Origin of the sequence: Micromonospora inyonensis, assembly GCF_900091415.1 — a bacterium.
GTDB lineage: Bacteria > Actinomycetota > Actinomycetes > Mycobacteriales > Micromonosporaceae > Micromonospora > Micromonospora inyonensis.
The window spans coordinates 1-112,364 of the sequence record NZ_FMHU01000001.1 but is presented as its reverse complement, the minus strand read 5'-3'; the positions used below and the strand labels follow the sequence as shown (position 1 = coordinate 112,364).

The window sequence follows — 112,364 nt, the reverse complement described above, 5'->3', positions numbered from 1 at the left end:
CCCCGGCATGGGCGACGCGATCCAGGCGGTCAAGGCCGGCATCCTGGAGATCGCCGACATCTTCGTGGTCAACAAGGCCGACCGGGACGGCGCCGACGCCACCGTCCGCGACATCAACGGCATGATCGCGCTGGGCGAGCGCGGGCCGGGCGAGTGGCGACCCCAGGTGGTGCGCTCGATCGCCGCGCGGGGCGAGGGGATCGACGACATCGCCGCCGCGATCGACAAGCACCGGGGCTGGCTGGTCGAGCACGGCGAGCTGCGCCGCCGCCGCGAGGCGCGGGCCGCCGCCGAGATCGAGGCGATCGCGCTCGGGGTGCTCCGCGCCCGGATCGGCTCGCTCCGCGACGGTACGGGCCTCGCGGCGCTCGCCGGGCGGGTGGCCGAGGGTGCCCTCGACCCGTACGCGGCGGCTGGCGAACTCCTCGCCGAACTGGAGCGGTGAGCCTGCGACTACCCGCCGGTAGCAGATTCCTTAGCGATCGTTCAGGTGTGCGTCTTACACTCGACGTGCAGTCGAGGACTCGAGGAGGAGCCCTGCGCATGAACGCCGACGAGATCGCCGCCGGACGGGCCCGCTGGCAGGCCCGGTACGACGCCGCGCGCAAGCGGGATGCGGACTTCACCACGCTCTCCGGGCTGGAGGTCGAGCCGGTGTACGGCCCGCCGGAGGGGGTCGCCTACCCGGGCTTCGAGCGCATCGGCTGGCCGGGGGAGTTCCCGTACACCCGGGGGTTGTACCCGACCGGCTACCGGGGGCGCACCTGGACGATCCGGCAGTTCGCCGGCTTCGGCAACGCCCAGCAGACCAACGAGCGCTACAAGATGATCCTCGGCGCGGGCGGTGGTGGGCTCTCCGTGGCCTTCGACATGCCGACCCTGATGGGGCGGGACTCCGACGACCCGCAGTCGCTCGGCGAGGTCGGCCACTGCGGCGTCGCCATCGACAGCGCCGCCGACATGGAGGCGCTCTTCGACGGCATCGACCTGGCCGGGGTCACCACCAGCATGACCATCTCCGGTCCGGCGGTGCCGGTGTTCTGCATGTACCTGGTCGCAGCCGAGCGGCAGGGCGCCGACATCGGCAGCCTCGACGGCACCCTCCAGACCGACATCTTCAAGGAGTACATCGCGCAGAAGGAGTGGCTCTTCGACCCCGAGCCGCACCTGCGCCTGATCGGCGACCTGATGGAGTACTGCGCCCGGGACATCCCGCGCTACAAGCCGCTCTCGGTCTCCGGCTACCACATCCGCGAGGCCGGCTCGACCGCCGCGCAGGAGCTGGCGTACACCCTGGCCGACGGATTCGGTTACGTCGAGCTGGGACTCTCCCGGGGCCTGGACGTGAACGTCTTCGCCCCCGGGCTGAGCTTCTTCTTTGACTCGCACGTCGACTTCTTCGAGGAGATCGCCAAGTTCCGCGCCGCCCGGCGGATCTGGGCGCGCTGGCTGCGCGACGTCTACGGCGCCACCAGCGAGAAGGCGATGTGGATGCGGTTCCACACCCAGACCGCCGGGGTGTCGCTGACCGCCCAGCAGCCGGTGAACAACGTCGTCCGTACCGCGGTCGAGGCCCTGGCGGCGGTGCTCGGTGGCACCAACTCGCTGCACACCAACGCCCTCGACGAGACGCTCGCGCTGCCCACCGACGAGTCCGCCGAGATCGCCCTGCGTACCCAGCAGGTGCTGATGGAGGAGATCGGGGTGACCAACGTCGCCGACCCGCTCGGCGGCTCCTGGTACGTCGAGGCGCTCACGGACCGGATCGAGGCCGAGGCGGAGGAGATCTTCGCCCGGATCCGGCAGTTGGGCGGGGACGGTCCCCACACGATCGGCCCGATGACCTCCGGCATCCTGCGGGGCATCGAGGACGGCTGGTTCACCGGCCACATCGCCGAGGCGGCCTTCGTCTACCAGCAGGCGCTGGAGAAGGGCGAGAAGAAAATCGTCGGCGTCAACTGCCACACCGGCACGGTCGCCAAGGACTTGGAGATCCTGCGCATCTCCCACGAGGTGGAGCTGGAACAGCGCAAGCTGCTCGCCGAGCGCAAGGCCGGCCGGGACAACGACGCGGTCGCCGCCGCCATCGCGCACATGGTGGCGGTCAGCCGTACCGACGAGAACATGGTCCCGGCGATGCTCGACGCGGTCCGCGCGGAGGCGACGCTCGGCGAGATCTGCGACGCGCTGCGCGCCGAGTGGGGCGTCTACCGGGAACCGGCCCGGTTCTGACAACCGGCGCGGGCGGTGCGGGGCTCCACCGGCCCTCCGCACCGCCCGCGACCAGCCGTGGAAGTCACATGTGTCGGCACGTCGGCTGATCTGTTCCGGACCGGGTACGTGCGAGACTAGATAACCATGAGCGACCCACGGATCACCTCGTCGATCTTCACCCGCGGCGCGGTCGACCTCAGCGCGCTGCGCCCGTCCACCCCGTCCCGTCCCGCCGCCCCCGCCCAGGGCGGCCCGCCCGCCGGTGTACCGGGCGGTGCCACACCGGGCGCCGGGGTAGCGGTGATCGACGTGACCGAAGCGACCTTCCAGTCCGAGGTGCTGGAGCGTTCGCTGACCACACCGGTCGTGATCGACTTCTGGGCCGAGTGGTGCGAGCCCTGCAAGCAGCTCTCCCCGGTGCTGGAGAAACTCGCCACCGAGGGCGGCGGCGCGTGGGTGCTCGCCAAGGTCGACGTCGAGGCCAACCCCCGGCTGGCCCAGATGTTCCGGGTGCAGGGCATCCCGATGGTCTTCGCGGTCGTCGGCGGACAGCCGATCGACGCCTTCTCCGGTGTGGTGCCGGAGGCGCAGCTGCGGCAGTGGATCCAGGCCGTACTCAAGGCCGGCGGCGTCACCGCCGAGCCGGCCGGTGACCCCCGCCTCGACGAGGCCGACGACGCGTTGATGACCGGCGACCTGGACGCGGCCGAGGCGGCGTACCGGAAGATCCTGGCTGAGAGCCCGGCGGACGCCGCGGCCGAGGCGGGTCTGGCCCAGGTCGGGCTGGTCCGCCGGGTCGGCGCCATCGACCCGGCCGCCGCGCTCGCCGCCGCCCAGACCGACCCCGACGACGTCGAGGCGCAACTTCTCGCCGCCGACGTCGAGGTGCTCAGCGGTCAGGCCGAGGCGGCGTACGCTCGACTGGTCGCCCTGGTCCGGCGGACGGCCGGGGACGACCGGGAGAAGGCCCGCCAGCACCTGGTCTCGTTGTTCACCATCGCCGGCCCGGACGACCCCGCGGCCGGCAAGGCCCGCCGAGCCCTGGCGAGCGCCCTGTTCTGACCACCCCCACGCCCGCGCGGGCCGGCGGTGGCCGGCCCGCCCGACCTCACGAGGACGGGAGCCAATGACGCGCCGGATCGCCGTCCTCGACGCGCCGACAAACCTCGGCCTGCGGCCCCCCACGCTCACCTCCGTGCCGGGGTGCGGCAAGGCGCCGGGGGCGCTGCGCGACCACGGCCTCCTCGCCCGGCTGCGGGCCCGGGACGCCGGCTGTCTCACCGCACCCCGGTACGACCCGGGAGACTGGCGTCCCGGTGACGGGGTCTGCCACTCCCGGGAGATCGCGGAGTACTCGGCCGCCCTGGCCGGGCGGATCGGGGACATCATCGACCGGGGCGAGTTCCCGGTGGTGCTCGGCGGAGACTGCTCGGTCCTGCTCGGCTCCGCACTGGCCATGCACCGGCTCGGCGAGTCGGTCGGCGGCCGGATCGGCCTGGTCTTCGTCGACGGTCACTCCGACTTCCGCCACCCCGGCAACGCCTCCTACGTCGGAGCCGCCGCCGGTGAGGACCTCGCCCTGGTGACCGGCCGCGGGCAGGCCGACCTGGCCGCGATCGAGGGCCGCCGACCGTACTTCCGGGACGTCGACGTGGTGGTGCTCGGCATCCGGGCGCAGGACGAGTACCGCCTGGACCTCCAGGCGGCCGGCATCGTCAACCGGCCGGTGCCGGCGCTGCGCGCCGAGGGGGCGGCCCGGACCGCGCAGTGGGCCCACGAGCAACTGGCCGACTGCGCCGGCTACTGGCTGCACGTCGACGTGGACGTGCTCGACCCGGCGGTGATGCCGGCAGTGGACGCCCCTGACCCGGGCGGGATCGCCTTCGCCGAGCTGGAGATCCTGATCGCCGGGCTGGTCGACACCCCGCACTGCCTCGGGGTGGAGCTGACCGTCTTCGATCCCGACTACGACCCGGACGGCGCGTACGCCGCCGAGATCGTCAACACGCTGGTCGCCGGCCTGGCCCCGGTCACCGCCCCGAACGCGGTCCCGCCCAAGCTGCTGCCGCCCCGCCCGGTCCCGCCGCCCCGCCCGGCCGCCGCCGTCTTCCCCGAGGCACCTGCGGAGCGGTCGCTCCCGCCCACCGTGGACCCGTCGGCTTCCGGCGTCGTGGGCCGGCTGTCTCCGGGGGACGCCGACGACCTGGGTCCGATCGTCGCCAGCTGACCTGCGGTGCCGACGCCGTGCTCCGACGTGCGGCACCGGCCGCGGCCTTCGCTCCTCCCGTGCCGGTGCGACCCCGGCCCGGTCCACGTGGTCTCCTCCACCCGGTCGGGGCGCGACGTCGCGCGGGTCGGGACGGAACACCCTGGTTCCGGTTCGGACGCTGTCGAGCTGCCCCGTCTGTGCGCCTAGACCGACCGCCACTCCCGCGACCGCCATCCGGCCGGGCGCCACTCCGGCTACCTCCACGAGGGCGACTGCAACTCGTGCGACTGCCAGGCGGGAGGGCGACACCACGTACGTCACGCGGAGTGCCTGCCCCGTCTGTGCGGGCAGCTCGACAGTCTCCGCGCACTCCCACCTGTCTGCCGGGACCGACCGGTCGTGGCGGACCGCATCGGGCCCAGCGTCTCGGCCAACGTCGGACCCGGAGCGCCGGCCCGCCTTCGGGAGGGTGGACGGGACCGGGTCCCGGGCGAGCGCGGAGGCGCCGGAGGCGACCAGCTGGCGACGCAGTCGGACAACGGGTTCCCTCAGGCGAGGGCGCGGAGGAATCGGGCGGTGATCGGGACGGCCGACTCGGTGCTGGAGCCGCCCTTCTCCACGAAGACGGCGACGGCGACGTCACCCTGCCAGCCGACGAACCAGGAGTGCGTGTTGGCCGGGTTGTCGTCGTACTCGGCGGTGCCGGTCTTGCCGTGCACGGGTTTGCCGGGAACGCCGCGCAGGGCGGTGGCGGTGCCGGAGGTGACCACCTCGCGCATCATCGTGCGCAGCGGCTCGACCGACTCCGGCTTGAGCTGCGGCCCGGCCGGTGCGGGTTGCCCGGGAGCCGGGTCGAGGACCAGCTTGGGCTGTTCCCAGCGGCCCCGGGCGACGGCGGCGGTGGCGGCGGCCATGGCGACCGGGCTGACCAGGGTGGTGCCCTGGCCGAAGGCGGCGGCGGCCCGCTCGGCGGGGGTGCCGCCGGTGGAGACCTTGCCGGTGAAGACGTCCACGCCGAGGTCCCATTTTGCCTCCAGGCCGAGCATCCGGCCGGTCTCGGCGAGGCCGGTGTCGCCGAGCTTCGGGGCGAGCGCGGCGAAGGCGGTGTTGCAGGACTTCGCGAAGTCGGTCCGGAACGGCACCTTCCCCAGGGCGAAGTTCTCCGAGTTCTTGAAGGAGCGGCCGTCGACGGTGAACGTCTTCGGGCAGTCGACCGGGGCGTCCAGGGTCACCGCCTGCCGGTCGAGCAGCCCGAGCGCGCTGACCATCTTGAAGGTCGAGCCGGGCGGCACCTGAGCGGTGAACGCGAGGTTCTCCCCGGCCGGGCCGGGGCCGTTGGCGACCGCGAGCACTGCGCCGTCGCTGACGCGTACCGCGACCAGGGCGGAGCGGCGTCGCTCCCCGCGCAGGGCGGCGTCCGCCGCGTTCTGCACCGCCGGGTCGAGGGTGGTCTTCACGGCCTGTCCGGGCTGTGGGTCCTTCCGGAACACCTCGGTGCCGGTCGGTGCCCACGTGCCCTCCGGCCCCCGGCGTTCGGTGACCACGCTGATCCCGGCGGCGCCGCGCAGCCGTTCGTCGTACCGGCCCTGGAGGCCGCCGTGGCCGACCTGGTCGCCCTCGGCGTAGACGCCGGGTTTGGCGGCCAGGTCCTCGGCGGTGGCCGGGTCGACCGAGCCGAGCAGGGCCCGGGCGAACTCCCGGGTGGGGGCCAACTCCAGCTTCTCGCTGCGGAACTTCGTGCCGGGCAGGTCGTAGATGCGGGCGCGGATCTGCCGGTATGCCTCCTCCCGCAGGGTGACCACCTCGACGAAGGCGTCCGGTTTCGCGTCGGCCAGCCGTTTCGGCAGGTCGGACAGGTCGACCGGTGGGGTGATCGCCGGGCGTACCGCCTTGAACGCGGCGTCGAGCCGGCGGGCCAGGCCTGCGGCGTCGGTGACCTCGCTCGGTTGCACCCCCACCCGGACCACGGGCCGAGGAGCGACGATCGGTGCGCCGGCCGCGTCGAGCACCGCGGCGCGGGGCGCGGCGACCCGGCGTACGGCCAGGCGGTCGCCGCGCAGCAACTGCTCCTGTACCAGGGCGGGTTCCCAGGCCACCTGCCACGCGCCGTCCCCGCTGCGGGCCAGGCGGACCGGACGCTCGTAGCGCCACCGGGTGTCGCCGGGCAGCGTCCACTCCACGCTGATCCGTCCCTCGGCCGAATCCCGGGTGATCTTTGGTTCCCCGGACCGGCGCAGGGCGGGTGGCCGGTCGGCCAGTTCTCCGGAGAGCTCCCGGATCTCCTCGGTCACCCGCTCCGCCGGGATCCGGGCCCCGGTCGGGTCGCGGAAGCCGACCGCGTGCAGGTCACCGGAACGCCAGCCGGCGAGGAACGCGTCGACGCTCTCCTCCGGTCCGTCACCGCCGGAACACCCCACCAGTGTCGCTGCGGTGACGACCGCCGCGAAAACGGCGTTCCGCATGCGGCGGGTACGCGGGCGGCGGGGCGGGTAGGACAGGGACATGGACCCTCCGATCTCGGCCTGACCTGCACGGTAGTACGCGAACCGTCCACCGGGGGCCCCGTGCCGGGCCACGAAGTGGGACCGGCGGTGGTGTGATGAACATCGCGGGTCGGGGTACTCCAGCCCCGGCCACCTCGAACCCGCAACGGGTGGATGGGCACAGTCCCGAACCGGAAGTCCAGCCTGTGGTCCGCCAAGGAGAAACGTGATCGACAGGGCCTAGGCTGGACGGTGAGTGACCCACAACGCGGTGGGTCGAGGGGAGTGGCACCGATGGACCGGCGTCCGGCGATCAAACCGGGACCCGACCTCCGGCCGGGAGGCTCCGGCCGCGACGACAGTTTCGAGTCGGCGACCGACCGCGATGGGTCCGGCCGCCTTCATGCAGGAGTAACCGGTATGTCCGGTTCTAGTATCGACACCTTGTACGACCTCGGCCTGCCGGTGGAGGCGCTCGGCGACGACGTGGAGGACGCCGAACTCGACGAGCCGGTGCCCAACGCGGAGCGCCTGGTCGCCCAGGCGGTCGCGCTGGCCGGCGACGACCACGGCGCGGCCACCCTGGTCGACCGCTTCTGGCGGTTCGCGCCGGACGAGGAGCTGATCGGGTTCGCCGCCGAGGAGATGCTCGACGCCGCCCGCGCCCACCGCGAGCTGGCCGAGCAGCGGGTCCGGGGTGAGTTGAAGCTGCGGATCCACGAGCCGGACGCCGAACAGCACCACACGGTGATCGAGATCGTCACCGACGACATGCCGTTCCTGGTCGACTCCGTGACCGCCCTGCTCAACTCCCACCACCTGGACGTGCACCTGCTGGTGCACCCGCTGGTGGTGGTCCGGCGGGAGCCGTCGGGTCGGCTCGCCGAGGTGGCGGCGGACGTCGAGCCGGACGACGCGATCGACGGCGACATCGTCGAGAGCTGGATGCACATCGAGATCGACCCGATCCGGGACCCGGCCCAGCGGGACCGGCTCCGCGCCGAACTCCAGCGGGTGCTCACCGACGTCCGGGAGGCCGTCGAGGACTGGCCGAGGATGCGCCAGCAGGCCCTCGACCTCGCCGAGGAGCTTTCCGCCGCGCGGACCTCCGACCACCGTCCGCCGGTGCCGGAGAAGGACATCACCGACTCGGTGGAGCTGCTGCGCTGGCTGGCCCACGACCATTTCACCTTCCTCGGCTACCGGGAGTACCGCCTGGTCGAGGTGGACGAGGGCGGGACCCCCGACGAACCGCGTGGCCAGGCGCTGGAGGCCAGGCTCGGCACCGGCCTGGGCATCCTGCGGCAGGACCGCACCGAGCCCCGGACGCTGTCGTCGATGCCGCCGGAGGCGCACGAGAAGGTGCTGGAGAAGCGCCTGTTGATCATCACCAAGGCGAACTCCCGGGCGACCGTCCACCGCTCGGCGTACCTCGACTACATCGGTTTCAAGGTCTTCAACGAGCACGGCGAGGTGGTCGGGGAGCGGCGCTTCCTCGGGCTCTTCTCCACCGCCGCGTACCGGACCAGCGTGCGCGAGCTGCCGGTGGTCCGCCGCAAGGTGGCCGAGGTGATGGAACGCTCCGGGCTGAGCCCGCGCAGCCACTCCGGCAAGGACCTGCTCCAGATCCTGGAGACCTACCCCCGCGACGAGCTGTTCCAGATCAAGACCGACGACCTCTACCACGCGGTGATCGGCGTGCTCCGGATGGCCGGGCGTCGCCAGCTGCGGGTGTTCCTGCGCCGGGACGGCTACGGCCGGTTCATCTCCTGCCTGATCTACCTGCCCCGGGACCGGTTCACCACGCAGAACCGGCTGCGCATGCAGGACATCCTGCTGCGCGAGCTGAACGGGGTCGGGGTGGACTACACCACCCGGGTCACCGAGTCGATGCTGGCCCGGGTGCACTTCATCGTCCGGACCGACCCGGCGAACCCGCCTGGTGACGTCGACGCCGACCTGCTCGCCGAGGAACTCGCCGACGCGACCCGGCTCTGGGACGACGACTACCGGCTGGTGCTGGAGCGCAAGCTCGGCGACGAACAGGCCAAGCACCTGTTCACCCGGTACGCCGACGCCTTCCCCGAGGGCTACAAGGACGGGCACACGCCGTACGAGGCGATGAAGGACCTGGCCAAGCTGGAGCTGCTGGAGGAGCCCGGCCAGCTCGAGATGCACCTGTTCCGCAAGCAGCTCGCGCCGCGCAACGGCACGCGGGGCGCGGGCGATCCGGCCGAGGCGATGGACGTCCGCTTCAAGGTCTACCGCAACGGCGAGCCGATGCTCCTCTCCGACGTGCTGCCGGTGCTGCACTCCCTCGGGGTGCGGGTGGTCGACGAGCACCCGTACGAGGTGGACCGGATCGACGGGCGGATCTACCTCTACGACTTCGGCCTGCAACTGCCCGAGGGGCACCAGGAACTGTCCGAGGTGCGCCCGCACGTGGAGAACGCCTTCGCCGCCGCGTGGCGGGGCGAGGCCGAGGTGGACGGCTTCAACGAGCTGGTGCTGCGCGCCGGGCTCACCTGGCGGCAGGTGGTGGTGCTGCGCGCGTACGCGAAGTACCTGCGCCAGGCGGGCACGGTCTTCTCGCAGGACTACATGGAGTCCACCTTCATCGCGTACCCGAGGATCGCCACCCTGCTGGTGGAACTCTTCGAGGTGCGCTTCGACCCGACCGTCGGGCTCACCCCCGAGGAACGGGACCGGCGCGGCACGGAACTGGCCGACACCGTCAACGCGGCCCTGGACGACGTGTCCAGCCTCGACCAGGACCGCATCCTGCGGGCGTATCTGACGTTGGTCCGGGCCACCCTGCGGACCAGCTTCTTCCAGCGGGTGGACGGCGGGCGACCCAAGTCGTACGTGGCGTTCAAGCTGGACCCGCAGGCCATCCCGGATCTGCCCGCGCCCCGCCCGAAGTACGAGATCTTCGTCTACTCGCCCCGGTTCGAGGGCGTGCACCTGCGGTTCGGGCCGGTGGCCCGCGGCGGGCTGCGCTGGTCCGACCGGCGGGAGGACTTCCGTACCGAGGTGCTCGGCCTGGTCAAGGCGCAGATGGTGAAGAACGCCGTGATCGTGCCGGTGGGGGCCAAGGGCGGCTTCGTGCTCAAGCAGAAGCCGGGGGACCGGGACGAGGCGGTGGCCTGCTACCGGGAGTTCATCTCCGCCCTGCTCGACGTCACCGACAACATCGTCAGCGGTGCGGTGGTGCCCCCGACCGACGTGGTGCGCCACGACGGCGACGACCCGTACCTGGTGGTCGCGGCGGACAAGGGGACGGCGACCTTCTCCGACATCGCCAACGAGATCTCCACCGCGCACCAGTTCTGGCTGGGGGACGCGTTCGCCTCCGGCGGTTCGGCCGGCTACGACCACAAGAAGATGGGCATCACCGCCCGGGGCGCCTGGGAGTCGGTCAAACGGCACTTCCGGGAGCTGGGGCACGACACCCAGACCGAGGACTTCACCGTGGTCGGCGTGGGCGACATGTCCGGCGACGTGTTCGGCAACGGAATGCTGCTCAGCGAGCACATCCGGCTGGTGGCCGCCTTCGACCACCGGCACATCTTCCTCGACCCGGAGCCGGACGCGGCGACCTCGTACGCCGAACGGAGACGGCTGTTCGAGCTGCCCCGGTCGTCGTGGGAGGACTACGACGCCGGCCTGATCTCCGCAGGTGGTGGGGTGTACCCGCGTACCGCCAAGTCGGTGCCGATCTCGCCGCAGGTCCGGGCGGCGCTCGGCCTCGACGGCGACGTCACCCAGATGTCACCGCCGGAGCTGATGAAGGCGATCCTGACCGCCCCGGTGGACCTCTTCTGGAACGGCGGCATCGGCACCTACGTCAAGTCCTCCGGCGAGACCAACGCCGAGGTCGGGGACAAGTCCAACGACGCGATCCGGGTCAACGGCAAGGACCTGCGCTGCCGGGTGGCCGGCGAGGGCGGCAACCTGGGCTGGACCCAGCTCGGCCGGATCGAGTACGCCCAGTCCGGCGGCCGGATCTACACCGACTTCATCGACAACGCGGCCGGGGTGGACTGCTCCGACCACGAGGTGAACATCAAGATCCTGCTCAACACGGCGGTCGCCGACGGGGAGCTGACCGTCCCGGACCGGGACGAGCTGCTCGCCGAGATGACCGACGAGGTCGCCGAGCTGGTGCTGCGGGACAACTACGACCAGGCACGGGCGCTGAACAACGCCCAGGCCCAGTCCGCGTCGCTGCTGCCGGTGCACCGCCGGATGATCAGCGACCTGGAACGCTCCGGTGCGCTGAACCGCGCGCTGGAGGCGCTCCCGTCCGACGAGGAACTGGCCGCCCGGACGGAGACCGGGCTGACCGCGCCGGAGTTCGCGGTGCTGCTCGCGTACGTGAAGATCGCGCTGGAGCGGGAGATCCTCACCGACGGGCTGGCCGACGAGGAGTGGACGACCGACGTCCTGGTCAACTACTTCCCGACGCCGATGCGGCAGCGTTTCGCCGACCGGATGGAGCGGCACCGGCTGCGCCGGGACATCGTCACCACCGTGCTGGTCAACGAGGCGGTCAACCGGGGTGGCATCTCGTTCGTGTTCCGGGTGGTCGAGGAGACGGCGGCGTCCCCGGCGGACGTGATCCGGGCGTACGTGGTGGTCCGGGAGGTCTTCGGGCTCCGGGAGCTGTGGAACGCGATCGAGGCGCTGGACAACCGGGTCGCCCCGGAGTTGCAGACCAGTGGCTACCTGGACACCCGGCGGCTGCTCGACCGGGCGGTGCGCTGGCTGGTCACCAACCGGCGCTCGCCGATCGACGTGCCCGCCGAGATCGCCCGCCTGCGCGACGGGGTGGCCCGGCTCCTGCCAGAACTGGAGAACCTCTTCTTCGGTGCCGAGCGGGAGGCGCTGGCCGCGCACGTCGACACGATGAGCAAGCGGGGGCTCCCCCGGGAGCTGGCCGAGCAGGCGACCCGGCTGATGTACAGCTTCGGCCTGCTGGACGTGGTGGAGACGGCGGCGCAGACCGGCAAGGACGTCGGCGAGGTGGCCTCGGTCTACTTCGTCCTCTCCGACCGGTTCCGGGTCGACTCGCTGCTGTCGAAGATCTCCCTGCTGCCCCGGGAGGACCGCTGGCAGACCCTGGCCCGGATGGCGTTGCGGTACGACCTCTACGCCGCCCTGGCCGCGCTCACCAACGAGGTGCTCGACTCCACCGACGCGGCCCTGCCGTCGCAGGAGCGGGTGCAGGTCTGGGAGCAGTCCAACGCCGTGTCGATCCACCGGGCCCACCGGGCGATGGGGGAGTTCGACGAGTCCCGGGCGGACCTGGCCGCGCTCTCCGTCCTGCTGCGGCAGATCCGGACGCTGGTGCGTACCTCCTCGGCGAGCTGAGGCGGGTCCACACGCCGCGCGCCCGGTGGGAGCTCCCACCGGGCGCGCGGCGTGTGGCGTCCGCCACCGGTCGTCAGGTCACCAGGGTGGCGAAGACGATCACGTTGTCCGGGTAGTCGCGGTTCCGCTCGTCGAACTGGCCACCGCAGGTGACCACCCGTAGCCCGGCCCGGTCGCTCGGGCCGTAGACCAGTGCGGAGGGGAACTCCGCCTTCGGGTACGACCGCACCGCGTCGACCCGGAAGGTGGCGGAGCTGCCGTCCTGACGGGCGACGGAGATGGTGTCGCCGGGCAGCAGCGCGCCCAGGTCGAAGAAGACGGCCGGCCCGATGTAGCTGGAGTCGACGTGGCCGACGATCACCGCGTTGCCGATCTCGCCGGGGGAGGGGCCGGGCCGGTACCAGCCGGCGCGCTGCGCCTGCTCCAACGGGGGCACCTCGACGGTCCCGTCCGCCGCCACCCCCAGCGACATGACCGGGGCGTTCACCCCGATCCGGGGGATGGTGATGGTGGTGGGTTCGGACCGCTCCATCCCGACCGGGCCGCTGGCGCCCGCTTCCGTGTCGGGGTCGCCCGCGGCCCGGTCGGCGGGGTTCGGCGGGGTGTCGGTGACCGGCACGCCGATCCCGACCGCCGGCTGCGGGGGCCGGGGCGGTTCCGGCTCCGTCAGTCCCACCCCGAGCAGCCCGGCCCCGAGTACACCGAGGGTCACCACGGCCGCGCCGGCGGCACGCCACGGTCTCCCGTGACGGCCGCCGGCGGGCTTCCCCGCGTCAGACCAGCTCATCGGCCCGACGACGCCGCATCAGCACGATGCCGCCGAGCGCGGCGGCCCCGAGCATCGCCGCCCCGCTGACCGCCATGCCGCGGTCGCCGCCGGTGGCGCCACCGTCACCGCCGTCGACCGACCCCGTCGGCAGGACGACCAGGGTGCCCTCGCCGCAGGAGCCCTTGACCTTGTACGTGCCGGGCTCGGCGTCCGCCGGGATCTCGGCCTCGCCGTAGTACACGAACTTCGGTCCCTTGTGCCGGGCCTCCTCCTCGGCTGCCGCCTCTTCCTCCGCGGCGCCCTTGTCCTTGCCGTTCGCCTCTTCCTCGGCAGCGGCCTCCTCTTCGGCGGCGGCCTCGGCTTCGGCCTTCTTCCGCGCGGCCTCCTCGTCGGCCTTCTTCTTGGCGGCCTCCTCCTCGGCCTTCTTCTTGGCCTCGTCCTTGGCCTCGTCGCCGCCACCCCAGCCGCCGGACTTGGAGTCGCCGTTCATACCCGGCTGTCCGGCCTCGTCCTCGTGGCTGTCCCAGCCGTTGCCGGACTTGTCGCCGGACTCGGAGTCCTTGCCGTTCTTCGAGCCGTGGTCGTTCCAGCCGCCGTCGGACCCGGAGTCCTTGCGGTCCCAGCCGCCGTCGGATTCCTTGTCCTTGCCGTTCCAGCCGCCGTCGGATTCCTTGTCCTTGCCGTTCCAGCCGCCGTTCTCCGAGCCGGAGCCGTTCCGCGACTCGTCGCTCCCGGACTCCTCGCCCCGCGCGTCGCGCTCGTGCTCCTTCTTGTGGTGGTCCCGGGCGTGGAGCTTGACCTTCCCGGTCACCTTCGACCAGACGAAGGCGTGCTCCTGGCGGTCCGCGCAGACCTCGATGAACTTGACATCGTGGCCCGGCTGCACGGCGTGCGGATCGACGTAGACCTTGCCCTTGTGGTGGTCGTGGTGCCCGTTGCCGTTGTCGGCGAAGGCGATCCCCGGCGTGAAGACCAGCAAGGAGGCCCCGCCGAGGGCGGCGCCTGCGACGACCTTCCCGAGCTTGTTGGTAGCCATGACCTGCGTCACTCCATCCCTTTTCGTCCTGGCCCGGCGGAAGCCGAGCTAAGGCAGACGTTAGACCGATTCGCGACCTATGCGGGGAAAGATTCGCGTTTAGGAGTGTGTCGGCTACCGGCCGTCCCGGGTGGTAGGGGGCGTTCGCGGCGTCGCCTCCCGCCCGCGTCGTTACCGGCGGATCGCCCGGAAATTCCCGGTCGACGCGACGCGCAGGTATCGAGAGGTTGTCATGGAAGCGCTCCCATGCAAGAATCACTGCACTGCGTACGAGGAGCCACACCGCCTAGCCGGAGCGTCGAGGGCAGCCGGTCCCCACCGGACGACGTCGCGGCCGCACCGTCGACCGGCTCGCTCGCCCGCACGGCACCACCGCTGCCCGTCCGGGTCGGGCACCCCCCATCACCCCCGAGGGCCCTTGTGGAACACCGTTTCCCGGGCCTGAAAGCAGCCGGGCCGTTCCGTGGCCCGGTCCCGCCCAAGGAGATCAGTGGCATGAATCTGTGGAGAAGTCTGTCCGCCAGGCGGCGGGCACTGGCGCTGACCGGTGCGAGCGCCCTGGTCGCCGGCGGCCTGGTGACCATTCCGGTCACCGTGGCGCACGCCGCGACCCAGTGCGGCGTCAGCTACACGTCCAGTGACTGGCAGGGCGGGTTCACCGCCTCCATCACCATCAAGAACCTCGGCGACCCGCTGAACGGCTGGGCGCTCGGCTTCGCCTTCCCGGACGCCAACCAGCGGGTGCAGCAGGGTTGGTCGGCGCGCTGGACGCAGTCGGGCCAGAACGTCACCGCGCAGAACGAGTCCTACAACGGTGCGCTCGCCACCGGGGCCACCACGAGCGTCGGCTTCAACGGATCCTGGAGCGGCAGCAACCCGAAGCCGACGTCGTTCACCATCAACGGCACGGCCTGCAACGGCGGGACGCCCCCCACCAGCCCGCCTCCCTCGACGCCGCCGCCGACCACCCCGCCGCCCGGTGGCCCCAAGGTGGACAATCCGTTCGCCGGGGTAAAGGGGTACGTGAATCCGGAGTGGAAGGCCAAGGCGGACGCGGAGCCCGGCGGTAGCCGGATCTCCAACAACCCGACCGCCGTCTGGCTGGACCGGATCGCCGCCATCGAGGGCACCGACGACAGCAGCTCCAACGGTTCGATGTGCGGCACCGTCAAGGCGAACGGCGCGTACGTCAACGGGGTCGGCTACGCACTGGCCAAGCTGGGCGTGCTCGGCAACGTCTACAACTACGTCGACGCCGCCCACCACGGCTGGATCGGCTGGGACAGCAACTTCACCCCCACCGCCAACCAGCTCAAGGAGGCCGCGGTGGCCTCCGGCAGCACGGTGAACAACGTGCACGGCTTCATCGTCAACACGGCGAACTACTCCGCCCTGAGGGAGCCGTACGTCAAGATCACTGACAGTGTGAACGGCCAGACCGTGCGCCAGTCCAAGTGGGTCGACTGGAACCAGTACGTCGACGAGCTCTCCTTCGCCCAGGCGTTCCGCAACGAGCTGGTCCGGGTCGGCTTCGACTCCGGCATCGGCATGCTGATCGACACCTCGCGCAACGGCTGGGGCGGCGCCGCCCGGCCCACCGGTCCGGTGCGACGACCAGTGTGGACACCTACGTCAACGGCGGCCGGGTCGACCGCCGGCTCCACGCCGGCAACTGGTGCAACCAGGCCAGCGCGGGCCTCGGCGAGCGGCCGAAGGTCGCGCCCGAGCCGGGCATCGACGCCTACGTCTGGGTCAAGCCCCCCGGCGAGTCGGACGGCTCCAGCAAGTACACCCCGAACGACGAGGGCAAGGGCTTCGACCAGATGTGCGACCCGACCTACACCGGTAACGCGCGTAACGGCAACAACATGAGCGGTGCGCTGCCCAACGCGCCCATCTCCGGTGCCTGGTTCTCCGCGCAGTTCCAGGAGCTCATGCGCAACGCGTACCCGCCGCTGTCCTGAACCTCCGCGGCCTGTCCGCCGCCCCCAGGTTGTGAGGCGCCTGAGCGGCGGGCCTCCCGGGGCCCCCGGCCCGACCCACGCGGTCGGCCGGGGGCCCCGCCCGTCTGCTCAGGGCACGGTGCGCTCGACCGCCGCCCGGCCGTCCCGCTCCAGGTCGCGCCGGGCCCGTTCGACGTTCTCCGGATCCGGGTCCTGGCCCCGGGCCACCGCCAGGTCCGCCGGATCCCAGGGCTGCTCCCCACCGGTACGGACAGTCGTGCGGCCCACGCCGCTGGTGCCGGCGTACGCGTCGCCGACCAGCTCGTCGGTGCCGCCGCTCCCGGCCGGTGACTCGCCCGGTGCCACGAAGTCCGGAGTCTCGTCGTCCGGGCCACCGCCGGTCACCAGTTGCGGCACCGTCGTCTCGTCGTCCGCCGCGGCGGCCATCTCGGGGCTCTCCTCCAGGGGCCGGTCGGCGTTACGGTCGCGATCGGTCATGGTGCTGCCCTCCTGTCCCCAGGCGCGTTCCCTGATCCCTCCCGCGTACCCCGCAGAGCCCACCCCATGCGCCGTGCCGGGTCGCCCGGCCGAACCGGTGACCGGTCGGGGGTCGGGCTCCCCGGCGGTCAGCGTGCCGGGTCGGAACCGGACTCCGCCGGGGCCTCGGCCGGCCGCAGCCACTGCCACACCAGGAAGACCAACCCGAGCAGGAGCATCCCCAGGCCCGCCCAGAGGTTGATCCGGACCCCCTCGGCCTTCTCGATCGCCGCCCGGTCGTCGAGGAGTCCGGTACCGCCCACGATGAGCCCGTACGCGACGAAGAGCCCACCGATCACCCGGCGGATGTCGAACAGCCGGGCGGCGGCCGACCGGCCGCGTTCCCGCTCGGTCTCGTCCACCAACGGGTCGTGGGCCGTCTGGTCGTCCATGGCGTGCGCCTCCTAGAGGACCGGCAGGTAGAACAGGACGGACAGGAGCAGGGCGATCCCGCCGAGCAGGATCGGCGAGCGGTACCAGGCGGTGTCCCCGACGAGCCCGTCGGCGGTCAGGTCGACCCCGCCGGCGCCGTAGACCAGGCCGCGCAGTTCGTCGTCGCGCTTCGGGCGGGTGAGCGGGGTGACCACGACGGCGACCACGGCCACCGTGACGAACGCGATGCCGGCACCCCAGAAGCTCTCCTCCAGGTCGGAGTCGAACGCCAGCACGCCCCCCTTGTAGAGCAGGTACGTCGCCAGCGAGGCCACCGTGCCGGACAGCAGCGACAGGAAACCGGCGGCCGGGCTCATCCGCTTCCAGAACATGCCGATGATGAAGGTGGCGAAGAGCGGGGCGTTGAAGAGCGAGAAGAGCGCCTGGATGTAGTTCATGATGTTGCTGAAGCCGGCGGCGATGAACGCGGTGCCGATGCCGACCACCACGCCGCCGACGGTGGCGAGCCGCCCGACGCGCAGGTAGTACTCGTCGGAGCGGTCCCGGTGGACGTACGCCTGCCAGATGTCGTAGGTGAAGACGGTGTTGAAGCCGCTGACGTTGGCCGCCATGCCGGCCATGAACGAGGCGATCAGACCGGTCACCGCCACCCCGAGCACGCCGTTGGGGAGCAGGTCCCGCATCAGCAGCGGAATCGCGTTGTTGTACTGGAGGCCGCCGGTCTCCGCGCCGAGCCCCTGCACCGTGACCAGCGCGATCAGGCCGGGGATCACGGTGACCACCGGGATGACCAGCTTCGGGTAGGCGGCGATGATCGGCGTACGCCGGGCGGCGTTCATGTTCCGCGCGGAGAGCGCCCGCTGCACCTCGGCGAAGTTCGTGGTCCAGTACCCGAACGACAGCACGAAACCGAGCCCGAAGACGATCCCGATCCAGTGCGCGCCGAGCGGGTTGGCCGTGCTCCCGGTGTCCGCCCAGGTGTGCAGACCGGCCTCACCCAGCTTCGAGTCGCGGACCGCGTCCATCAGGCCGTCCATGCCCCCCACCTTGACCAGCCCGACGACGGTGATCGGGATCAGCCCGGCGAGGATGACGAAGAACTGGAGCACCTCGTTGTAGATCGCGCCGGAGAGCCCGCCGACGGTGATGTAGGCCAGCACGATCGCTGCGCCGACCACGATCGCCACCCAGAGCGGCCAGCCGAGCAGGGCCTGCATCACCAGGGCCAGCGCGTACAGGTTCACTCCGGCGATGAGCACCTGGGCGACGGCGAAGCTCAGCGCGTTGAGCAGGTGGGTGGGGCGGTTGAACCGCAGCCGAAGGTACTCGGGCACGCTGCGGACCCGCGAGCCGTAGTAGAAGGGCATCATCACGATGCCCAGGAAGACCATCGCCGGCACGGCGCCGATCCAGTAGTAGTGCAGGGTCATCATGCCGTACTGCGCGCCGTTGGCGGCCATCCCGATGATCTCCAGTGCACCGAGGTTGGCCGAGACGAAGGCGAGGCCGGTCACCCAGGCCGGCAGGGAGCGCCCGGAGAGGAAGAAGTCGACGCTGGTGCGGATCGCCCGGCGGGCGGCGAAGCCGACCCCCAGCACGGTGACGAAGTACAGCACGAGGATGCCGTAGTCCAGCACGTCCATGTCGAGTCGCAGGCCGCCACCGTCCATGCCCCCGTCCCCTTCGGTGAGGTTCGATAGGGGCCGGTACTACCCCGGGAATCGTCCTGTTACTCCCCGTGTACACCCGGAACACCCCGACCGGGTCGTGGTCGGGGTGTTCCGGGTGTGGTTCAGCGGCCGAGGACCCGGTCGAGGAAGTCGCGGTACTGGCGTACCGCCTGGCGGAGCTGCTCGGTGTCGACGGAGCCGTCGTCCTGCCAGCCGCCGATCCGGTTCTTCTGTTCCGCCAGGGCTGCGGCGAGCGCGTGGATCGCCTCCTCCACCAGCCCCTGGGCCTGCCCGGCCGCTGCCTTGGGATCGTCGACGAAGCGGAGCTGGACGTCCCGCCAGCGGTCCCGGAAGCCCTGCGCGGTCCCCGGGGCGAGGAGCGTGGCCGGCTCGGCGAGGGCGGACGGGGAGGACCCGGTCGTACCGGCGGCGGTCAGCGTGTCCGGGGTGCCGGTGGGGACGGCCGTCGCCGGGGCGGCGTCCGGGTCCACCAGCGCCGGGTCCGGGCTGCCGTAGCCGGCACCACCGACCACGACGCCGGTGTCGGGGTTCCGCCTGGTCTCCCGGTCCTGCCCGGTCTCCCGGTGGTCGGTCCGGGCCCCGGGCGTCCCGTCCGGGTGCCGCCCGGTCGTCTCGGCCTCGTCGACGGTCTGTTCGCGGTGGTGGCCGTGCAGCAGCGCGGTGGGGTCCGCCCGCCGGCCGGCTCCCCGCTGGCCGACGGCGCCGTCGCCGGGGCGGGCGGTGCGTTCCTCGCGCGGGTCCGGCTCGTCGGCGGGGATCGGGCTGGCCAGCGCCGACGCGGCGACCGCACCGCCGACCGTGGTCGCCCCGAAGGCGGTCGGCACCGGGCCGGGCTGGTGGAAGTCCGCCCTCCGGTCGGCTCCGGCTCCACGCGGGTTCTCCGGGCTCTCCCCGGTCCGGTGGTGGCCCCCGTCCCGCCGCTGGGCGACGGACGGGTCGTCGAAGGTGCCCCGGTCGTCGAGCGCGTCCTCGGGCACCTCGGTCCGCCCGGCGCGGTCCCCGTGCCGGCCGGCGGTGGCGTCCGGCGGCGGCACCGGTACCGGTTCCGAGCGGACCACCTCGGTCTGGTCGGTCTGCTGCTCCTGCTGGCGCATGGCGGCGGCCTCCTCAGCGGCTCGTGACGTCGTGCGGGGTCTCGGTCTCCTCGGCGTGGCGCGGTGCCGGCGGCTGGGCCGCGACCGGCTCGGTGCCGAGCAGGTCGGCGACGAGGGCCCGGTAGTGGACGACGGCCTGCCGCAGTTCCTCGGTGCTGGCCTCGCCGCGCTCGTTGCGCAGGTGGATGTCGTGGGCCTCGCGGTAGCGGGCCAGCGTACGGGCGTGGTCGACGGAGAGGTGCGCGGCCTGCTCGTCGAAGTCCCCGGTCGGGTAGCCGCGCTCGGCGACCAGACGGGAGACCAGCGCGTCGGCGTCGCCGACCGCCTCGGCGGGGGTGTCGACGAAGCGGAGCTGGACCTCCTCCCAGGCGGCGGCGTAACGGGTGCGCGACTCGGGGCTGAGCGGGGTCAGGGTCAACTCGGCGTGCCGCCGCTCACGGGCACGGAGTTCCTTCTCCGCCTCGCTGCGGCTGGCGCGCTCGGCGACGACCCGGTCGTACTCGGGTCCGAACCGCTGGCGCAGCTGCCGACGGCGTCCGGCGACCACGGCCAGCGCGATCCCGGCGGCGATCACGAGTACGACGAGAACGATGACGACTACCTGCGTGGGCGACATGGCCTCCTCCTTCGTCACCTGCTATTCCCGCGTCGACCTGATCGCCAATCCCGATTGCGCCTACTTTCCCGCTGAGGTGGCCGACATGACCGGGCCCGCATGCCGATCTCGAGCGAAAACTTGATCGATTCAAGAGAGCTGGATCGGGTGCGCACCGTGCCGGGCGCGGCCCTCAGGACAGGGCACACCGCGAGGCCCGGCCCGCGTGCCGCCTCTGCCCCCGCGCCGGACGCGCGCCACCCGATCCCGCGCCACCCGATCCCGCGCCGCCCGATCCGGTCCGGGACGCGTCACCGGTCACCCCGTCGCATCACCGGCGGGGTGCCCGCGTACGTTCGTCCACGGTGGACGAGGTCAGGTGGGAACCTGAGCGGACGGAACGGACGGTAGTGCATCAGCGCACGATTACGTATCCTGCCGAAGGCGCTCGTACCGGTGCCCGGTGCGCCGGGCGTCGCTGCCCGGCCGGCTGCCGGCGCCACTCCTGCCACACCGTCCGGGCGAGGTGCTGATGAACTCCCGCGACTGGCCGATCCGCACCAAGCTGACCGCGCTGGTCGTCGTTCCGCTGTCCGCACTGCTGGCACTGTGGATCTTCGCCACCACCCTGGCCCTCGGCCCGGCCCTCGACCTGCTCGCCGCCGGCACCCTGCTGCGGGACCTGGGCCTGCCCGGTGACCGGGTGGTCATCGAGCTGCAACGGGAGCGCCGGCTCTCGGTGGTCCAACTCGCCGCTGGTGGCGAGGTGACCGAGCTGCGCGACCAGCGGGTGCGCACCGACGCGGCGGTGGCCGAGCTGCGGCGCCGGGCCGACGGCAAGGACCTGCGGGACGCCGCCGACGACCTGCTCGACGCCCGTCTCGACCGGCTCCTCACCGCCGTGGAGGCGCTCCCCGCCGGGCGGCGGTTCATCGACCGGCGGCAGATGGACCGGGCCGGCGCGCACGGCCTCTACACCGGGATGCTCACCGCGGCGTTCCAGACCTTCTCCGCCATGGCCGCCGGCCCCGACGACGGCCTCACCCGGCAGGCCCGGGCGCTGGGCTCGCTCGGGCACGCCCGGGAGCTGCTCAGCCAGGCCGACTCGCTGGCCGCCGGGGCGTTCGCCGCCGGCCGGTACGCCCGGGGTGAGCACACCGCGCTGGTGCAGACCATCGGCAACCAGCGGTACGCGACCGCCGTGGCCGTGGACGACCTGCCGGGCGCCAGCCGCAGCGCCTTCCAGCGGCTGGCCGAGGGGGAGGACTTCCTCCGGCTGCGGCGGATGCAGGACGACCTGGTCGCCGCCGATCCGGGCGACCCGCCGTCGGTGGACGCGCGGACCTGGCGGACCACGTACGACGTCGTCCAGCGCCACCTGCGCGACTTCGAACTGGCCGAGGCGGAGGCGCTGACCGAGCGGTCGGTGCCGGCGGCCGTCGGCATCCTCGCCCGGCTCGCCGCCGCCGGGCTGCTCGGACTGGTGGCCGTGGTGGCCTCCCTGGTCGTGGCGTTGCGGGTCGGCCGCTCGCTGATCCGGCGACTCACCGGGGTCCGGACGGCCGCCACCGAGCTGGCCGAGCGGCGACTGCCCGACGTGGTGTCCCGACTGCGCCGGGGCGAGGAGGTCTACGTCGCCCGGGAGGCCCCGCTCCTGGAGTTCGGTACCGACGAGATCGGTCAGGTCGGGCAGGCGTTCGGTGCCGTCCAACGGACCGCGGTCCGGTCCGCCGTCGACGAGGCGGCCCTGCGGCACGGGCTCAACCAGGTCTTCCTCAACATCGCCCGGCGCACCCAGGGCCTGGTGCACCGACAGCTCGCCCTGCTCGACCGGATGGAGCGCCGTACCGAGGACCCGCAGGAGCTGGCCGAGCTGTTCGGGGTCGACCACCTCGCCACCCGGATGCGCCGACACGCCGAGGACCTGGTCATCCTCGCCGGAGCGGCGCCGGGGCGGGGCTGGCGCAACCCGGTGGCCGTGCTGGACGTGGTCCGGGGCGCGATCTCCGAGGTCGAGGCGTACGACCGGGTCGACATCGCCCCGGTGCGGCCCACGGCGGTGGTCGGCCGGGCCGTCGGCGACGTGATGCACCTGCTGGCCGAGCTGATCGAGAACGCCACCGTCTTCTCCGCCCCGGACACCCGGGTGGTGGTCCGCGGTGAACTGCTGCCCAACGGGTACGCCGTCGAGGTCTCCGACCGGGGCCTGGGCATGACCGCCGACGCGATCGAGGAGGCCAACCGCCAGCTGGCCCGGTCCCCGGAGTTCGACCCGGCGGTCAGCGCCCGCCTCGGGCACTTCGTGGTGGCCCGGCTCGCGGCCCGGCACGGCGTCCGGGTGCGGCTGCGCCCCGGTTCGCAGGGCGGAACGACCGCGGTGGTGCTCCTGCCGTCCGACCTGGTGACCACCGAGCCGCCCCGGCCGCCCAGCGACCGCTCCAGCGCCCGGATGGCCAAGGTGACGAAGCTGAGCACACTGCCGCGGCCCCGCTCGGCCCGCTCGGCCCGCTCGGCCCGCAGGCGCACGGAGCCGCCCTCGGTGGTGCCGCTGGCGACGGCGCGACCGGGTCTGGCCGAGGTTCCGGTCGGCCCGGACGGGCTGCCCCGCCGGATCCGGCAGCGGGGCCCGGCCCGGCAGCCGCGCCGTCCGGGCGGCGAGCCGTCGCCGCGCAGCCCGGAGCAGGTACGGGCGGCGATGGCGGCGCTCCAGGCGGGCACCGCCCGGGGGCGACGCGTGGGAACGTACCCGGCGGAGCCCGACGCCCTGCCGTCCACTGCGGTCGACGCCCCCACGGTGCCGGTCGGCCCGACCGTGTCGATGGCGGACCAACCGACCACGGAGCTACCCCGGGTGCGACCCGGCGGAGCGTCCAACGAAACTGTCACCGGAACGGGAAGGGACGGGTAGTGGTGCAACCCACGAGGCAGGCCGCCGATCTCGACTGGCTGCTCGACGAACTGGTGGACCGGGTGCCGGCCGCCCAGCAGGCGGTGGTGCTCTCCGCGGACGGGTTGCTCATGGGCGCCTCCGCCGGACTGGAACGGGACGCGGCCGAGCACTTCTGCGCCATGGCCTCCGGCTTCGCGAGCCTGGCGAAGGGAGCCAGCCGGCACTTCGCGGCCGGGCCGGTGCGCCAGACGGTGGTGGAGATGGAGTCGGCGTACCTCTTCGTCACCACCGCCGGCCAGGGCGCGTGTCTGGCCGTGCTCAGCGACGCCGACACGGACATTGGCCTGGTCGCGTACGAGATGGCGATGCTGGTGACCCGGGTCGGCGAGACGCTCAGCACCCCGTCCCGGGGCTCGACGGTCGTGGCCGATGCGGGCTGAACCGCCGGGGCCCCGGCACGAGTGGCTGGACGACGAGGCCGGCCCGGTCGTCCGCCCGTACGCCGTCACCGGTGGACGCGTGGCCTCGGCCGCCGGTGACTTCGACCTGGTCGCGTTCGTGCTGGCGACCCGGGACACCGACCCGCACGACCACCCCCACCTGCACCCGGAGCACCGCCACCTGGTCGCGCTGGCTGTCGAGCCGGTGTCGGTGGCGGAACTCGCCGCGCACCTCGACCTCGCCGTCGGCGTGGTCCGGGTGCTCCTCGGTGACCTGCTCACCGGCGGACTCGTCACCGTGCACGAGCCGTCGTCCACTGCGTTCCTTCCCGACGACAACATCCTCAAGGCGGTGGCGAATGGACTCCGTGCACTCTGACCGTGACGGATCCGGCCGGCGGGTTCCGTTGGCACTGAAGATCCTGATCGCCGGGGGCTTCGGGGCCGGCAAGACGACCCTGGTGAGTGCGCTGAGCGAGGTCCGTCCGTTGCAGACCGAGGAGGTGCTCACCAACGCCGGGATCGGCACCGACGACACCTCCGGCGTGGAGGGCAAGTCCACCACCACGGTCGCCATGGACTTCGGTCGGATCACCATCAACGAGGACCTCCAGGTCTACCTCTTCGGTACGCCGGGGCAGGACCGGTTCTGGTTCCTCTGGGACGAGCTGGCCTTCGGCGCGCTCGGCGCGGTGGTGCTCGCCGACACCCGGCGGCTGGCCGACTGTTTCCCCTCGGTGGACTACTTCGAGCAGCGGGGCATCCCGTTCGTGGTCGGGGTGAACTGCTTCGACGGCTCCCGCCGGTTCAGTCTGAACTCGGTACGCCACGCGCTGGACCTCGACCCGGACGTGCCGCTGGTGCTCTGCGACGCCCGCGACCGCCAGTCCGGCAAGCTGGTGCTGGTGGCCCTGGTGGAGCACGTCGCCGCGCAGCGGGGCGAGCCGGCGGCCTGACCTCTCCGGCCCGCGGCGGGGGAAAGTCCGGGGCACCGGGTTCACCGTCGGGTGATCGCGGGAAGGCTGGTGGGACCGACTGCGGACGAGAGGAAAGGTGGCGCCGTGACCGACCAGGGGGATGTCGTCCACATCGGCGGCTACACCAGGGAGAGCGACGGCAACGGCGACGGCATCGTCGCCGCCCGGCGGGACCCGCGGACGGGCACGCTGACGCCGCTCGGCACGGTGGCGGTCACCGCGTCGCCGTCGTTCCTGGTCCGGCATCCCACCCTGCCGGTGCTGTACGCGGCGAACGAACTGCCCGAGGGGCAGGTCAGCGCCTGGCGGGTGGCGCCGGACGGCGACCTGACCCCGCTGGGCACCGGCGACACGGGTGGGGCGGAGCCCTGCCATCTGGCGGTCACGCCGGACGGCCGTCACCTGGTGGCCGCCAACTACGGCGGGGGGAGCGTGGCGGTCTTTCCGCTCGACGGCGCGGGGGTGCCGGGCGGGCGGAGCGACCTGGTGGTGCACTCCGGGCACGGCCCGGACCCGCAGCGGCAGGAGGCGGCGCACGCGCACATGGTCTCGCCGGACCCCGACGGCGGGCCGCTGTACGTCGTCGACCTCGGCACCGACTCGGTGTACCGGTACGACCTGGACGTCGCCACCGGTCGGCTGGTGCCTCGCGCGCCCCGGGTGCGGGCCCATGCCGGAACCGGCCCCCGGCACCTGGCCCGCCACCCGGACGGACGCCGGGTCTACCTGGCCGGCGAGCTGGACGGCACGGTCACCGCACTGGACCGGGACGCCGAGGGGGCGCTGCACCAGCGGGGGCGGGTGCCGGCGAGCGGACGGAGCGGTCACGTCCAGCCGGCGGAGGTCGCGGTGGGCCCGCAGGGCCGGTTCCTCTACGTCGCCAACCGGGGCGTCGGCACGCTGGCGGTCTTCGCCCTCGACGGTGCGCTGCCGGAACTCGTCGCCGAGGTGGACACCGGCGGAGAGTGGCCCCGGCACTTCGCCTGGTCCGGGCGGGACCTCTACGTCGCCGATCAGCGGGCCGACATGGTCCGGGCCTTCCGCGTCGACCCGGCCACCGGAGTGCCGGAGCCGGCGGGCGAGCCGGTGCCGGTGCCGAGCCCGAGCTGCGTCCTGCTCTGACGGGTGCCGCTTGTTACTCACGCAGCGTGATGATTCGCGAATAACGGCAGCTCGGGCTCCGGCCGAACGCGCCGCGCTGAGCGGCCGGACCTCCGACGGATGGCTGTGTGCGCGGACCCGGGCGTCCACATCGGAAAGTCCTACTGACGGCATTCCGTCCGTGGCTACCGGGATCGACGGCTGTCGGGGGAAGATGTCCGGGTGCCCTGCGGCACCGGCCACCCGGGAGCCGGTGCGGGCGGGGCGCCATCGACGCTAGTGGGGAGGGTCGTTGACCTCGGCGCTGTTGACCCCCGCCTCGACCTCGGCCGCGTCCGCCGGTGGGCGGCCGACGAGGGCGATCCGAGCTGACGAACGGGCCTACATCCGGACGTTGGTGGTGCTCGACACCGCCATCGTCGCCGTCGCCGTGCTGGTGGGGTACGTCACCCGGTTCGGCGAGTACGAACCGCGCGGCTCGGAGGTCCCGTACGTCCTGGTGGCCCCCGGGTTGATGATCGCCTGGCTGCTCTCCCTGAAGGTCCTGCGCTGCTACGACGAGCGACTCCTGGGCTATGGTGCCGACGAGTACCGCCGGGTCACCTCGGCGAGCCTCCGGCTGGCCGCGACGATCGCCATCACCGGCTACATCGCCGACGTGGGCGTCTCGCGCGGCTTCCTCGCCATCACCCTGGCGGTCGGCACCCTCGGGCTGCTGGTGGCCCGGTTCGCCGCCCGCAAGCGACTGCACCTCGACCGGTGCCGGGGTGCCGGCTGGTCACGGCGGGTGCTGGCGGTGGGGGACACCCCGCACGTGCTGGAGCTCGTGCACACGCTGCGCCGCGAGCCGTACGCCGGCTACCACGTGGTCGGTGCCTGCATCCCGGACGCCCTGCTCGCCCCGGTGCCGCAGCGGCTGGGGGAGGTGCCGGTAATCGGCTCGTTCCGGGGCATCGTGGAGGCGGCCGAGGCCATCGGGGCGGACACCGTGGCGATCACCGCCTCCGCCGAGCTGACCGCGACCCGGCTGCGCCGGCTCGGTTGGCAGCTGGAGGGCACCGGGATCGACATGGTGCTGGCCCCCGCGCTGACCGACGTGGCCGGTCCGCGCATCCACACCCGGCCGGTCGCCGGCCTGCCGCTGATCCACGTGGAGGCCCCCGAGTTCCGGGGGGCCCGCAAGCTGGTCAAGGGACTCGTCGACCGTTCGATCTCCCTCCTCGGGCTGACGCTGCTCGCGCCGCTGCTGGTGCTGATCGCCGTGGCGATCCGGCTGGGCAGCCGGGGCCCGGTGCTGTTCCGGCAGGTCCGGGTCGGGCAGGGCGGACGCGAGTTCGGCGTGTTCAAGTTCCGCACCATGGTGGTCAACGCCGACGTGATGCTCGCCGAGCTGGCGGCCCGCAACGAGACCGACGGGCTGCTGTTCAAGATGCGCGACGACCCCCGGGTGACCCAGGTCGGGCGGTTGCTGCGCAAGTGGTCCCTCGACGAGTTGCCCCAGCTCGCCAACGTGCTGATCGGGGACATGAGCCTGGTGGGCCCGCGCCCGCCGCTCCCCTCCGAGGTGGCCCGTTACGACGGCGACGTCGCCCGCCGGTTGCTGGTCAAGCCGGGCATGACCGGGCTCTGGCAGGTCAGCGGACGCTCGGACCTGAGCTGGGAGGACGGCATCCGCCTCGACCTCTACTACGTGGAGAACTGGTCCCTGGCGGCGGACCTGACCATCATGTGGAAGACCTTCGGCGCGGTCCTGCGCAGCCGCGGGGCGTACTGACCGGTCCCGGCCGGCGTCACGGCTGGGGGCCGGTCCAGTCGAGACACACCACGACCGCGTCGTCGACCAGGTCCCCGGCGACGAAGGCGCGCAGGTCGCCGATGAGCGACCGGACGGCGTCCAGCGGTGCCATCGGGCCGGTCCGGCGCAGGAACCGGGCCAGCGCCGTGTCGCCGTACCGGACCTCCTGCCCGGCGGCTTCGATCACCCCGTCGCTGACCACGAAGAGCCGGTCGTCGTGCTCCAGCCGGAACTGCTGGGACTCGTAGTCGGTCCCGTCGAACATGCCGAGCGGGAACTGTGCCTCCAGCGGCTGTTCGTGCACCTCGCCCCCGCGCAGCAGGACCAGCCGGGGCGATCCCGCGTCGACCACGGTCATCGTCCCGTCACGCAGGTCCAGCTCCAGCAGGAGCACGGAGAGGTGCTGGTCACCGCGGTGCACCGCGTAGATCGCCTGGTCGGCCAGCGCCGCCTGGTCGGCCAGGCACAGCCCGGCCCGCCGGGCGTTGCGCAGCGCGTGCACGGCCAGTGAGGTGAGCATCGAGGCGGCGACGCCCTCACCCGTCCCGTTGATCACCGACAGCCAGAGCCGGGTGCCGTCGTCGGACCAGTCGAAGCTGTCGCCCCGCACCGCGTACGCCGGTTCGAGCTGCCCCGCCAGGCTGAACGAGGGGCGGATCCGGCTGCGCCCGGGCAGCAGCTCCCACTGCATCTCGGCGGCGAGGGTGAGCCGCTGGGTGCGCCGCGCCGTGCGGTAGACGTCGATGCCGGCCGACACGGCGGCCAACTCGTGCCCGAGCACGGTGGCGACCTCGGCGAGCTCGGAGACGACCACCGGGTCCTCCGGCACCGGGGTCAGCTGGAGCACGCCGCGCCGCTCGCCCCGCATGCTCACCGGGAAGTAGCCCGTCCCGGCGGCCAGGACCGGCTCCTGGTGGTCGAAGCAGCGCCAGGCCGGGTGGCCGGGCTCGGTCAGCGACTTCCCCTCGCCCAGCGGCAGCAGCACCGACAACCGGTAGTCCACCTGGAACAACTCGGCGCCGGTGATCCCGTACGACCGGGCCAGCTCGGCGGCGACCCGGTCCAGCAGAAGATCCGCCGGTGCGTCGGTCAGAATCCGTCGTGCCCGGTTGACCGGCTCGCTCATGGTCGCTCCTTCTGACGATCCGCCCACCAGCGGTTCCGGGGTAGTCTCAGGCACACGATGGCCGAAGAACACCGTCCGCTCGGACCAGAAGCGAGTATGGTCGCCGCGCTCGACGATGCGGCGGCCACCCTGCTGTCCGCGTGGGAGGAAACACGGGAGCGGACGACGAACCGGCTCTCCACCGCACAGCTACGGGCGGTCGTCGTGGTGGAGCAGTACGACGGGATCAACCTCCGGCGACTGGCCACGCTCCTGGGGATGCTGCTCTCCTCGGCCAGCCGACTGTGCGACCGGCTGGTCGCCGCCGGCATGTTGGAGCGCGAGCCCGGCCGGTACGACCGTCGGGAGATCTCGCTGCACCTCACTCCGGAGGCCATGCGTCTCCTCGCCGAACTGCGGGCCGAACGGCAGGCGCGCCTGGCCGAGGTGCTCGCCGGGATGAGCCCGGCCGGACGGGAGGCGCTGCGGCGCGGGCTGGCCGAGTTCCAGGAGGTCGCGCGCCGGTCACCGCCGGCCGAGCCGCCCCCGCCCTCGGCCGGACCGCCCGACCCGCGCCGGCCCGGCGACGGGCCGCACCGGCGCCCGACCGGTCCTGCGGAACGGTCCAGCGGTGCGCCCTCCGATCCGGGCCCGGCGTACCAGTCGCCGACCCCGTCCGCGACCCACGAACCGCGTCCGATGATCGATCAGCGCGGACCCTCGTCGGCGTTCCGCGCTCCGGCACCCGGGCCGGGTCCGGCGCGTTCTCCGCTGGTCGCCGTGCCACCCCGGACGCCGCCCACCGCCCGGCCCGCCTGACCACCGGCGAGGCGGACCGTGCCCCGAGGGCCGTCATCCGCCGGGGCCGACGAGGCGCAGGTACCGGATGGCCCGGGGGTGTTCGGCGAGCCCTGTGGCGCAGCCCGCCAGGATCGCGTCGAGCAGGGAGTCACGCGTGCCGAGGGCCTGACGTTGCCACCGGACGAACTCGTCGAGCAGCTCCGGGTCGCCGACCAGGAGCGCGGCGGCGAGCGAGTCCAGCACCTGGGCGGCGGCGTCCGCCACCGGGTCCGCGTCGGCTCCGGCGGGGACAAGGGCGCGGGTGACCCCCTGCACCACCTCACGGCGGCGGCGCAGCACCGCGACGTGCTCGTCGTCGGGCGGAGGCGGTGCCGGCTCACCCGCCGAAGCCAGGTGGCCGTGCCGGTCCAGCAGCTCCACCGCGTCCCGGGCGGAGGCGCCACACGCGGCGGCACCCACCGCCGTGGCCCAACGGCCGCCCGCGCCGAAGCCGGGGCCACCGGCGACGACCGGGACGCCCGTCGCCCGGCACGCCTCGATCATCCGGGCGGCCCGGATCAGCCGGCTCGGCTGCACACAGCTCAACAGCACCGCGTCCGGCCCGGTCTGGTGCAGGTAGCTGACCAGGTGGCGGGGCGGCACGCTGGCACCGAGGAAGGTGACCCGCCAGCCGCTGGCCCGGACCACCTCGGCGACGATCCGCGCGGCCAGCGCGTGCCACTCGCCCTCGACACAGGCCAGCACCACGTGACCGCGTCCGGCCGACCGGCCGGTCCGGCGGCCGACGGCGGCCACCACCTGCTCGCTGACGTGCGTGGCCGCGTGCTCCTGGGCGACGCTCCACCCTCCGGCCAGCCAGCGCCGGCCGATCTCCCGCTGTGCGACGGACACCACGTCCACCAGGACGTCCGCGACCGACCAGCCCCGGTCCAGCAGGTCGAGCACGAGCCGGGTGGCGCCCTCCGGGTCCACCCGGTCCAGGTGGTCGAGGTACGCCCCGACGGCGCCTCCGTCGGCCGCCGCCTCCCCGAGTGCCGTCCCGCCGTCCACGGTCACGGCCGTGCGCCGGGCCGGGTCGACGCCGGGGCGATGGCGAGCATGGCGATGTCGTCCTGGCTCTGCCCGCCCAGCCACTCGTCGACCAGTTGCAGCATCCAGTCGATCATGGCCCGGGGCGGGAGTCCGGCCCCCGAGGCGAGTGCCTGACGCAACCGGGTTTCACCGAACATCTCCAGCACCCCCGGGCCGCCGCGCGCCTCGGTGACCCCGTCGGTGTACGCCAGCAGCAGTTCGCCGGGGGCGAGACGGATCCGCGTCTCGACGAACCGCGCGGCGCTGAGCGCCCCGACCGGCATCCCGCCGACGACGGCCGGGCGGACCGCACCGTCGACCCCGACGACCAGCGGTGACGGGTGCCCGCCCCCGGCGACGCAGAGGCACAGCGCGCCGTCCGGCTCCACCGTCAGGGTGCCGAGCAGCGACGTGGTGAACTGGTTGCGCCGGGCCGCCCCGGGCGCGTCGAACAGGGCCCGGTTGAGTAGCGCCATCAACTCCAGCGGACGCCGTTCGACCAGACGCAGGGTCTGTAGGGACTGGCGTACCCGGCCGGTGAGCACGGCCGCGCCGACGCCTTTGCCGCAGACGTCGCCGAGGGCGAAGGTGCCCCCGTCGGCGGTGGCCGAGACGTCGTAGAAGTCGCCCCCGATCCGTAGGCTGTCGCCGGCCGCCCGGTAGCCACCGGCCAGCGACACGCCGGGGATCTCGGGCAGTTCGGGCGGGAGCAGGCTGGTCTGGAGCACCCGGGCCAGGTGGGTCTGCTCGCCGTGGAGGTCGGCGGTGGCCAGGGCCGCCCCGGCCCGCGCGGCGAACTCCCGGACCACGTTGACGTCGCGCTGGTCGAAGCCGGCCCGGCCCGGCCGGCGCACCAGGACCAACGCCCCGGTCGCGCCGCCCGCCCCGAGCATCGTGGTGACCAGGACCGTGCCGGGGCGGCCGAAGTCCTCCGGCAGCACGCCACCGAGGTCGGCCAGTTCGGCGTCGAGCCACGGACTGGCGTCGGTACGGTCACCGTCGAGCGCCTCGGCGAGTCCCGGCACCGCGCCGGGTAGTCCGGCCGGGCCGTTCCCGGTGACCGGCGCGGGATCGCCGTCGGTGAACCGTACCCAGTGTGGACCGGCGTCGGCCGGAGCCGGCGGCGGCGGACGGTGGACGACCACGGCGGCGTCAGCGAGGTACGGCACGGCCAGCGTGACCGACGTCCGCAGCGTCTGCTCGCGGTGCAGGGAGAGCCCGAGCCGGCTGCCGGCCCGGGCGAGGAACGCGGTGCGGGAGCGCTCGGCGAGCAGCGCGTCGGTGCGGGCCCGCTCCTCGGTGACGTCCCGGACGTACCAGGCGCAGCCGCCGTCCCGGAGCGTGCGACGGACCCCGGCCAGCCGCCGTCCCCGGTGCTCGGCCTCGAAGGTGGTCGCCCCGCCGCCGGCCGCGTCGGCCAGTGCCGGTACGCCGACCAGCGTCAGCTTGCCGCCCCGGGTGACCTCGGGCAGCAGGTCGGCGGCCATCGCGTTGACCAGGGTCACCACGCCCCGCGCGTCGGCGGTGACGACCGCCTCGGCCAGCCCGTCGAGCAGTTCACGGGCGAGGGCGGCGTCGACGGGGACGTCCCGGGGCCGGTCGGCGGAGCGGGGGGCCCGGCCGGCGCCGCTGACCGGACCGGCCTGCCCTCCGCTTCGGGTGGCGGTCACCGTCGGGTGCCGGAAGCCCTGGCGTGCTGACCTCTGCACATGCTGGGGAGGAACTCCTTGCGTCCGGAAAGTTGCTCGACGGCAAGCGTACCGAGCGTGCCGGCCGATCGCCCATCCGCCGACGCGGCATCAGCCGGCACGGGTGAGCCAGGCGGTGGGCCGGGCGACGACCCGGCGTACCACCGATCCCGCCGCGCCCACCGCAGCGGCGTCGCCACCGAGCACCGCCGGGCGGACGGTGACCGGGGACCAGGCGGCGGCGAGCACCCGCCGGGAGACCTCGGCGGTCACCGGGGGGACCAGCCAGCGGGCGAGCGGGGCGTAGGTGCCGCCGAGGACCACGGTGTCCAGGTCGAGCAGGTTCACCACCCCGGCCACCGCCACGCCGAGCGCCGTCCCCGCCCCGGCCAGCGCGGCGAGGGTCGCCGGGTCGCCCCCGGCGGCGAGCCGGGCCAGCCGTACGGCGTCGCCGGCCACGTCCACCCCGGTCAGGCCGGCGGCGGTGAGGATCGCCTCCTGGCCGGCGTACGTCTCCAGGCAGCCTCGCCCACCGCACCGGCAGGGACGACCCTCCGGATGGACCGGGAGATGGCCGATCTCGCCGCTGAACCCGCGGACCCCCCGGTAGAGGGTGCCGTCCAGCACGATGCCCGCGCCGATGCCCACCTCGCCGGAGACGTAGAGGAAGTTGGTGGTCCCCGGGTCGCCGGTGTGCAGTTCGCCCAGGGCGGCCAGGTTGGCCCCGTTCTCCACCACCAGGGTGGGCAGGCCGGGGACCGCCTCGGTCAGCGGGGGATGGGCGGCGAGCAGTGCCGGCACGTCCACCTCCCGCCAGCCCAGGTTCGGCGCGAGCCGGACCACGCCGTCGGCGTCCACCAGGCCGGGTACGGCGAGCGCCGCGCCGGCCAGGGTGAGTCCCTGTCCGTGCGCGTCGGCACGGGCCTGCCGGGCCAGTCCGGCGGCGAGGGCGAGCGTCTCGGCGGGGGAGACCGGGCGCAGGTCGGCCCGGTGCACGGCGCGGTGGCGGACCGCGCCGGCCAGGTCGAGCACGCAGACCGCCAGGTAGTCGACGTTGATCTCCAGGCCGAGGCCGGCGGGACCGTGCCCGGCGAGCAGCAGGCCCCGGGCGGGGCGGCCCGCCCCGCCGCGCGGCGTCGGGTCGACCTCGGTGACCAGCCCGCCGCCGATCAGGTCGTCGACGACGGCGGAGACGGTCGCCCGGGTGAGCCCGGTCGCGGCGGCCAGCTCGGCGCGGGACGGTGGCCGGGGCGCGGCGGCGATCCGTCCGAGCAGCAGGGCGAGGTTGATCTCGCGGAGGCTGGCCTGGCGGACCGCCCCGGCCGGCGCGGTGTCGGCGGGGGTGCTCACGGCCTTGACACTGCCACACCGCGATCAAATAATTCAACCGCTGAACAAATATCCCCGTCCCCCCCCGGAGGTCCGCCATGGCGCCCCGTCCCACCCCCGCCGACAAGTTCTCCTTCGGCCTCTGGACGGTCGGCTGGCAGGGGCGCGACCCGTTCGGCGACGCCACCCGAGGGGAGCTGGACCCGGTCGAGGCGGTGCACCGGCTGGCCGACCTCGGCGCGTACGGGATCACCTTCCACGACGACGACGTCATGCCGTTCGGCGCGGACGCCGCCACCCGCGACCGGCACCTCGCCCGGTTCCGCACGGCCCTGGCCGACAGCGGCCTGGTGGTGCCGATGGTCACCACCAACCTCTTCACCCACCCGGTCTTCAAGGACGGCGGCTTCACCAGCAACGACCGCCAGGTCCGGCGGTACGCGTTGCGCAAGGTGCTGCGCAACGTCGACCTCGCCGCCGAGCTGGGGGCGAAGACCTTCGTCATGTGGGGTGGCCGGGAGGGCGGCGAGTACGACGTCGCCAAGGACGTCCGGGCCGCGCTGGACCGCTACCGGGAGGCCGTCGACCTGCTCACCCAGTACGTCGTCGACTCCGGCTACGACCTGCGCTTCGCCCTCGAACCGAAGCCGAACGAGCCGCGCGGGGACATCCTGCTCCCCACCGTCGGGCACGCGCTGGCCTTCATCTCCACGCTGGCCCACCCCGAGCTGGTCGGCCTCAACCCCGAGGTCGGGCACGAGCAGATGGCCGGGCTGAACTTCGTGCACGGCATCGCCCAGGCGCTCTGGCAGGACAAGCTGTTCCACATCGACCTAAACGGGCAGCGTGGCGTCAAGTACGACCAGGACCTCGTCTTCGGCCACGGCGACCTGCTCAACGCCTTCGCCCTGGTCGACCTGCTCGAACACGGCGGCGTCACCGGTGCCCCCGGCTACGACGGTCCCCGCCACTTCGACTACAAGCCCTCCCGCACCGAGGACGTCACCGGGGTGTGGGCGTCGGCGGAGGCGAACATGCGGACGTACCTGCTGCTCAAGGAGCGGGCGGCGGCGTTCCGGGCCGACCCGGAGGTGGCCGCGGCGCTCGCCGCCAGCCGGGTCGCCGAACTGGCCGAGCCCACCCTCGCCCCCGGCGAGAGCGTCACCGACCTGCTCGCCGATCGCTCCGCCTTCGAGGACCTGGACGTCGACGCGGTGGCCGCGAAGGGCTTCGGCTTCGTCCGACTCAACCAGCTCGCCGTCGAGCACCTGCTCGGCGCGCGCTGAGGCGGCAGCCGATGCCGCTCGTCGCGGGCGTCGACTCCTCGACGCAGTCCTGCAAACTCGTCGTCCGGGACGCGGAGACCGGCGCGCTGATCCGGCAGGCGCGCGCCGGGCACCCGGACGGCACCGAGGTCGACCCGGAAGCCTGGTGGCAGGCCCTCACCGCGGCCGTCGGCACCGCCGGTGGGCTGGGCGACGTGGCCGCCGTCTCGGTCGCCGGGCAGCAGCACGGCATGGTCTGCCTGGACGACACCGGCCGGGTGGTCCGGCCGGCGCTGCTCTGGAACGACACCCGCTCCGCTCGCGCCGCCGCCGACCTGGTCGCCGAGGCCGGGGCGGGGGAGGCGGGCCGGCGGTTCTGGGCCGAGGCGGTCGGCACCGTGCCGGTGGCCAGCCTCACCGTCGCCAAGCTGCGCTGGCTGGCCCGGCACGAGCCGGCCCACGCCGACCGGGTGGCGGCGGTCTGCCTGCCGCACGACTGGCTCACCTGGCGGCTCGGCGGCAGTGGCGACCCGGCCGCCCTGCGGACCGACCGCAGCGACGCCAGCGGCACCGGCTACTGGTCGCCGGCCACCGGACAGTACCGGCCCGACCTGCTGGAACAGGCCCTCGGCCGGCGGCCGCAGCTGCCCGTGGTGCTCGGGCCCGCCGAGTCCGCCGGCACCCTCGGCGCACTGCCCGGGGGCGCGCTGCTCGGGCCCGGCGCGGGAGACAACGCCGCAGCCGCGCTCGGCGTCGGGGCCCGCCCCGGCGACGTGGTCGTGTCCATCGGCACCTCCGGCACCGTGTTCAGCGTCGCCGACACCCCGGCCGCCGACGCCACCGGCACCGTCGCCGGCTTCGCCGACGCCACCGGCCGCTATCTGCCCCTGGTCTGCACGCTCAACGCCGCCCGGGTGCTCGACGCCGCCGCCGCGCTGCTCCGGGTGGATCTGGCCGGCCTGGCCGATTTGGCGCTCTCCGCCCCGCCCGGGGCGGACGGGCTGGTCCTGGTGCCGTACCTGGAGGGGGAACGGACCCCGAACCGACCGGACGCCAGCGGGGCGGTACACGGGCTCACCCTGCGCACCTCCACCGCCGCGCACCTGGCCCGCGCCGCCGTCGAAGGGATGCTCTGCGCGCTCGCCGACGGGCTCGACGCCCTGCTCGCCCAAGGCGCCCGGGTCGACCGGGTCGTCCTGGTCGGCGGGGGCGCGCGGTCGGAGGCCGTCCGCCGGATCGCGCCGCAGGTCTTCGGCTGCCCGGTGCTCGTGCCGCCACCCGGCGAGTACGTCGCCGACGGCGCGGCGCGGCAGGCCGCCTGGGTCGCCCTCGGTGGCGCGGTGGCACCACAGTGGTCGGTCGGCGGGATCGGGGAGTACGCCGCCGACCCGGTCCCGACGATCCGCCAGCGCTACGCCGAGGCGCGGGAACACCATCTCGCGCGCCTCGCTGACGGGTAATCGACTGTACGGGGGAGGCCCGGGTGGCGATTATCGACAGATGTCGTCGCTCGACCTCCCCACCCCGCCACTCGACCTGACCCACCCGCCTGCGCCCCCGCCGACGGTGGAACCTGTCGCGGCGCTCCAGTCCGTCCTGCGCCACGACGACACCGACAGTCCGTGTGACGTCATCGACGCGCTGGCACTCGCCGACTTCATCACCGGCCGGCATCCCTGGTCGCACACCGTCCGACTGCCCCGGGCCCGTCCCGACGTGCGGCTCGTCCCCGCCGACGGGCGGCTGCTGCGTACCGCCATCGAGGCCCGGCAACGCTCCCAGCTGCTCGGCGGCGACGGCTGGACCGCCCGGGTGGTCGCCTGGAAGGGCTACGGCGCGGAGGTCACCGTCACCGCCGTCAGCGGCGAGATCGGCCAGGCCGCGCTGGACCGGATCGTGGCCGGGGCGACCGTCCCCGACGACGCCGGAGTGGGCCGGATCGGGTTCTGGCACCAGAACCCACGCCGGGGCGCGCAGCGGGACGTGCGTACCATCGCCACCCCCGAGTGGGCCACCATCCGGGGCAACTACACCGCCACCGCCCAGCGCGGGTTCGACCTGCTGATGGCCGTCACCCCGGAGAGCGTGGTCGGTCGGCTGGTGCTCCTGCACGGCGCGCCCGGCACCGGCAAGACCACCGCGCTGCGCGCCCTCGCGCACGCCTGGCGGCAGTGGTGCCAGGTCGACTGCGTCCTCGACCCGGACGTCCTCTTCTCCGACGCCGGGTACCTCTCCGAGGTGGCGGTCGGCAACGAGGACGAACCGGACGGCGGCCCCCGCTGGCGGCTGCTGATCGTCGAGGACTGCGACGAGCTGATCCGGGGTGAGGCCCGGCAGACCTCCGGGCAGGCCCTGTCCCGGCTGCTCAACCTCACCGACGGGCTGCTCGGCCAGGGGCGGGACGTGCTGGTCGCGATCACCACCAACGAGGACCTGTCCCGGCTGCATCCGGCGGTCACCCGTCCCGGCCGGTGCCTGGCCCGGATCGAGGTGGGCCCGCTGTCGTACCCGGAGGCGACTGGCTGGCTCGGTGGTGGCACCGGGACGCCGGCCGGCGCGGTCCCGGCGGTGCCGTCCGGCGGGGTCACCCTCGCCGAGCTGTACGCGCTGCGCGCCGGAGCCCCCACCCCGCCGACCGACCGGCACGATCCGGGCGGATACCTCTGAGGCGTCCGCGCGTCGTCACCCGGTCGTTATCTGGCCCTGGTTCAGTGCCCGACATGACCACCACCAGCGGCGGTACGCGGGCACACCGGCTCTACAGCGTCGTCGTCTTCGTGCTCCTCGCCTCGCTGGACAACGTCGCCATCGGACTGGTCCCCCCGCTGTACGGCCCGATCGCCGACTCGCTGCACGTGCCGCAGCGCCTGGTCGGCCTGGTCACCGCGGTGAGCTTCCTGGTCAGCGCGGTGGCCGCGGTCGGCTGGGCGTACGTCGGCGACCGGACCAACCGCAAGCCGCTGCTCATGGCCGGCACGCTGCTCTGGGCGGCCGGCACGGCCGGCAGCGCGTTCGCCCCCGGCTACCCGGTCTTCCTGTCGGCGCAGCTGGTCGCGGCGGTCGGGCTCGGTGCGGTCGGCTCGGTCGGCTTCTCGGTGGTCACCGACCTGATCTCGCCTCGCCGCCGGGGCCTGGTGATGAGCTTCTGGGGTCTCTCCCAGGGCATCGGCACGCTCGCCGGCACCCTGGTCGGCGGCATCCTCGGCGCGGCGGACTGGCGACGGCCGTTCCTGCTGCTCAGTCTGGTCGGCCTGGCTGCCACGGCGGCCTACCTGTTCACCTACGACGTCCGCCGTGGACAGAGCGAACCGGAACTGGCCGGCGCGCTCGCCCACGGTGCCGAGTACGACTACCGGATCAGCCGCGCCGACCTGCCCCGGATCCTGGACCGGCGGACCAACCGCTGGCTGGTCCTCCAGGGACTCACCGCCCAGGCGGCCTTCGGTTCGCTGGTCTGGCTGCCGGTGCTCTTCACCGAGCGGGCCGAGGACCAGGGCTACTCCCAAACGACCGCGGTCGTGGTGGGCAGCGTCTTCGCCACCCTGTTCCAGCTCGGTGGGGTCTTCTCCATCCTCGGTGGACTGGCCGGCGACGCGCTGCAACGGCGTACCCCGCGCGGCCGGGCCCTGGTCGCCTCGGTCGGCATCCTCGCGGCCGTCCCGCTGTACCTGGTGCTCTTCTTCGTGCCGCTCCGGATCGACGTGCCGGACGGCGCGGGCGCCGGTGCGGTGATCGCCGCGGTGCTCGCCAGTGTCCTCACCGAACCGACCGTCGGGCTGAGCCTGCTCACCGCCGTCCTGGCGCTCGCCCTGACCTCGGCGAACTCACCGAACTGGTTTGCGCTGATCGCCGACGTCAACCCGCCCGAGCACCGGGGCACCGTCTACAGTCTCGGCAACCTGGTCAACGGGGTCGGCCGGGCGGCCGGGAACGGGCTGGTGGGGGTGGCCTTCCACGCCCTGCGGGGAGCCTTCCCGCCGCCGCTGAACTTCGCCGTCGGGCTGGCCGCGTTCCAGCTCTTCTTCATCCCGACCGGGATCATGTACTGGCTCGCCTCCCGGACCTCAGCCCGGGACATCGCCGACGTGCACGCCCTCCTGCACACCCGCGCCGAACGCCTCTCACCCGCGTGTTTGCAGGGGCCCCTGCAACCGTCGCGTGGAAGCAGGGGCCCCCTGCAGTACAAAAAGCGGTAACAGGGGACCCCTCCTACCACCTCAGACGCGGTACCAGACGGTGACGTCCGTCGGCACCCGGCCGTCGTCGAGAGGACCGCTGGCGTGCAGCGGCTCGACGCCGTCGGGCAGCGGCACCGCCGCCGCGCCGAAGTTGGTCAGCACGCCCACCGGGCCGTTGCCGAAGTGCAGCACCTCGTCACCGGCGGCGAGCCAGCGCAACGTGCCCCGGCCGAGCCCGTGCTCCCGGCGCAGTCGCAGCGCCGTGCGGTACAGCTCGTACGTCGAGCCGGGCACCCCGCGCTGCCGGTCCACCGCGTACTCGGACCAGAGGGGTGGCTGCGGCAGCCAGCTCGCGTCGGTCGGTCCGAAGCCGTACGACGGGGCGTCGGCCTCCCACGGGATCGGCACTCGGCAGCCGTCCCGGCCCCGCTCGGTGTGCCCACTGCGCTCCCAGGTCGGGTCCTGGCGCACCTCGTCGGGGAGCGAGGTGTGCTCCGGCAGCCCCAGCTCCTCGCCCTGGTAGAGGTAGGCCGAGCCGGGCAGGGCGAGCATCAGCAGGGTGGCCGCCCGGGCGCGGCGCAGGCCGAGCGCGGCGTCCGGCTGCGGGTCGTCCGCGCCGATGCCGTTGGGGCGCTTGGTGCCGATCGGCAGCCCGAGCCGGGAGGCGTGCCGGACCACGTCGTGGTTGGACAGCACCCAGGTGGTCGGCGCGCCGACCGCGTCGGTGGCCTCCAGCGAGCGGGTGATCACCGCGTACTGGGCCGGCGCGGTCCAGGAGGCGAGCAGGTACTCGAAGTTGAACGCCTGGTGCATCTCGTCGGGGCGGACGTAGCGGGCCAGCCGTTCGGCCGGTTCCACCCACGCCTCGGCGACCAGGATCCGGTCGCCGTCGTAGCCGTCGAGGAGCCGACGCCACTCCCGGTAGATGTCGTGCACGCCCTCCTGGTCCCACATCGGCGGGCGGGGCTTGTCGACCTCCTGGCCGGAGAGGATCTCCTGCGGTTCCTGCCAGTCCGCCAGGTCGGCCTGCTTGATCAGCCCGTGCGCGACGTCGACCCGGAAGCCGTCGACGCCCCGGTCGAGCCAGAACCGCAGCACGTCCAGGAACTCCGCCCGGACGTCTGGGTTGTCCCAGTTCAGGTCGGGCTGGGCGGTGTCGAACAGGTGGAGGTACCACTGCCCGTCGTCGACCCGGGTCCAGGCCGGCCCGCCGAAGACGCTCTCCCAGTCGTTCGGCGGTTCCGTGCCGTCCGGGCCGCGGCCGTCGCGGAAGACGTACCGCTGCCGTTCCGGGCTGCCGGGCCCGGCGGCGAGCGCCGACCGGAACCAGGCGTGCGCCGACGACGTGTGGTTGGGGACCAGGTCGACGATCACCCGGATGCCCCGGGCGTGCGCGTCGGCGATCAGCCGGTCCGCGTCGGCGAGCGTGCCGAACAGTGGCTCGACGTCCCGGTAGTCGGCCACGTCGTAGCCGGCGTCGGCCTGCGGCGACGGGTAGAACGGGGACAGCCAGACCGCGTCCACCCCGAGGTCGGCGAGGTGCCCGAGCCGGGCGGTGATGCCCGGCAGGTCGCCGATGCCGTCGCCGTCGGAGTCGGCGAAGGAACGCGGGTAGATCTGGTAGATGACGGCTTCGGTCCACCAGCCGGCAGCCGGGCCACCGGGGGACTCCTGCGGTTCGTGGTGGGTGTTCAGGGCCTTCTCCCGAGTCTCGAGCCGGACGGTTCCCACCGGCCGTCGCCACGCTGCCCGGCCGGGGCGGTCGATCCGTTCAGTGTGCCCTCGGAGGGGCGGTGGAATCACGTACCACCAGGCGAGTGGGGAGAATCACCGATGAGGCGGGCGGACCGGTCCCGGCGGTGCCGACGAGCGGGTCGAGCACGATCCGGGCAGCGAGCCGGCCCTGTTCGGCGGCGGGCTGCGCCACCGTGCTGAGCCCCAGCGCGACGGAGAGGTCGTGGTCGTCGATGCCGATCACGCTGACGTCCTGCGGCACCCGCAGTCCGGCCTCGCGCAGCGCGGCGATCGCGCCCATCGCCATCTCGTCGCAGGCGGCGAAGATCGCCGTCGGCGCGTCGCCCCGGCGCAGCAGTTCGACCGTGGCCTGGTGGCCGCCGTCGATGGTGAAGTGGGACTCCACGTCCAGGCGCGGGTCCGGCTGCACCCCGGCCGACCGCAGCGCCTCCTGGTAGCCGCGCCGCCGGTCGATGTGGGTGATGAACGCCAACTCGTCCTCCGGATCGCCCGAGAGGTGCGCGATCCGCCGGTGGCCGAGGTCGAGCAGGTGTGTCGTGGCGGACCGGGCGGCGGCCACGTCGTCGATCCGTACGCACGGCCAGCCGGGGACGACGGTGCCGGAGCTGACGATGACGCCGGGCAGGTCGAGTTCGGTGAGGGCGGTCAGGTCGGTGGACCGTAGCGGGGTGGCGACCAGCAGGACCGCGTCGGCCCGCTTGTGCAGGTTGGCGGTCCGCAGCACCCGTTGCCGGGCCTGCGCCCGGCCCCCGAGGTTGTAGAGGAGCAGGTCGTACCCGGCGGAGTGGAGGACCGCCTCGACCGCCTCGACCACGGTGCCGAAGAACCACCGGGTGATCCGGGGGACGACCACGGCGACCGTCCCGGTGCGACCCCCGGCCAGGCGGGAGGCGCTCGGTGAGACGGCGTAGTCGAGCTGCTCCGCGGCGGCGAGCACCCGTCGTCGGGTCGCCGCCGAGACCGTGGGAAGCCCGCGCAGCGCCCGGGAGACGGTGGCCGTGGAGACCCCCGCGAGTCGGGCAACGTCATCAATCCTGGTCACGGTTTCCCCGATCCGCCCACGTCGGCCGCCGTCCTTGGATGCGGACGGCGGCCGACGTCGGGGTCAGCCCTTGACGCTACCCGCGAGCAGACCCCGCACGAAGTAGCGCTGCAGGGACAGGAACACGATCAGCGGTACGACGATCGAGACGAACGCGCCGGCGGTGAGCCGTTGCCACTCGTTGCCTCGGGTGCCGGCCATCTCGGCCAGTCGGACGGTGAGTGGCGCCGTCTCGTCGCCGCCACCGGCGAAGATCAGCGCGACGAGCAGGTCGTTCCAGACCCAGAGGAACTGGAAGATGCCGAAGGCCGCCAGCGCCGGGGTGATCAGTGGCAGTACGACGGTGCGGAAGATCTTGGGGTGGGTCGCCCCGTCGACCCGCGCCGCCTCCATCAGGTCCTTCGGCAGCTGCGAGATGAAGTTGTGCAGCAGGAACACCGCCAGCGGCAGCGCGAAGCAGGTGTGCGCGAACCAGACCTGCACGAACTTCTGCTCGTCGACGAGGTCCCATGCCGGCATCAGCGTGACGCCGCCGAGGCTGACCCCGTTGGAGAAGAAGCTCAGCAGTGGCACCAGGGCCATCTGGAGCGGCACGATCTGCAACGCGAAGATGGCGATGTAGACCCAGTCCCGACCGCGGAAGTTGATCCACGCCAGGGCGTACGCGGCGAGCGCCGCGAAGGCCAGCGGGAAGAGCACCGAGGGCAGCGTGATCACCAGCGAGTTGATGAAGTAGCTCGCCAACTGGCCGGAGGAGGACGACCGCCCGAAGAGAACCTGCTGGTAGTTCTCCAGGGTGATCTGCGGGTCGGTGAAGAACGTCCACCAGCCGCTGCTCTTGATCTCGTCCTCCGGACGGAGGGACGAGATGAACAGCCCGAAGGTGGGGATGGTCCAGACCACCGCGATGGCGATCGAGACCAGCGTCGCGGTCCGGCTGTTCAGCCGCTTGCGTACCCGTGCGGCGGCGGTCGTCGGCCGGGCACCGGCCTGCGTGCCGGCGGCGACCGGGGGAGTGGTGGTGGTCATCTCAGCCCTCCCGCTGCTGCCGCAAGTTGCGGATCTGGTAGATCACGATCGGGATGACCAGGACGAAGAGGAAGACCGCCAGCGCGGCGCCCTGCCCGTTCTGGCCGTACCGGAACGCCTGGTTGTACATCTCGTTGGCGACCACGCTGGTGTCGTAGTTGCCGTTGGTGCTGGTCCGGACGATGTCGAAGACCTTCAGCGTGGCGATCGAGATGGTCACCACGACCACGATCAGCGCCGGTCGGATGCTGGGCAGGGTCACCTGCCAGAACATCTGCCACGGGTTGACGCCGTCCAGTCGGGCCGCCTCGACGATCTCGGCGGGGATCGCCTTGATCGCCGCGGAGAGCACGACCATCGCGAAGCCGGCCTGGATCCACACCATGATCACGATCAGCAGGAGCGTGTTCAGCGGCGATTCGAGCAACCACTGCTTCGGTTCGCCGCCCAGGCTCACCACGATGTGGTTGAGCAGGCCGATCTGATCCTGCTCCTCGCCCCGATAGGCGTAGACGAACTTCCAGATGATGCTGGCGCCGACGAAGGAGATCGCCATCGGCATGAAGATCAGCGACTTGGCGAGCGCCTCCAGCCGTGCCTTGTCGACCATGACCGCGTAGAGCAGGCCGATGATGGTGGCGATCAGCGGCACCAGCAGCACCCAGACCATGGTGTTGATGATTACGCGCAGGATGTCGTCCTGGGTGAACAGCCACCCGTAGTTGCGCAGCCCCACCCAGTTGTCGCTGCCGCCGTCCATGAACGACAGGACCGTGGTGCGAACCGCCGGTACGACCAGCCCGATGACGAGCAGCAGCACGGCGGGCGTCAGGAAGAAGAGCGCGAAGACGCCCTCCCGCGGTTGCGCGCGCCGCCGGGGCAGCGGCACGCCGTTGGCCGCCGCGGCGACCATCTGGGCCTCCCGACGACGGGCGAACCAGGCCGGCACCGCGTCCAGCAGCAGGAGCAGACCGCCCACCACCACGACGAAGGCCACCAGGCCGTACAGCAACATGACGAGCTTCGGTGACTCGTCGGCGAAGTCGAAGTTCATCCGCACTCCCAGCGTACGGGGAGTGCTGGGTCTCCTTCCGTACCCGTTCCCAGTCGATCTGCTCCCGCAGCGAACGGGCCAGGGGGAGACCACGGGCGAAGTCGCAGTAGTGCTGGGAGAAGCTGAGCAGCTTGTGCACCATGAGCTGGGTGGCCGAGAGCACCGGCATGTGGATCGCGTCCACCGGCCGCACCACGGTGTCGGCGAACGTCTCCTCGGTGACCGGGGTCTCGATCGGCCGGTGGATCAGGTCCACCATCCGCCCGTCGTCGTAGACCTTGACCAGCCAGTCCTCCGGTGGGCGCTCGGCGGTGAAGCCGTCGGCCACCAGAGCCTCGAGGGCCGGCTCGACGTCCTGGTGACGGATCAGGAAGTCCACGTCGTGCTCGCTGGAGTGTCCGCCGTGCGCGTAGACGGCGAAGCTGCCGCCCAGGGCGAAGGGGATGTCGGACTGCTTCAGCACAGCGGCGACCCGCTTGAGGGTGTGCAACAGACTGGCGTCCCCGTTTTGTGCCATCGAAGTCTCCCTGGTCGGTGGGCGGAACAGGTGCTCGCAGTGAAGTTGCGTACCCGGCATTCCGATCGGCCACACCTGTCACCCGGGCGGAGCCTGCACAAAATGCGATCTAAGTCCGCATCGTCCTACTCTGACCGTAGGTTGCCTACTTATGAAGCACGGGTCGGATATCCTCGGGAGGGTGGCCAGATCACTGCGGGCGCGGCGCGGCGGGGCCCGGCTGCGCGCCGTCGCTCTGATCGGCATCGACGGCTCGGGCAAGACGACCCAGGCGCACCGGCTCGCCGACGCCCTCACCGTGGCCGGGCTGCCGGCCACCTACCACCGCAACGCGGGCGGACGCGCCTGGCTCGGCCGGCTCGCCCAGCGGCTCGGTCGCCGGGACGCCCAGGGACTGCTCGGCAACCGCGGCATGCTCGCCGTCGAATCGGTGCTGCGGTGGCTCGCCATCGCGCGGGCGCTGCTCGGCGCCCTGCTCACCGGCCGGACGGCGGTGATGGACCGGTACGCCGTCTGCCAGTACGCCAGCATCCGCGCCCACGACGGTCGGCGCGGTGAGCGGCTGGCCCGACTGGCCTACCGCCTCTTTCCGTCGCCGCAGGTCACCTTCCTGCTCACGGTCGATCCAAGGGAGGCGTACCGGCGGATCGAACGGCGCGGCACCGACCACGAACCGATCGACTACCTCCGGGCGGCCGACGCGGCGTACCGGTCGCTGCCGGAGTTCCCGACGTTCGTGGTGATCGACGCCAACCGGACCCCGGACGAGGTGACCCGGCAGATCCGCGACCACCTGGCGGCCTGGCTCCGGGCGACCGGGTCGCCGGTGACCCGGACACCCCTGCTCACCCCGCTGGCGGCCCCCGCCCACCCGTGACCGGGCCGCGGGTGCCCGTCGCCTGACCGCCCGGCGGAGCGGTCAGGCGCGGCCGTGCACCGGGACCGCCGCGCCGCTGGTCGGCGCGGACTCGTCGCTGGCCAGGAAGCGCACCACCGGGGCGATCTCCGCCGGGGCGACCCACCGGCTGTGGTCGGCGTCGGGCTGGGCGGCCCGGTTGGCCGGAGTGTCGATCACGCTCGGCAGGACGGTGTTGCAGCGCACCCCGCTCGCGCGGTACTCCACCGCGACCGCGTTGGCGAACGCCAGCACCGCCGCCTTGGCGGTCACGTAGCCGGCCACCCCGGGGAAGGGCGCGAGCGCGGCCCGTGCCGACACGCAGACCACCGCGCCGCCTCCGGCCGCCGTCAGCCGGGGCAGTGCCGCCCGGGTGACCAGGTACGTCGGGCGCAGGTTCAGGGTGAGCATCCGGTCGAACTCCTCGATCGGCGTCTCGTGCACCAGCCCGCCGCTGGCGTACCCGCCGACCAGGTTGACCACCGCGCGCAGCGGCGCCGCCGGCTCGCCCGCGGCCACCTCCACCGCGCGGGCCGCTCCGGCCGGGTCGGTGAGATCGGCGGCGACGGCGAGCGATCCGTCGTCCTCGGCCGGACGCAGATCGGCCACCACCACCCGCCAGCCCGCTGCCGCGAAGGCGGCGGTCACCGCGCCACCCAGCCCGCCCGTGCCACCCGTGACCAGTACGCTCCGCTCCGCCATGAGGACACGCTAGTGTTCTGTCTCTGAAATGGATAGCCAGTTGGTACGATGCTGGTCGTGAGTCGTGCCGCTGCGCCATTGGCGCTTGATCCGGGCCAGCGTGAGCTGCTGGAGTCTCTGGCTAGGTCGCGGACCGCGGAGCACCGTCTGGTCCAGCGGGCGCAGGTGCTGCTGCACGCGGCCGCCGGGGTGTCCAACACCGACATCGCCGTGCTGACGGGGGTGACCCGGATGACGGTGAGGGCGTGGCGGGCGGAGTTCGCCGAGCGTGGGCTCACCGACCTGGGCAAGGTAGCGGCGGGTCGGGGCCGCAAGCCGTCGATCCCGCAGGCGGTGATCGACCAGATCGTGGAACTGACGCTGCATTCGCGGCCCGAGGGGGCCACGCATTGGTCGTGCCGGTCGATGGCGGCCAGGGTCGGCGTGTCGAAGGCTACTGTGCAGCGGGTATGGGACGCGCGGGGGCTCAAGCCGCACCTGGTGGAGACGTTCAAGCTGTCGAACGACAAGCGGTTCGAGGAGAAACTCGTCGACGTCGTGGGCCTGTACCTGAACCCGCCGGACAAGGCCGTGGTCTTGTGCATGGACGAGAAATCGCAGATCCAGGCGTTGGACCGTACCCAGCCGAGCCTGCCACTCAAGCCCGGTCGGGCCGGCACGATGACCCATGACTACAAACGGCATGGCACCACGACACTGTTCGCGGCACTGGACGTGCTGACCGGCAAGGTCATCGGCAAGTGCTTCGCCCGGCACCGCCATGACGAGTTCCTGCGCTTCCTGCGCACTATCGACACGTCGGTTCCCCGCAAGCTGCAGATCCACATGATCGTCGACAACTACGGCACCCACACCCACCCGAACGTCAAGGCCTGGCTGGCCAAGCATCCGCGCTTCCACCTGCACTTCACCCCAACCAGCTCGTCCTGGCTGAACATGGTCGAGCGTTGGTTCGCCGAACTGACCGACAAGATGATCCGCCGTGGCGTGTTCCGCAGCGTGGATGACCTCGTCAGAGCGATCGAGGAGTACCTGCGGGTGCACAACGACGACCCGAAGCCGTTCGTATGGACCGCGACCGCCGAATCGATCCTGGCCAAGGTCCGGCGTGGACGCGTCGCCCTCCAACAAACGGCTAGCCAAAACTGAGACGCAACACTAGCGGTTTCCGTCCGGGCCGGGGTTGCGCCCAGGGCGTAACCCTTCTGCCCAGGGCCAACCGGCCTGGCGGGTCCGGTCCACCGGGCGCAGCATCGTCGCCATGCGACTCCTCATCCTCGGTGGTACCCAATTCCTCGGCCGGGCGGTGGCACGGCTCGCCCTCGTGCAGGGGCACGACGTCACCTGCGTCGCCCGGGGCACCTCCGGTGTGCCGGTACCGGGCGTGCGCTTCGTGGCGGCGGACCGGTCCGACCCCGCCGGGCTCGCTCCGCTCGACGGCGAGCGGTTCGACGCGGCGATCGACGTGACCCGTTGGCTGGACCAGGCCCACCACACTCTCGCCGCGCTCGCCGACCGGGTCGACCACTGGTCCTTCGTCTCCAGCATCTCCGTCTACGCCCGCTTCGCGACCCCGGGCGGGGGCGTCGCGGACACCCCGCTGCTGCCACCCGCCCCGGCCGGCGTGTCCGGCCCCGGCCCGGATTTCCAGTGGTACGGCGAATGCAAGGTCAGCATCGAGCGGGCTTACGCCGAGGCGGTGGAGCGGCTCTTCGTCTGCCGGGCCGGCCTGATCGTCGGGCCGGAGGACCCGAGCGACCGGTTCCCCTACTGGGTGCGGCGGCTCAAAGCGGGCGGCGAGGTCCTCGCCCCCGGCGCACCGGACGATCCGGTGCAGTACGTCGACGTCGACGACCTGGCGGCCTGGCTGCTGCACGCGGCCGGGACCGGTCTGACCGGCACCTACGACGGCATCGGCGCGGCGGTGCCCCGGGCGGAGGCGCTGCGCGGGATCGCGGCCGGTGTCGGCTCGCCCGAACCGCAGTTGACCTGGGTGGATGCCGACTTCCTCCAGGCCCGGGACGTCCGTCCCTGGTCGGGGGAGCGGTCGCTCCCGTTGTGGGTGCCCGGCGCGGAGTGGGTCGGCTTCCTCGCCCGGGACGCCCGTCCCGCGCTCGCGGCCGGACTGGTCACCCGTCCGGTGGCGGAGAGCGCCCGGAGGACCCTGGCCTGGATGGACGCCGAGCCCGGGGCCGTCCGGCAGGGTGGACTCGACCCGGCGGCCGAGGCGGCCGTTCTACGGGAGTGGCACGCTGACGGTCGGCGGTGACCACTCGGCACGAGTTTTCCCGACAAGCCGGATCGTGGTTGACGCCTACGCCTGATGAAAGTAAGTTTCATCCGTGGCGAAGAGTCCGAAGATTTCCGCGAGGAACGAGCCCGGCGGATCAGCGAGAAGCGGGCCGGGCGGCCCCGTGGGCCAGAGCCACGAGCCCGGTGGCCTGATCGTCCACATCAGCGGCCTGCTGCCCTCGCTCTCGCCGGCCGAGCAGCGGGTCGCCCGCCTGGTCGTCGCCGACCCGGCCGACGCCGCGCGCCGGACCATCACCGACCTCGCCACCGCCGCCGAGACATCGGAGGCGACGGTCATCCGGTTCTGTCGCTCGGTCGGCATGAACGGTTACCCGCAGCTGCGGATCCGACTCGCCGCCGAGGCGGCACGCCGGGTCGAGCCACTGGACGCACGGGTCGTCGGGGGTGACATCCCGCCCGGAGCCGACCTCGCCCAGATCATCGCCACCATCGCGTTCAACGACGCCCGCGCCGTCGAGGAGACGGCCGAGCAGCTCGACCCGGCCGTCTGCGAGCAGGTGGTGGAGGCGATCTCCCACGCCGGCCGGATCGACATCTACGGTGCCGGGGCCAGCGGATTCGTCGCCTCGGACTTCCAGCAGAAGCTCCACCGTATCGGTCGCACCGCCTTCTACTTCCCCGACGTGCACACCGCGCTCACCTCGGCCGCCCTGCTCGGCCGGGGTGACGTGGCGGTGGGCATCTCCCACACCGGGACGACCTCCGACGTGATCGAGGTGCTGGAACAGGCGCGCGCCCAGGGTGCCCTCACCGTCGCCCTGACCAACTACCCCCGGTCGCCGATCACCGAGGACGCGGACTTCGTCCTCACCACGGCGGCCCGTGAGACGACGTACCGCTCCGGGGCGATGGCCAGCCGCCTCGCCCAGCTCACCGTGGTCGACTGCCTCTTCGTCGGGGTCGCCGCCCGCAACCGTGCCCGGGCCCGGAAGGCCCTGGAGGTCACCGCCGACGCCGTCAAGTCCCACCGGGTCGGCTCCACCCGGAGGAAGGCATGACCACCGACCAAGTGCCGTCCGAGGTCCGTCCGGTGGTCCGGGTGGGTGCGCCGACCGAACGGCGTAACCCGCTCAGCGCCGACCTCGACCTGATGCCCACCCGGGACATGCTCACGGTCATCAACGAGGCGGACCGGCGGGCACCGGCGGCCGTGGCCGAGGTGCTCGACGAGATCGCCGCTGCCGTCGACCTCGCCGTGACGGCGCTGCGGACGGGACGGCGGGTGCACTACTTCGGTGCGGGCACCTCCGGTCGCCTCGGCGCCCTCGACGCGGTCGAGCTCATCCCCACCTTCAACTCCCCGCGGCACTGGTTCTGCGCCCACCTGGCGGGCGGGCAGGACGCGATGTGGCAGGCGGTCGAGGACGCCGAGGACAACCACCGGCTCGGGTCCGCCGAGGCGACCGAGTGCGTGGCCGCCGGTGACGTCGTGGTCGGCCTGGCCGCCAGCGGACGTACGCCGTACGTTCTCGGGGCGCTGGCCGCGTCCCGGGCCCGGCAGGCCGCGACGGTGCTGCTCTGCGCCAATCCGGATGCCGACGCCGCCCGGGACGTGGACGTCTTCATCGGGGTCGACACCGGCCCCGAGGTGGTGACCGGCTCGACCCGGATGAAGGCGGGCACCGCGCAGAAGCTGGTGCTCAACGCCTTCTCCACCGCCGTCATGGTCCGGCTCGGCCGGGTCTACTCGAACCTCATGATCGACGTGGTGGCCACCAACGCCAAGCTCCGGGGTCGGATGATCACGATCCTGGTCGAGGCGACCGGGTGCAGCGAGGAACTCTGCCGGCAGGCGCTGAACGCGGCCGACGGCGACCTGAAGACCGCCCTGGTCTCCCTGGTCTCCGGTGCCGACGTGACGAAGGCGCGGGCCGCGCTCGCCCGCTCGGGCGACCAGGTACGCGGCGCGATCGCCCTGCTCGCTACCTGAGGCTGCTCGCTCCCTCGCCACCTGGGGAGCTGCCCGCCCCACTCGCTACCGGGCCGCCCGCCCCGCGACGGTGCGGGCGGATACTTCACGCGGGGCCGGGGTATTCATCCGGGTGTGGATGAACCGACCGCTCCGCCCGTGCGTTCTGTCATAGTGACCGGAATCGCAGCTCAGCGGTGACGTGCGTCGCTGTGCGGGACGGGTGCCCGATGGTGCCATGACGGGGGAGCGCCCGACCGCCGCGCCGCCCCGCACCGTGCCCGCCGACGACCATCCGGCGGGGGTGCTGACAGCAAACGCCAACCGTGCTTTCAGCTAGCACTCAGGCATTCGTGACAGTTTCGACTCATGACATGGAATCCCCGACGCGTCCCATCTGTTGTGTAGGTGTCAGCACCGGTGGGCACAGCGGAGATTACGGGGGAGGGCTGATGGACGTGGGGATGGCAAGGAACCGGGCGACCGGCGCGAGCGAGGGGACCGTGGGCAACGTGGACAAGAACATCGGCATGCGAACCGACGAGGTTGCCGAGGAGCGCGACCTGGTCGGTGTCTACCTTCACGAGATCTCCCGGACGCCGCTGCTGGACGCCGCCCGTGAGGTCGAACTCTCCAAGGCGATCGAGGCGGGCCTCTACGCCGAGCACCTGCTCGGCGAGGATCTGGTCCCCGAGGGCGTCGACCGGGACGAGTTGGAGCGGCTGGTCGTCGAGGGAGAGCGGGCCAAGGACCTGTTCATCCGGGCGAACCTGCGGCTGGTCGTGTCGATCGCCCGCCGCTACGTCCGCTCCGGGATGCCCATGCTGGACCTGATCCAGGAGGGCAACACCGGTCTGGTCCGCGCGGTCGAGAAGTTCGACTACGAGCGGGGCTACAAGTTCTCGACCTACGCGACCTGGTGGATCCGTCAGGCGATCAGCCGGGCGATCGCCCAGCAGGAGCGCACCGTACGGCTGCCGGTGCACCTGGTCGAGGACGTCAACCGGATGCGCAACGTGGCCCGTCAGCTCACCCGCGAACTGGGTAGCGACCCGGATCCGGAGCAGGTCGCGAACGCGCTCGGCGTCACCGTCGAGCGGGTCAACGAGCTGATCCGCTGGTCGCAGGACACCGTCTCGTTGGACACCCCCGTCGGGGACGACGGCGACACCAACCTGGGTGACCTGGTGGCCGACAGCGACGCCCCCTCGCCGGAGGAGATCGTCCTCACCGGCCTGGAGCGGCAGCGCATCGAGGGCCTGCTCAACCACCTCGACGACCGGTCCGCCGGCATCATGCGGGCCCGGTACGGCCTGGAGGACGGGCGGGAGCACTCACTGACCGAGGTCGCGTCGCGCTTCTCGCTCTCCCGGGAGCGGATCCGGCAGCTGGAGATCCAGGCGCTCGGCCGGCTGCGTGAGCTGGCCCGGGCGGAGGGGCTGCGGGCGGCCTGACCTCCGACGCCCGAGCGGCGGGCACCGCAACGACGGCGTACGGCCGGCGTCCGGAAGGCGGACGCCGGCCGTACGGCGTACCGGGGCGGGGACGCTCAGCGCACCCGGCCGTATCCGTACGGGGGCATCAGGTCGACGTCCCGGATCTCGACGTTGCGGCCGAAGGTCGGGGCGTGGATCACCTTCCCGCCCCCGACGTAGAGCGCCACGTGCCCGAGCCCTCGGTAGAAGACGAGGTCACCGGGGCGCAGGTCGGCGCGGCCGACCCGAGCGGTGGCTCTCCACTGCATCGCCGCGTTGTGCGGCAGGGACTTCCCGGCCGCCCGCCACGCGGCCAGGGTCAGCCCGGAACAGTCGTATCCGTTCGGGCCCTCGGCACCCCACCGGTACGGCTTGCCGAGCGCGCCGTAGGCGTAGCGGACGGCGATGCCGGCCCGGCCGGAGACGGACGGCGACTTCGGCCGGGTGGCCGGGCGGGTGGGCTTCTCCGTGGCCGCCCCGTACGCCTGCCGGCGCAGCTCGTAGAGGCGGCTCAGGTCACGCTCGATCCGCTTCTTCCCGGCGGCCAGCTCCCGCGACTGGGCGGCCTGCCGGGCCAGGGTGGCCTCCAGCTTCGTCTTGGCGTCGACCAGCTTGCGGCGGTCCGCGCCGAGGCCGGCGACCTGCTGCTCCCGGCGTCGGGTGACCTGGTCGAGGGTGCCCAGCCGGGTGAGCAGGGCGGACCGGTCACCGGTGCGCAACAGCACCTCGGCGGTGCCCAGCCCGCCGGTCTTGTACGCGGTCACCGCATACCGGTCCACGTCGGAGCGGCCCTGCGCCACCTGCCGCTCCAACGGCCCGATCCTGGCCGTCAGCTTCGCCACCGCCGCCCGGTTGGCCTTGATGTCCTCGTTGAGCTTGTTCCAGGACTCGACGACCCGTTCCAGCTCGGTCGAGACACGGTCGATCCGTCGGGTCAACTCGGCCGGTGTCGGCTCCGCCCGCACCACCGAGGCCGGGGCGAGCAGGACGGCGATCAGACCACCGATCACCAGTGAGCGCAGCAGGATCCGAAGCGACGACGACACGAGTGGCGGACTCCTCTCCTGGGACAGGCCGCCGGACGTCCGGCGGCGTCGGCCCGGGGTTCGTCCGTGGACGATCACCCCGGCCCGGCGTCCCAACCTAACCGGTTCGCCGCGCCACGGCAGGGGTGGCACAGCCACGTACCGGCCGGAACCGCCCGCGCCACGCCGTGCCGTGCTGGGCTGGGCTGGTAGCAGGGGTCCCTTGTTACTCAAAAATGAGTAACAAGGGACCCCTGCTACCGCGCGAGGAGGCGCGAGGAGGCTGTTACCGCGAGGAGGCTGAGGAGGCGCGAGGAGGGTGCTGTCCGCGCCAGGGGAAGGTGCTACCGCGCGAGGGGGAGGTCAGCCGGCTGCGGGCTGCGCGGGGCTGCGGTCATCCAGCGGCTGACCCGCCGCTCGGCGTAGAAGGAGACGAACGGCACGGTGCCGGCGAGCATCACCAACGCCATCCGCTTCAGCGACCAGTCCGCCCGACGGGCCAGGTCGAACGCGGCGGCCAGGTAGACCATGTAGAGGAAGCCGTGCGCCGGACCGATCGTCTCGACCACGATCGGGTCGTCGAAGCCGTACTTCAGCGGCATACCGATCACCACGAGCAGGATCAGCACCACGCCCACGATCCAGGCGATCACGCGGTACCGGGTAAGGGCTGCACCCACGGTCTTCTGTCCTTCCGCCCCGGCTCAGCCGGGGTAGTCACCGGGTCGCGCGCCCGGGTTGGCGTTCAACCATGTCAGGTAGCGGTTGTACTCGGTCAGGTCGGCGTCCTCACCGTCACCGGCCGGGACGGTCGCCCGCACGACCCGCACCGGGCGGCGTACCACCGGGGTGTCGGGCGTCCCGGTCGGCGGCGCGGCGGTTGCCGCCGCGCCGGTACCCGGGGTCGACGCCAGCGGGGCCACCGGCCGGTCCGACGGGGGCGTCCCCGCGGGTGGGTCGTCCGTAGCCGGTTCCCCGCGCAGGGTGTGCCGGACCTCCCGCCACCACACGAAGACCACGAAGGCTGCGAAGATCGGCCATTCCACCGCGTACGCCCAGCTCAGCGTGTTACCGGCGGCGGCCCGGCTGATCTGCCACCAGCCCAGCGCGCAGAAGCCGACGACCAGCACGACCATGGCCACGTGGCGGAGAACCCACGCCGGTGTCCAGAGCCGCTTCATGGCACCGAGGGTACCGGGCCGACCCGGCGTCTCCGACGCGACGTCGTAGCCCCGCGCCGGAGTGGGTGGTTTGGTGCCCTCCGGTGTGGGCATCCGTCTAGATGCCAGCCCAAACGAGATCAGGGGGGCGACGATGACCGGATCGGTACGACAGGACGGGTTCCCGCGGCACGCCGCGGCCGACGCCAGCCCGGAGCAGCGGCTTCCGGAGTGGGACGGCGACCACCTGCACGACATGACCGCCACCGACGCGGGCCCCGACGCCGAGCTGCTCGGGGTCGATCCCGCCGAACTGGGTGACGAGGACCTGATCCGCGAGATGCACAGTCTGCACCGCACCCGACTGGACACCCTGCGGCACGCGGCGGACTCCGCGCTCGCCACCCATCTGCGGCGTACCGCCGAACTGGAGACGGAGTACCTGGCGCGTCACCCCGGCCGCGAGGTCGACCCGAGCCGGCTGCGGGACGCCTGATGACGACACGTGTCGAGCGGGGTATGTCCGCCCCGCCCGAGGTGGTCTTCAGCACCGCCACGGACCCTGACCGGGCCACGGCGTGGCTGCCGGAGCCGCTGCGCACCGACGGCGCCGAGCGACCGCAGGTCGAGCCGGACGGGCTACGTGCCCGGTGGAGCAGCAGCTCCGGCCCGGGATGGTCGGCCGAGATCCAGGTCGAGCCGGCTGACGCCGGTGGTGCCCGGGTCCGGCTCGACCTGACCGGTGGGTCCGGGGAACAGGACACCGACGCGCTGGCCGACCAGACCCTGGCCAACCTCGCCCGCGAGGTGGCCGAGAACCTGACCGCCGGCTGACCCCGCCGGGACGTGGACCGCCGCCCGTTGGTAGCGAGGCAAGGAGAGACGCAGGTGACGCAGAGCGGCCTGAAGGACAGGGTGGCACGGCTGCGCCGGGCGTACGCGCCGGACGAACACCGGCCGCTGGGCGGTTACCTGGTGGCGATGGGCACCTACGCCGGGGTCGCCGGGGCGCTCGCCGCCCTGGTCAGGGCCACCGGGCGACCGGTGCCGGAGCGGCCCGCGCCGGCCGACGTGGTGCTGCTGAGCATCGCCACCCACAAGTTGAGTCGGCTGCTCTCCAAGGACGCGGTGACCAGCCCGCTGCGGGCCCCGTTCACCCGCTACGACCGGCCGAGTGGCAGCGGCGAGGTGATGGAGCAGGTCCGCGACTCCGGCAGCTCGACCCGGCACGCGATCGGCGAGCTGCTGAGCTGCCCGTTCTGCCTGGCGGTGTGGGTGGCCACCGGACTCACCGGCGGGCTCGTGCTCGCGCCCCGGCTGACCCGACTGGTCGCCACCGCGTTGACCGCGGTCGCCGCCTCGGACTTTCTCCAGATGGCGTACGCGGTCTCGCAGCAGGCGGCCGAAGGCGGCGGACGGGACGACTGAGCCGGCACCGCCGGCGAGCGACCGAAGTGCGGCGAGGGGCCGACCCGACGCCGGCGTGGGTCCGGGGCGGATGCGGCAGGACGCGGGGCGAGCGACGTCGGGACGCGTGCGGGCCGGACGACGCAGAACGGGGCCCGACGGCCCCGTTCTCGCGTACCCGGGTCAGCGCTGCATACCGGACCAGCCGGTAGGCGACTCCGGCTCCCGTTCCTCCTTGTCCTCACCGGTGATGATGTCCCGGTCGACGGCGGTACGGTCGTGCTCGTTGGCGAAGTCGGGCTCCGGGGTGCTGTCCAGGCCCTCGGCGGGCTGGCCGAGAGCGGGCATCCGCTCCTGCTTGTCGTCGCGATCGGTCATGGTCGCTGTCCTCTCCGTGGTCGGTCGCGTCCCGCGCCTCAGACCCCCGAGCCACCGATCAGGTCGGCGACCTCGTCCATCGCGTACTCGCCCTGTGGCAGGGCCGAGATGCGGGTCAGCACGGCCGCGGGGAGTTCGGCGGCGACCGCCCGGCGGTGGATTTCGGCCTGGCTGATCCGTTCCTGCCCGTGGTAGATGTCGTCGAGCAGGTCGTCGATCATCCGGCTGGCTGGTTCGTCGGTCACGGTGATCACCTACCCGTGCCGGAATCGGTCAAACGTCGCGCCGCCCCGCGCGCCGTCGCGTTGCTGCGGGCAGGTCGCCTGCGGCGGGGACCGTCGACACCGACCAGACGGTGTGACCCAGACCACGCCGTCGTCCGGAACACCGGAGCTGTCCGACCCGTTGACCACGGTGTCGGTGTGACCAGTGTCCCCGGGCCTCACCTAACAAGCCTTCGCGGAATGCCGTTCGGCTGGAGCCGCGTCGCGCCACTCGCCGAGAGGCGACCTGCACACCGACACCAGCGCCGCCCCGGGCCCCGCCCGGGGCGGCGCTGTGCTTCCCCACCCCACCGTCGGTTCAGGCGGGGGAGGGGAGGCGGCCGGCGGTGGGAGTGGGCGGATTCTGCGCGGCCTGGGTGCGACGGGCGCGGACGGCAGTGGCCAGGGTCTCCAGCACCTCGGCGGTGTCCTGCCAGCCGATGCACGCGTCGGTGATCGACTGGCCGTAGGTCAGGTCCCGGGTCGGGTTGAGGTCCTGCCGCCCCGACTTCAGGAACGACTCCAGCATGATCCCGACGATGCCGCGCTGGCCGGCGGCGAGCTGCTCGGCCACGTCCGCCGCGACCACCGGCTGGCGGCGGTGGTCCTTGCCGCTGTTGTCGTGGCTGGCGTCGATGACCACCCGCTCCGGCAGGTTCGCCGCGCGGAGTCGGGCCAGTGCGCCGGCCACCGAGTCGGCGTCGTAGTTGGGCACACCCCTGCCACCACGCAGCACCAGGTGCCCGTCGGCGTTGCCCCGGGTGTGCAGGATGGCCGGCGTGCCGGAGACGTCGATGCCCGGGAAGACGTGCGGCACCCCGGCGGCGCGGATCGCGTCCACGGCCGTGCCGATGCTGCCGTCCGGCCGGTTCTTCATGCCGATCGGCATGGACAGGCCGGAGGCGAGCTGCCGGTGCACCTGGCTCTCCACCGTGCGCGCGCCGATCGCACCCCAGGCCACCGTGTCGGCGATGTACTGCGGGGTGATCGGGTCGAGGAACTCGCAGCCCACCGGGAGGCCGAGCCGGAGCACGTCGAGCAGGAGCGCGCGGGCGAGCCGCAGCCCCTTGTTGACGTCACCGGAACCGTCCAGGCCGGGGTCGTTGATCAGCCCCTTCCAGCCGACCGTGGAGCGCGGCTTCTCGAAGTAGACGCGCATGACCACCAGCAGGTCGTCGGTGTGCCGCTCGGCCGCCTCGCGGAGCAGGTGGGCGTACTCCAGGGCGGCGACCGGGTCGTGCACCGAGCACGGGCCGACCACGACCAGCAGCCGGTCGTCGGCGCGGTCCAGCACCCGGCTGACCGACCGTCGTCCGGCGATCACGGCCGAGGTGAGGGTGGCGTCCAGAGGCAGTTCGTGGAGGAGCAGCGCCGGGGTGGTCAACGGCACGATTCGTTCGATCCGTTGATCGATGACGGGATGGTTGTCCGTGGTCGCCACGGTGGTTCCCTTCCGCCGGCCACTCCCGGGGCCGGCGCCCGAGACCGAGCCGGCTGCTCGTAGGCAAGAAGGCAGGGAGATCGCCTGATCCCCCGCCTGGCCGGCTCGGAGAGTGGTGACGTCAGCTCATGGTCGCGTCACCGGCTCCGCAGCCGGCTGGCTAAACCATCGATACGAGCGAGTCACGGCGGCCAGCCTACCCGACCGGGACGCCGAAAGCTCATCCAGACGTCGGTGACGACACCAGACGCGATGATCATCGTCGATTGCTCGATCTCTCGCACTCTGGGATATCCGCCTTCGGTACGGCCTCCGTGCCTCGCCTTGATGAGGTGGGGAGAAAATTTCCCGGCGTCCCATAGTTTAGGAATGCAGCCCGGCGCCGTATGGGTGGGGCCGTCGTCCCGTGGGTGTTGGCTCTCCGGCGGCAGGTCAGCCGGGGTCGGTGCGCCTGGTCGCGGGCGAGCATCCTGATCGATGTCACGAGGTGTGGCGCGGGCGGCGTAGCGGAGCGGTCGACGGGGTACCAGGGCGGCCATGAGTGACCAACTGAGCGATCAGGACCGGGTGGCGTCCCGCGCCCACCACCTGCTGCCCGAGGAGCGGGCGGCCGGCAGCGACGACCCGGAGGCGCAGGCGGAGGCGATCCTTGCCGAGTCGGATCTCCGGGAGGCGGACCGGAACGCCGCCCCCGACACCGTGCTGGAACGGCGTACGTCGGATCAGACGGTGGTCGCGGTCGAGCCGCCGGACTGATCCGTCGAGCCGCCGGACTGTACGGCCGACGCGGCGGCGGGGCCGGCGGACCGGGCGGAGGCGCCCCGGGCCCGGCGTGAGCCCCGGTAGGTCCGGTCCCGCAGCCGGGCGACCGGCCCGGCCGCCGCCCACAGGCCCGCCGGCAGGTTCCCGACCGGGTCGAAGGCGAGCGCGGCGTCGGTCGCGCAGTCCAGCGGCTCATCGACGCACACCACCCCGAACGGCCGCCACGGCCCGACGGCGGACGCGACCGCGAGCACCAGGCGCGGGGTGTCCCGCCGGGTCGCGGCAGCCACCTCGTCGAGGCCACGCCCCAGGTCCACCGCACTCCGGTCGGGCAGTACGCCCAGCCAGAGCCGTCCCCGGCCGGACCGGTACGGCATGATCGTGCTGTACCCGCCGACGACACGCCGCCGGGGCAGCGGAAGCTGCCGGAGCACCGGCGCGGTGCCACTCGAACTCACCAGCAGGTCGAACGGCTGCCGGTCCGCCCCGAGGTGGATCCGTACCGCCAGGCCGAGCACGTCCGGCCAGCCCGCCGGGGTGGGCACCCCCCGGGAGAACCGGATCGTCGCGGGATACCGACCCGGCCGGTCCAGCAGCGCCACCCCGCTGACCGGAGCGACCGCACCCCCGATCGTCACCTTCCCGGAGAAGGTGCGACCGGCGGGATGCAGCAGGCGGGCGCCCCGCCAGCGGGCGAGGGCGGCGGCCAGGCGTTCGGCGGCGGACAGGACGGACATGACCGTGGCGGTACCCAGCGGGGCCCGATCGATGCGCGCCACGTGTCGGGTCGTGGCGCGCCAGGGACGCCGGGGGCCACCTGCCGGGCGAGGTGATCGGATAGCGTCGTGCCATGCCCGAGAGCGGTTACCCCTGGCCGATCGAGACGACCCGACTGGACAACGGCCTGCGTGTGGTGGTGAGCGAGGACCGCACCGCCCCGGCGGTCGCGGTGAACCTCTGGTACGACGTCGGCTCCCGGCACGAGCCGGCGGGCCAGACCGGGTTCGCCCACCTCTTCGAACACCTGATGTTCGAGGGCTCGGTGAACGTGGCCAAGACCGAGCACATGAAGCTGATCCAGGGCGCCGGTGGTTCGCTCAACGCCACCACCAACCCGGACCGCACCAACTACTTCGAGACCGTCCCCGCCGAGCACCTGGAACTCGCGTTCTGGCTGGAGGCCGACCGGATGGGCGGCCTGGTGCCGGCGCTGACCCAGGAGACGCTGGACAACCAGCGCGACGTGGTGAAGAACGAGCGACGGCAGCGCTACGAGAACGTCCCGTACGGCGACGCGTGGCTGCGGCTGCTGCCCATGCTCTACCCGCCGGGGCACCCGTACCACCACGCCACGATCGGCTCGATGGCCGACCTGAACGCCGCCGACCTGGCCACCTTCCAGGACTTCCATCGCACCTACTACGCGCCGAACAACGCCGTGCTGACGGTGGTCGGCGACGCCCGCGTCGAGGAGGTCGTCGCGCTCGCCGAGCGGTACTTCGGGCCGATCCCGCCGCGCGCCGACATCCCGCCCGCGCCGGACGGCCACACGGTCGCCGCGACCGGGGAGCCGGTCCGGGAGACGGTCACCGCCGACGTTCCCGCGCCCCGGGTGTACCTCGCGCACCGTACCCACCCGTCCGGCAGCCCCGGGTACGACGTGGTGACCGTCCTCGCCACCGTGCTCGGCAGCGGTCGGGGCAGCCGCCTCTACCAGCGCCTGGCCGACGGGGAGCGGATCGCCCAGCCCGACCTGGTGGGCGCGTACGGGGTAGACCTGGCGCACGCGCCGGCCCCGCTGATCGCCACCGCCACCGCCCGCCCCGGCGTGACCGCCGAGCGGCTGGAGGCCGGGCTGGCCGAGGTGGTCGACGAGCTGGCCACCGTCCCGGTCACCGGCACCGAGCTGGACCGGGCCAAGGCGCTGCTCACCACGGCCTGGTGGCGGCAGATGTCCACCGTGGACGGCCGCGCCGACACGCTCAGCCGGTACGCCACCCAGTTCGGTGACCCGGCCCGTGCCGCCGACCGGCTGCCGGCCTGGCTCGCGGTCACCGCGGAGCAGATCGCCGAGGTCGCCGCCGAGGTGCTCGCGCCACGGGACCGGGCGGTCCTGCGCTACCTGCCGAAGGAGGGCGCGTGAGCCCCGTCTCCGCAGCCACCCGCCGGCCCGCAGTCGTGAACGGAAGGAAGCCCCGATGAGCCTGATCGCCGAACGTCCCGGTCCGGGCGTCGCCCGCCCGTACCGGTTCCCGACGGTGACCCGCCGGACGGTGGCCGGCGGGGAGGTCGTGGCCGCGCACCTGCCCGGACAGAACCTGGCCGTGGCGCTGCTGCTGCTCGACGCCGGGGCCGGTCGGGAACCGCTTGGCCGGGAAGGGCTCGGCGGCGTCCTCGCCAAGGCGGTCGAGGAGGGCACGGCGCAGCGGGACGCCACCGCGTACGCGTTGGCCATCGAGGCGCTCGGCACCGAGCTGGTGATCGGGCTGGACTGGGACTCCTTCCAGGTCAGCGTGCAGGTCCCGGTGGACCGGCTGAGCGCCGCCGTGGAGCTGCTCGCCGAGGCGGTGCGCACCCCGCGCCTCGACCCGGCCGACATCCTGCGGGTCCGCGACGACGAGGCCACCGCGCTGCGGATGGACTGGGCGAACCCGGGCCCGCGCGCCGACGCGGTGCTCCGCGCCGACCTGTACGGCGTGGACACCCGGCACGGCCGCCCGATGTACGGGGACCCGGGGTCGGTGGCCGGGCTGGAGGTGGACGACGTCCGGGTCTTCCACTCCGAGTGGTTCCTCCGGCCGGGCACCCTGGTCGTCGCCGGTGACCTGGAGCGGATCGACCTGGACGCGCTCGGCGCGGCGGCCTTCGCCGGTGCCGGCGGCGGCCCGGCCCCGCAGGAGGGACCGCTCCCGGTGACCGTGCGGGCGGGCCGGCGCATCCTGCTGGTCGACCGCCCCGGGTCGGTGCAGTCGACGCTGCGGCTCGGCCACCCCTCCCCGCACCGGGCGCACCCGGACCACGTGCCGACGACCCTCGCCGGGACGGTCCTCGGTGGCGCCTTCACCTCCCGGCTCAACCACCTGATCCGCGAGGTGCACGGCTACACGTACGGCATCCGGGGCGACTTCGCCACCTCCCGCCGGTTCGGCCGGTTCGCGGTCGCCTCGGGAGTGCAGACCGCGGTCACCGCTCCGGCACTGGTGGAGACGGTGGGGGAAATCACCCGGACCCGGCTCACCGGGGTCACCGAGGAGGAGCTGGCGGTGGCCCGTTCCTGGCGGGCGGGGCAGCTCTCGGTCGAGTTGCAGTCCCCCCGGGCGATCGCCTCGGCGCTGACCACCCTGGTGGTGCACGGGCTGCCCGACGACTACCACGCCCGGCTGCGGGAGTCGTTGCTCTCCGCCGACGTCGAGCAGGTCTCCGCGGCGGCCGCCGCGCACCTGCACCCGGAGGCGTTGACTCTCGTGGTCGAGGGCGACGCGGCGATCATCCGGGACGAGCTGGTGGCCACCGGCCTCGGCGAGGTGGTCGACGCCACGCTCTGAGGCGTCGACCAGGCGGTGTGACGTGCGTCGTCCGGGGTCCGGGCCGTGGGAAAGCGCTCCCGGTCCGGACCCCGGCGTGGGTAGCCTCGCGGACATGAGGATCGGCATTGTGGGGGCCACCGGCCAGGTCGGTGGCGTCATGCGGCAGGTGTTGGCGGAGCGACGTTTCCCGGTGGACGAGCTGCGGCTCTTCGCCTCGGCCCGGTCGGCGGGGCGGACCCTGCCCTGGGGCGACGGCGAGATCACCGTCGAGGACGCGGCCACCGCCGACTACCGGGGACTGGACGTCGCGCTCTTCTCGGCCGGTAAGGGCACGTCGAAGGAACTCGCTCCCCGGGTCGCCGCAGCCGGCGCCGTGGTGATCGACAACTCCTCCGCGTACCGGATGGACCCGGACGTCCCGCTGGTCGTGGCGGAGGTCAACCCGCACGCTGCCACCGTCCGTCCGAAGGGCATCATCGCCAACCCCAACTGCACCACGATGGCCGCCATGCCGGTGTTGCGTCCGCTGCACGCCGAGGCCGAGCTGACCAGCCTGGTGGTCGCCACCTACCAGGCGGTCTCCGGCGCGGGCCTGGCCGGCGTTGCGGAACTCGACGAGCAGGTCCGCAAGGTGGCCGGTGAGGCGACCGGGTTGACCCACGACGGCAGCGCCGTCGAGTTCCCCGCGCCGCGTTCCTTCGCCGAACCGATCGCCTTCAACGTGCTCCCGCTCGCCGGGTCACTCGTCGACGACGGGTCCGGCGAGACCGACGAGGAACAGAAGCTGCGCAACGAGAGCCGCAAGATCCTGGAGATCCCGGGGCTGAAGGTCGCCGGCACCTGCGTCCGGGTGCCCGTCTTCACCGGCCACTCGTTGCAGATCCACGCGCGCTTCGCCCGGCCGATCACCCCGCAGCGCGCCCGTGAGCTGCTCGCCGACGCCCCGGGCGTGGCGCTCGTCGACGTACCGACCCCGCTGCGGGCCGCTGGGCAGGACCCGACGTACGTGGGCCGGATCCGCGCCGACGAGACCGTCGAGCACGGGCTGTCGTTCTTCTGCTCTAACGACAACCTGCGCAAGGGCGCCGCGCTCAACGCCGTCCAGATCGCCGAGCTGGTCGCCGCCGAGAGCCGCTGACCTGCCTGCCCGGCGGGCCCCACCGCCCGAGTCCGTCGCGACCGTCGCCGAACCGGTCCAACCGTCACGTGGCCATCCACCGTCGAAGGTGGGTGGCCACGCGCGCAACCGGGTCGGCTCGCCTCCGGCGGTGCACGAGGTCGATCGTGTTGGATGGGGTGCGTGGCTGCGCCATGTGGTTGCAGGGGCCCCCTCCTGCGCAGAAAGCGGTAACAAGGGGCCCCTCCTACCGACGAGGCGGAGGCGCAGACGGTAACCGGGCCGACCCGACGTTGGAGGAATCCGTGACGGACGCCGAGCGCGAGGAGAAGCTGATCGACATCATCGCCACCCACTCGCTGGGGGTGCTGGCCACGATCCGGCGGGACGGCAGTCCCCAGCAGTCCACCGTGGTGTACAGCTTCGACCGGGAGGAGCGCCTGATCCGGGTCTCGGTGACCGGGAGCCGGGCCAAGACGGCCAACCTGCGCCGCGATCCCCGGGCCAGCTTCCACGTCAGTAGCGGGGACGGCTGGACGTACACCGCGGCCCAGGTCCGGGGCGAGTTGACCCCGGTGGCCACCGATCCGCACGACGAGGTGGTCGAGGAACTGGTTGGGCTCTACCGTGCGGTGCGCGGCGAGCACCCGGACTGGGACGACTACCGGCGGGCCATGGTCCAGCAGGGCCGGATGGTGCTGCGGCTGCGCGTCGAGCGGGTCGTCGGCATCCCCGCCGGGGACTGAGCGGGGTCGTATCCCGCCCCGGCCTGCGGCAGTCGGGGGTGGTCACGGGTGGGCGGTGGGGAGCAGGCCGGCGTTACCCCGCGCAGGCGACGGGTAGACGGCGGGCCGACACCGAGAAGGGAGCCCCATGACTACCGTCGGAGAATTCATGACCACCCGTCTGGTGACCATGGACGCCAACGACACGCTCACCGCGGCGGCCCAGGAGATGCGCGACAGCGCCATCGGGGACGTGGTGGTGACCGACGGCGACGACGTGGTCGGCATCGTCACGGACCGGGACATCGCCGTACGGGGGGTGGCCGCGCAGCGGGACCCGGACCGCACCACCCTGCGCGAGATCAGCAGCACCGGCCTGGTCACGGTCAGCCAGTACGACGACGCGGTGGCCGCCGCCGACCTGATGCGCACGTACGCCGTACGTCGGCTGCCGGTGATGGACGACGGGCGGTTGGTCGGCCTGATCTCCATCGGGGACCTCGCGGTGGAGCGCGAACCGCAGTCCGTGCTGGCCGACATCAGCGCCGACGACCCGAACAACTGACCCTACGGACGACCCGGACGAACCGACCTACGGACGACCCGGACGAACCGACCCACGGACGACCCGGACCACCGTCCGCCGACGTCGGTCCGGTCGGCACCACGGCGCGCCGGTTCCCGCCACGGGGACCGGCGCGTCCGTGTGCCGGGGCGCGTCGCTCACCCGATCCGGGTGAGGTTGCCGTGCCTCCCGGCGGGGACCCTGCTCCGGCGGCGGAGCCGGATCGCCGCCGGAGGACGGACGGGAACGACGGGGAGGAACGACCGGATGGCGGACGCGATCACGCGGTTCTTCGAGGAACTCAACGGGCGGGGATTCGAGCCGTTGCTGGAGAAGACGTCCGGGACGGTCCGCTTCGACCTGCACGAAGGGGCGCAGACGACGCACTGGCTGCTGACCATCGACCGGGGACGGTTGCGGGTGCACCAGGAGGACCGGGAGGCGGACACGGTCATCGGGACCGACCCGGTCCTCTTCGAGGACCTCACCGCCGGTCGGGAACACGGGATCGCGGCGGTGTTGCGCGGCGACGTCACCGTCTCCGGCGACCCCCGTCTGATGGTGCCGGTGGAGCGGATCTTCCCCGGCCCGCCGGACTCCCGGGGGCCGCAGCGGGTCGTGGCGAAGGAGGCGTCCTGATGGCACAGAACAACATGGTCCGCATCCTCGACGGGAACACCTTCGTGGTCTGCGAGGACACCGGTGACATCGAGGCGACGCCGACCGAGCCCACCGGACTGTTCGCCAACGACACGCGTTTCCTCTCCACCTGGGTGCTGACCGTCAACGGGGAACGTCTCAACCCGCTCTCCTACGACGACCTCCAGTACTACGAGGCGCGCTTCTTCCTGGTGCCCGGGGCGGCCACCCACTACACCGACGCGAAGCTGTCGGTCATCCGGGAACGGGCCGTCGGCGGGAGCTTCCGCGAGGACCTGACGATCCTCAACCACGACGAGCAACCGGTGGAGCTGGAGATCCGGATCGACGCGGCGGCGGACTTCGCCGACCTCTTCGAGGTCAAGGACGAGATCCTGAACAAGAAGGGCGAGTTCTACACGAACGTGGAGCCGGATCGGCTCCGGCTGGGCTACCGCCGGGGGCGGTTCAACCGGGAGACGGTGATCACGTCCTCCGCGGCGGCCCGCTTCGACGCCCGGGGCTTCGCGTACTCGGTGCGGCTCGAACCGAACGAGCGGTGGAGCACGCGGATCGAGGTGCACACACCCATCGTCGGCCCGGGTGGCCGGCACGTGCCGATGGGCGTGCGGGTGCACGGCACCGGGCAGCTCGCGCTCCAGCAGGACCTGCGGGAGTGGATTGCCCGGGCACCGAAGGTGAACTGCGAGTGGGAGACGCTGGGCCGTACGTACCAGCGGAGCCTGGTCGACCTGGCGGCGCTGCGGTTCGGGCCGCTCTCCGTGGCCGGGGCCATCCCCGCCGCCGGCCTGCCCTGGTTCATGACCATGTTCGGCCGGGACAGCATCCTGACCTGTCTCCAGGCGTTGCCGTTCGCCCCCGAGCTGTCCCGGACCACGCTGCGGGTCCTGGCCACGCTCCAGGGCAGCCGGTTCGACGACTTCCGGGAGGAGGACCCGGGCCGGATCCTGCACGAGATGCGGTACGGCGAGTCCGCCGCGTTCGAGGAACAGCCGCACTCGCCCTACTACGGTTCGGTGGACGCCACACCGCTGTTCGTGGTGCTCCTCGACGAGTACGAGCGGTGGACCGGGGACGCCGCGCTGGTCCGGGAACTGGAACGGGAGAGCCGCGCCGCGTTGCGCTGGATCGACGACCACGCCGACCTGGTCGGCAACGGCTACATCTGGTACGAACGCCGTAACACCGACACCGGCCTGGAGAACCAGTGCTGGAAGGACTCCTGGGACTCCATCTCCTACCGGGACGGCCGGCTGCCCGGCTTCCCCCGGGCGACCTGCGAGGTGCAGGGGTACGCGTACGACGCGAAGGTGCGGGCCGCCCGGCTGGCGCGGGAGTTCTGGGGCGATCCGGCCTACGCCGACCAGCTCGAACGGGAGGCCGCCGACCTGAAGGAACGCTTCAACCGCGAATGGTGGGTCGAGGACGGCGAGTACTACGCCATCGGCCTGGACGCCGAGGGGCGGCAGGTCGACACCCTCAGCTCCAACATCGGGCACCTGCTGTGGAGCGGCATCGTGGACACCGACCGTGCCGCGAAGGTGGCGGAGCACCTGGTCGGCCCCCGGCTCTTCTCCGGTTGGGGCGTACGCACCCTCGCCGAGGGGGAGGTCCGGTACAACCCGATCGGCTACCACAACGGCACGATCTGGCCGTTCGACAACTCGTTCATCGCCTGGGGCCTGCGCCGGTACGGCTTCGCCGAGGAAGCGGCCCAGATCGCGGACGGCATCATCGCCGCCTCCGGCTACTTCGACGGGCGGCTGCCGGAGGCCTTCGGCGGCTACCACCGTGACCTGACGAAGTTCCCGGTGGAGTATCCGACCGCCTGCTCCCCGCAGGCCTGGTCGACCGGGGCTCCGCTGCTGCTGATCCGGACCATGCTCGGCATCGAGCCGCACGAGGGGCACCTCGCGGTCGACCCCCGGCTGCCGGTCGGTGTGGGCCGCATCGAGGTGCTGGACATTCCCGGTCGCTGGGGCCGGGTGGACGCCTTCGCCCGGGGCCGCCTGAAGATGGAACACCACCCGGACTGAGCGGGACCGGCCCGGGTGCGTTGCCGTCCGGTCAGGCTTCGGGACGCGGCCGGCAGGGTAATCTCGCCGGCATGCCGGAACTCGTGTACCCGCCCGTGATCGCCGCCGCCAAGACGATGTTCCGGGTCCTCGACCTGCGCATCACCCTGGAGGGTGGGCACCACGTGCCGCGTACCGGCGGAGCGGTGATGGCCGCCAACCACGTCAGCTACCTCGACTTCATCTTCTGCGGGCTCGGCGCGCAGGAGTCGAAGCGGCTGGTCCGCTTCATGGCCAAGGAGTCGGTCTTCACGCACAAGGTCTCCGGCCCGCTGATGCGGGGTATGCGGCACATCTCGGTGAACCGGGAGGCCGGGGTGGACTCGTACAACCAGGCGGTCGACGCGTTGCGGCGCGGCGAGGTGGTCGGCGTCTTCCCGGAGGCGACGATCAGCCGTTCGTTCACCGTGAAGAGCCTGAAGAGCGGCACCGTCCGGATGGCCAAGGACGCCGGGGTGCCCGTCCTGCCGGTCGCGGTCTGGGGCGGCCAGCGGCTCTGGACCAAGGGCCGCCCGCGTACGCTCACCCGCCGGCACGTGCCGATCACCATCCTGATCGGCGAGCCGCTCGACCCGGCCGACTACGCGTACGCCGGGAAGATGAACGCCGATCTGAAGGCTCGACTCATCGCTCTGGTCGACCGGGCGCAGCGGGAGTACCCCGACAAGCCGTCCGGCCCGGACGACGCCTGGTGGCTGCCGAAGCACCTGGGCGGTACCGCCCCGACCCTGGAGGAGGCCGCCGCCCTGGAGGCCGCCCGCCTCGCTGGAGCCACCACCGCCTGAGCACGGGCAGGGGACCGCCAGCCGGCGTCGCTCCGCTGTGGAGAGGCTCGGATCAGCAGGCCGGGCCGGGGTGGCCCGCCGCCGGGCGTCCGGCCGGTCCGGACCGTGACCGAGGGTGGTAGTAGTCCTCCCGGCTGAGGAACTCCACCGGCAGCGACCCGGGCAGGGTGACCGGAACGCCGCGTACCACCGAGCCGGTGCCGGCCCGGCGCAGCAGGACGTCCCGCTCGGCCGCTGACAACTCCACGACCGTCGGGTTGGCCAGCCGGAACGCGGCTACCGTCCGCCGGACCAGCCGGGCCAGCGCGGCGACCTCCCGGGCCGGGCCGCCGAGGGCGAGGGCGGGCTGCGCGATGGTCCGCAGCGCGTCGCAGACGACCAGCAGGTCGGCGGTGCCGTCCGGAGCGGTCGGCCGCAGCTCCAACCGGGACGGCCACTGCCAGCGGATCTGCCCGCTGGCCGGGCGGGCCGCCGGGAGCCAGCGCCGGTGCCGGGGGCCGGTGCCGACCGGGGTCGGGGGCAGGTCGGCGCAGACGTGCACGATCCGCCGGTCGGTGACGGTCACCGAGGCGGTCGGGGTGAGCAGCCACTGCCGCCGGTCGACGGCCGGACCGAGCAGGTGACCCGCGAGGGTCAGCCGGTGCCGCGCGAGCACCCGCTCACCGGGCTCGGGCACCGGCTCGTGGTGCCGGTCCAGCACCGGCTGGTCGGGTGCGCCGGAAGCGTCGAACCGGTGCGGTGCGATGAAGAACGGGGTTCCGTCGTCGTCGGATGTCATCATGGCCTCCCGGCGGACACGGCGTGCGGGCGGTCTGCCGTCGAGCGTCCCGGCCGGGCGGTCCGGTGTCATGACACCCGTTAGGGGGTCGGCCGGTCGGACGACGCGTACGACTGATAGTCGCCGATCTCCTCCGGACGGATCAGGCCGTCCTCGATCGCTCGGGCGAGTAGTGCGGACTTCGTCGCGGCCGGTCGCCCGGCCCGGGTGTACTTGATCCGGGCGCGGTCGACGTACTGCTTGACGGTGTGCTCGCTGATCCGCATCCGGCGGGCCACCGACGCCTTCGACATCGACTGGAACCAGAGCAGCAGCGCCTCCCGTTCCTTGTCGGACAGGGCCGGCCGGTCCGGTCGGGCGTCGCCCACCATCGCGCCGGCCAGCGACGGCGGCACGTACACCCGGTCGTCCGCCGCCGCCAGCAGCGTGGCGACGCAGTGCTCCCGTCCCTCGTGCTTGGCGAGGAACGCCACCGCCCCGGCGTCCAGCACGGCGAGCATCGTCTCCGGGTCGGTGTGCTCGGAGTAGACCACCACCCGCCGTCCCGCAGCGCTCAGCCCGGCCACGGCGTCCACCGCCATCCGGCCGTGCAGCCGCAGGTCCAGCAGGACCACGTCGGCGTCCGGGACGTCGCGCAGCACGACGTCGGGATCGTCGCCGGTGGCCACCACCGTCAGTCGTGGCTCGACGGCGAGCCACGACCGGATCCCCTCGACCACCACCGGGTGGTCGTCGACGATCGCCACGCGTACCGGGCCGCTCACCGGCCCCGCCACCGGGTCCGCGTCCATCCGACCTCCCCGTCGCGAACGTGTTCGTACCCGACCGTGTCGTCCGTCCAGCCGGACGTCACGTCCTCCAGGATGCCCTGCTCGGGCGCGATCAGGCTGATCTCCACGTGGTCCGGTCCGGCCACGACGGTGAGCCGGGCGCGGTCCCGCGCGCCGGCCAGGCCGGCGGCGAGCGGTTCGACCAGGCGGCGGCGCACCTCCACCGGCAACGGTGGCGGTGACCCCACGACAGCCAGGTCCACCACGACGCCCCGCCGTTCCGCCAGGTCAGCGCTGGCCCGCAGCTCGTGCAGCAGCGGGTCGGGAACGTCGTCGGACTCGGCGATCAGCCGGCGCAGCCGGGCCGCGGCGAGGGCGCACCGCCGCTGTACCGCCGGGTCAACCGGGTCGGCCCGACCGGCGGCGAGGTCGGCGAGGATCCCACCCGCCGTGGCGTCGACCAGGGCCAGCCGGTCCCGCCGCTCCCGCTGGCCGTGCGTGGCGGCGATCCGCTGGGCGGTCACGGCGGCCCCGGCGGAGGCGGCGTGGGCGCGTTCGGCGGCGAGCGTGGTGAGGGTCGCCGCGCCGACGGCGAGCGCCAGCGGCAGCACCGCCACGCCGTAGACGTACATCGCGTAGCGGCTCAGGTCGGCGGCGTCCGCACCCCGCGCGAGGACCGCGACCAGCGCGATCACCGCCCCGGCGGTGATGGTGGCGACCAGCTGCCGCAGCGGCCGTCCCCAGAGAATGAGCACGGCGAACCAGCCGACCGTGCCCCACCCCCAGTTCGCCGAGAGGAACAGGAACCGCTCGCCGCTGGCCGGGAAGACCGCCGCGTCGACCACCAGCAACCCGACCACCAGCGGCCCCGCCGGCAGCGGCGCGTCGCGCAGCAACCGCCACGCGGCGACGGCCCCGGCCAGCGCCACCGCCAGCCAGCCGCCACCGACCACCCACGGCCACCGCAGCTCCGACCAGTTCAGTCCGATGGCGGGGAGGCTGACCAGCAGGTGCCAGCCGTACGCGATCACCACCGCCGCGATCCGGGCACCCCGGTCGGAGGCGCTGGCCACCGCCCCGACGGCCGGCGGCGGTGCGCCGGTGGTCGACGGTTCAGCCCGCATCCGACCACTCCAGCCGGATCCGGGTGCCCCGTCCGGGGGCCGCGTCGACCGTCGCCCGTCCACCCACCGCCGTCATCCGGCCGTGGATCGACTCGCGCAGCCCGTACCGGTGGGTCGGGACCCGCCCCGGGTCGAAGCCCGGGCCGTCGTCGACCACCTCGACCACGACGGTGCCGGCGACCCCGGCCAGTCGCAGCCGTACCGCCGCGCCCGGCGCGTGCCGAAGCACGTTGGCCAGGGCCGCGGCGGTGCTCTCGGCGAACGCGACGGCCACCGGCACCGGGACCGTGACGTCCGGCGCGAGATCCACGGCCACCGGCAGCTCCGGGACCCGGGCGGTCGCCCCGCACAGCCACCCGTCCAGCGCCGTCCGGGTCGCGTCGCCCGGAGCGGACGGAGGGCCCGCCTCGCGCTCCGCCGGGGTGACGGCGGCGGCGAGGGTACGCAGGTCGGCGGCGGCCCGCTCGCGCAGCAGCGGGGAACCGGAGCGGACCGCACCCAGACCCACCATGGTCAGCGTGGAGAGCACCGTGTCGTGCAGGTCCCGGTTCTGTCGCCGCTCGGCCTCCCAGGCGGTCCGGGCGATCACCGCCTCCCGCAGCACGCGCTGCCGTTCGGTGAACGCCGCGTCCGCCCGGCGACTGCTACGGCGCAGCACCACGGCGAGCGCGCTGGCCGAAGCGGTCTGCACCACGAGGGTGGTCGCGTGCGCTACGGCCTCCGCGTCGTTGCCGGCGCGGTGGGCCCCGAGGGCGTACGCGCCGGCGACCAGCAGCCCGGCGGGGACCGCCCAGCGGGGCCGCGACGCGAGCTGGGCGACGATCACGGTGGTGCTGGCCAGGATCGCCACCCAGCTCACCTCACCGGGAAGCACCTCGGTGGCGACCAGGTACGGCAGGAGCAGGCAGGTGACCACGGTCAACGCCACGTCCGTCCCGATCAAGCCGGGGGTGAGCCCGGACCGGATCCCCGACCGGGTGAACCAGAGTGACCAGCCGGTGAGGACGACGACCGCGACGACCAGCGGCACCGGTTGGACCGGCGGGGTGCGGACCGCCAGGGCGGTGACCGCACCGGCGAGGCCACAGGTCAGCCGGAGCATGATCGGCAGGGTGGTGAAGACCCGGTTCAGGGCGCCGCCGGCCGGACGCGCCGCCACCGGGGGCGGGCCGGTGGCGGGACGGTCCGGTGCGACCACCGGCGAGGGCGGGGCGGCGACGGCCGGCATCGGGGGAGGCGTCCTTCCGGCGGTGGTCCCTCAGCAGCTGGGGAACGCCGGAGAGTACCACGGTTGACCGGTCGGTGCGCCGGGCGTGACCTCGGGTCAGCGGACCGGGTCGTGGGTGCCCCGGGGCACGCCCGGCCGGCAGCGGCGTAGCCGGTCGGCGGCCATCCGACCGCCCACCGCGAGGCCGTGGCGCTCGACCGCGGTGAGGCCGTAAGCGCTGCACGTGGGCGTGTAACGGCACTGGCCGGGCCAGCGGTGCGACAGCCAGCGGCGGTAACCGAGGATCGCTGCCCGGCCCGCCCGGTCCACGACCGGTGCGCGCACCGCCGAGGCCGTCGTCGCGCCGAGCGTCAACATGAACGAGAAGAGGCCGAAGTTGCAGCAGTCCGGGCCCTCGCAGCTGTCGCAGCCGTCGCAGCCCTCGCAGCTGTCGAGGAACCTGCTCTTGCGCTTACGCCCGTGGCCGTGGCCGTGGCCCTTGAGCTTGATCATGCGGATCATGATGGCGTATGCCCGCCACCGGTCGGCATCGCCCGTCCCGGCTGGTGCGGCGCCTGTCGGAGGTGCGGGGCATACTGCCGGCCATGGGCATGATCTTCGTCGGTCGCCGACTCGACGCCGCCGAACAGCAGCGCCTCCTCACCGACCACTCCCGCACCGCCGACCTGATCCACGGCGGGAACGCGCCGGACCTCGACCTGGACAAGGCGTGGCATGCGATCCACTACCTGCTCGCCGGCGCGGCCTGGGAGACCACCACCGGGGCCGGCGAGGCGATCCTCGGCGGCGACCCGATCGGCTCCGACGTCGGCTACGGTTCGGCCCGACTGCTCGGCCCGGCGCAGGTCCGCGCGGTCGCCGCCGGGCTCGAACCGGTCACCGTCGGGACCCTCCGCTCGCGGTACGACTCCGCCGCACTCGGCGCGGCCGACATCTACCCCGACATCTGGGACGACGACGAGGAGGAGTTCGACACCTACCTGGCGCCGTACGTCGACGAACTGCGGTCCTTCTATCTCGCGGCGGCCGGGGCCGGGGAGGCCGTCCTGCTCGCCGTCGTCTGACCGGCGGCCCGGCGCGCGGCGGTGTCCGGCGTCGGCGGTCGCGTCCGCCCCGGCGGCCCGCCACCGGTCGGCGAGTTCCAGGAAGCCGGGCGTCTGCCCGAGGGCGTGGTGGAACAGCAGAATCCCCGTCGTCGGGTCACCACGGGTCCCCGGCACGACGACGCCGCGTGGCGAGTGGGCCTTTTCGGGACTGGACCGCTCTGCGATGATCCATCGAAACATCGACAAGTTTGATGATGAAGGTCTCGCATGCGGATCCGTCTGGCAAGTGTCCTCAGCGCCGCCATGATGCTGGCTGTCACCTTCCTGGCCCCGGCGTCGCCGGCAGCGGCGGCTCCCTCGTTCCGGGTGCCGTTCCCGTGCCATCAGACGTGGTCCGGTGAGACCCGGACCGGGCACAGCCCGGCGTACGCGATCGACTTCAACCGGGCCGACGACCACGGCATGCCGGTCAAGGCCAGCGCCCCGGGCACCGTCGACATCGTCACCAACCTCGGTGACACCAGCTACGGCCGGTACGTGCGGATCAACCACGGGGGCGGGTACACCACCTACTATGCCCACCTGAGCGGCTTCAACGTCTCGGTCGGCCAGAGCGTCGACTACGGCACCACGATCGGCTACGTGGGCAACAGCGGTAACTCCAGCGGCTCGCACCTGCACTACGAGCAGCGGCTGAACGGCGGCGACATCATGGTGCGGTTCAGCGGCAACCTGGCGTACTACTGGGGGACGTCGAGCTACACCCGGACCGCCGGCTGCTGAACCAGCCTGATCCTGCCGCACGACAGAGCCCCGCAGTCGGTGACTGCGGGGCTCCTGGCGCTCGTGGGACGCCGGTGGTCCGGTTCGGATCCCCGGGACGCGGTGGGCGGTGTACTCGGAGCTGTTCAGGTAGTCCGTGGCGCTGCTGATCACCACACCCCTCCAGGTGCGCCGTCCGGGTTCTGCCACCTGGGGATCGCCTCGAGGACCGACGCCACGCCGTCGCCGTACCCGTCGTCCAGGGGACGTACACCCCCGCGTGCTGGAACATCCTGTAGTTCAGGCCCGAGCAGTCGTAGCCCCTGACCCCGGCGGGCTTCTTGTAGACCCGGCTCTGACCGCAGGTGGTGCCGTCGTGGCCCACGGCCAGCGGGCGTCACGCGCACGGCCGTTCCGGGCGGCGGCCGTGCGCGACTGGGTGTGGCGGGACCGCTACCGACCCGACCGGCGGGCGAGCCCGGTCCCGGACGCCGCCGTCCGTGAATCGATCGGGCGGCAGGGGTCGCGTTGTCGGGAAGAACATGAACCGGCGGTGATGTCCGCAGCCCGAAGCGAAATGTGAGAGTCACCGCGAACGGAGGCTCGCGCGGCCCGCCGTGCCGGTGCGGGAGTATTTGATTTCCGTTTTTCGCCCGGTGTGATAAGGGCCGTCGAATGGCGATCCCGGTCGCCGTGGAGCGGGCGGCCGGGCTGGGTGTCGCGGCGAGGTCGTCCCGAACCTTCCGGCGGCCGGTGGTGGCGCGCTCGGTGGCTCCACGCGAGCCGTACGGCTGGGAGAAAGTCCAGCGCGCCTGGCAGGATTCGAACCTGCGGCCTTGGGATTAGAAGTGGCATTCACGTTCTGATCCCTGGCTTCAGTGGCTTCCCTAGCTGCACAAACTCTTGCTCCGGTTGTCTCTGGTTTCTCCGATGGTCGGCATTTCGCACCACGAATAGCTCCATGACCGGTCAGGAGGAGGGGTCGAGGGTGCCTCGTGGTGTGGTGACCCGCTGTAAATCCCCCGCCCGAGGGTCGCCGACGTGGTTCGAACTCCTGGACCTCCTCAAGGCGGCCCTTGACGGGCCGCACGCGCCGCCACCAGGGCGCGCCAGCCGCTGCCGCTGTCGCTCTGCGGCCGTCTCGCCTGACGCCCGGCGGCTGGCGCGGAGATCGGGAAGCCCGGGGGCCGCCCCAGACGATCGGCCGTGGTGAGGATGCGGCGCGGAGGATGCGGGGCCGCCCCTCCAACCTCAAGGGTGCTTCGCATCGCTGCGCGACGGCTCTGGCGCGCCGCCCTTGACCCTGGAGCCTTTGCGAACCCTCGGCCGGCGTTGCCGGCAGGCGGGGCCTGCCCGTGATGCTCGCGCCGCATCCCCATCCCGGCCTCGTCGCTGGCCTGCCATGCGCGTATCTGCCCGTCACCCTCAAGACCAGATTGATAAGGCGACGGCACTGCGCAGCATTTTACTCGGTTTAGAGACGAAACTGTTCGTATGCAGCTTGAGTGCGCTTAAGGGCCATTAGCATAATCAAGAGAAGGTGACAGATGCTGAACACGGTGACCGTGCTGATTGGTACACCCAGAGCATGATCCTTCAGAGTCGTGCTTACTCCTACAATAAGTACCGTGGTGGTAAAGAGCCCCACCAGGACGGCGTAAGCGACGTTACCTTGAAGCTGGTCCACTAGTTGCGCTGTCTTTCCGCTCTTCGAAATTCGGGGATCATCGGTGATCCGGAGTCCGAGTGTAAAGACGTGAACCAGTAGTCCGAATAGGAGCGCCGTGAAGATGGCAACACCTGCTAGTAGCCCCTCTACGCCACGGAGGCGAAATTCCGTAAAGAATGCGGCAGTAGCAAGAGCCAGTGGAACTCCAAAAAGGCCGAGATAGTCTCCTAATCTTGGCCGCTGCTTCGGATCATTCTGGTCGACGAGCGTGCTCAGCTGTTTCTTGATGATTGGTGTTACCGACCACTTAGCGCTCACGGACGGCTCCCATCTTCACTGTAAGCTGAGCCTTTTGCCATTCAGTGGAGTCCCAGTCCCCGGGGAGCTCAAGTCCCAACTGCTTCGTCAGGACCGGGATAATGCTATGCATCTCGTTATAGACTACAGAATCCTTTGCGCGTTCCTTGCCATCGTGATCAACTGCATACACGAGCGCCGGCAAGTCTTCCCTGCCTAGCACTACCTGACGTTCCTGGTCGCCGTCACTGAGCGTCAGGCGCGTCTCGTCGGTATCTTGTACGTCGGACAGGCCAAGAAGCTGATGTGCCTTAAGCTCGCCGCCCAGCAGGCCATTCTTAATCTTATTTCCGAGACCCTCGATCCCCCATCGAGGCTTCGCCTCGTAGACGATCTTGCCAATAACTTCGGGATCAATCCCATCGGCAGGGTCGTGTGAGATCTTATAGCGAACGACTTTTACGCTAGTAAGTTTAGCTCTTTCGCGGAAGATGCGCCACTGTTCATTGTCGATAAAGCTCTCCGAGTGAAGGATGAGGTCGGAGAATTTCGCCCTGAATGCGGCCTGTAGCTGCCTAAGGAAAATGCTGCCTACTCCACGGTTGCCGTAGCGCTCCGTCAAGAACACTGCGGTCTTCGACCGGGATGGGCAAAGAATCATATTACGAATAGGGACAGTGGCGGATTCGTCGGTTCCATATGTGTGAGTAGTTTGATGGCTGCGAGTGTGCCGAATTCCTCCTTCGAGACCGAACTTCCCGTACTCGGCGTTGAAGTGTATCCGGGCACCTAGGGGGTCGACTTCATCAATATAAAGGTAGTCTTCGGATTTCTCTTCCCGGAGCGGCTCATTTTTGAGGTCCTGTAGAAGGCCGTGAACGAGTGACAAGAGGCTAGCCTTTGTGCCGCCGATGTCGTCGAGCGACAGTCGTTCATTCGGGCGGTAGCGCGGCGATACGTGCAGACCATAGGCGGCAAAGGCATGCCTACTCATCGAGATCCTCGCGTCAGGGAACGTTGGACGACTGTCTAGGGTATCCAACCGGACACTGTCTGCGATATGACTTGTCGCTTGTATGACTAGGGCTTGCGGACGTTGACACCCAGACCACGAGGGCCGGGCGGAGGAAGTTCCCCACGTCGCTTGGCGCTCTCATACACCTCAATTGCTGCGCCTCCGGTCATACCCATGTGAACCATGAGGTATCGGTCAAGCTCATAGGCGCAGTTGGCGCACACCCACCCGTAGACGGGTTTGTCCGTCCGGCAGCCTTCGCCACACCGTTCGCACGGCCAGTTCGCAGGCTTTGGCGGCACGGCGCCCTCAGTCGGCTCACTAGCTTGCTTCGCGTGCCCGAGGGCTCTCCGCTCGCGTTGGCGTTGCCGTTTCGTGGAAGCCATGTGGTCCCTCCAAGTCGTAAGGCACATCAATGCTGGCAGATGGGTGGGACATCGCTGGGAGAGAGAGGGCTCCGCAGGTCGACCCTGGCCTCAAGCTGGCGAGGCGAAGCAGCCAGAGGTAGCGAAAGCAACAACAACGGCCGACAGGTGACGACCCGGAGCAGCGCAGTCGCCTTGCTCAACACCACAGATCAGCGTCCGACAGCAGTCAGCGGCAGGATTCATCCGCGTTCACACCGAAGCAGTCAGCCCTGTTGCTGTCGCAGCAACAGGGCGGGACATCAGTGGCCGGCGACAGACGGGGCTAGAGATCAGCGCCCGAGGTCGGAGACGTAGGCGGACGCGCCCGGACGGAGCGTGCAGAGCTTACAAGCGAGGGGTCGTGCTCTTGACTGCTGCTCTGGTTGGCGGCGGTGGTCTTTGGTTGTTGTTGGGAGGGCTGAACCATCTCGGCATCTCGGCATCTCGGCATAGGTGCCGGTGAGCTGCGGAAACGTGTGCCGAGATCGTTTAGGGTTCACTGGTCCATCTCGGCAACCGGCTCTCATCTCGGCAACCGGCCTGCCGAGTTGCCGAGATCGATGCTAGTCGACGGGTCTGATCTCGGCAGACTGTTTGCCCTGCTGGCTGGCAGGTTCCGCCGAGTTGCCGACATGCCGAGATGGTTCAGCGGGTTTGGGCGTCGTGCTTCTCGACCCAGAACACGGCCCGGTTTCCGCGCTCGTGCTTGCCGGCCCGGATGACGTGGTTGCCGCGCCACCGTCCGGCCTGCCCCGTGAGGAGCCTGCCGAGTTGGAGCGGGTTGGGGAGGCGTCCGGCGTGGGTGGTGATGAACTGCCCGTCCCACGGGTCGTGGACATCGCTGCCGAGATGCATCGGCTCAGCGTCCTTGCGGAGTTCGGCGGCGGTCATCGCACGGCCGCCGTGGCGGTCGTGCCAGGTGGTGAGGAACGCGCGCCAGCGCGTTTCGTCTTCGTCGATCTCGCGGACGTCGGCGGCGTTGGTGAGGAATCCGTCGATGCCGTGGTGGGCGAGGAATCCGCCGAGGGCTTGCGCCCATGGGGTGAACTGCCGCATCGACACGCCGGTCACCCGTGGTGCCTTGTTGCGGGTCCAGTCGAGGACGAGGACCAGGAGGTGCCACAGGACCGTGAGTTGGTTCGCCGGGTCGGTGATCCACTGGTCGAGATGCGGGATGCCGAACCCGGACTGGTCCCGTAGCTCGGGCCGGGGCATGTTCGGGTCGAGGTGTACCCGCACTGTCCGGGAGGCCATGTCGCCACCAACCTGAAGGTTGTTGCCGGTGGCCATCCACAGCCGGTCGTTGACGGTGGCGATGTTCCGCGAAGCCCCAAGCTGTCGGTCGGACCACACGCCGGTGGTGACGAGCTGGGCGAGTACGGCGGAGTCGATGACGGTGCCCTCGGCGAGGTTGTCCCAGATGACCACCCCGACCTGTTCGGCGAGAACCGCGGTGATGGACTTGCGTAGTTCTTCGTCGGAGTACGCCCACGGCATGATCCGCTGCCCGTAGAGCATGCCGGGACCGGCGGTCAGGATGGTCTTCCCGGACGAGGGCATGGTGGCGTCGATGAGCGCGAACGGCGTCAACGAGCGGGTGAAGTGTCGCAGGATCGGTGTCGCCAGCAGGGCCACGTAGTTGGCTCGGTCGGCGGCGCTGGCCCAGGGGAAGTCGCGCAGGAATCGGCCGAGCAGGAACGTGCGCGCTTCCTGTACCTGCTCGGCGGTGGGCTCATCCGGCACCGGTGGCAGGGCGACCTTGGACGCGAGGTAGAGGCCGGTGGTCGGGTCGTATCCGGGCCGCTGCAATAGGGTGCCGTCGCGGCGCAGCACGGGGGCACCGATGATCCCGCGCAGCGGCGGCACGTTCGGCCACGTTTTTGCCGCGAGCACAGACGACAGGATCTCCCTCGGCGGAGTCACCTCCTCCTCGAACACCTCGGGATTGCCGCCGTCGCCCTTGCGGGTCTTGAGCCGGTACACGTAGGCATGCTCGGCGAGCAGGCCGGCGAGCCCGGCCGGGGTGACAGGGCTGGCGGCCACGGGCAGCGGGGAATCGTCATCGGGGCCGGTGGTGAGACCACCGGAGACCGCTTCCATGTGCACCAGCGACCCGGCCGACACGTACGTGTCGGGTAGCACCCCGTCGACCAGCGCGGCCTTGAGAACCCGAATGGTTTCCGGCCCTGAACCAACCTGCAATCGGGGCATGCTCATGCGGCCACCACCCGAGGCTGGCGCGCGCCGACGCGCAGGCCGGACGCGATCGTGCGGGCGATCTCACCCGGCCGTAGCCCGATGGACAGGGCGGCGGGTTCGAGAACCGCAGTGACGTCGGCGTCGGTGAGCGCGCCCCCGGCGGCGAGCTGCCCGAGAGCGACGGCGGACGCGAACAGGGCATGATTGCGGCGCCCTTCCGGCGCGGCGGTCAGGTGCGCCACCTGCCGGTGAATCGCGGCAGCGACGTACCGGCCACGCCGGTCGACGTCGAGGGCGACCGTCACCGCTTGGCGGGTCGGCGGCGGGGCCGGTGCGATCAGCCGGCCGAGCCAGTCAGGCAGCGGCGTGGGGTCGACGTCGAGGGCGACAGAGTAGGGACGGCCGTGGGCGGTGCTGCCGGCGGCGACGATGTAGCCGCCATGGGCACGGGTGTCAATCAGCCACCCGAGCGCCCCGGCGGTGTTCCGCAGCGTCGGGCCGGTGGCGGGGTGGCGGTAGTAGAGGTGAGTGCCGCCCCGTCCGGTGGTCACGGTGTACGTGGGTTCGATGGGGTGGCCAAGGCGGTGACAGAGGGCGGCGAACGCGTCAACGCCGCTGACGCTCCGGTCACGGCCGGCCGGTGGGTTCTGGCCCGGCTTGGGCACGTCCAGATCGACCACCACCAGCGCCGACGGACCGCAGGCTATCCCGATCCCGTACGGGCGTGCCGTCCACGCCCGTCGGATGCGGTTCGGGTCGGTGGTGGCACGGTCTTCCCAACCGAGGTGCCGGCCGGCAGCGTGGCAGCGCGGGTCAAGGCCGGCGCATCGGTCGGCGGCGTGGTCGGGGAATGCGGGTCGCTTGTCGTCGGGGCGCAGCGGGAAGACGTGCCATCCGCGTGCAGCGTGAGCGAGCGCGGCGGCGAGCAGGTTAGTCATGGTGACTCCCTTCAAAGTCAGGCGGTTCGGCGGTTGGCGTGAGGGGCAGCGAGGCCGAGCAGGGTGCCGCCCGCCACCGGGCCGGGTGAGGGTTGTCGGGTGGGCCGGCGGACGGAGGTGACGGCGAGCAGCTCGTAATGCCGGTGCCAGTCGGTGTCCTTGCCGGCCATCACGCGCCTCGCCGGCCGAGCAGCGCCCACACGACGAACGCCGCGACGGCGATCACGAGGGCAGCAGTGGCAGCGAGTCCGGCGAGGTCGCGGATGAGCCATCCGGTGACGCGGGCGCGGGCCAGGGCGGCGTCGGCGTGCCACGCGACCCGTTCGACGCGACGGCCCAGCGGTATACCGAGGGTGATGCCGACGATGATGCCGAGGGCGAGCGCGATGAGGGCGACGGCGGCCAGGTTCATTGATCGACTCCCGGTTGAGGGCAGGGTCGGGCGGCCGTGAATTACACGTGAACTTCACGGCGGGTTTGTCTAGGTCAGGGGCCGTGTAATCAGCGTGGAATTCACGCCGATTACACGGCCGGCGCTGCCGGTGATCAGGCGGTGCGGAGGATGCGGTATCGGCCGTTGCGGTTGACGGCCATCAGCAGTGGATGGTCACCGACGGTGAGTTCCTTGAGGGCCTTGGTGAGCCAGGCCGCGCCGTAGCCGGTCGCTGCGAGCACGTCACCCAGGTCAGCCGGTCGTACCTCCGTGTGCCCCTGTCCGGCGAGCGCGGTGATGTGGTCGCGCAGGATGGTGCGGGCCTCTTCGGGGCTGGTCTGCTTGGGCAGGGCGAGGGAGAACCGGCGCGGGGTCGGGGTGGTGTCGAGTTCCTTCGACGGGTCGACGTCGTCGGGCGGGTCGTTGGGGTTGACGCCGGGGCGGGTGGCCATGGCGGGCACCTCCTGGTCCTCATCGCCACCAGCGGCCGAACGGGGGCCGGGGGACGGCTTGACGGTGTCGGTGGGCATGACGGGAGCGAGCGCACGCGCGGTGACAGGGTCGAGCGGTTGTCGGACGGCGGCCCACCCGACCACGGCGGCGGCCAGGTCGCCACGCTGGGCGAGTTCCGACCGGCAGGGAATCGCCCACCGGCCGGTGGGGATGCCGGGCGACTCGATGTACAGGTATCCGGGCTTGCTGCTACCCCACGTTTCTGGCGACGCTCCGGCGTCAACGGTTTCGCCGGACAGGGCCAGGGTCGGGTCGTCGCGGCTGTCGATGCCGAAACACACGTTCGTGGCGAACTGGCTGCGCAGTGACGTCGGTGCCCGGTCGTGCGTCCACCGCTGCTGGGACAACACCAGCGAGATCCCCGCCGACCGTGCCCGTTCCGCCACCTGCACCAGCGCCGGGTGACCGGACCACGCTGCCGACTCCTCCACCCACACCATCAGGTGCGACAGCGAGCAGCCCGGCATCCACTCGGTGAGGTCCTCTTTTCCGAGGGCTTCGGTGCGGGCGGGGATGACCTTCTCCGCGAGGACGTCGAAGAACGCTTCCGCGTGCTCATCCTCGGTGATGAGCAGCGCAAGTCCGTCCTTGACGGGCTTGACGGTCTGGTCGCGCTTGACGGTGTCGACTACCACCAGCGCCCCGTCGGCGCGGGTGAGGTAGTCGGTCATCACGACCAGGGCCCATTCGGTCTTGCCGGAGCCGGTCATGCCGGTCGCGCGGACGTGGGTGGCCGGGCGGACACCGGGCCGGCCGGTGAGCCACAGCGCGACCTGCTCGCCGTCTTCGGCGATGCCGAACCGCAGCGGGGCGTCTCCGACCGACCGGCCGGGTGCGGAGGGTCCGGCCCAGGGGATGGTGTCGCGGAGCTGGTCGACTGGCACCACCTCGATCCGCCCGGTGCGGACGGAGTCGGGGTCGCGGTGCACCCGGACCGCAGACGGCGCGACGTCGAGGGCGGACGCGATCGAGTCACGCGACCCTTCGACGTCGGACAGGGTTTCGCCGTGGGGCATGGTGATCGACGCCTTGACCTTCGCGCCGTCGACCTTCGGCCGCCCGATCCGGGCGTCCTTCAAGGCGGCGACCGCCTCGGCCAGGCCACCGGCGGTGGTGCGGGTGGTCTGCTCGTCGGGGTTGGCCTTCGCCATCAGCCGCATTACCCCGACCGCCACCGAGGCGACGACGGTGCCGCCGGCCCACAGGTCCAGCCACGGCCGTTCCCACGGTGCACCGATTGTGGCGCCCAACGCCCACGCCGACCCGGACGCGGTCAGCAGCGTCGCCACCCGCTGACGGATCACGCCACGGGCACGGCCAGCGGCCCACGTGAGCGCGGTCAGCCCACCGCCAGCGGCGGTGATGCCGGCGGCGGCCCACGGGTTGCTACCCCACCAGTGGTGGGAAGCAGCGGCGGCCGGCCACGCGAGGACGCACCCGGCGGGGCAGACGAGGTACGGCAGGGCAGCCGTACGAAGGTCGGCGGTGTAGGACATCGGGGAGAGTCCGCCGTTGCGGGGCATGCGTGCCGAGCGGGGCCGCTTCATCGACCACCACCCCCGCCGTTGGTGAACCGGAAGTCAGACTTCCGGGGCCGGTGGCCGACCGCTTCCAACTCGGGGAGGTAGACGGCCTCGAAGCGGGTCGACGCGGTCACGATGTACTGCGACGCGACCACCAGGGCGTCGGAGGCGTGGGTGATGGGCTTGGCGACCTGCCGCGCCCGTGCCCGCGCGGTCAAACCGCCGATGACCACCCCGCCGGACACCGCCCGCAGTCGGGCATCCAACTCGGACGCGGTCACCCCGAGTTCCAAGGCGGAGGCGTGCAGGACCCGGCGGGTCTCGTTGAACCACTGCGAGAGAGCGACGTTGTCGGTGAGGGCGTCGGCACCGGTGAAGATGCCACGCTGGTCGTGGTTGCCTGCCATGCTGATGGTTCTCCTTCAGGGGAGGGCCGGGCGCGGATCGTTGTCGAGGCGAGTGCCGCGCCCGGCGCAAGCAGTGGGCGGGCCGGTCGGCCCCCGCACCCACCCGCGCACCAGGGGCGGGTGGGCACGGCCGGGAGACCGGACGTCAGCCGAGGACCAAGGCGAGCAGGGCGGTGGCGGCGGTGCCGACCAGCCCGGCAAGGAGCAGGTCGACCGCCGTACGGACCCGCCGGTACTTGGCGAGGGTCGCGGCGGACAGCCACACCAGTTCGTGCGCCCGGTACGCGGCCAGCTCGAGGGCCGGCATGGCCGCGTCGGTCATCAGGTCACCCGGCATGGCGGTGGCGTAGCGGACCAAGCCGTGCCGGCCGCCGAGCGACGGGCGGACCGCGTAGGCCAGCAGGCCGACCGCGACACCGATCACCGCGACGGTCACTGCGCCAACGGTCATGGCAGGGGCGGGCAGGCCGGCGCGGGCGAGCACGGCCAGGCCGACGGTCAGGGCGGTGCCGGCGATGGTGAGCAGGGTCGAGGCTTTCGCGTCCACGCGGACGAGTTCGGCGCGTACGGTGGTCAGTTCGGTGGTGAGGAACGAGGTGTCTGGCACCATCAGAGGTCTCGCCTTCCCTAGAGGTGGGTTGAGGGCCGGCGGCACAGCACTGGTTTCCAGGCCGATGGGCTGTGCCGCCGGGCAGAGTTACTGGTCGGCGTGCATCAGGTGCGCGAGCGCGGCGCCCATGCCGAGCACTGCCACGGGCAGGCAGGCCACGAGGGTGGTGATCCACCACGGGGCTGCGGTGATCCCGGCGGCGATGAGCAGGTGGTAGGCGACCTGGCCGAGCGCGCCGATGCCGAGGGAGCCGAGGGCGGACCACTTCGCGAACCGGGCCGCCCGGACCGGTACCCGGCCGGACAGCCACACGTAGAGCGCGAACGCCCCGTACGTCTCCACTCCGATGGGGAGGGTGATGGCGGTGTCGATGACCCACCCGGACCCGATACCGGGCAACAGGTTCACCTTCCCGAACCCGGTGAACTTCCCGAGTCCGACCCAGCCACCCCAGATGGCGACGAACGCCGGTAGGGCGAGCAGGATCACGGGCCATACCACCGCCCGTCGGGACCGGCCGGGACCGATCTTCGTGTCCGGGCTTTCGACCGGCGTGGCCTGCTCGGACGGCGCGGATGGCGCGACGGCCACCACCGGCGGAACGAGTTCCGGGGTGGGGGTCCGATCCGGTGCGGGCTGCTCGGTCCGGTCGACGGTGGCCGGGTCCGCCTCGGGGGTGTCGGCGTCCGGGGTGGGGTCGACCGGGAACAGCGTCGGGCGTTCGGCGAGACTGCCCCGAACCACCAGGGCGGCATGCATCCGGTCCGACCGGGCCTGCTGGTCGCGTTCCTCGCGCAGCAGGGTCAGCAGTTCGTTGGCCTTCTCCGACCCGATCCGGAACCGCTTCATCAACCGATTCCGCGACGGCAGACCACCGAGTTCGTGGGTGAGCTTGCGGGCAGCGGGCAGCAGGTCTTCCACCGGCTGCGGGTAACGGGTGCCGTTGATCGTGGGAGCGGTCATCAGGCCACCGCCAGACCGGTCAGCGCGGTCACCGTGGACGAGTCCAGGGGCGACACGTCGACGGGCTCGACGGCGTCGGCGTAGATCTCCCAGCCGTGCCACGTCGGGTAGGCGTTCATCGACCGGACCGGGCGACCCTCGTGGTCGGTGCGCTCCCGCTCGGCGGCCAGCAGGTCCGGGGCGTTCAGGCCAGCGGCGTCGAGCCAGGCACGCAGTTCCGCAACCGTGGCGAACGTGAAGGCCATGGAACTGCCGTCGCTGTGCACGCGGATAGCGGTCGGGGCGGCGAGCAACAGCAGCTCAGCCATCACCGCGCGGTGGGGCTTGCGGGCGGTCATCGCAGGGTCTCCTTTATCCTCGGGGCGGGCTTGTTCAGGGCGTGGCCGATGGCGAACGGGGTGAGCATCACGGCGGGGCCGCCGAGCAGGATCAGCAGCAGGAACAGCACGGTCACGGGGCATCTCCCATCGACTCGGGGAAGCAGGACGGCTCGGTGCATGCGACTGCTCCGAAGTGGTCGGCCCACCCGGCGGTGAACTCCGCGCACGGGTCCTCATCAGGGCGGCAGGCTGGCACCACGAAGTGCTGGGTACGGGACGGGAATCCCTCCACCGGCGCGAAGTTGCGGGTGGCCCGGTGCGCCACCGCGCCCGGCTCCAGCGGCAGACGCACTGCCACCGACATGCCACCTGCCATCAGGTTTTGGGGGAGTCGAGGGAGGGCAGCCATCACGCCACCTGCCGGACCGACAGGTTGCGGACCGCGAGCAGGGCACGTGCCTCACGGAGCACCCGGCGCTGTGCCCGGCGCAACCGCTGCCAGTCCACCTCGCTCGGTGCGGCGTCGCTGAACAGGAGCGTGATCTGAGCGTCGAGCAACATCACCTCGGCTTCGATCAGTGGCATTTCCTGCTCGATCGCAGCGAGGTCGGTGGTGCTCGGCTCGCGGAACTCTTCGGGGTGTCTCTGCGGTTCAGCCACGTCGGCTGTCCTCTCGATCTAGAAAGGGGTTGATTCAGAGTTGCGATTCCCTGTTGCGCAACAAGGTAGCGATACGCGGCGAGGTTGCGCAAGTGGGTAGCGGTAACCTTGTTCGGGTGACTGACCCTCGGGATGAGCTTTCAGCAGCTACGAAGCGCTATCGACGTACCGAAGCGGCCCACGAAGCGGCGCGTGAGGCGGTGGTCGCGGCTGTCGTTGCCGCGCTCCGGCAGGGCGTTGGGCCGACCGAGGTTGAGCGGCTGTCGCCCTTCAGTGGCGCCTACATCCGGAAGCTCGCGCGGCAGAACGACGTACCCGCCGCGCCTCCTGGTCCCAAGCGTGCGGCTCAGTGACGGTCAGGGATCAGCTGGCCTTCCGTCGCGTGTAGGCCTCGGCGTCGACCAGGCCGGTAGCGAGCGCGGATTCCTCCATGTCGTCGAGGACCCGAGCGGGGATGACCAGCCGGCCACGGACCTTGATGGCCGGGAACTGGCCAGCGTGGATCGCTCGGTACAGCGTCACCTCCGACATGCCGAGGATGGTGGCGGTCTCCGACACCGAGTGGAAGCGGGGACGCTGGTGGTGGGTGATCGTGCGTACGGTGCTCAACCTGATCTCCTGAACCATCGGGCGGGGCTTGCTCTTGCCGTCTGGAACCAGTGAAATCGATGAGAGGCGCTTGGCTGGCGCAAGTCGGATGCAAGACGCGGCAAGGCAGTGCAACCCACGGCCACAGGGGACGGCAATGACGAGGATCGAGCGGTGGACGGGTGCCCTGGCTTGCCTGCTGCAATCGGCATCCGGCATGACGAACGAGGGCTTCGCAAACTGGCTGGGTGTCGCGATCCGGACGGTTTCCTATTGGCATAGCCGGCCGGATACGGTGCCCGGAAACTCCAACCAGGAAATACTTGCCGCTGCGTTGGATCGGGTGTCCGACGCGGTGCGAAGCCGGTTCTTCCGCATGGTCGCGGACTCCCTTAAGAAAGCCGGAATTCCTAGTACGGGAAACGTCGTTGTTGACGTCGTGAGTGACGCCGCGAATTCCGTTGCCAACGACCCATTGTTGACCAGTGGCCCGGTTGGATGCGAATCGATCGAGTCGTTGCAGGAAGAGATGGCGCTGCTCGCGCGTGCTGGTGGGATGGCCGCGTTCGACATGTTCACCAGTGCCCGTCGATTGCGGGACGAGGCCAGGAAGTTGGCTGAGAGCACCCGCAGGCCGGGCGACCTGGCTGACCTGTACGTCATCGTCGGCCAAGGGACGGCGCTGATGGCGTCCACGGCATTCGACCTCGGGCACTGGAACGACTCAGCAGCGCTCGCGCGGGCGTCTACGCAGTACGCGGATCTTGCCGGGCACGCTTCGCTCAAGGCGTGGACGTACGGCCTGCAAATGACGCTGGCGAACTGGCGCAACGAACCCGATGCCGCCCTGACCTACTTCGCTCGCGCGATGCGTGCGGCTCCCGACGGTGAGCCGAAACTCAGGCTCCGGTACATCGCTTCCCGCTCTCACGCCCTGCTGGCCGACGCGGAATCGGTCGCCGAGGTGTTGGAAGCAGCCCGGCGCGATCGGGACATGGCAGCCTCCCGCGCCGATGATCTGAGCGGGTCGGTAGGTGGTGAGTTCGCATTCGGGGAAGCCAGGGCAGCGGCGTGCGCGGCAGCGGCCTGGCTGGATCTGCGCAACGGCGAGCAGGCGGCGAGGTACGCCCGTGAAGCCTTGCAGGTCTACGAAGCCCTGCCGCTGTCCCGGCGGCCGTACTCCCAGATCAACGGGACGCAGATCGACGTAGCCGCTGCACACCTGCACATGCGCGACAGGGACGGTGCGGGCGAAGCGTTGCAAGGTGTTCTCGACCTGCCGGCGCAGAAGCGCAACGTCTCGCTGACCGGGCGACTGGAGAAGGTCGGGCGGCTGCTGACCACGCCAGCGTGGCGCAACGACTCGGAAGCGCAGCAGCTCGCCGAACGTATCTCCGTTTGGCTCGCGGAAACGTCAGCCCGTCCGCTCTCCTGACGCTCGCCACGCGGCGAGGACCTGCGCTTCCTTGTCCCGGCTGAGCCCAATCTCGGTGGCCCGGTCGTGGGCGCTCACCTCGCCGGTCTCGACCATCCACCGCCAGGTGTCGGCGACGGTGTCGGCCAGCGGCCGGCAGCGCAGGCCGGCGCGGTACGCGCGGGCGGACTCGACCCGCCAGACGCCCTCGAACGTGCGCCAGAGCGGCAACTCCGACCACTGCCGCACGCCCTGGTCGAGGAGCACGTCATCCGGCACCCACTCGAACCGGGGTGCGGCACCGGTCGCGTCGGCGCACGCGGCGAGCAGCTCCCCGAACGTGGCCCCGTCGACGGGGGCGCAGACGTTGAACGCACCCGAGCTGCCCTCGGCAGCGGTATGCAAGGCGAACGCGGCAAGGTCGCGGACGTCGACAGGCTGAATCGACCGGTCCGGCGACCCCGGCGCGAGAACCGTCCCACCGGCAGCGATCCGGCGCAGCCACCAGGGCAGCCGGCCGACGTACTCGCGCGGGCCGAGCACGACACCGGGCCGTAGGACCGTCGTCCGGTCGGGACCGAACGCGGCCAGTGCCGCCGCCTCGCACCCCGACTTCTGGTAGCCGTACTGCGTCGGCCCGTCCTCCGTGTCGGTGCCGTAGTCCGGCCCGGCATCCGGTGGGCAGTACAGCACTTCGGATTCCTCGCTGAGCGGCTTCACCGGCCAGTCTCGGTAGACGCTCACCGTAGACATGAAGACGTACCGGCCGGCGGCGGGCGCCAGCACGCGGGCTACGTCGAGGGTGTTCCTCGGTACGTAGCCGGAGGTGTCCACCACGGCATCCCACGGCCCGGCGGCGGCCAAGGCGTTGATGTCGGCTAGCCGCGTCCGGTCGCCCCGGACCGTACGCACGCCGTCGACGTCCGGCCCGGAGGTGCCCCGGTTAAACGTGGTCACGTCCCATCCCGCGTCGAGGGCAGCCGTGACAACCGCATGGCCTACGAACCACGTTCCGCCGAGCACGAGCAATCGCATTGGACCATCATGCCGAGAAGGATCTGCCAGGGATGGACGGGGCGCCTGGGGATTGTCGGTGGGCGAGCTTCCTGGATGCCTCGGGCTGGTTCTCGCTCGGAGATCAGCCGCAGCCCGGTAGCGGGTTCGCGGGTTAGGGGCGTGCGGGCGGTGATCGCCTCGCGACGGCCGCCATTGGCCACCGAACGGCCACCGAGGCCACCAAGCCAGACCGCTACGGGGTCGCCTAACGGCGAGCCTGGCGTCCCCGGCATAGCCCCAGTAGATCAGAAATCGGCCGACCCGAGGAAACCACCTTTTGTCGCAACCCGCTGATGTTCAACCTATTGTCCTCGGCTTGCCCATTGTGAACCAGGGAATGGCGAGCGGTACCGGAACTGGCTGGTCTGTGGAAGACCAACAGCTTTCTGCAACATGACACGAAGGACCGATTGCCCGACGCCGAGTGGCAGCGACGCCGCCGAGTGAGCGAGGGCGACGGGGATAACGGCGTTGGGATATAGACGCGTGCGGACTCGATCGAGTACCTCGCACACTGGCCTTAGGGACGGGTAGCTCGACAACTCCTCGGCTCCAGGGCCCTCGTACGGGAGGACGCCCTGCTTGGGTAGGACCGTGATAACTAGCGGATCGCCTGCGTGCGTTCGGTACACGAAGCGGCGGCCGTAAAACTCGTCCACGCCGTAGTTGTTCCCTGGAGGGCGAGCGGTGATGCGATTGATGTACTCCGTGGTCAGGTTCATAACACTGCCACGTGGGATGAGGTCGCGGATTAGCTCGGCGTGCTCCACAAATCTGCCCGACTTCTCCACCCCCACGAGCATTGGGAGCCCTGGATGGCCCTTAGCGTCACACTCCGCAGAAAGGGCGCCAAGGTAGTGCTGAAAGCGCCGTTTGAGCGGGGCCACGACTCCGAAAAGGGCCAATGGGCCGTCAGTGATGAACAAAGTCTTGCGCAGCACATCGATGGTCGAAGGCTGGTCGTAAAAGAGCTCCATATACCCCAGAGTGGTAAGCCGCTCTGCCACGAGCATGACCCGCGTCAGCGCCGACTGGTTGGAGCCCTCGCACGGCCCCGGCGTTGTTCTTCTATGCCCGCTTTCATCGTGGTTTGCTAGATGCCGTAGGCGGCGAAGGCGTCGGCGCGGTCGTGGAGGTCGCGGCGGGCGTGGGCGATGTTGACGCGCCCGGCGAGGCGGAAGGTGTTCATGGCCAGGTTGCGCATGGCGGCCAGGTTGCGGGGCGCCGCACTCGTCCTGAGTTGGGAATCGTCCTCGCTGAAGGTGACGTCTCGGATCCAATGCAGACGATTTTCAACAGACCAGTGTCCTCTCGCATAGGCGTTGAGGTGCTGCGGGCTGGCCTGTTCGGCATCGAGGCTGACGATGCCGTAGATGATCTGTTTGCTGGTGCGCACGCCGTCGAGTCCGCCGGTGTCACGGCGGAGCCGGAACACTTGCCGGGCGCCGGGGAACAGCCGGCCGTCACATGGTGCGACGCGGATCGTGCGGCGTTCGGTGCGTCCGTGCCCGCGATCGGAGTCGATGTTCATGCTGCCGGTGAAGACTGTGTCGGTGCCGGACAGCAGCGCCTGGGCGGCCTGCAGGGCGAGCGGCTGATTCCCCTTCAAGATCAGCAGATAGTGGGCGTTCAACGGTCCGGTGATCAGCCGGGCGGTCTTCTTCGTGGTGTGCAGGGCGTCCAGGGTGAGCAGCATGCCGGCCACATCCAACGGGGCGAGCAGATTTTCGGTCACGGTGGTCTCGCCGCGCTTGCCGGCGACCTGGCGCTGGCCCAGGATCACCGCCCGGTCATGCGTGACCGCGGCGACCAGGAACACCTGCCCGGTCTCGGTGCGGGTGCCGTGCAGCAGTTTCCCGTCGATCGCGACCGCGGGCAGCAGCCCGGCCGGTGCGGGGTGGGTCACCGCCCGCGTCGCGGCGCGGCGCTGTTCACGCTCGGCGGGCTCGTCGGTGGCGGTGGGGATCTGCGGGGCCGGGACGTCGCCACGCAGCACGTCGGCCGTGTAGCCGCAGGTCGCCGCGTCGAGAGCGTCGCCGTCGACCGCGGCCAGGACCCGCCGGAAGGTGCGCTCGCTGGGCACCAGATAGCGGCCGGTCAGTGGGTTACGGCGGGCGCCGAGGCGGTGCAACACGTCCTGCGGAGTCCGGGCCGCCCACTGCCGGATCGCGGTCAGGCCGTCGTTACCGACCACGAGGGTGGCGCACGCGGTCAAGACCAGGATCACCAGCAGCGGATGGCGCAACCCACGCGGCCGTCGCGGATCCGGTACCTGAGCCAGCCGTGCCGCCAGCGGGGACACCACCCGCAGCGGATCGGCCGAAACCGCGGCGAGTTCGGCTTCCCACAACGCCAGATCGGCGAGGTGGTCAACAACAGGGTCGATCAGGGAAGATGACGTCACGAGCGCGGCTCCAGCGATGAACTTCGAGGCTAGTCACCCGAAAGATCATCAGGAGCCGCGCTCATCCTGCAACTCGCCCCGTGTCCAGTTCCCCACACGGACATAACCGCTCGATTGGGAACAACGCCGGGGCCGTGGGAGCCCTCGGCTACGTATTCCTCGTGAGTGCGTAGCACATCAGCCAAGTGGACGGTGGCGCCGCACCGCGGGCACAGGCCGCCGGTGAGTGCGACGCTGATGCCGCTACCGGGAAGGTCACCATCCTTCGCTTCACAGGACGGGCACCGCCGCACTGTGACCGCAGTGGCTGCTTTGTTCGGCGTACCATGTAATGCCAAGAGCATGTCGCCGAGCGACTTCTCCGAGCCATCATCGAACCGCGTAGTGGTGAGGAAATGGTTAAGCTCCTGGCGCCACGTTTCCACGCCGCTACAGCCGGGCCGCACCAGGCCGGAACCAGGGAGCGCGCCGTCGAACGCAGCGTGTTGATGGGCGTCCCGCACCACCTTTGGGTTGACGAACTCCCCGTCCCCAGCCCGGGTGAGCTTCTCAAGGTCGACGATCGACGCAGCTACGCGCAGGTACCCGACCTTAACGGTCGGGTGCTCGCGGGTCGCCTCCACTTCGGTGTCAGATCCATCGACGGTGATTGCGAAGCCGACGCCGCTTGACTGTCCGGCCCCCGCGAGTTGATTCACGGGGGTGCACATAGCAGCGATGGCAGACCCGTCCTGCGGACATGCCTGCGCGACCTGCCACCGGCTAAACGCGTCCTGGACGGCCTGGTTGTTTACGACAGGAACGTGGCCGAGTCGATGTGCCCGTTCACTCGCGTATGGCATATCAGAACAGCCCGCCGTCCTCCGCGCCCTCGACCTTTGTGGGGAAGGTGGGTGCGGTTGTCGTGGGCACGGAGCCGGACGGTGAAGGCTCCTTCGGAGCGAGACCTGCCTCGACGCGAGCCATGTTAATCATGGCGTGGTCAAACTTCTCCACCTGCACCGGGACGATGTACTTGGCCGAGTAGGTCTTCATGCGGACGAACCCAATGTCCTCGCATCGGCGGAGACTGTCGGCCCAGGTTTTGAAATCGTAGTAGTGGGAAAGCTCGCGGGTCTCGTTGTCGGAATTCAAGTGCGCGACGAGCCAGTTGGAGGTGTTGGACAAGACGCGCTGGTCGACGCTGGACACCTCTTGGGTCGCGTACATCATACCGATCTTGTACTTCGCGGCTTCCTTGGACAGGCGAACCCACGGATCGCTGTCGGTGTCGCGCTTACCGCGTTCGAACAGGTTGTGAGCCTCTTCGACAACAATCTGGAACGGCTGCGGCTTCTTCCCGGCAGAGAAGTCGTCACGTGCGTGGTCAAGCAGGGTGGTCACGATCCGTTCGGACAGGGTCCTGACCACATTTCCATTGCCCTGCGAGAGGTCGACGATGACCAGGCGACCAGCCTGCATGTCCTGCCAGATCAGCTCCCCGATCTCCCCAACGGCGGCCGGGTCGTGGAACGGCTTGAGTCGTTTGATGGCCGCGTCGCCGGCCCTTCCTTCCATCGCCTTAAGGATGTCGCCGAGCTCGCCACTGGCGAAGTCGTCTTTCCAGGACTGTGTCAGCTGACCGGCTCCGTTTTTGGCCCGCAGCCATTCCAGCAAGTCCCGCGCGACTTCTGTTGACGCCACTGACGCTGTCTTGCCTCTTCCGGTCACGCCCTTGACTTTCGGGTCACTAGAGTTCAGCTCGTTTACAAGCTCATTAGTGAGTGTCACCTGTACCCCGGAGAGGGTCCCCGTTACGCCTGCGCGGTGTAAGAGCGCATAAAACGCAAGCCTGTTCCGCTCGAAGTGGTGGGTGGCGGAGTAGTCGCCGGAAGGCGGTTGCTGCATGCTGACGGCTCGGAACCCGGCCATGTACTGCGCGCCGGCGGACGCGCCCGTCGCGACCTCCTGCTGAACCATCTGCCAGACAGTTTGCAGACTGGCGGTGTCGAGGAAGTTGATCCGAAGCGGCTGCTCGACGCGCTCAGAGGGGTCGGGTTTCTCCTTGTAGACGCGGACCTCATCGGCCGTGTCCCCCAGCAGACGCAACCCGGTTCCGTCCTGCTCGTTGACGTTGGCGTATTCGCCCTGTGGGTCGAAGATGACCTGGCCGACGCGCCTGCCAGCACGAACGCCATGCCTAAACACGGCGGTCACGAGTGTCTTGATCGTGTTTGACTTTCCCGTGCGGGTCATGCCAAACACGGCGGTCTTACGAGAAACGAAATCGCTGACGTGGACACGGACGGCTGCCTTATCAATGTTAGCGGCCCGAGCCCGCCTGCGCGTAGACGCAAACCGCACTACGCCGAGCGGGAGCATGTCGTCATCGCCGGAGTCAGGGTAGGCGGCCAACCATGACAGGACATTTTGAGACGGCAGGAATACCTGATACTTGGCGGAGGAGACTACGTTATCGATGTCCGCCCCGAACTCGACCTTGTCGTCTTCGTCGCTGTAGAAGGTGCCAATGACCTCACAGTCGAACGCGGACTGCTGCAGCTCGTTACGGGTCAGCACATCGGTGACGTCGTCGAAACCCTGCCCGCTAGCTGCAGCGTCGCGGACGACCGCAAGCCGGGTTTGCACCAGATCAGCCTCGTTTGGCAATGGCTCAGTGCCGCGTACGCGAAGCAGGATGAGTTCCTCGTCGTCGAGGATGAATCCCTCGGGTGTCTGCGTGCCAGCGGCCGCGAGTAGGAAGCCGCCCAGCGGAACGCCCCCGGCCCGGCTCTTGTAGTAGTCGTCGGTGAGTACGACGGCAGAACCGTAGTCGAGTCGGTAGACCCCCCCAACGGGGGCGCATTTGTCGTTGATCAACCTTGCCAGCGGGGTGGACGACTTCGCCTTGTTCAGGACGGACTGGACGATGCTCATATGTCACCTCGCGGCGGCGCTGACGGCGGCAGTGCGGATTGGTGGGGTGGCTGGGGCAGGTTCGTGAACAGGACCTCACGGCCTGGCACAGGACTCTTACGGCTCCCCGTCATGGTGTAGTGGTGCGTCACGCGGTACTGACGCACCCCTTGCATACCTCGGTAGAGACTGAGGACGAGTGGTTCCTTGTCATACGAGAGGACCCATCGCTCAGTGCTGTCAAGATGTTGAGCGAGGGCGATGTGGTCTTGTTCAGTGAACGGCCGTTCGTATAGGTCGCTCGCCTTCTCGATATAGGGCGGGTCGAGGTAGAACACCACTGAGTCCGCCTTTAGGTCGAGTGAAGCGGCGACGTCGTGTGCGTAGCGAAATGTGGACTGCCATCGACCAGCGACGGTGCCGACGATGCGGCCCTGCTTGCGAAGCAACTGGATATTGCGAAGCCGTGCCTCAATAGCATCCTTGTCAAAACGACAGTCGATGCTGTAGTTAGTCTGTGCGCGACCGCCGATTGGACCAGCGTCGCTTCCAATGATGCCTGAGAATGTGGTCCTATTCAGGAAGAGGCATTTCATTGCCCGGTTCAGTGGTGTTCGCGGGCGGTACTTCCGCCACCGGTCCCAGTTCTCGACGGTGACCGGCTCCTTGCGCATCGCCTTGACAAGCGCGTCCGTGTCCTCGGCCGCAACCTGCCAAAACGCGGCCACCAACGGATCGAAATCCGCGAGAAGTACCCGCTCGACTGCGTCAGCCTCCAGTAGACCAAGGGAGACACTGGCGCCACCGCAGAAAGGCTCTACAAGCAACTCCGGCCTTGGCACATTGTCCACAATGAGCTGACGGATTGCCGGCAGCATTTTGCGCTTCGATCCCGGGTACCTCAGCGGTGACAAGGACGCGCGGCGCAGTCGAACGTGCTCGCCGCTCAGGAGCGGGGCTTCCTCCTCGGCTGGGCCACCACCGAGCAGACGCAAGTCCTCGTCGGTGAGTGCAGTGAGCGCAGGAGGGGTCATCTCGACTGTCATGACTCCTCCTAGCGGTAGTGCCTCGCGCAAGCCTCACGACTGACTAGTAGTAGGCGGCCTCTAGCCCCACGCAAAATCTACAGGTTGGTGCCGCCACACGACTGCCCGGGTCCAGTTTGGACATTTGGGTTGGATGCCATCGAGGTGTCCGGCCGATGGAGGTCACTTCACTTCACCGGACTTGGGGCGTTGCCTGACTCGTCGGTAGCCATCCATCGGGCTGTCCTGCGACGGTTGCCCGGCGACCTCGGGCAACGTTGACCAAGCCGTCTGCTGTCAAAGACGCCACTGCACGGTGAGCGGTGCCGACCGACACGGCATGCGCGGCAGCCAACTCAGCAACCGTGGGAAGCGGGTCGCCCGGCCTGAGGCTCCCGGTGCGAATCTGCTCGCGTAGTTCCTCGGCAATGACCCGGTACGGGCTGCTCGGCAGGGTGGGCGACGTCGGGCGGGATGGCATCCGGGCGGCGAGCGTGCCGGCGGCCCGCTGGTCGGACTCGGAGAGCCATGCGGCGTAGACCCGGAGGGTGGTGGTGCCACCGCCACCGTGACCGAGCCGGCCGGCGACGGTTCGCACGTCGACACCGGCATTTATCAGCTCGGTTGCGGAGTAGTGCCGCAGGGCGTGGATGTGGCTGTCGATGCCAAGTCGTTTGGCGAGTCGCCCGTACCGCTGGGTGATGGTGTCGGGGCGGTAGCCACGGCTGTTGTCCGGCTCGGGGGAGAAGACGTAGTCCGCCGGGTCGGCCGTCGCGTCGAGCTGCGCCAGGCGGTCGACGTACCGCGCGTGCAGCTCGGTGAGCACGGCGACCGTTTCGGGGTCGAGGGCGACCCGCCGTTGCTGGTGGGTCTTGGTGTCCTTCTCCTGCAACTCGCCGTTGGCGTCGAGGTAGGCGCTCCGTCGGAGGGTCAGCACGCCGGCGGCCAGGTCGAGATGATGCCAGCGCAGGGCGGCCAGTTCGCCGCGCCGGGCGCCGGTGGTCATGGCGAGCCAGACCAGCGCGCCCCAGTCCGGGTCGCGCCACGACTCGGTGATGATGCGGGCGGCATCGGCCGGGTTCGGTGGTTGCGGGTCGGGGTGCGGCGCGGCGGGTGGTTCAGCCTGTGCGGCGGGGTTGACCGCGATCCAGCGCCACCGCAGCGCCCGACTCAGCGCACCACTCAGGATCCAGTGGATCTGCCGTACAGAGGACGGGCTGAGCGGCTTGCAGACGTGCGGCCGGCATCTCGCGGTGCAGGTGTGCTCGCCCTTCACCCGGTGCGTAACGGACGCCTTGCCGCCGCACCAGTCCCGGCAGCGGCGCAGGCTCGCGTAGAAGGATTCCAACGTCTCGGGGTCGAGGCGGCCGACCGGCAGCTTGCCGAGCACCGGCCGTACGTGCTTGTTGAGCTTGTTCTCGTAACCCATCCGGGTGGTCGGCTCGATGTCGGCCACCTCAAGCCACCGGTCGAGCAGTTGGTCAAGGGTCGCGCGGGTACGCGGGTTGCGCCGCTCATCGACCTGCGCCAGCAGCCGGGTACGGACCTTCTCCGCTTCCTTGGCGGCGGTACGGCCGGCGGGGATGACCTCGGTCAGGTAGTGCCGCTTGCCGCTGATGGGATCTTCGCCCGCGTAGACCTTCACTCTCAGTGATCCGCTGGGCAGGGTCTCGATCTCGCCTCGCTGCCGCTTCCGACGTCCGTTCGAAGTCGCCACGCGGCAAACCTAGCTCGTTCGCACCACGTATAGCCCCACGCGGGCCGTTCGGCTGGGAGAAAGTCCAGCGCGCCTGGCAGGATTCGAACCTGCGGCCTTGGGATTAGAAGTCCCCTGCTCTATCCGCTGAGCTACAGGCGCATGGCGTGGTGGTCCGGCGGGCCGGGCCGTACCGACGGTGCGCCAAGAGGGTACCGCTGACCGGGGGTGTCGCGGTGGTACGGGGGCGTAGCGGGTCCGCGCGACCCCGTACCACGACGGTCAGCGCCCGGCACCGACCAGGTTCGAGCCGACCCACCGGTCGATCTCGGCGAAGATCTTCTCGCGTACGGCGGGGCCGGAGAGCGTCAGGTCGTGCATCCCGCCGTCGATGCGCGCCACGGTCACCTGCGGTCCGAGTCGGGGTGCCCAGCGGACCATGTGCGCCACGTCCAGGACGGCGTCGGCGAGCATCGCCGAGGTGTGCCAGCGTCGACGCCGGAAGGTGCGGGTGGAGCAGGCCACCAGCACCGGCACCGGGATGTCCAGCCCGGCGCGGAGCTGCCGTTGCGCCCGGCGGATCGCGGCCAGCCAGCCGATCCGGACCGGGAACCCGGCGAGCGGTTTCCAGCTCAGGTCGTAGCGCCACTCGCCCCGGTGGTCGGCGTGCAGGCACTCGCCGTACACGGTGCCCAGGCCGAAGGGGAGGACGCGGTGCGGCGCGCCACGGCCGAGCCGGGTCACGGCGGCCGCGAGCGGGCGGCGGACCAGCCAGGGTGCGTTGATGTCGAAGAAGGGGCTGTTGAGCAGGAGCCCGTCGACGAGGCCGGCGTCGCGCCGCGCGTGCGCCCAGACGGCGGCGAGCAGGCCGCCGGTGGAGTGACCCATCACCAGCAGCGTGTCGTGGTCGTCGGAGGTGCGGACGAAGGTGGCGGCGGCGTCCAGTTCGGGGAAGTAGTCGCCCAGGTCGCGGCAGAAGTTCGGCGTCTGGTGCTGCAGCAGACTGCGGCCGTACTTGCGCAGGTCGAGGGCGTAGAAGTCCCAGCCCCGGTCGGTCCAGTACTCGGCCAGGTGGGCCTGGAAGAAATAGTCGACGAAGCCGTGCACGTAGAGCACGGCCCGCCGGGTCGGGCTGCCTGCCCGGCGGCGGACCAGGGTGGCGACGACCGGGCCCTCGTCGTCGGGGTCCAGTTCGATCGTGTACCGCTCGAAGGGCGGTCCGAGTACGTCCGGTTCCACGCCGGTCACGCTACGCCCACCGGTTACCCGGCGGTAGACCCGTGCCGGTCTCGCGTATCCACGACGTCGCCGCCCACCGGAATCCGGTGGGCGGCGACGGGCGGTGCGGTCAGGCGACGCCGGACTCGGCCGGGGCCTCCGCGGTGTCGTCGGTCGACGGGGCGCCGGGGCCGGGCTGGCCCTCCTCCCGCAGGTGCTTGTTGTGCCGGGGCTCCTGCCGGGTCTTCGCGTCGTTGAGCCGGCGGCGCAGGTCGTCGCGGACGTCGTTGAGGGCCGCGTGCAGGTCCTCCTCCGAGGACGTGGTGACGATTTTCTGACGGCCCGCGATCCAGCACTCCAGGGTGACCTTCTGCCCCCGGGCCTCCCGGTCCTTCACCGACACCTCAAGCTCGGTGGCGTCGGCGTGGAACGAGGCCAGCCGGGCATCCAGCGTGGCGAACTGCTCGGCGATCCAGTTCCGGTCCCCCTGGGAGAACCCGGCACCGACGCGCAGGCACTCGGCGACGGTGGCGGGATTCGCGACGGCGCTCATCGGGTCACCTCACGCCGGGTGGCGACGGTCGTACCGGACGAGGCTGTTCTGCACATGGTCGCTGACCTTTCCGTTGGACGACGCGGCGCGGTGGCTTCGGGAAGGTGCCGGTCCGCGCTCATGTCGGCTTCTCCTGCGGTACGCGTGGACGCCTGCCGCTTGATCGAACCCATACCCAGCCGTCCTCCCTGCGGAAACCGCCCCGGCGACTCCGGGCGATCTGATCGTCGCCCGCCGTGGCGTACCGCGCCCAGGGCCGGTGGACCTACCACACCGGGACCTTGATCAGGTTGTCGTCCACAGCCGGCCGAGTTGTCCACAGGCCGGCGGACGCGGGTGGACCGTCGGGTGGTCGTCGGACACGCTCGGCACCGAGTCGACTCGGCCCCACACGATCCCGATCTTCCCCTGGAGGGGTGATGTTCGATACCTATGTCACGGTGGTGGCGGATTGCAAAGCGCCAACACGTCTACCAGCGGAAATGAACCTCGATGCGCTCGGATTCGGGCTGCCGCCACCGCTCCGCCGCACGCACCTCCACCCTGTCGACTACGGCGCGTAGCGCCCGACTGCGCTCCTGATTCGTCATGTCCGGCCACAGCCCGAGCAGCGTGTCCACCATCGCCGCCTCAGCCTCCGGGGCGGGCGCCTCCCGCACGGGGGCGAGCCGAGCCAGCTCGGCCGCAGCCGACTGCTCGATGCGGGTCAGCTCACCGAGCGCCTTCTGATAGACCTCGTCTGGAAGCTGGCTAAGGGCGTTGCTGGTGGCGAGCTTCACCATGGCCGCGCGTGCGGCATTCAACTCCTTCTCCAGCCGGTCCCGGTCGACGCGCGCGCTGTCGATCCGTGCGGCGCGGGAAGCGCGGACACCGGCGTCGGTGCGCAGCTTCGCCGCGTACGCGGCGACCTGGCGTAGCGTCTCCTCCTCAACGAGGGCGATGATCGGCCTACCCACGCCGGGACAGTCGCCGCCCTTCGTGTCGCCCCGTCCGTGGCCGCAGACGAGCCTGTTGCCCTGCTTCTGAAGCTTGTGGCCCCTCTGGCATTCCACCAGCCCCACAAGCGCCCAGGTGTACGCCAGGGCGCGCGGAGGGGCGCCCGCCTCGTCGTCGAGTCGCTGCTGAACCTTCCGCCAGGTCTCCTCGTCGGTAAGAGGGTCGTGCTCACCCTGGAGCACCTCGCCGCCAGCGACGACCTTGCCGAGGTAGGCGGGGTTCCGGAGCAGCTTCTTGACGTTGATGTTGGTCATGGCGACGCCGCGCACACCGGAGAGGTACTCGGTGACCTCACCGACCCGGGCGCCAGCCGCGTACCGGCGGAACGCCTCGGCGATGGCCGGACCGACCAGCGGGTCCGGGACGAGTCGCTTGTCCTCCTTCAGATAGCCCAGGGGGCGGCCGTGGTGCTGGCCGCGCTCGGCACGCCGCTGGATCGCCCCGGACCAGCCTCGGCCGATCTCGTCGGAGCGGTACTCGGCGATGGCGAGCATGTTGGTGAGCATCAGCCGCCCGGCCGGCGTGGAGGTGTCGACCTGCTCGTTGGCGGAGAGGATCGTGACGCCCTTGTCGGCCAGTTCGGCGAGGAACGCGAGGGACTCGCGGACGTTGCGGCCGAGGCGGGACACGTCGTAGACGGCGAGTGCGTCGATCTGGCCCGCGTCGGCCATGCGGCGGATGCGGTCGATGCCTTCGCGGGAGAAGTGGCGGCCGGTGCGGTCGATGTCCTCGACGACGGCGACCTCGGTCATGCCGTGGGTGGTGCGCCGCATGGCGCTGATCTGCACGTCGGGCGAATGGAAGTCCTCGCCGCCGCGGCCCATCAGCGCGGAAACCCGGACGTAGAGAACGGCTCGGGTGGGGCGGTCGGGTACGGCGGCGAGCCGGCGGCGCGGCGGCATCAGCTGGCGCGGCGATCCTGCTCTTCGCCTCGCTCGGCGCGGTCGGCGAGGTCGGCGAGGTGCTTCAGTGTCCCTCGAATGACGGCCTTCTCCGCTTCGCTGGCCTCGGGAGACTTCAGCCGCCGGAGGATGATCCGCAGGTCAGGGTCGAGAGCCTCTTCCGGCTCCACCCCACCCGCAGCAGCTAGGGCATGTGCCTCGTCGTCACCGAGAGCCTTGGCAATGACCTTGACGTTGGCGACGGTCACCCCGTCGCCGTTCATCCAGCCGAAGATCGTAGCCCGGTTGATCCCAGACTCTCGCGCAAGCCTGGCGACGCTCCAGCCATGCCTGCGGGTCATCCGTCTGAGGTAGCCGGCCCAGTCCTCGGCCGAAGAAGCGTCGCCCATAGGCGAACGGTATGCGTTCTGCCAGTGGCAACGGTAATTCGGTGGCCGTTGCTCTTTGGCGACGATCGCGGGCACCTCGCGTCGTCGCTTGATCCAGTCGGCTTCCTGGGTGTTCGTGGGCTGGGACATGGCCCATGACCTCCTCCTGTCGTTGCCTGCGGGCAACGATAGGGCATCGGAGTGGCCGATGGGTACCCACCCGTTCGGTTGGTCTCGGCGTGTTTTGCCGCCAGGTGTTGCGTTGCCTAAAGCCAACGGTCTACCGTCTTGCCCATGCAACCGACGGGAAAGACCAACGCACCATCGCCCAGGGGCGACGGGGCGCGGCTGCGGGTCGAGGTCTACGACGCCTTGGCCGAAAAGAAGGGGCTCAAGTCGGTCACCGCCCAGGCCAAGCAGCACGGCATCGGACGCCCGCACATGTCCCTCATCAAGGCCGGCAAGAAGGGCGTGAGCCTTCTCCTGGCGCTGCGCATGGCAAGCGACCTGGACACCACGGTGGAGGCGCTATTCGGGCGGGTGGCGAAGAAATGACGCAACCGCCTCCCACGTACCCGCAAACCCCAAGCGCCCCCGGGCCGAAGACCCCGAAGTACGCGCATCCGCTGGTGACGCCGCTTGACCCCGCGAGCCCCGAGGGGCAGGCCGCGGCCGAGGCGCTCAGCGCGGTCCTCGCCGACATCCAGGTCGCCATCTGGCGCCGCAAGGCCGCCGCCCAGCAGTCGGCCGCCTGACCCACCCACAACCGAAAGGAGGCACCCGTGTCCGCTCTCGCCCGCGCCTTCGAATACACCGACGGCGCCCAGATCCGCACCGTCCTGATCGACGACGAGCCCTGGTTCGTCGCCGCCGACATCCTCGCCCTGCTCGGACTCCACCGCTCGTCGCTCACCGCACTCGACGACGACGAGAGGGGCGTACACAGTCTGGACACCCCCGGCGGGCAGCAGCAGTTCGGCACCATCAACGAGCCGGGCCTCTACTCGCTGATCCTCCGCTCCCGCAAGCCGGAGGCGAGAGCCTTCAAGCGGTGGATCACCCACGAGGTGCTCCCCGCCATCCGCAAGACCGGCAGTTACAGCACCGCGCCCGCGATTCCCCAGACCTACGCCGACGCGCTCCAGCTCGCCGCCGACCAGGCCCGGCAGATCGAAGCCCAGGCCGCGCAGCTCGCCATCGCCGCACCGAAGGCCGAGTCGTGGGACCTGCTCGCCTCCGCCGACGGTGACTTCTCGGTCCGCGACGCCGCGAAGGTGCTGTCCCGCGACCCGCAGATCCAGCTCGGCGAACGCCGCCTGTTCACCCTGCTCGGCGACTTCGAGTGGTCCTACCGGCAGCAGTCGGACGGCCGGTGGCGGGCCTACCAGCGGGCCGTCAACGCCGGCTGGCTGTCGGAGATGCCCGCGTCGCACTACCACCCGCGCACCGGTGACCTCGTCCTCGACGCCCCGCAGGTGCGCGTGACCGTCAAGGGCCTCCACGAGCTGCACCGCCGCCTCGGCGGGTCGCAGCCGCTCCAGTCGGGTCAGCAGTTGCAGCTGGTCACCGCCGGGCCGCTCGCCCGCCCCTGAACCCCTGCCGGTGCCCGTCCGGGCCCGGACATGACAGCGGCCCCGCAACACCGACCAAGAGCCGCGGGACCGCCAACCGAAGGAGATCGTACGTGAACCCCAACACCAACACCCCGGCCGAGCCGGACACCACCCCCGACCTGACCGCCGCCCGCCGGGAGATCAAGGCCCGGTACCTGACGGCCGGCATGGCCGTCATCTGCGCCGGGTTCGGCGACCCGCTGACCGTCTCGGTCGTCCACCGGTACGCCGACGACACCATCCTCGTGCAGTTCGACGAGGTGGACGGCGAGCTTCCGTACCACCCGGAGGAGGGCGTCACCGTCGTCGGTGCTCCGGAGCACTACCACGCCGCCGGTTCGACCGGAGGTCCGGGCGCGTGCAGCGCGGTCTGCGCGTGCGGGACGGCCGTCGCCGGGTTCGACACGGTCGCCGAGGCCGCCGCAGTGCTCGACCAGCACATCGCCAACCCGGACGGCACCAGCGAGCCGACCACCCGGCAGCGTCTCGCCGCGGAGTTGCGCCACCTCGTCGACGGCATCGTCCGCCTGGACCTGCCGGTCGGCGGCCACATCCGCATGCACCTCGGGGTGCTCGACAGCCGGGCCGACCTGGAGAAGCTGTCCGGCTACCTCGGCAGCGAGATCACCGAGGACGGCGGGACCGGCGGCGACATCCCGTTCACGGAGCACACGATCCGGCTTGACGACGACCCGTGGGGGCCGGAGCTGCACATCCGCGCGCAGATCCAGCCGGACGGCCGGTCCGAGGTGGAGCGGCTGCGGGCTCGGGTCGCCGAGCTGGAGTCGCAGCAGGGCGGCACCCGATGACCGCCCCCACCCTCGACGTCGACGCCCTCCAGGCCCGCATCGTCTACCTGGAGCAGCGGCTCGCCGAACGCACCTGGCAGGCCACCACCGACCCGCTCACCGGCCTGTACAACCGGCGCTGGCTCGAGGAGACCTGGCAGGTCGACCGGCCCGCCGGGCAGCTCGTCGCCCTCGTCGACCTGGACGGTTTCAAGGCAATCAACGACACCCTCGGCCACGCCGCCGGTGACGCGGTGCTCGTCGCGGTCGCCGCTCACCTCCAGCCGTACGGCACGGCGGTGCGGCTCGGCGGCGACGAGCTGCTGCTGCTCGCCGCGCCGGACATGCTGGCCGGTCTGGTCACGTCGTGGCGGGTGGACCTGCCGACCGGGCAGATCACCGTCACCGGCGCCGTCGGCATCACCGAGGCGCTGCCGGATCTGGAGGAGACGCTGCGCCGGGTCGACGTGTGTACGACGCGAAGCACGCCGGCTGGGGGCCTGGTCTGCGGCAGGTGTGGTACCCGGAGCTGGACACCACGGTGCCGACTGGCACGGGTCGCCGCCGGGTGCGGGACGCGGACCGGGCAGGTGTCCGGTGACCGCCGTGGACGTCACCGACGGCCCGTACCGGCCGACCCTCGGCCCGTGGCAGCCCACCCACCACCAGGACGAGGCCGCGTGATGGCCCCCGTCTTCGCCACCCTCGCCGCCCTGCTCCTCGGCCTGGCCGCCGGCTGGACCGGCCACCACCTGCGCACCCGCGCCCACCTGGCCCGCCTGGACGCCGCCCACACGGCGATCACCGACCCCGACCACTGGGCGGCCGTGTTCGCCCACTACGCCCGCCTGCTCGGCATCAGCCTGCCCCGGAGGACCCGATGAGCACCGACACCACCACCAAGCCCAAGACCCTCCAGCAGGAAATTGCCGACCGGTTCGCCCGCGACACCACCGAGCACCAGCTCACCGTCCGCCACGACGACGGCCTCTACCGGCACCTGCACTGCGCCAAGCCCGGCACCGGCATCTGGTCGTTCGAGGTCATCACCTGGCCCGGCGCGCTGGTGGTCCGCGGCGACTTCGGTCCCGCCAGGGTGTTCCGCCGCATCGACGACATGTTCGAGTTCTTCCGCGGCGCCGGCGGCCGGATCAACCCGACCTACTGGTCGGAGAAGCTCGACGGCGGCAGCCGCGCCTCGGCGATGGAGCACAGCGAGGAGCACGCCCGCCAGCTCATCACCGAATGCGTCGACCAGTACGAGGCCGACACGTACCCGCACCTGCTCGACCAGTACACCCGGCGGGCCATCCCGACCAGGCCAAACCCGCCGGCCGAGGTCCGCGAGACGGTCTCCGACTACGACGACGAGGGCTACCTGGCCCACGCCGACGGCACCCGGATCGTGCTGGGCGACCTGGAGCGGCTCGGCGTCACCGCCGACACGTGGGAGTGGGACCTCCGCGACTGGGACTGGACGTTCCTGTGGGCCTGCCACGCGATCGTCTGGGCGATCCAGCAGTACGACGCCGCCCGGGGCACCCGGTGACCCGCCGCGACCTGGCCGCGATCCGGGGCCTCCTCCACGGCCTCCCCATCTCCGCCGCCCTCTGGGCCGCCATCCTCCTCACCCTCTGGAGCCTGCGATGACCGACACCACCACCACCACCGCCCTCGACCTCGACGCCATCCGCCGCGTAGCCGGCCGCGCCACCGACGGCCCCTGGACCACCACCGGCGTGCACTTCCAGCCCGGCCGCCGGGTCATCAACGTCATCGCCCCCGACCACGACGACGACGGGCCCGCCCTGATTGCGGAGCTTCCGATCCACCCGGAGGACGACGTCGAGGACTGCCGCGCCGACGGCGAGCTCATCGCCGCCGCCCGCACCCTCGTGCCCGCCCTGATCGCCGAGGTCGACCGGCTCCGCGACAGCTACGAGCGCGCACACGCGGACCGGCTGGCTCGTGCACTGGAGCGAGACCGCACGATCGACGAGCGCGAGCACCTCAATGCCGAGGTCGGCCGACTCCGCGCCGAACTGGGCAGCTTCAAGCCGATCACCGTCACGGCGGGCGAGCAGCTCTACCTGCACCAGTGCCCCGGCAGCCTCATCACCCGATGGGCCGGCTCGCAGCCGCCGCCCAGCTACATGGAGTGCTGCGAGCGCGAGGGCAACTGGCAGCCGACCTACCTCCGCGCCGAGCAGCCCGGGGCGCACCCCTGCAACTGCTGCTACGTCGACGGCCACACCCGCCGCTGCGGACGCCCCGCCACCACCGAAACCGACATCGCCCCGTTCGGGATCCTCGCCGTCGCCGCAGAGTGCCGGGACCGCATCAACCGCACCGGCCGGGCGGAGGAGACCCAGCCGGCCGAGCCGGAGTACCTGATCTGGTCGAACCACCACGGTGCCTGGTTCGCGCCGAACGGGGCCGGCTACCGCAGCAACGTCAACGACGCCGGGCGGTACACCCTCGCCGACACCCGGCAGTGGCTCGGCCGGGGCTGCCGCTGCTGCGAGGTGCCCGAAGTGCCCGTCCCCGCCGAGCAGGTGCTCCAGGCCGGGATGGTCGCCCTGAACAAGGCCATCACGGCGGCGACGACCGCCGCCATCCAGGCCGGCAACGTCAACCGCCACTACGCGGGCAGCGAGGTGGCCCGGTGACCGCCACGACCAGCCGCGACCCGCTCGCCGCCACCGCCACCACCATCACCGCCCGCTACCTCGCCGCCCTCACCCGCCTACACCACGAGCAGATCACCTCCGACCTCTACACCCACGCCGACCACGCCGCCGACACCAACCTGATCACCGCCCTCGACGACGGCGGCGTCGACCAGGTCGCCGCCGTCCGCAACCACCTCGAGCGCCTCGTCGACCGGTGCCGGGAGACCCTCGGCATCAGCCCGGACCTGATCGCCGCCCTCGCCGACGAGATCGAGAACGGTGAGGACTGGTGACCGCCGTGCTACTCGCCCAGCCCGGACGCCGACCCGGCGCCCTCACCCCCGCAGGCCTCGACCTGCGTCCGTGCGTCACCCACGACCCGCAGTGGTGGGACACCGGGAACGCCGGCAACCCGGAGGCCATCAAGCTGTGCGGCACCTGCCCCTGGCAGAACCAGTGCACCCCCGCCGACGGCCTCGACGCCGCCGGCACCATCCGCGCCGGCATCCCCTACGACGACTACGGCAAGGTCGCCCCCGGCTGCACCGCCTGCGGCGGCCTCATCCTCGGCGCCGGCACCAACCCGCGCTGCGTCAACGGCCACGGCGGCACCGCCGCCGACCACCACGACACCATCGCCCGGATGCTCGCCGACGGCGCGACCATGCGCCACATCGGCGCCGTCATCGGACTCAGCCACACCAGCATCAGCAACTACTGGGCGCTGCACCTCAACAGCAAAGGCCACCGGTCCGTCCGCGTCGACCGGCTCCCCGACGTACCCGAAGGCTGCACCACCAACAAACCCCGCGACTGGCACCACCAGATCGAAACGATGCTGTCCGACCTCGACGCCGCCTACACCTACCACGAGGTCGCCTACGCCATCGGCTCCACCAACGAAGCCGTCAAGGCCTACTGGATGCGCCTCCAGCGGGCCCGCGCCAAAGCCGGGCTGCCCACCATCAACCGGCGGTCCGTGTCCAACCGGGCCCACCGCGGCACCGACCGGACGCAGGTGCCGGCATGACCGCCCGCCACGTCCGGCCGGTCGTCGCCAAGCCGGCACCCCGCAAGACCGGCCCCTGCACCCACTGGATCGGCGGCGAAGCCCGCACCTGCGGCAGCCAGATCGGCGTCCGGCTGTTCATCCAGGGCCCCCGCTGCCCCATCCACGACCCCCGCAACGTGAAGGGAGACGAGACGGCGTGACCACGCTGACCGTGACCGAGCCGGGCCTCTACCCGGACATCGCCGACGAGGACTACCACCGCGACCCGGTACCCGGCGGCAGCCTGTCGTCCACCGGCCTGCGGAAGCTCCTGCCGCCGTCCTGCCCGGCGAAGTTCCGGCACTGGCTCGACCACGGTCAGCCCCCCAAGGACGCCTTCGACCTCGGCCACGCCGCCCACCTCAAGGTGTTGGGCCGCGGCCTCGACCTGGTCGTGGTCGACGCCGCCGACTGGCGAACCAAAGACGCCCGCGAGGCCAAAGCCGCCGCGTACGCCGCCGGCCAGGTGCCGCTCCTGGCCGCCGACCACGACCGGGTCGAGGCGATGGCCGACGCGATCCGCCAGCACCCCATCGCCGGGCCGCTCCTGCACCCCGACAGCGGGCAGCCGGAGGTGTCCGCGTTCTGGATCGACCCGGCGACCGGGGTGTGGTGCCGCGCCCGGTACGACTTCCTCCGCCACCCGGTGCCCGGCCGCCGGCGGATCGTCGTCGACTACAAAACCACCCCCGACGCCAGCCCCGAACACATCCAGCGGGCCGTCAGCCGGTTCGGCTACGCCCTCCAAGGCGGCCACTACCTCGACGGGGCCGTGCAGCTCGGCGTCGCCGACGATCCGGTGTTCGTCCTGGCCTTCCAGGAGATCGAACCGCCCCACCTCGTCACCGTCGTCCAGCTCGACCCCGTGGCGCTGCGCATCGGCCGGGACCTCGCCCAGCAGGCCCGCGACATCTACGCCGAGTGCCTGCGCACCGACACGTGGCCCGCATACAGCGACGACATCGAACCGATCGCCCTGCCCGCCTGGGTGGAGCGCCAACACACCAAGGAGATCTGGTGACCAACGCCATCGACCGACTGACCACGCCGCAGGTGCCCATCCCGGCGCATCTCGGCCAGGCCACCGCCATCGAGCAGTCCCGTGCCGTCGCCGAAGTCCAGGCCGCCGTCGTCGTCGCCCAGCAGTGCCCCCGCGACATGGTCCGCGCCTGGGCCGAGATGCGCGCCGCCTGCGGCCGGCTCTCCCTCGCCTCCCGCGCGTTCTACGCCGTCCCGAACCGCGGCCACGGCCCGTCCGTGCACCTCGCCCGGGAACTCGCCCGCATCTGGGGCAACCTCGACTACGGGGTGCGGGAACTGCGCCGCGACGACACCGCCGGCGAGTCCGAGGTCCAGGCGTTCGCGTGGGACCAGCAGACCAACGTCCGGTCCACCCGATCGCTGATCGTGCCGCACGCCCGTATGGCCGGGAAGGAGCGCCGCAAGCTCGTCGACCTGACCGACGTGTACCTCAACAACCAGAACGTCGGAGCCCGCGCCGTCCGCGAGTGCCTGTTCACCGTCCTGCCCGCTGACTTCGTCGCCGAGGCGCAGGAACTGTGCCGCCGCACCATCGAGCACGGCGACGGCAAGCCCCTCGACGAGCGCATCGCCGACATGGTCGCCGCGTTCGCAGGGATCGGCGTCAGGGTGCCGCAAATCGAGGACCGGCTCGAACGCAAACGCGGCCAGTGGACGGCCGCCGACGTCGCTGACCTGGGCGTCGTGTTCTCGTCGATCAACCGGGGTGAGACGACCGCCGCCGACGAGTTCCCGACGGCCCGGGTTACCGCCGCCGACGTCACCGGCGACCAGCGGGCGGAGGTGGCGGCATGAGCCTGCCCGTCATCAGCGGTGTCGCCCGCCTCACCGACGACCCCGAGCTGCGCTACGCCGCCTCCGGCACCGCGGTGTGCAAGCTGCGGCTCGCCTTCAACTCCCGCAAGAAGAACGACTCCACCGGCCAGTGGGAAGACGGCGACACGTTCTTCGTCGACGGCACCGTCTTCAACCAGGAAGCCGAGCATGCCGCCGAGAGCTTGCAGCGGGGCCTGGAGGTCGTCGTCACCGGCCGGCTCAAGACTCGCCGCTACGAGACCAAGGAAGGCGAAAAGCGGTCCGTCGTCGAGCTGATGGTCGACGGCATCGGCCCGGCCCTGAAGTTCGCCACCGCCACGGTCAACAAGATGCAGCGCTCCGGCGGCTCGACCGGCACCCGACCGGCACCCGCAGCCGACGACCCGTGGGCGACCGCCCCGCCGGCAGGCCGTAACTCGCGCGACGACATCCCGCCGTTTTAACCACTTCGGCCCCGCCCGGACCAGGCCGGCACCGCGCATCGAGCGCGCGACGGGGCGCCACCCACCCGACCACGAACACGACGACCAGGGGGGACCACATGAGCGCCACCCACCACGACGAGCGCGCCACACAGCTCCGCGCCCTCCTCGACGAGCGGTACGGCCCCTACGCCGACACCGCCCGCGAACGAGCCGCCACACCCGCCCAGGTGCTCCACCTCAACCAGGCCCGCCGCTGGGCGACCGAACGCAGGGAGGCGGCGTGAACACCGCAACCACCGTCGACTGCCCGCTCTGCACGGTCACCGTCCTCATCCGCGAGACGGACCCGGCCGAAGCGGCGGTCGCCGCCGCCGACGCCCTCGAAGAGCACCTCGTCGAGCACCACCAGGGGGAACAGTGACCACCCAAATCTGGGAGCTGATCGACCCACGCGACTTCGCCGACGGCGTGTTCTACGTGCCCGCGATGCTGGAGTTGCAGCCCCGGCTGCCGCACTGGGGGCACCCAGACCAGCCAGGGCTCCGGGACCGGCTGGCCACCGCGGACCGACCCCACGGAGTTCGCGGAAAGAAGCTGCTCTGCCTGCTCTGCATGCGCATTCAGGCCGAGCGGAACCTTCCGCCCGAGCCGGTGTGGCTCACCTTCGTGGAGGGCCGGTACGGGCCGATGTTCCGGCACGAGGGCGGGCGTTCCCCACACCCTGAGCATCAGCCCGAAACCGACATCCACAAGGCCCTCAAGGAGCGGAAGGCTCGCACGTTCGACGCTGCCGGCGCGATCGACGTCAACGTGGAGGTGTGGCGGCCGAAGGCCCGCCGTCGCCCGGATGTGCTCGCCGTCGGCCCGGAGCTAACCGTCGCGGGCGAGGTCCAGCACTCTGCGGCACGCGCCCGCGAGATCCAGAGCCGGCAGAAGGCGCTCCGCAAGGCCGGCGACCGAGTGGTGTGGACGACCGACCTCCCGGCCGCCGACATCGGCTTCATGCACCTCGTGCCGCACCTCGCGCTCCCCACCGTCGGAGACCACCGGTACTACCTGCGCGAGCCGAAGGTGAATCTCATCGCCGGCGCCATCGTCCTGGAACGGCGACGCTGTGGCTGGGCTGACCTGTGGACGGGAACCCAGCGGTGCCCGGCAACCCGCAAGGCCATCCCATGCGGCCAGTGGCACCTCTACCCGACGTACGACCCCGCGACCGGTTCGCCTTCCCCAACCACGTAGACGCCCGGTTCCCGGCCACGGACCGCCCTCACCTCGACCACCTGCTCGAAGGCATCCTCCACGGATCGTGGCTGCCCTACCGGCACCGCAACCGGGTCACCTGGATCCCTGCTAAGGAGTACGACCAGCTCGTCGCCGAGCGGGGAGGCAACGTCGACCAAGCCGAGACGGCGAACGTCCGACGCAGTGACCGCCCAGCCGGTCGAGCATGCGAGGACCGGACCAGCCCTGGCATCCCCGCCCAGCGCGATGCGCCGGCCGTCGAGCGCCTCGCAACGTGCTGCGGCGGACGTACACCTGGCCGCCACGGCGCTCCTCTCGTACCCGCCTGCCTGCTCTGCCCGAAGTCGCCCACCTACTGGCGACGCAACGAGCTCAACCCCGAAGGGACCCAGGACTAATGCCGTGGTTCAAGGTCGACGACGGCCTGCACGCCCACATGAAGGCGGTGCGCGCCGGCGTCCCCGCGATGGGCCTCTGGGTCCTCGCCGGGTCCTGGTCCTCCAGCCAGCTCACCGACGGCTGGGTGCCCGACTACATCGCCGCCCGCCTCGACCCCGACTACCGGGAGCACGCCGCCACCCTCGTCCGGGCCGGCCTGTGGGAGGAAGACGAGCACGACGGCGACAAGGGCTGGCGGTTCCACCAATGGGACGACCACCAGCCGTCCTCCGAAGAGGTGCTGGCGAAGCGGGAGGCTGCGCGCGAACGCATGCGCCGCATTCGCGAACAGCGCTCGCCCGGTTCGCAGGATGTTCGCGCGAACGTGCGCGAGAACATCGCGGGAAGTTCGCCTAACCCCGACCCGACCCGACCCGACCCGACCCGAACTTCCTACGGAAGTTCTGTGGGCACCCCCTCCGCGTCGCCTTCGGCTCCGCCCACCACCACCCGAGGCACCCGCATCTCCGGTGACTTCGACGTAACCCCCGCCATGCGCGCCTGGGCACGGGAGAAGGCACCGAACGTGGACGTCGCTGTCGAGACCGCCAACTTCGTCGACCACTGGACCTCGAAGGCCGGCAAGGACGCCGTCAAGAACGACTGGACCGCCGCCTGGCGCACCTGGATGCGCAAGGCCCAGCAGTGGAAGACCGACCGTGCCCAGACCGGCGGCAGCCGCACCACCGGAGCAAACCGGCACGTCGACCGCCGCACCGACAACCCCTTCGCCGGCGGGGCCAATGCCACCGTCGCCAGCCAGCACACCGGAGGCCACCGATGACCGCCGAACTCATTCGCAACCCGCTGCGGGAGTGGCAGCGCCGGATCTGGGCCCACGCCGTCATCGACGACACCACGCCCAGCCACGACGAGCTCAGCCGGGAAGCCGACCGGGCGGAACGGGCCGCCATCCACGCGCGACAGGCCGCGAACCGGGCCATCGCCTACACCCGCCGCCGGCCCAGCCGCTACGCCAACGCCAGCTACGAGCTGCTCCTGCCCGAGCAGGACCCGGCCGGGAAGGTCAGCCGCTGGCGAGCCCACGGGCCACGGGCACTCCTCATCGCCGGCCCCGCCCGCACCGGCAAGACCACCGCCGCGTACGCCATCGCCAACGACACCCACGCCCACGACCAGTGGGTGATGGTGTGGACCGCCCCCGACCTGTCCGCCGCCCTCAAGCCCGACGGCGAGCCGTTCGCCTACGACTACGCCACCGGCTGCGACCTGCTCGTCCTCGACGACCTCGGCCGGGAACGCGTCACCGACTGGTGGCTAGAACAGCTCCAGCGGATCCTCGACGAGCGGTGCGCCCAGGAACGCCGGCTCGTCGTCACCTGCAACACCACCGGGCCGGACGAAGGCGACGACCGGTCGCCCGCCGAGGTGGCCTACGCGCAGCTCGTCACCCGGTACGGCCACCCCATCGTCGAGCGGCTCATCGACGGCGGTGGCGTGCTCGTCCTCGACGGGCCCGCAGTCCGCCAGGTGGTGACCGAATGGTGAACCGCCTCAGCCCCGAGCAGGTCGAGCGCAACGAACACGGCGTCGCCGCCTGCCGCGCCGTGGTCGACGCCGCCCTCGCCCGCCGGGAGAAGCCCGCCGACGACGAGCCGCCGCCCACCCGCTCCGACGAACTGCTCCTCGCCGCCCGCCGCCGGGCCGCCCTCGACCGCCTCCGCCGCCAAACCCCCGCCATCCGCACCCGCAAGGAGCAGCCGTGACGCCCTACTACGCCGACGACACCGTCACCCTCCACCACGGCGACAGCCTCACCGTCCTCCGCGCCCTTCCGTCCGGGTCCGTCAACTGCGTCGTCACCTCGCCGCCCTACTACGGGCTCCGGGACTACGGGGAGCCCGGCCAGTACGGGCTGGAGTCCTCGCCCGCCGCGTACGTCGACCGATGCGGGAGGTGTTCGCCGAGGTACGGCGGGT

General features: G+C 71.5%; 110 protein-coding genes, 1 tRNA gene and 3 pseudogenes (1 of these 114 running past the window's edge). 59 read left to right on the top strand and 55 right to left on the bottom strand.

All coding sequences use genetic code 11. From position 1 onward, the window contains the following. The 4 genes from meaB to GA0074694_RS00530 all read left to right on the top strand — a co-directional run. Window positions 1–445, top strand: the final stretch of a protein-coding gene (gene meaB, locus GA0074694_RS00545; protein WP_245714699.1) for a methylmalonyl Co-A mutase-associated GTPase MeaB. The gene continues 491 nt to the left of window position 1, outside the view; the window shows 445 of its 936 coding nt (coding positions 492–936); the start codon falls outside the window, past its left edge; its stop codon occupies window positions 443–445. A gap of 98 nt (window positions 446–543) precedes the next feature. After that, the gene (gene icmA, locus GA0074694_RS00540; protein ID WP_091450787.1) at window positions 544–2,232 is read left to right on the top strand and encodes a coenzyme B12-dependent isobutyryl-CoA mutase large subunit; all 1,689 of its coding nucleotides are present in this window, start codon (window positions 544–546) and stop codon (window positions 2,230–2,232) included. Window positions 2,233–2,358: 126 nt separating this feature from the next. Next, entirely contained in the window at window positions 2,359–3,276 is a 918-nt protein-coding gene (locus GA0074694_RS00535) for a tetratricopeptide repeat protein (RefSeq protein WP_091450784.1), read from the top strand. A gap of 64 nt (window positions 3,277–3,340) precedes the next feature. After that, complete coding sequence (locus tag GA0074694_RS00530) at window positions 3,341–4,441, top strand: arginase family protein (RefSeq protein ID WP_342670913.1); 1,101 nt, start codon at window positions 3,341–3,343, stop codon at window positions 4,439–4,441. Between the two features lie 530 nt (window positions 4,442–4,971). Here GA0074694_RS00530 and GA0074694_RS00525 read toward each other — a convergent pair. Further along, window positions 4,972–6,927, bottom strand: a complete 1,956-nt coding sequence (locus GA0074694_RS00525) for a penicillin-binding transpeptidase domain-containing protein (protein ID WP_091458431.1) — start codon at window positions 6,925–6,927, stop codon at window positions 4,972–4,974. Window positions 6,928–7,200: 273 nt separating this feature from the next. Between GA0074694_RS00525 and GA0074694_RS00520 the strand changes: the two genes are divergently transcribed. Continuing rightward, window positions 7,201–12,279, top strand: a complete 5,079-nt coding sequence (locus tag GA0074694_RS00520) for an NAD-glutamate dehydrogenase (RefSeq protein ID WP_091450782.1) — start codon at window positions 7,201–7,203, stop codon at window positions 12,277–12,279. Between the two features lie 73 nt (window positions 12,280–12,352). Here the strand turns inward: GA0074694_RS00520 and GA0074694_RS00515 are convergent, their stop codons facing one another. Next, window positions 12,353–13,066, bottom strand: a complete 714-nt coding sequence (locus GA0074694_RS00515; protein WP_091450780.1) for a class F sortase — start codon at window positions 13,064–13,066, stop codon at window positions 12,353–12,355. Then, window positions 13,053–14,084: a hypothetical protein gene (locus tag GA0074694_RS31315; protein WP_176737733.1), complete on the bottom strand. Its 1,032-nt coding sequence runs from the start codon at window positions 14,082–14,084 to the stop codon at window positions 13,053–13,055. Before GA0074694_RS31315 ends, GA0074694_RS00515 begins: the two co-directional genes overlap by 14 nt. A 495-nt stretch (window positions 14,085–14,579) precedes the next feature. Here GA0074694_RS31315 and GA0074694_RS00505 point away from each other — a divergent pair. Further along, window positions 14,580–16,048: pseudogene (locus GA0074694_RS00505) on the top strand (glycoside hydrolase family 6 protein). Window positions 16,049–16,156: 108 nt separating this feature from the next. Here the strand turns inward: GA0074694_RS00505 and GA0074694_RS00500 are convergent. From GA0074694_RS00500 to GA0074694_RS00480, 5 genes are all read right to left on the bottom strand, one after another. Beyond that, a complete protein-coding gene (locus GA0074694_RS00500; protein ID WP_091450778.1) occupies window positions 16,157–16,525 on the bottom strand; it encodes a hypothetical protein in 369 nt (122 codons plus the stop codon). Window positions 16,526–16,653: 128 nt separating this feature from the next. Then, window positions 16,654–16,956 carry a hypothetical protein gene (locus tag GA0074694_RS00495; RefSeq protein ID WP_091450776.1) on the bottom strand — a complete coding sequence of 101 codons (303 nt, stop codon included), beginning with the start codon at window positions 16,954–16,956 and terminating at the stop codon, window positions 16,654–16,656. A 12-nt stretch (window positions 16,957–16,968) separates the two neighbouring features. After that, on the bottom strand, window positions 16,969–18,627 hold the full coding sequence (locus tag GA0074694_RS00490; protein WP_091450773.1) for a sodium:solute symporter family protein: 1,659 nt from the start codon (window positions 18,625–18,627) through the stop codon (window positions 16,969–16,971). 122 nt (window positions 18,628–18,749) lie between these two features. Continuing rightward, window positions 18,750–19,742, bottom strand: a complete 993-nt coding sequence (locus tag GA0074694_RS34055) for a hypothetical protein (RefSeq protein ID WP_091450771.1) — start codon at window positions 19,740–19,742, stop codon at window positions 18,750–18,752. A 13-nt stretch (window positions 19,743–19,755) separates the two neighbouring features. Further along, window positions 19,756–20,358, bottom strand: coding sequence for a hypothetical protein (locus GA0074694_RS00480; protein WP_091450769.1), 603 nt, complete (start codon window positions 20,356–20,358; stop codon window positions 19,756–19,758). Between the two features lie 511 nt (window positions 20,359–20,869). Between GA0074694_RS00480 and GA0074694_RS00475 the strand changes: the two genes are divergently transcribed. The 6 genes from GA0074694_RS00475 (at window position 20,870) to GA0074694_RS00450 (ending at window position 27,519) form a co-directional block, all read left to right on the top strand. Next, window positions 20,870–23,245, top strand: coding sequence for a sensor histidine kinase (locus GA0074694_RS00475; RefSeq protein WP_091458429.1), 2,376 nt, complete (start codon window positions 20,870–20,872; stop codon window positions 23,243–23,245). Next, the gene (locus tag GA0074694_RS00470; protein ID WP_091450766.1) at window positions 23,245–23,667 is read left to right on the top strand and encodes a roadblock/LC7 domain-containing protein; all 423 of its coding nucleotides are present in this window, start codon (window positions 23,245–23,247) and stop codon (window positions 23,665–23,667) included. The genes GA0074694_RS00475 and GA0074694_RS00470 overlap by 1 nt, the downstream gene beginning before the upstream one ends. Continuing rightward, complete coding sequence (locus GA0074694_RS00465) at window positions 23,657–24,046, top strand: DUF742 domain-containing protein (RefSeq protein WP_091450763.1); 390 nt, start codon at window positions 23,657–23,659, stop codon at window positions 24,044–24,046. The genes GA0074694_RS00470 and GA0074694_RS00465 overlap by 11 nt, the downstream gene beginning before the upstream one ends. Continuing rightward, entirely contained in the window at window positions 24,027–24,623 is a 597-nt protein-coding gene (locus GA0074694_RS00460; RefSeq protein WP_091450761.1) for a GTP-binding protein, read from the top strand. The genes GA0074694_RS00465 and GA0074694_RS00460 overlap by 20 nt, the downstream gene beginning before the upstream one ends. Before the next feature lie 105 nt (window positions 24,624–24,728). Beyond that, entirely contained in the window at window positions 24,729–25,766 is a 1,038-nt protein-coding gene (locus GA0074694_RS00455) for a lactonase family protein (protein ID WP_091450758.1), read from the top strand. A 283-nt stretch (window positions 25,767–26,049) separates the two neighbouring features. After that, the gene (locus GA0074694_RS00450) at window positions 26,050–27,519 is read left to right on the top strand and encodes a sugar transferase (RefSeq protein ID WP_245714698.1); all 1,470 of its coding nucleotides are present in this window, start codon (window positions 26,050–26,052) and stop codon (window positions 27,517–27,519) included. 16 nt (window positions 27,520–27,535) lie between these two features. Here GA0074694_RS00450 and GA0074694_RS00445 read toward each other — a convergent pair whose 3' ends face one another. After that, the gene (locus tag GA0074694_RS00445) at window positions 27,536–28,666 is read right to left on the bottom strand and encodes a PP2C family protein-serine/threonine phosphatase (protein WP_091450753.1); all 1,131 of its coding nucleotides are present in this window, start codon (window positions 28,664–28,666) and stop codon (window positions 27,536–27,538) included. Window positions 28,667–28,723: 57 nt separating this feature from the next. Here GA0074694_RS00445 and GA0074694_RS00440 point away from each other — a divergent pair, with 57 nt between their 5' ends. After that, window positions 28,724–29,464, top strand: a complete 741-nt coding sequence (locus tag GA0074694_RS00440) for a MarR family winged helix-turn-helix transcriptional regulator (protein ID WP_245714492.1) — start codon at window positions 28,724–28,726, stop codon at window positions 29,462–29,464. A 33-nt stretch (window positions 29,465–29,497) separates the two neighbouring features. Here the strand turns inward: GA0074694_RS00440 and GA0074694_RS00435 are convergent, their stop codons facing one another. From GA0074694_RS00435 to GA0074694_RS00425, 3 genes are all read right to left on the bottom strand, one after another. Next, window positions 29,498–30,496, bottom strand: a complete 999-nt coding sequence (locus GA0074694_RS00435) for a cobalamin B12-binding domain-containing protein (protein WP_245714491.1) — start codon at window positions 30,494–30,496, stop codon at window positions 29,498–29,500. Between the two features lie 2 nt (window positions 30,497–30,498). Continuing rightward, window positions 30,499–32,187 (bottom strand): PP2C family protein-serine/threonine phosphatase, encoded by a 1,689-nt coding sequence (locus tag GA0074694_RS00430; RefSeq protein ID WP_176737732.1) that lies wholly within the window; start codon window positions 32,185–32,187, stop codon window positions 30,499–30,501. 129 nt (window positions 32,188–32,316) lie between these two features. Next, window positions 32,317–33,555: an ROK family transcriptional regulator gene (locus GA0074694_RS00425; RefSeq protein ID WP_176737731.1), complete on the bottom strand. Its 1,239-nt coding sequence runs from the start codon at window positions 33,553–33,555 to the stop codon at window positions 32,317–32,319. Window positions 33,556–33,632: 77 nt separating this feature from the next. On the opposite strand from GA0074694_RS00425, the gene xylA reads away from it, so the two are divergent. The 4 genes from xylA to GA0074694_RS00405 are packed head-to-tail and all read left to right on the top strand — an operon-like array spanning window position 33,633 to window position 38,995. Then, a complete protein-coding gene (xylA, locus tag GA0074694_RS00420) occupies window positions 33,633–34,820 on the top strand; it encodes a xylose isomerase (protein ID WP_091450747.1) in 1,188 nt (395 codons plus the stop codon). Between the two features lie 11 nt (window positions 34,821–34,831). Further along, on the top strand, window positions 34,832–36,259 hold the full coding sequence (gene xylB, locus GA0074694_RS00415; protein WP_091450745.1) for a xylulokinase: 1,428 nt from the start codon (window positions 34,832–34,834) through the stop codon (window positions 36,257–36,259). Window positions 36,260–36,299: 40 nt separating this feature from the next. Then, complete coding sequence (locus tag GA0074694_RS00410) at window positions 36,300–37,466, top strand: DUF5925 domain-containing protein (RefSeq protein ID WP_091450743.1); 1,167 nt, start codon at window positions 36,300–36,302, stop codon at window positions 37,464–37,466. A gap of 53 nt (window positions 37,467–37,519) precedes the next feature. After that, window positions 37,520–38,995 (top strand): MFS transporter, encoded by a 1,476-nt coding sequence (locus tag GA0074694_RS00405; protein WP_091450741.1) that lies wholly within the window; start codon window positions 37,520–37,522, stop codon window positions 38,993–38,995. Between the two features lie 21 nt (window positions 38,996–39,016). Here the strand turns inward: GA0074694_RS00405 and GA0074694_RS00400 are convergent, their stop codons facing one another. The 5 genes and pseudogenes from GA0074694_RS00400 to GA0074694_RS00380 all read right to left on the bottom strand — a co-directional run. After that, window positions 39,017–40,672: a glycoside hydrolase family 13 protein gene (locus tag GA0074694_RS00400; RefSeq protein ID WP_091458425.1), complete on the bottom strand. Its 1,656-nt coding sequence runs from the start codon at window positions 40,670–40,672 to the stop codon at window positions 39,017–39,019. A 76-nt stretch (window positions 40,673–40,748) separates the two neighbouring features. Further along, window positions 40,749–41,774, bottom strand: a complete 1,026-nt coding sequence (locus GA0074694_RS00395; RefSeq protein WP_091450739.1) for a LacI family DNA-binding transcriptional regulator — start codon at window positions 41,772–41,774, stop codon at window positions 40,749–40,751. A gap of 63 nt (window positions 41,775–41,837) precedes the next feature. Continuing rightward, window positions 41,838–42,803, bottom strand: a complete 966-nt coding sequence (locus GA0074694_RS00390; RefSeq protein ID WP_091450737.1) for a carbohydrate ABC transporter permease — start codon at window positions 42,801–42,803, stop codon at window positions 41,838–41,840. Window position 42,804: 1 nt separating this feature from the next. After that, window positions 42,805–43,857 carry a carbohydrate ABC transporter permease gene (locus tag GA0074694_RS00385; protein WP_091450735.1) on the bottom strand — a complete coding sequence of 351 codons (1,053 nt, stop codon included), beginning with the start codon at window positions 43,855–43,857 and terminating at the stop codon, window positions 42,805–42,807. A 10-nt stretch (window positions 43,858–43,867) separates the two neighbouring features. Further along, window positions 43,868–44,374: pseudogene (locus GA0074694_RS00380) on the bottom strand (nucleotidyltransferase family protein); the annotation flags it as partial. 181 nt (window positions 44,375–44,555) lie between these two features. Here GA0074694_RS00380 and GA0074694_RS00375 point away from each other — a divergent pair. Continuing rightward, entirely contained in the window at window positions 44,556–45,251 is a 696-nt protein-coding gene (locus tag GA0074694_RS00375; RefSeq protein WP_425413568.1) for a dTMP kinase, read from the top strand. A gap of 42 nt (window positions 45,252–45,293) precedes the next feature. Here the strand turns inward: GA0074694_RS00375 and GA0074694_RS00370 are convergent, their stop codons facing one another. Next, window positions 45,294–45,971 (bottom strand): SDR family oxidoreductase, encoded by a 678-nt coding sequence (locus tag GA0074694_RS00370; RefSeq protein ID WP_091450730.1) that lies wholly within the window; start codon window positions 45,969–45,971, stop codon window positions 45,294–45,296. A 48-nt stretch (window positions 45,972–46,019) separates the two neighbouring features. Between GA0074694_RS00370 and GA0074694_RS00365 the strand changes: the two genes are divergently transcribed. The 5 genes from GA0074694_RS00365 to GA0074694_RS00345 all read left to right on the top strand — a co-directional run bounded on the left by GA0074694_RS00365 (window position 46,020) and on the right by GA0074694_RS00345 (window position 51,647). Further along, complete coding sequence (locus tag GA0074694_RS00365) at window positions 46,020–47,120, top strand: IS630 family transposase (protein WP_141713936.1); 1,101 nt, start codon at window positions 46,020–46,022, stop codon at window positions 47,118–47,120. Window positions 47,121–47,232: 112 nt separating this feature from the next. Then, entirely contained in the window at window positions 47,233–48,240 is a 1,008-nt protein-coding gene (locus GA0074694_RS00360) for an NAD-dependent epimerase/dehydratase family protein (RefSeq protein WP_091450728.1), read from the top strand. 145 nt (window positions 48,241–48,385) lie between these two features. Then, window positions 48,386–49,282: a MurR/RpiR family transcriptional regulator gene (locus tag GA0074694_RS00355; protein ID WP_091450726.1), complete on the top strand. Its 897-nt coding sequence runs from the start codon at window positions 48,386–48,388 to the stop codon at window positions 49,280–49,282. Continuing rightward, a complete protein-coding gene (gene murQ, locus GA0074694_RS00350) occupies window positions 49,279–50,214 on the top strand; it encodes an N-acetylmuramic acid 6-phosphate etherase (RefSeq protein ID WP_091450724.1) in 936 nt (311 codons plus the stop codon). Before GA0074694_RS00355 ends, murQ begins: the two co-directional genes overlap by 4 nt. Before the next feature lie 443 nt (window positions 50,215–50,657). Next, window positions 50,658–51,647: a sigma-70 family RNA polymerase sigma factor gene (locus GA0074694_RS00345; RefSeq protein ID WP_176737909.1), complete on the top strand. Its 990-nt coding sequence runs from the start codon at window positions 50,658–50,660 to the stop codon at window positions 51,645–51,647. Between the two features lie 95 nt (window positions 51,648–51,742). Here the strand turns inward: GA0074694_RS00345 and GA0074694_RS00340 are convergent, their stop codons facing one another. From GA0074694_RS00340 to GA0074694_RS00330, 3 genes are all read right to left on the bottom strand, one after another. After that, window positions 51,743–52,714, bottom strand: coding sequence for a C40 family peptidase (locus GA0074694_RS00340; RefSeq protein ID WP_245714490.1), 972 nt, complete (start codon window positions 52,712–52,714; stop codon window positions 51,743–51,745). 323 nt (window positions 52,715–53,037) lie between these two features. Continuing rightward, a complete protein-coding gene (locus tag GA0074694_RS00335; protein WP_091450720.1) occupies window positions 53,038–53,373 on the bottom strand; it encodes a DUF3817 domain-containing protein in 336 nt (111 codons plus the stop codon). 24 nt (window positions 53,374–53,397) lie between these two features. After that, window positions 53,398–53,874, bottom strand: a complete 477-nt coding sequence (locus tag GA0074694_RS00330) for a hypothetical protein (protein WP_091458419.1) — start codon at window positions 53,872–53,874, stop codon at window positions 53,398–53,400. Between the two features lie 133 nt (window positions 53,875–54,007). Here GA0074694_RS00330 and GA0074694_RS00325 point away from each other — a divergent pair, with 133 nt between their 5' ends. The 3 genes from GA0074694_RS00325 to GA0074694_RS00315 are packed head-to-tail and all read left to right on the top strand — an operon-like array spanning window position 54,008 to window position 55,281. Further along, entirely contained in the window at window positions 54,008–54,349 is a 342-nt protein-coding gene (locus GA0074694_RS00325; protein ID WP_091450718.1) for a DUF6158 family protein, read from the top strand. Then, the gene (locus GA0074694_RS00320) at window positions 54,349–54,687 is read left to right on the top strand and encodes a hypothetical protein (RefSeq protein WP_091450716.1); all 339 of its coding nucleotides are present in this window, start codon (window positions 54,349–54,351) and stop codon (window positions 54,685–54,687) included. The genes GA0074694_RS00325 and GA0074694_RS00320 overlap by 1 nt, the downstream gene beginning before the upstream one ends. A gap of 54 nt (window positions 54,688–54,741) precedes the next feature. Continuing rightward, the gene (locus tag GA0074694_RS00315; RefSeq protein WP_091450714.1) at window positions 54,742–55,281 is read left to right on the top strand and encodes a DUF1360 domain-containing protein; all 540 of its coding nucleotides are present in this window, start codon (window positions 54,742–54,744) and stop codon (window positions 55,279–55,281) included. 162 nt (window positions 55,282–55,443) lie between these two features. Here the strand turns inward: GA0074694_RS00315 and GA0074694_RS00310 are convergent, their stop codons facing one another. The 3 genes from GA0074694_RS00310 to GA0074694_RS00300 form a co-directional block, all read right to left on the bottom strand. After that, entirely contained in the window at window positions 55,444–55,638 is a 195-nt protein-coding gene (locus GA0074694_RS00310; protein ID WP_091450712.1) for a hypothetical protein, read from the bottom strand. 38 nt (window positions 55,639–55,676) lie between these two features. Further along, window positions 55,677–55,859 carry a hypothetical protein gene (locus GA0074694_RS00305; RefSeq protein ID WP_091458417.1) on the bottom strand — a complete coding sequence of 61 codons (183 nt, stop codon included), beginning with the start codon at window positions 55,857–55,859 and terminating at the stop codon, window positions 55,677–55,679. A 361-nt stretch (window positions 55,860–56,220) separates the two neighbouring features. Beyond that, on the bottom strand, window positions 56,221–57,342 hold the full coding sequence (locus tag GA0074694_RS00300) for a 3-deoxy-7-phosphoheptulonate synthase (RefSeq protein WP_091450710.1): 1,122 nt from the start codon (window positions 57,340–57,342) through the stop codon (window positions 56,221–56,223). Window positions 57,343–57,879: 537 nt separating this feature from the next. Here GA0074694_RS00300 and GA0074694_RS00295 point away from each other — a divergent pair. Further along, on the top strand, window positions 57,880–58,098 hold the full coding sequence (locus GA0074694_RS00295) for a hypothetical protein (RefSeq protein WP_091450707.1): 219 nt from the start codon (window positions 57,880–57,882) through the stop codon (window positions 58,096–58,098). On the opposite strand, the gene GA0074694_RS00290 is transcribed toward GA0074694_RS00295, so the two are convergent. Then, on the bottom strand, window positions 58,065–58,841 hold the full coding sequence (locus GA0074694_RS00290; RefSeq protein WP_091458415.1) for a phosphodiesterase: 777 nt from the start codon (window positions 58,839–58,841) through the stop codon (window positions 58,065–58,067). The genes GA0074694_RS00295 and GA0074694_RS00290 overlap by 34 nt on opposite strands. Before the next feature lie 113 nt (window positions 58,842–58,954). On the opposite strand from GA0074694_RS00290, the gene GA0074694_RS00285 reads away from it, so the two are divergent. The 8 genes from GA0074694_RS00285 to GA0074694_RS00250 all read left to right on the top strand — a co-directional run bounded on the left by GA0074694_RS00285 (window position 58,955) and on the right by GA0074694_RS00250 (window position 67,558). Then, window positions 58,955–60,247, top strand: a complete 1,293-nt coding sequence (locus GA0074694_RS00285) for a M16 family metallopeptidase (RefSeq protein WP_091450706.1) — start codon at window positions 58,955–58,957, stop codon at window positions 60,245–60,247. A gap of 55 nt (window positions 60,248–60,302) precedes the next feature. Then, complete coding sequence (locus GA0074694_RS00280) at window positions 60,303–61,649, top strand: M16 family metallopeptidase (protein ID WP_091450704.1); 1,347 nt, start codon at window positions 60,303–60,305, stop codon at window positions 61,647–61,649. A 94-nt stretch (window positions 61,650–61,743) separates the two neighbouring features. Continuing rightward, window positions 61,744–62,769, top strand: a complete 1,026-nt coding sequence (locus GA0074694_RS00275; protein WP_091458413.1) for an aspartate-semialdehyde dehydrogenase — start codon at window positions 61,744–61,746, stop codon at window positions 62,767–62,769. A gap of 284 nt (window positions 62,770–63,053) precedes the next feature. Further along, window positions 63,054–63,494 carry a PPOX class F420-dependent oxidoreductase gene (locus GA0074694_RS00270; protein WP_245714489.1) on the top strand — a complete coding sequence of 147 codons (441 nt, stop codon included), beginning with the start codon at window positions 63,054–63,056 and terminating at the stop codon, window positions 63,492–63,494. A gap of 127 nt (window positions 63,495–63,621) precedes the next feature. Continuing rightward, a complete protein-coding gene (locus GA0074694_RS00265) occupies window positions 63,622–64,038 on the top strand; it encodes a CBS domain-containing protein (protein WP_091450698.1) in 417 nt (138 codons plus the stop codon). Window positions 64,039–64,305: 267 nt separating this feature from the next. Further along, on the top strand, window positions 64,306–64,677 hold the full coding sequence (locus GA0074694_RS00260) for an SCP2 sterol-binding domain-containing protein (RefSeq protein ID WP_091450696.1): 372 nt from the start codon (window positions 64,306–64,308) through the stop codon (window positions 64,675–64,677). Next, window positions 64,677–66,734, top strand: a complete 2,058-nt coding sequence (locus GA0074694_RS00255) for an amylo-alpha-1,6-glucosidase (protein WP_091450694.1) — start codon at window positions 64,677–64,679, stop codon at window positions 66,732–66,734. The genes GA0074694_RS00260 and GA0074694_RS00255 overlap by 1 nt, the downstream gene beginning before the upstream one ends. Window positions 66,735–66,805: 71 nt before the next feature. After that, window positions 66,806–67,558 (top strand): lysophospholipid acyltransferase family protein, encoded by a 753-nt coding sequence (locus tag GA0074694_RS00250; RefSeq protein WP_091450692.1) that lies wholly within the window; start codon window positions 66,806–66,808, stop codon window positions 67,556–67,558. A 52-nt stretch (window positions 67,559–67,610) separates the two neighbouring features. Here GA0074694_RS00250 and GA0074694_RS00245 read toward each other — a convergent pair whose 3' ends face one another. From GA0074694_RS00245 to yidD, 5 genes are all read right to left on the bottom strand, one after another. After that, window positions 67,611–68,336 carry a hypothetical protein gene (locus GA0074694_RS00245; protein ID WP_091458410.1) on the bottom strand — a complete coding sequence of 242 codons (726 nt, stop codon included), beginning with the start codon at window positions 68,334–68,336 and terminating at the stop codon, window positions 67,611–67,613. Window positions 68,337–68,416: 80 nt separating this feature from the next. Continuing rightward, complete coding sequence (locus tag GA0074694_RS00240) at window positions 68,417–69,127, bottom strand: response regulator (RefSeq protein ID WP_091450690.1); 711 nt, start codon at window positions 69,125–69,127, stop codon at window positions 68,417–68,419. After that, window positions 69,097–70,230, bottom strand: a complete 1,134-nt coding sequence (locus GA0074694_RS00235; protein WP_091450688.1) for a hypothetical protein — start codon at window positions 70,228–70,230, stop codon at window positions 69,097–69,099. The genes GA0074694_RS00240 and GA0074694_RS00235 overlap by 31 nt, the downstream gene beginning before the upstream one ends. Beyond that, on the bottom strand, window positions 70,220–71,458 hold the full coding sequence (locus GA0074694_RS00230) for a sensor histidine kinase (protein WP_091450685.1): 1,239 nt from the start codon (window positions 71,456–71,458) through the stop codon (window positions 70,220–70,222). The genes GA0074694_RS00235 and GA0074694_RS00230 overlap by 11 nt, the downstream gene beginning before the upstream one ends. A 96-nt stretch (window positions 71,459–71,554) precedes the next feature. Then, a complete protein-coding gene (gene yidD, locus GA0074694_RS00225; RefSeq protein WP_176737730.1) occupies window positions 71,555–71,950 on the bottom strand; it encodes a membrane protein insertion efficiency factor YidD in 396 nt (131 codons plus the stop codon). 17 nt (window positions 71,951–71,967) lie between these two features. Here yidD and GA0074694_RS00220 point away from each other — a divergent pair, with 17 nt between their 5' ends. Together GA0074694_RS00220 and GA0074694_RS00215 are read left to right on the top strand one after the other, a co-directional pair. Continuing rightward, entirely contained in the window at window positions 71,968–72,522 is a 555-nt protein-coding gene (locus GA0074694_RS00220) for a YfbM family protein (protein WP_245714488.1), read from the top strand. Between the two features lie 249 nt (window positions 72,523–72,771). Next, window positions 72,772–73,287 carry a M23 family metallopeptidase gene (locus GA0074694_RS00215; RefSeq protein ID WP_091450680.1) on the top strand — a complete coding sequence of 172 codons (516 nt, stop codon included), beginning with the start codon at window positions 72,772–72,774 and terminating at the stop codon, window positions 73,285–73,287. 1,453 nt (window positions 73,288–74,740) lie between these two features. On the opposite strand, the gene GA0074694_RS30615 is transcribed toward GA0074694_RS00215, so the two are convergent. The 14 genes from GA0074694_RS30615 to GA0074694_RS00155 form a co-directional block, all read right to left on the bottom strand. Then, complete coding sequence (locus GA0074694_RS30615; RefSeq protein WP_141713935.1) at window positions 74,741–75,253, bottom strand: hypothetical protein; 513 nt, start codon at window positions 75,251–75,253, stop codon at window positions 74,741–74,743. After that, window positions 75,243–76,226, bottom strand: a complete 984-nt coding sequence (locus GA0074694_RS30610; RefSeq protein WP_141713934.1) for a hypothetical protein — start codon at window positions 76,224–76,226, stop codon at window positions 75,243–75,245. The genes GA0074694_RS30615 and GA0074694_RS30610 overlap by 11 nt, the downstream gene beginning before the upstream one ends. Window positions 76,227–77,299: 1,073 nt before the next feature. Beyond that, window positions 77,300–78,871 carry a hypothetical protein gene (locus GA0074694_RS00205; RefSeq protein WP_091450675.1) on the bottom strand — a complete coding sequence of 524 codons (1,572 nt, stop codon included), beginning with the start codon at window positions 78,869–78,871 and terminating at the stop codon, window positions 77,300–77,302. Further along, window positions 78,868–79,791 carry a bifunctional DNA primase/polymerase gene (locus GA0074694_RS00200; RefSeq protein WP_091450674.1) on the bottom strand — a complete coding sequence of 308 codons (924 nt, stop codon included), beginning with the start codon at window positions 79,789–79,791 and terminating at the stop codon, window positions 78,868–78,870. The genes GA0074694_RS00205 and GA0074694_RS00200 overlap by 4 nt, the downstream gene beginning before the upstream one ends. Window positions 79,792–79,808: 17 nt before the next feature. Then, window positions 79,809–79,961: a hypothetical protein gene (locus GA0074694_RS31310; protein ID WP_176737729.1), complete on the bottom strand. Its 153-nt coding sequence runs from the start codon at window positions 79,959–79,961 to the stop codon at window positions 79,809–79,811. Further along, the gene (locus GA0074694_RS00195) at window positions 79,961–80,227 is read right to left on the bottom strand and encodes a hypothetical protein (RefSeq protein WP_281189965.1); all 267 of its coding nucleotides are present in this window, start codon (window positions 80,225–80,227) and stop codon (window positions 79,961–79,963) included. Before GA0074694_RS00195 ends, GA0074694_RS31310 begins: the two co-directional genes overlap by 1 nt. Before the next feature lie 110 nt (window positions 80,228–80,337). Beyond that, window positions 80,338–82,284: an FtsK/SpoIIIE domain-containing protein gene (locus GA0074694_RS00190; RefSeq protein WP_245714487.1), complete on the bottom strand. Its 1,947-nt coding sequence runs from the start codon at window positions 82,282–82,284 to the stop codon at window positions 80,338–80,340. Further along, window positions 82,281–82,667 carry a hypothetical protein gene (locus tag GA0074694_RS00185; protein ID WP_091450669.1) on the bottom strand — a complete coding sequence of 129 codons (387 nt, stop codon included), beginning with the start codon at window positions 82,665–82,667 and terminating at the stop codon, window positions 82,281–82,283. Before GA0074694_RS00185 ends, GA0074694_RS00190 begins: the two co-directional genes overlap by 4 nt. 145 nt (window positions 82,668–82,812) lie before the next feature. Then, the gene (locus GA0074694_RS00180) at window positions 82,813–83,277 is read right to left on the bottom strand and encodes a Pycsar system effector family protein (RefSeq protein ID WP_091450667.1); all 465 of its coding nucleotides are present in this window, start codon (window positions 83,275–83,277) and stop codon (window positions 82,813–82,815) included. Between the two features lie 87 nt (window positions 83,278–83,364). Continuing rightward, window positions 83,365–84,240 (bottom strand): ABC transporter permease, encoded by an 876-nt coding sequence (locus tag GA0074694_RS00175; protein ID WP_091450665.1) that lies wholly within the window; start codon window positions 84,238–84,240, stop codon window positions 83,365–83,367. After that, window positions 84,240–84,578 (bottom strand): hypothetical protein, encoded by a 339-nt coding sequence (locus GA0074694_RS00170; RefSeq protein ID WP_245714486.1) that lies wholly within the window; start codon window positions 84,576–84,578, stop codon window positions 84,240–84,242. The genes GA0074694_RS00175 and GA0074694_RS00170 overlap by 1 nt, the downstream gene beginning before the upstream one ends. 112 nt (window positions 84,579–84,690) lie before the next feature. Further along, window positions 84,691–84,918 (bottom strand): hypothetical protein, encoded by a 228-nt coding sequence (locus GA0074694_RS00165; RefSeq protein WP_141713933.1) that lies wholly within the window; start codon window positions 84,916–84,918, stop codon window positions 84,691–84,693. 50 nt (window positions 84,919–84,968) lie between these two features. Beyond that, window positions 84,969–85,220: a DUF6284 family protein gene (locus tag GA0074694_RS00160; protein WP_091450660.1), complete on the bottom strand. Its 252-nt coding sequence runs from the start codon at window positions 85,218–85,220 to the stop codon at window positions 84,969–84,971. Window positions 85,221–85,583: 363 nt separating this feature from the next. Beyond that, on the bottom strand, window positions 85,584–85,829 hold the full coding sequence (locus GA0074694_RS00155) for a helix-turn-helix domain-containing protein (protein ID WP_245714485.1): 246 nt from the start codon (window positions 85,827–85,829) through the stop codon (window positions 85,584–85,586). 136 nt (window positions 85,830–85,965) lie between these two features. Between GA0074694_RS00155 and GA0074694_RS00150 the strand changes: the two genes are divergently transcribed. Then, window positions 85,966–87,243 (top strand): hypothetical protein, encoded by a 1,278-nt coding sequence (locus GA0074694_RS00150; RefSeq protein ID WP_245714484.1) that lies wholly within the window; start codon window positions 85,966–85,968, stop codon window positions 87,241–87,243. Here the strand turns inward: GA0074694_RS00150 and GA0074694_RS00145 are convergent. The 11 genes from GA0074694_RS00145 to GA0074694_RS00090 all read right to left on the bottom strand — a co-directional run bounded on the left by GA0074694_RS00145 (window position 87,223) and on the right by GA0074694_RS00090 (window position 100,485). Continuing rightward, entirely contained in the window at window positions 87,223–88,257 is a 1,035-nt protein-coding gene (locus tag GA0074694_RS00145; RefSeq protein WP_091450656.1) for an NAD-dependent epimerase/dehydratase family protein, read from the bottom strand. The genes GA0074694_RS00150 and GA0074694_RS00145 overlap by 21 nt on opposite strands. Before the next feature lie 1,114 nt (window positions 88,258–89,371). Beyond that, window positions 89,372–90,682, bottom strand: a complete 1,311-nt coding sequence (locus GA0074694_RS00135) for an ISAs1 family transposase (RefSeq protein ID WP_091450652.1) — start codon at window positions 90,680–90,682, stop codon at window positions 89,372–89,374. Window positions 90,683–90,711: 29 nt separating this feature from the next. Continuing rightward, window positions 90,712–91,380: a hypothetical protein gene (locus GA0074694_RS30605; protein ID WP_141713932.1), complete on the bottom strand. Its 669-nt coding sequence runs from the start codon at window positions 91,378–91,380 to the stop codon at window positions 90,712–90,714. 145 nt (window positions 91,381–91,525) lie between these two features. Then, the gene (locus GA0074694_RS00125) at window positions 91,526–93,598 is read right to left on the bottom strand and encodes an ATP-binding protein (protein WP_091450645.1); all 2,073 of its coding nucleotides are present in this window, start codon (window positions 93,596–93,598) and stop codon (window positions 91,526–91,528) included. Next, the gene (locus tag GA0074694_RS00120; protein ID WP_091450643.1) at window positions 93,595–94,623 is read right to left on the bottom strand and encodes a DNA adenine methylase; all 1,029 of its coding nucleotides are present in this window, start codon (window positions 94,621–94,623) and stop codon (window positions 93,595–93,597) included. The genes GA0074694_RS00125 and GA0074694_RS00120 overlap by 4 nt, the downstream gene beginning before the upstream one ends. A gap of 172 nt (window positions 94,624–94,795) precedes the next feature. Further along, on the bottom strand, window positions 94,796–96,319 hold the full coding sequence (locus tag GA0074694_RS00115) for a tyrosine-type recombinase/integrase (RefSeq protein ID WP_091450640.1): 1,524 nt from the start codon (window positions 96,317–96,319) through the stop codon (window positions 94,796–94,798). 68 nt (window positions 96,320–96,387) lie between these two features. Continuing rightward, a tRNA-Arg gene (locus GA0074694_RS00110) sits at window positions 96,388–96,460 on the bottom strand. 120 nt (window positions 96,461–96,580) lie between these two features. Next, window positions 96,581–97,537, bottom strand: coding sequence for an alpha/beta hydrolase (locus GA0074694_RS00105; RefSeq protein ID WP_091458401.1), 957 nt, complete (start codon window positions 97,535–97,537; stop codon window positions 96,581–96,583). A gap of 109 nt (window positions 97,538–97,646) precedes the next feature. Next, the gene (locus GA0074694_RS00100) at window positions 97,647–98,069 is read right to left on the bottom strand and encodes an HPF/RaiA family ribosome-associated protein (protein WP_245714483.1); all 423 of its coding nucleotides are present in this window, start codon (window positions 98,067–98,069) and stop codon (window positions 97,647–97,649) included. Window positions 98,070–98,539: 470 nt separating this feature from the next. Further along, a complete protein-coding gene (locus tag GA0074694_RS00095) occupies window positions 98,540–99,967 on the bottom strand; it encodes a recombinase family protein (protein WP_091450639.1) in 1,428 nt (475 codons plus the stop codon). Next, on the bottom strand, window positions 99,967–100,485 hold the full coding sequence (locus GA0074694_RS00090; protein ID WP_141713931.1) for a helix-turn-helix domain-containing protein: 519 nt from the start codon (window positions 100,483–100,485) through the stop codon (window positions 99,967–99,969). Before GA0074694_RS00090 ends, GA0074694_RS00095 begins: the two co-directional genes overlap by 1 nt. A 144-nt stretch (window positions 100,486–100,629) precedes the next feature. Here GA0074694_RS00090 and GA0074694_RS00085 point away from each other — a divergent pair, with 144 nt between their 5' ends. The 21 genes and pseudogenes from GA0074694_RS00085 to GA0074694_RS00005 all read left to right on the top strand — a co-directional run. Next, the gene (locus GA0074694_RS00085; RefSeq protein ID WP_091450635.1) at window positions 100,630–100,890 is read left to right on the top strand and encodes a hypothetical protein; all 261 of its coding nucleotides are present in this window, start codon (window positions 100,630–100,632) and stop codon (window positions 100,888–100,890) included. Continuing rightward, window positions 100,887–101,090: a hypothetical protein gene (locus GA0074694_RS30600; protein ID WP_141713930.1), complete on the top strand. Its 204-nt coding sequence runs from the start codon at window positions 100,887–100,889 to the stop codon at window positions 101,088–101,090. Before GA0074694_RS00085 ends, GA0074694_RS30600 begins: the two co-directional genes overlap by 4 nt. A 27-nt stretch (window positions 101,091–101,117) precedes the next feature. Continuing rightward, window positions 101,118–101,927 carry a phage antirepressor KilAC domain-containing protein gene (locus tag GA0074694_RS00080; protein ID WP_091450632.1) on the top strand — a complete coding sequence of 270 codons (810 nt, stop codon included), beginning with the start codon at window positions 101,118–101,120 and terminating at the stop codon, window positions 101,925–101,927. A 92-nt stretch (window positions 101,928–102,019) separates the two neighbouring features. Then, window positions 102,020–102,757, top strand: coding sequence for a hypothetical protein (locus GA0074694_RS00075; RefSeq protein ID WP_091450630.1), 738 nt, complete (start codon window positions 102,020–102,022; stop codon window positions 102,755–102,757). Then, entirely contained in the window at window positions 102,754–103,620 is an 867-nt protein-coding gene (locus tag GA0074694_RS00070; protein WP_091450627.1) for a GGDEF domain-containing protein, read from the top strand. The genes GA0074694_RS00075 and GA0074694_RS00070 overlap by 4 nt, the downstream gene beginning before the upstream one ends. Then, window positions 103,617–104,285, top strand: a complete 669-nt coding sequence (locus GA0074694_RS00065) for a hypothetical protein (protein ID WP_091450625.1) — start codon at window positions 103,617–103,619, stop codon at window positions 104,283–104,285. The genes GA0074694_RS00070 and GA0074694_RS00065 overlap by 4 nt, the downstream gene beginning before the upstream one ends. A gap of 97 nt (window positions 104,286–104,382) precedes the next feature. Continuing rightward, window positions 104,383–105,405 (top strand): hypothetical protein, encoded by a 1,023-nt coding sequence (locus GA0074694_RS00060; protein ID WP_091450623.1) that lies wholly within the window; start codon window positions 104,383–104,385, stop codon window positions 105,403–105,405. Continuing rightward, window positions 105,402–105,701, top strand: a complete 300-nt coding sequence (locus GA0074694_RS00055) for a hypothetical protein (RefSeq protein ID WP_091450620.1) — start codon at window positions 105,402–105,404, stop codon at window positions 105,699–105,701. Before GA0074694_RS00060 ends, GA0074694_RS00055 begins: the two co-directional genes overlap by 4 nt. After that, a complete protein-coding gene (locus tag GA0074694_RS00050) occupies window positions 105,698–106,438 on the top strand; it encodes a hypothetical protein (protein ID WP_091450618.1) in 741 nt (246 codons plus the stop codon). Before GA0074694_RS00055 ends, GA0074694_RS00050 begins: the two co-directional genes overlap by 4 nt. Further along, the gene (locus GA0074694_RS00045; protein ID WP_091450615.1) at window positions 106,435–106,620 is read left to right on the top strand and encodes a hypothetical protein; all 186 of its coding nucleotides are present in this window, start codon (window positions 106,435–106,437) and stop codon (window positions 106,618–106,620) included. The genes GA0074694_RS00050 and GA0074694_RS00045 overlap by 4 nt, the downstream gene beginning before the upstream one ends. Beyond that, window positions 106,617–107,480: a PD-(D/E)XK nuclease-like domain-containing protein gene (locus GA0074694_RS00040; protein ID WP_091450613.1), complete on the top strand. Its 864-nt coding sequence runs from the start codon at window positions 106,617–106,619 to the stop codon at window positions 107,478–107,480. Before GA0074694_RS00045 ends, GA0074694_RS00040 begins: the two co-directional genes overlap by 4 nt. Beyond that, window positions 107,477–108,295, top strand: coding sequence for a hypothetical protein (locus tag GA0074694_RS00035; RefSeq protein WP_091450610.1), 819 nt, complete (start codon window positions 107,477–107,479; stop codon window positions 108,293–108,295). Before GA0074694_RS00040 ends, GA0074694_RS00035 begins: the two co-directional genes overlap by 4 nt. Further along, window positions 108,292–108,759 (top strand): single-stranded DNA-binding protein, encoded by a 468-nt coding sequence (gene ssb / locus GA0074694_RS00030; RefSeq protein WP_091450607.1) that lies wholly within the window; start codon window positions 108,292–108,294, stop codon window positions 108,757–108,759. Before GA0074694_RS00035 ends, ssb begins: the two co-directional genes overlap by 4 nt. A 98-nt stretch (window positions 108,760–108,857) precedes the next feature. Beyond that, window positions 108,858–109,025, top strand: a complete 168-nt coding sequence (locus tag GA0074694_RS31305) for a hypothetical protein (protein ID WP_176737728.1) — start codon at window positions 108,858–108,860, stop codon at window positions 109,023–109,025. Further along, on the top strand, window positions 109,022–109,162 hold the full coding sequence (locus GA0074694_RS31300; RefSeq protein ID WP_176737727.1) for a hypothetical protein: 141 nt from the start codon (window positions 109,022–109,024) through the stop codon (window positions 109,160–109,162). The genes GA0074694_RS31305 and GA0074694_RS31300 overlap by 4 nt, the downstream gene beginning before the upstream one ends. Beyond that, a complete protein-coding gene (locus tag GA0074694_RS00025; RefSeq protein ID WP_091450605.1) occupies window positions 109,159–109,983 on the top strand; it encodes a competence protein CoiA family protein in 825 nt (274 codons plus the stop codon). Before GA0074694_RS31300 ends, GA0074694_RS00025 begins: the two co-directional genes overlap by 4 nt. After that, the gene (locus GA0074694_RS30595; RefSeq protein WP_141713929.1) at window positions 109,926–110,384 is read left to right on the top strand and encodes a hypothetical protein; all 459 of its coding nucleotides are present in this window, start codon (window positions 109,926–109,928) and stop codon (window positions 110,382–110,384) included. The genes GA0074694_RS00025 and GA0074694_RS30595 overlap by 58 nt, the downstream gene beginning before the upstream one ends. Further along, a complete protein-coding gene (locus tag GA0074694_RS00020) occupies window positions 110,384–111,208 on the top strand; it encodes a hypothetical protein (RefSeq protein WP_091450603.1) in 825 nt (274 codons plus the stop codon). The genes GA0074694_RS30595 and GA0074694_RS00020 overlap by 1 nt, the downstream gene beginning before the upstream one ends. Continuing rightward, window positions 111,205–111,933, top strand: a complete 729-nt coding sequence (locus GA0074694_RS00015) for a P-loop NTPase family protein (protein ID WP_091450601.1) — start codon at window positions 111,205–111,207, stop codon at window positions 111,931–111,933. The genes GA0074694_RS00020 and GA0074694_RS00015 overlap by 4 nt, the downstream gene beginning before the upstream one ends. Next, window positions 111,927–112,151, top strand: coding sequence for a hypothetical protein (locus GA0074694_RS00010; RefSeq protein WP_091450598.1), 225 nt, complete (start codon window positions 111,927–111,929; stop codon window positions 112,149–112,151). The genes GA0074694_RS00015 and GA0074694_RS00010 overlap by 7 nt, the downstream gene beginning before the upstream one ends. Next, window positions 112,148–112,364 (top strand): annotated as a pseudogene (locus tag GA0074694_RS00005) (hypothetical protein); the annotation flags it as partial. The gene GA0074694_RS00010 and the pseudogene GA0074694_RS00005, both read left to right, overlap by 4 nt.

Bases quoted from the DNA above. Each gene is read 5' to 3' on its own strand.
- icmA (WP_091450787.1), top strand. From the start codon at position 544: ATGAACGCCGACGAGATCGCCGCCGGACGGGCCCGCTGGCAGGCCCGG.
- GA0074694_RS00535 (WP_091450784.1), top strand. From the start codon at position 2,359: ATGAGCGACCCACGGATCACCTCGTCGATCTTCACCCGCGGCGCGGTC.
- GA0074694_RS00530 (WP_342670913.1), top strand. From the start codon at position 3,341: ATGACGCGCCGGATCGCCGTCCTCGACGCGCCGACAAACCTCGGCCTG.
- GA0074694_RS00525 (WP_091458431.1), bottom strand. From the start codon at position 6,927: ATGTCCCTGTCCTACCCGCCCCGCCGCCCGCGTACCCGCCGCATGCGG.
- GA0074694_RS00520 (WP_091450782.1), top strand. From the start codon at position 7,201: ATGGACCGGCGTCCGGCGATCAAACCGGGACCCGACCTCCGGCCGGGA.
- GA0074694_RS00515 (WP_091450780.1), bottom strand. From the start codon at position 13,066: ATGAGCTGGTCTGACGCGGGGAAGCCCGCCGGCGGCCGTCACGGGAGA.
- GA0074694_RS31315 (WP_176737733.1), bottom strand. From the start codon at position 14,084: ATGGCTACCAACAAGCTCGGGAAGGTCGTCGCAGGCGCCGCCCTCGGC.
- GA0074694_RS00500 (WP_091450778.1), bottom strand. From the start codon at position 16,525: ATGACCGATCGCGACCGTAACGCCGACCGGCCCCTGGAGGAGAGCCCC.
- GA0074694_RS00495 (WP_091450776.1), bottom strand. From the start codon at position 16,956: ATGGACGACCAGACGGCCCACGACCCGTTGGTGGACGAGACCGAGCGG.
- GA0074694_RS00490 (WP_091450773.1), bottom strand. From the start codon at position 18,627: ATGGACGGTGGCGGCCTGCGACTCGACATGGACGTGCTGGACTACGGC.
- GA0074694_RS34055 (WP_091450771.1), bottom strand. From the start codon at position 19,742: ATGCGCCAGCAGGAGCAGCAGACCGACCAGACCGAGGTGGTCCGCTCG.
- GA0074694_RS00480 (WP_091450769.1), bottom strand. From the start codon at position 20,358: ATGTCGCCCACGCAGGTAGTCGTCATCGTTCTCGTCGTACTCGTGATC.
- GA0074694_RS00475 (WP_091458429.1), top strand. From the start codon at position 20,870: ATGAACTCCCGCGACTGGCCGATCCGCACCAAGCTGACCGCGCTGGTC.
- GA0074694_RS00465 (WP_091450763.1), top strand. From the start codon at position 23,657: ATGCGGGCTGAACCGCCGGGGCCCCGGCACGAGTGGCTGGACGACGAG.
- GA0074694_RS00460 (WP_091450761.1), top strand. From the start codon at position 24,027: ATGGACTCCGTGCACTCTGACCGTGACGGATCCGGCCGGCGGGTTCCG.
- GA0074694_RS00445 (WP_091450753.1), bottom strand. From the start codon at position 28,666: ATGAGCGAGCCGGTCAACCGGGCACGACGGATTCTGACCGACGCACCG.
- GA0074694_RS00440 (WP_245714492.1), top strand. From the start codon at position 28,724: ATGGCCGAAGAACACCGTCCGCTCGGACCAGAAGCGAGTATGGTCGCC.
- xylA (WP_091450747.1), top strand. From the start codon at position 33,633: ATGGCGCCCCGTCCCACCCCCGCCGACAAGTTCTCCTTCGGCCTCTGG.
- xylB (WP_091450745.1), top strand. From the start codon at position 34,832: ATGCCGCTCGTCGCGGGCGTCGACTCCTCGACGCAGTCCTGCAAACTC.
- GA0074694_RS00410 (WP_091450743.1), top strand. From the start codon at position 36,300: ATGTCGTCGCTCGACCTCCCCACCCCGCCACTCGACCTGACCCACCCG.
- GA0074694_RS00405 (WP_091450741.1), top strand. From the start codon at position 37,520: ATGACCACCACCAGCGGCGGTACGCGGGCACACCGGCTCTACAGCGTC.
- GA0074694_RS00390 (WP_091450737.1), bottom strand. From the start codon at position 42,803: ATGACCACCACCACTCCCCCGGTCGCCGCCGGCACGCAGGCCGGTGCC.
- GA0074694_RS00385 (WP_091450735.1), bottom strand. From the start codon at position 43,857: ATGAACTTCGACTTCGCCGACGAGTCACCGAAGCTCGTCATGTTGCTG.
- GA0074694_RS00370 (WP_091450730.1), bottom strand. From the start codon at position 45,971: ATGGCGGAGCGGAGCGTACTGGTCACGGGTGGCACGGGCGGGCTGGGT.
- GA0074694_RS00365 (WP_141713936.1), top strand. From the start codon at position 46,020: ATGCTGGTCGTGAGTCGTGCCGCTGCGCCATTGGCGCTTGATCCGGGC.
- GA0074694_RS00360 (WP_091450728.1), top strand. From the start codon at position 47,233: ATGCGACTCCTCATCCTCGGTGGTACCCAATTCCTCGGCCGGGCGGTG.
- murQ (WP_091450724.1), top strand. From the start codon at position 49,279: ATGACCACCGACCAAGTGCCGTCCGAGGTCCGTCCGGTGGTCCGGGTG.
- GA0074694_RS00345 (WP_176737909.1), top strand. From the start codon at position 50,658: ATGGCAAGGAACCGGGCGACCGGCGCGAGCGAGGGGACCGTGGGCAAC.
- GA0074694_RS00330 (WP_091458419.1), bottom strand. From the start codon at position 53,874: ATGAAGCGGCTCTGGACACCGGCGTGGGTTCTCCGCCACGTGGCCATG.
- GA0074694_RS00325 (WP_091450718.1), top strand. From the start codon at position 54,008: ATGACCGGATCGGTACGACAGGACGGGTTCCCGCGGCACGCCGCGGCC.
- GA0074694_RS00320 (WP_091450716.1), top strand. From the start codon at position 54,349: ATGACGACACGTGTCGAGCGGGGTATGTCCGCCCCGCCCGAGGTGGTC.
- GA0074694_RS00310 (WP_091450712.1), bottom strand. From the start codon at position 55,638: ATGACCGATCGCGACGACAAGCAGGAGCGGATGCCCGCTCTCGGCCAG.
- GA0074694_RS00305 (WP_091458417.1), bottom strand. From the start codon at position 55,859: ATGATCGACGACCTGCTCGACGACATCTACCACGGGCAGGAACGGATC.
- GA0074694_RS00295 (WP_091450707.1), top strand. From the start codon at position 57,880: ATGAGTGACCAACTGAGCGATCAGGACCGGGTGGCGTCCCGCGCCCAC.
- GA0074694_RS00290 (WP_091458415.1), bottom strand. From the start codon at position 58,841: ATGTCCGTCCTGTCCGCCGCCGAACGCCTGGCCGCCGCCCTCGCCCGC.
- GA0074694_RS00285 (WP_091450706.1), top strand. From the start codon at position 58,955: ATGCCCGAGAGCGGTTACCCCTGGCCGATCGAGACGACCCGACTGGAC.
- GA0074694_RS00280 (WP_091450704.1), top strand. From the start codon at position 60,303: ATGAGCCTGATCGCCGAACGTCCCGGTCCGGGCGTCGCCCGCCCGTAC.
- GA0074694_RS00275 (WP_091458413.1), top strand. From the start codon at position 61,744: ATGAGGATCGGCATTGTGGGGGCCACCGGCCAGGTCGGTGGCGTCATG.
- GA0074694_RS00265 (WP_091450698.1), top strand. From the start codon at position 63,622: ATGACTACCGTCGGAGAATTCATGACCACCCGTCTGGTGACCATGGAC.
- GA0074694_RS00260 (WP_091450696.1), top strand. From the start codon at position 64,306: ATGGCGGACGCGATCACGCGGTTCTTCGAGGAACTCAACGGGCGGGGA.
- GA0074694_RS00255 (WP_091450694.1), top strand. From the start codon at position 64,677: ATGGCACAGAACAACATGGTCCGCATCCTCGACGGGAACACCTTCGTG.
- GA0074694_RS00250 (WP_091450692.1), top strand. From the start codon at position 66,806: ATGCCGGAACTCGTGTACCCGCCCGTGATCGCCGCCGCCAAGACGATG.
- GA0074694_RS00245 (WP_091458410.1), bottom strand. From the start codon at position 68,336: ATGACATCCGACGACGACGGAACCCCGTTCTTCATCGCACCGCACCGG.
- GA0074694_RS00240 (WP_091450690.1), bottom strand. From the start codon at position 69,127: ATGGACGCGGACCCGGTGGCGGGGCCGGTGAGCGGCCCGGTACGCGTG.
- GA0074694_RS00235 (WP_091450688.1), bottom strand. From the start codon at position 70,230: ATGCGGGCTGAACCGTCGACCACCGGCGCACCGCCGCCGGCCGTCGGG.
- GA0074694_RS00230 (WP_091450685.1), bottom strand. From the start codon at position 71,458: ATGCCGGCCGTCGCCGCCCCGCCCTCGCCGGTGGTCGCACCGGACCGT.
- yidD (WP_176737730.1), bottom strand. From the start codon at position 71,950: ATGATCAAGCTCAAGGGCCACGGCCACGGCCACGGGCGTAAGCGCAAG.
- GA0074694_RS00220 (WP_245714488.1), top strand. From the start codon at position 71,968: ATGCCCGCCACCGGTCGGCATCGCCCGTCCCGGCTGGTGCGGCGCCTG.
- GA0074694_RS00215 (WP_091450680.1), top strand. From the start codon at position 72,772: ATGCGGATCCGTCTGGCAAGTGTCCTCAGCGCCGCCATGATGCTGGCT.
- GA0074694_RS30610 (WP_141713934.1), bottom strand. From the start codon at position 76,226: ATGAGTAGGCATGCCTTTGCCGCCTATGGTCTGCACGTATCGCCGCGC.
- GA0074694_RS00205 (WP_091450675.1), bottom strand. From the start codon at position 78,871: ATGAGCATGCCCCGATTGCAGGTTGGTTCAGGGCCGGAAACCATTCGG.
- GA0074694_RS00200 (WP_091450674.1), bottom strand. From the start codon at position 79,791: ATGACTAACCTGCTCGCCGCCGCGCTCGCTCACGCTGCACGCGGATGG.
- GA0074694_RS31310 (WP_176737729.1), bottom strand. From the start codon at position 79,961: ATGGCCGGCAAGGACACCGACTGGCACCGGCATTACGAGCTGCTCGCC.
- GA0074694_RS00190 (WP_245714487.1), bottom strand. From the start codon at position 82,284: ATGAAGCGGCCCCGCTCGGCACGCATGCCCCGCAACGGCGGACTCTCC.
- GA0074694_RS00185 (WP_091450669.1), bottom strand. From the start codon at position 82,667: ATGGCAGGCAACCACGACCAGCGTGGCATCTTCACCGGTGCCGACGCC.
- GA0074694_RS00180 (WP_091450667.1), bottom strand. From the start codon at position 83,277: ATGGTGCCAGACACCTCGTTCCTCACCACCGAACTGACCACCGTACGC.
- GA0074694_RS00175 (WP_091450665.1), bottom strand. From the start codon at position 84,240: ATGACCGCTCCCACGATCAACGGCACCCGTTACCCGCAGCCGGTGGAA.
- GA0074694_RS00170 (WP_245714486.1), bottom strand. From the start codon at position 84,578: ATGACCGCCCGCAAGCCCCACCGCGCGGTGATGGCTGAGCTGCTGTTG.
- GA0074694_RS00150 (WP_245714484.1), top strand. From the start codon at position 85,966: ATGACGAGGATCGAGCGGTGGACGGGTGCCCTGGCTTGCCTGCTGCAA.
- GA0074694_RS00145 (WP_091450656.1), bottom strand. From the start codon at position 88,257: ATGCGATTGCTCGTGCTCGGCGGAACGTGGTTCGTAGGCCATGCGGTT.
- GA0074694_RS00125 (WP_091450645.1), bottom strand. From the start codon at position 93,598: ATGAGCATCGTCCAGTCCGTCCTGAACAAGGCGAAGTCGTCCACCCCG.
- GA0074694_RS00120 (WP_091450643.1), bottom strand. From the start codon at position 94,623: ATGACAGTCGAGATGACCCCTCCTGCGCTCACTGCACTCACCGACGAG.
- GA0074694_RS00100 (WP_245714483.1), bottom strand. From the start codon at position 98,069: ATGAGCGCCGTCGCGAATCCCGCCACCGTCGCCGAGTGCCTGCGCGTC.
- GA0074694_RS00095 (WP_091450639.1), bottom strand. From the start codon at position 99,967: ATGCCGCCGCGCCGCCGGCTCGCCGCCGTACCCGACCGCCCCACCCGA.
- GA0074694_RS00090 (WP_141713931.1), bottom strand. From the start codon at position 100,485: ATGTCCCAGCCCACGAACACCCAGGAAGCCGACTGGATCAAGCGACGA.
- GA0074694_RS00085 (WP_091450635.1), top strand. From the start codon at position 100,630: ATGCAACCGACGGGAAAGACCAACGCACCATCGCCCAGGGGCGACGGG.
- GA0074694_RS30600 (WP_141713930.1), top strand. From the start codon at position 100,887: ATGACGCAACCGCCTCCCACGTACCCGCAAACCCCAAGCGCCCCCGGG.
- GA0074694_RS00070 (WP_091450627.1), top strand. From the start codon at position 102,754: ATGACCGCCCCCACCCTCGACGTCGACGCCCTCCAGGCCCGCATCGTC.
- GA0074694_RS00065 (WP_091450625.1), top strand. From the start codon at position 103,617: ATGAGCACCGACACCACCACCAAGCCCAAGACCCTCCAGCAGGAAATT.
- GA0074694_RS00060 (WP_091450623.1), top strand. From the start codon at position 104,383: ATGACCGACACCACCACCACCACCGCCCTCGACCTCGACGCCATCCGC.
- GA0074694_RS00045 (WP_091450615.1), top strand. From the start codon at position 106,435: ATGACCGCCCGCCACGTCCGGCCGGTCGTCGCCAAGCCGGCACCCCGC.
- ssb (WP_091450607.1), top strand. From the start codon at position 108,292: ATGAGCCTGCCCGTCATCAGCGGTGTCGCCCGCCTCACCGACGACCCC.
- GA0074694_RS31305 (WP_176737728.1), top strand. From the start codon at position 108,858: ATGAGCGCCACCCACCACGACGAGCGCGCCACACAGCTCCGCGCCCTC.
- GA0074694_RS00020 (WP_091450603.1), top strand. From the start codon at position 110,384: ATGCCGTGGTTCAAGGTCGACGACGGCCTGCACGCCCACATGAAGGCG.
- GA0074694_RS00015 (WP_091450601.1), top strand. From the start codon at position 111,205: ATGACCGCCGAACTCATTCGCAACCCGCTGCGGGAGTGGCAGCGCCGG.
- GA0074694_RS00010 (WP_091450598.1), top strand. From the start codon at position 111,927: ATGGTGAACCGCCTCAGCCCCGAGCAGGTCGAGCGCAACGAACACGGC.